The 115,343-nt window shown below is 41.8% G+C and carries 99 protein-coding genes (2 of these 99 only partly in view); 50 read left to right on the top strand and 49 right to left on the bottom strand.

What is annotated here, in order from left to right; genetic code table 11:
• The 7 genes from ACSVH6_RS01685 to ACSVH6_RS01655 form a co-directional block, all read left to right on the top strand.
• On the top strand, positions 1–1,874 hold the 3' portion of the coding sequence (locus ACSVH6_RS01685) for a cation:proton antiporter (RefSeq protein ID WP_438074912.1). 403 nt of this gene lie to the left of the window's left edge; only the last 1,874 of its 2,277 coding nucleotides appear in the window; the start codon falls outside the window, past its left edge; its stop codon occupies positions 1,872–1,874.
• A 376-nt stretch (positions 1,875–2,250) separates the two neighbouring features.
• On the top strand, positions 2,251–3,432 hold the full coding sequence (locus ACSVH6_RS01680) for a hypothetical protein (protein ID WP_438074911.1): 1,182 nt from the start codon (positions 2,251–2,253) through the stop codon (positions 3,430–3,432).
• 18 nt (positions 3,433–3,450) lie between these two features.
• A complete protein-coding gene (locus tag ACSVH6_RS01675) occupies positions 3,451–3,987 on the top strand; it encodes a T9SS type A sorting domain-containing protein (RefSeq protein ID WP_438074910.1) in 537 nt (178 codons plus the stop codon).
• Between the two features lie 325 nt (positions 3,988–4,312).
• Entirely contained in the window at positions 4,313–4,705 is a 393-nt protein-coding gene (locus tag ACSVH6_RS01670; protein WP_438074908.1) for a hypothetical protein, read from the top strand.
• A gap of 79 nt (positions 4,706–4,784) precedes the next feature.
• Positions 4,785–5,867, top strand: a complete 1,083-nt coding sequence (locus ACSVH6_RS01665) for an efflux RND transporter periplasmic adaptor subunit (RefSeq protein WP_438074906.1) — start codon at positions 4,785–4,787, stop codon at positions 5,865–5,867.
• A 21-nt stretch (positions 5,868–5,888) separates the two neighbouring features.
• Positions 5,889–9,080: an efflux RND transporter permease subunit gene (locus ACSVH6_RS01660; protein WP_438074904.1), complete on the top strand. Its 3,192-nt coding sequence runs from the start codon at positions 5,889–5,891 to the stop codon at positions 9,078–9,080.
• Positions 9,058–10,497, top strand: coding sequence for a TolC family protein (locus ACSVH6_RS01655; protein WP_438074902.1), 1,440 nt, complete (start codon positions 9,058–9,060; stop codon positions 10,495–10,497). Before ACSVH6_RS01660 ends, ACSVH6_RS01655 begins: the two co-directional genes overlap by 23 nt.
• A gap of 49 nt (positions 10,498–10,546) precedes the next feature.
• On the opposite strand, the gene ACSVH6_RS01650 is transcribed toward ACSVH6_RS01655, so the two are convergent.
• From ACSVH6_RS01650 to aspS, 19 genes are all read right to left on the bottom strand, one after another.
• Positions 10,547–10,978 (bottom strand): LexA family protein, encoded by a 432-nt coding sequence (locus ACSVH6_RS01650; protein WP_438074900.1) that lies wholly within the window; start codon positions 10,976–10,978, stop codon positions 10,547–10,549.
• Positions 10,969–12,234, bottom strand: coding sequence for a Y-family DNA polymerase (locus ACSVH6_RS01645; RefSeq protein ID WP_438074898.1), 1,266 nt, complete (start codon positions 12,232–12,234; stop codon positions 10,969–10,971). Before ACSVH6_RS01645 ends, ACSVH6_RS01650 begins: the two co-directional genes overlap by 10 nt.
• Positions 12,235–12,313: 79 nt before the next feature.
• Positions 12,314–12,799, bottom strand: coding sequence for a hypothetical protein (locus tag ACSVH6_RS01640; RefSeq protein ID WP_438074896.1), 486 nt, complete (start codon positions 12,797–12,799; stop codon positions 12,314–12,316).
• Positions 12,800–12,898: 99 nt separating this feature from the next.
• Complete coding sequence (locus tag ACSVH6_RS01635; protein WP_438074894.1) at positions 12,899–14,269, bottom strand: NADH-quinone oxidoreductase subunit N; 1,371 nt, start codon at positions 14,267–14,269, stop codon at positions 12,899–12,901.
• Between the two features lie 10 nt (positions 14,270–14,279).
• Positions 14,280–15,716, bottom strand: a complete 1,437-nt coding sequence (locus tag ACSVH6_RS01630) for a complex I subunit 4 family protein (protein ID WP_438074892.1) — start codon at positions 15,714–15,716, stop codon at positions 14,280–14,282.
• Positions 15,717–15,726: 10 nt separating this feature from the next.
• Entirely contained in the window at positions 15,727–17,604 is a 1,878-nt protein-coding gene (gene nuoL / locus ACSVH6_RS01625) for an NADH-quinone oxidoreductase subunit L (protein WP_438074890.1), read from the bottom strand.
• A gap of 6 nt (positions 17,605–17,610) precedes the next feature.
• Positions 17,611–17,931 carry an NADH-quinone oxidoreductase subunit NuoK gene (gene nuoK / locus ACSVH6_RS01620; protein ID WP_162126706.1) on the bottom strand — a complete coding sequence of 107 codons (321 nt, stop codon included), beginning with the start codon at positions 17,929–17,931 and terminating at the stop codon, positions 17,611–17,613.
• Between the two features lies 1 nt (position 17,932).
• The gene (locus ACSVH6_RS01615; protein ID WP_438074887.1) at positions 17,933–18,445 is read right to left on the bottom strand and encodes an NADH-quinone oxidoreductase subunit J family protein; all 513 of its coding nucleotides are present in this window, start codon (positions 18,443–18,445) and stop codon (positions 17,933–17,935) included.
• Positions 18,445–18,996, bottom strand: coding sequence for a NuoI/complex I 23 kDa subunit family protein (locus ACSVH6_RS01610; RefSeq protein WP_438074885.1), 552 nt, complete (start codon positions 18,994–18,996; stop codon positions 18,445–18,447). Before ACSVH6_RS01610 ends, ACSVH6_RS01615 begins: the two co-directional genes overlap by 1 nt.
• A 12-nt stretch (positions 18,997–19,008) precedes the next feature.
• Entirely contained in the window at positions 19,009–20,040 is a 1,032-nt protein-coding gene (nuoH, locus tag ACSVH6_RS01605) for an NADH-quinone oxidoreductase subunit NuoH (RefSeq protein ID WP_438074883.1), read from the bottom strand.
• Entirely contained in the window at positions 20,033–21,088 is a 1,056-nt protein-coding gene (locus tag ACSVH6_RS01600) for a 2Fe-2S iron-sulfur cluster-binding protein (protein ID WP_438074881.1), read from the bottom strand. Before ACSVH6_RS01600 ends, nuoH begins: the two co-directional genes overlap by 8 nt.
• Before the next feature lie 19 nt (positions 21,089–21,107).
• Positions 21,108–22,475 (bottom strand): NADH-quinone oxidoreductase subunit NuoF, encoded by a 1,368-nt coding sequence (nuoF, locus tag ACSVH6_RS01595; protein ID WP_438074880.1) that lies wholly within the window; start codon positions 22,473–22,475, stop codon positions 21,108–21,110.
• 4 nt (positions 22,476–22,479) lie between these two features.
• Positions 22,480–23,010 (bottom strand): complex I 24 kDa subunit family protein, encoded by a 531-nt coding sequence (locus ACSVH6_RS01590; RefSeq protein ID WP_294775320.1) that lies wholly within the window; start codon positions 23,008–23,010, stop codon positions 22,480–22,482.
• 5 nt (positions 23,011–23,015) lie between these two features.
• A complete protein-coding gene (locus ACSVH6_RS01585) occupies positions 23,016–24,251 on the bottom strand; it encodes an NADH-quinone oxidoreductase subunit D (protein WP_438074878.1) in 1,236 nt (411 codons plus the stop codon).
• Positions 24,252–24,271: 20 nt separating this feature from the next.
• Positions 24,272–24,790 (bottom strand): NADH-quinone oxidoreductase subunit C, encoded by a 519-nt coding sequence (locus tag ACSVH6_RS01580; protein ID WP_438074876.1) that lies wholly within the window; start codon positions 24,788–24,790, stop codon positions 24,272–24,274.
• Between the two features lies 1 nt (position 24,791).
• Entirely contained in the window at positions 24,792–25,337 is a 546-nt protein-coding gene (locus ACSVH6_RS01575; RefSeq protein WP_438074874.1) for an NADH-quinone oxidoreductase subunit B, read from the bottom strand.
• Positions 25,338–25,350: 13 nt separating this feature from the next.
• Positions 25,351–25,716 carry an NADH-quinone oxidoreductase subunit A gene (locus ACSVH6_RS01570; RefSeq protein WP_438074872.1) on the bottom strand — a complete coding sequence of 122 codons (366 nt, stop codon included), beginning with the start codon at positions 25,714–25,716 and terminating at the stop codon, positions 25,351–25,353.
• 202 nt (positions 25,717–25,918) lie between these two features.
• Positions 25,919–26,119, bottom strand: coding sequence for a cold-shock protein (locus tag ACSVH6_RS01565; RefSeq protein WP_438075761.1), 201 nt, complete (start codon positions 26,117–26,119; stop codon positions 25,919–25,921).
• A gap of 222 nt (positions 26,120–26,341) precedes the next feature.
• Positions 26,342–28,093, bottom strand: a complete 1,752-nt coding sequence (gene aspS, locus ACSVH6_RS01560) for an aspartate--tRNA ligase (RefSeq protein WP_438074870.1) — start codon at positions 28,091–28,093, stop codon at positions 26,342–26,344.
• A gap of 210 nt (positions 28,094–28,303) precedes the next feature.
• Between aspS and ACSVH6_RS01555 the strand changes: the two genes are divergently transcribed.
• Complete coding sequence (locus ACSVH6_RS01555) at positions 28,304–28,651, top strand: toxin-antitoxin system YwqK family antitoxin (protein ID WP_438074869.1); 348 nt, start codon at positions 28,304–28,306, stop codon at positions 28,649–28,651.
• An 80-nt stretch (positions 28,652–28,731) separates the two neighbouring features.
• On the opposite strand, the gene ACSVH6_RS01550 is transcribed toward ACSVH6_RS01555, so the two are convergent.
• The 3 genes from ACSVH6_RS01550 to ACSVH6_RS01540 form a co-directional block, all read right to left on the bottom strand.
• Positions 28,732–29,142, bottom strand: a complete 411-nt coding sequence (locus ACSVH6_RS01550; protein WP_438074867.1) for a BrxA/BrxB family bacilliredoxin — start codon at positions 29,140–29,142, stop codon at positions 28,732–28,734.
• Between the two features lie 118 nt (positions 29,143–29,260).
• Positions 29,261–30,409 (bottom strand): lycopene cyclase family protein, encoded by a 1,149-nt coding sequence (locus tag ACSVH6_RS01545; protein WP_438074865.1) that lies wholly within the window; start codon positions 30,407–30,409, stop codon positions 29,261–29,263.
• 2 nt (positions 30,410–30,411) lie between these two features.
• On the bottom strand, positions 30,412–31,152 hold the full coding sequence (locus ACSVH6_RS01540; RefSeq protein ID WP_438074863.1) for a transporter: 741 nt from the start codon (positions 31,150–31,152) through the stop codon (positions 30,412–30,414).
• A gap of 80 nt (positions 31,153–31,232) precedes the next feature.
• Between ACSVH6_RS01540 and ACSVH6_RS01535 the strand changes: the two genes are divergently transcribed.
• Positions 31,233–31,886, top strand: a complete 654-nt coding sequence (locus ACSVH6_RS01535) for a metal-dependent transcriptional regulator (protein ID WP_438074861.1) — start codon at positions 31,233–31,235, stop codon at positions 31,884–31,886.
• A gap of 3 nt (positions 31,887–31,889) precedes the next feature.
• Complete coding sequence (locus ACSVH6_RS01530; protein WP_438074859.1) at positions 31,890–33,767, top strand: Nramp family divalent metal transporter; 1,878 nt, start codon at positions 31,890–31,892, stop codon at positions 33,765–33,767.
• A 168-nt stretch (positions 33,768–33,935) separates the two neighbouring features.
• Here the strand turns inward: ACSVH6_RS01530 and feoB are convergent, their stop codons facing one another.
• The 3 genes from feoB to ACSVH6_RS01515 form a co-directional block, all read right to left on the bottom strand.
• Positions 33,936–36,044 carry a ferrous iron transport protein B gene (gene feoB / locus ACSVH6_RS01525; protein ID WP_438074857.1) on the bottom strand — a complete coding sequence of 703 codons (2,109 nt, stop codon included), beginning with the start codon at positions 36,042–36,044 and terminating at the stop codon, positions 33,936–33,938.
• A gap of 6 nt (positions 36,045–36,050) precedes the next feature.
• The gene (locus ACSVH6_RS01520; protein WP_438074855.1) at positions 36,051–36,287 is read right to left on the bottom strand and encodes a FeoA family protein; all 237 of its coding nucleotides are present in this window, start codon (positions 36,285–36,287) and stop codon (positions 36,051–36,053) included.
• Between the two features lie 74 nt (positions 36,288–36,361).
• Positions 36,362–37,036, bottom strand: coding sequence for an SCO family protein (locus ACSVH6_RS01515; protein WP_438075759.1), 675 nt, complete (start codon positions 37,034–37,036; stop codon positions 36,362–36,364).
• Positions 37,037–37,177: 141 nt separating this feature from the next.
• Between ACSVH6_RS01515 and ACSVH6_RS01510 the strand changes: the two genes are divergently transcribed.
• A complete protein-coding gene (locus ACSVH6_RS01510; RefSeq protein ID WP_438074853.1) occupies positions 37,178–39,232 on the top strand; it encodes a M13 family metallopeptidase in 2,055 nt (684 codons plus the stop codon).
• Between the two features lie 30 nt (positions 39,233–39,262).
• On the opposite strand, the gene ACSVH6_RS01505 is transcribed toward ACSVH6_RS01510, so the two are convergent.
• From ACSVH6_RS01505 to ACSVH6_RS01490, 4 genes are read right to left on the bottom strand one after another with little or no spacing between them, the layout of a single operon-like run.
• Positions 39,263–39,508: a CBU_0592 family membrane protein gene (locus ACSVH6_RS01505; protein ID WP_438074851.1), complete on the bottom strand. Its 246-nt coding sequence runs from the start codon at positions 39,506–39,508 to the stop codon at positions 39,263–39,265.
• The gene (locus ACSVH6_RS01500; protein ID WP_438074849.1) at positions 39,505–40,308 is read right to left on the bottom strand and encodes an SDR family oxidoreductase; all 804 of its coding nucleotides are present in this window, start codon (positions 40,306–40,308) and stop codon (positions 39,505–39,507) included. Before ACSVH6_RS01500 ends, ACSVH6_RS01505 begins: the two co-directional genes overlap by 4 nt.
• The gene (locus ACSVH6_RS01495; protein WP_438074848.1) at positions 40,305–42,692 is read right to left on the bottom strand and encodes a M20/M25/M40 family metallo-hydrolase; all 2,388 of its coding nucleotides are present in this window, start codon (positions 42,690–42,692) and stop codon (positions 40,305–40,307) included. Before ACSVH6_RS01495 ends, ACSVH6_RS01500 begins: the two co-directional genes overlap by 4 nt.
• 10 nt (positions 42,693–42,702) lie before the next feature.
• Positions 42,703–43,053 carry a hypothetical protein gene (locus tag ACSVH6_RS01490; RefSeq protein WP_438074846.1) on the bottom strand — a complete coding sequence of 117 codons (351 nt, stop codon included), beginning with the start codon at positions 43,051–43,053 and terminating at the stop codon, positions 42,703–42,705.
• A 300-nt stretch (positions 43,054–43,353) separates the two neighbouring features.
• Between ACSVH6_RS01490 and ACSVH6_RS01485 the strand changes: the two genes are divergently transcribed.
• The 3 genes from ACSVH6_RS01485 (at position 43,354) to ACSVH6_RS01475 (ending at position 44,774) form a co-directional block, all read left to right on the top strand.
• On the top strand, positions 43,354–43,686 hold the full coding sequence (locus ACSVH6_RS01485; protein ID WP_438075757.1) for a single-stranded DNA-binding protein: 333 nt from the start codon (positions 43,354–43,356) through the stop codon (positions 43,684–43,686).
• A 20-nt stretch (positions 43,687–43,706) separates the two neighbouring features.
• Complete coding sequence (locus ACSVH6_RS01480) at positions 43,707–44,141, top strand: HRDC domain-containing protein (protein WP_438074845.1); 435 nt, start codon at positions 43,707–43,709, stop codon at positions 44,139–44,141.
• 204 nt (positions 44,142–44,345) lie between these two features.
• Entirely contained in the window at positions 44,346–44,774 is a 429-nt protein-coding gene (locus tag ACSVH6_RS01475) for a hypothetical protein (protein WP_438074843.1), read from the top strand.
• Here ACSVH6_RS01475 and ACSVH6_RS01470 read toward each other — a convergent pair.
• The 3 genes from ACSVH6_RS01470 to metG are packed head-to-tail and all read right to left on the bottom strand — an operon-like array spanning position 44,771 to position 48,156.
• Complete coding sequence (locus ACSVH6_RS01470; protein WP_438074841.1) at positions 44,771–45,394, bottom strand: CatA-like O-acetyltransferase; 624 nt, start codon at positions 45,392–45,394, stop codon at positions 44,771–44,773. The genes ACSVH6_RS01475 and ACSVH6_RS01470 overlap by 4 nt on opposite strands.
• A gap of 1 nt (position 45,395) precedes the next feature.
• On the bottom strand, positions 45,396–46,085 hold the full coding sequence (locus ACSVH6_RS01465) for an HAD family hydrolase (RefSeq protein ID WP_438074839.1): 690 nt from the start codon (positions 46,083–46,085) through the stop codon (positions 45,396–45,398).
• Between the two features lie 13 nt (positions 46,086–46,098).
• The gene (gene metG, locus ACSVH6_RS01460; protein WP_438075755.1) at positions 46,099–48,156 is read right to left on the bottom strand and encodes a methionine--tRNA ligase; all 2,058 of its coding nucleotides are present in this window, start codon (positions 48,154–48,156) and stop codon (positions 46,099–46,101) included.
• 167 nt (positions 48,157–48,323) lie between these two features.
• On the opposite strand from metG, the gene ACSVH6_RS01455 reads away from it, so the two are divergent.
• The 4 genes from ACSVH6_RS01455 (at position 48,324) to ACSVH6_RS01440 (ending at position 52,570) form a co-directional block, all read left to right on the top strand.
• Positions 48,324–49,220, top strand: a complete 897-nt coding sequence (locus tag ACSVH6_RS01455; protein WP_438074837.1) for a S66 peptidase family protein — start codon at positions 48,324–48,326, stop codon at positions 49,218–49,220.
• The gene (locus tag ACSVH6_RS01450; RefSeq protein WP_438074836.1) at positions 49,221–49,580 is read left to right on the top strand and encodes a YraN family protein; all 360 of its coding nucleotides are present in this window, start codon (positions 49,221–49,223) and stop codon (positions 49,578–49,580) included. It abuts the gene before it with no gap.
• Between the two features lie 80 nt (positions 49,581–49,660).
• Positions 49,661–51,838, top strand: coding sequence for a M12 family metallo-peptidase (locus tag ACSVH6_RS01445; protein ID WP_438074834.1), 2,178 nt, complete (start codon positions 49,661–49,663; stop codon positions 51,836–51,838).
• 45 nt (positions 51,839–51,883) lie between these two features.
• Positions 51,884–52,570 (top strand): alpha/beta fold hydrolase, encoded by a 687-nt coding sequence (locus ACSVH6_RS01440; protein ID WP_438074832.1) that lies wholly within the window; start codon positions 51,884–51,886, stop codon positions 52,568–52,570.
• Here ACSVH6_RS01440 and mfd read toward each other — a convergent pair.
• Positions 52,567–55,929, bottom strand: a complete 3,363-nt coding sequence (gene mfd / locus ACSVH6_RS01435) for a transcription-repair coupling factor (RefSeq protein WP_438074830.1) — start codon at positions 55,927–55,929, stop codon at positions 52,567–52,569. The genes ACSVH6_RS01440 and mfd overlap by 4 nt on opposite strands.
• Positions 55,930–55,931: 2 nt before the next feature.
• Complete coding sequence (locus tag ACSVH6_RS01430) at positions 55,932–56,531, bottom strand: hypothetical protein (RefSeq protein WP_438074828.1); 600 nt, start codon at positions 56,529–56,531, stop codon at positions 55,932–55,934.
• A 193-nt stretch (positions 56,532–56,724) separates the two neighbouring features.
• Between ACSVH6_RS01430 and ACSVH6_RS01425 the strand changes: the two genes are divergently transcribed.
• Positions 56,725–57,663, top strand: coding sequence for an L-threonine 3-dehydrogenase (locus tag ACSVH6_RS01425; RefSeq protein WP_438074826.1), 939 nt, complete (start codon positions 56,725–56,727; stop codon positions 57,661–57,663).
• Positions 57,664–57,728: 65 nt separating this feature from the next.
• Here the strand turns inward: ACSVH6_RS01425 and ACSVH6_RS01420 are convergent, their stop codons facing one another.
• From ACSVH6_RS01420 to ACSVH6_RS01410, 3 genes are all read right to left on the bottom strand, one after another.
• Positions 57,729–58,313 (bottom strand): hypothetical protein, encoded by a 585-nt coding sequence (locus ACSVH6_RS01420; RefSeq protein WP_438074824.1) that lies wholly within the window; start codon positions 58,311–58,313, stop codon positions 57,729–57,731.
• Positions 58,314–58,331: 18 nt separating this feature from the next.
• Positions 58,332–58,760, bottom strand: coding sequence for a hypothetical protein (locus ACSVH6_RS01415; RefSeq protein ID WP_438074822.1), 429 nt, complete (start codon positions 58,758–58,760; stop codon positions 58,332–58,334).
• A 375-nt stretch (positions 58,761–59,135) separates the two neighbouring features.
• Entirely contained in the window at positions 59,136–59,633 is a 498-nt protein-coding gene (locus ACSVH6_RS01410) for a nuclear transport factor 2 family protein (RefSeq protein ID WP_438074820.1), read from the bottom strand.
• A 192-nt stretch (positions 59,634–59,825) separates the two neighbouring features.
• Here ACSVH6_RS01410 and ACSVH6_RS01405 point away from each other — a divergent pair, with 192 nt between their 5' ends.
• On the top strand, positions 59,826–60,554 hold the full coding sequence (locus ACSVH6_RS01405) for a hypothetical protein (RefSeq protein WP_438074818.1): 729 nt from the start codon (positions 59,826–59,828) through the stop codon (positions 60,552–60,554).
• Between the two features lie 3 nt (positions 60,555–60,557).
• On the opposite strand, the gene ACSVH6_RS01400 is transcribed toward ACSVH6_RS01405, so the two are convergent.
• Positions 60,558–61,103, bottom strand: a complete 546-nt coding sequence (locus ACSVH6_RS01400; protein ID WP_438074816.1) for a hypothetical protein — start codon at positions 61,101–61,103, stop codon at positions 60,558–60,560.
• Between the two features lie 240 nt (positions 61,104–61,343).
• Between ACSVH6_RS01400 and ACSVH6_RS01395 the strand changes: the two genes are divergently transcribed.
• The 15 genes from ACSVH6_RS01395 to ACSVH6_RS01325 all read left to right on the top strand — a co-directional run bounded on the left by ACSVH6_RS01395 (position 61,344) and on the right by ACSVH6_RS01325 (position 81,887).
• The gene (locus ACSVH6_RS01395) at positions 61,344–64,955 is read left to right on the top strand and encodes a beta strand repeat-containing protein (protein ID WP_438074814.1); all 3,612 of its coding nucleotides are present in this window, start codon (positions 61,344–61,346) and stop codon (positions 64,953–64,955) included.
• 196 nt (positions 64,956–65,151) lie between these two features.
• Positions 65,152–66,393 carry a T9SS type A sorting domain-containing protein gene (locus tag ACSVH6_RS01390; protein ID WP_438074812.1) on the top strand — a complete coding sequence of 414 codons (1,242 nt, stop codon included), beginning with the start codon at positions 65,152–65,154 and terminating at the stop codon, positions 66,391–66,393.
• A 219-nt stretch (positions 66,394–66,612) separates the two neighbouring features.
• Positions 66,613–68,070, top strand: a complete 1,458-nt coding sequence (locus tag ACSVH6_RS01385; protein ID WP_438074810.1) for a CoA-acylating methylmalonate-semialdehyde dehydrogenase — start codon at positions 66,613–66,615, stop codon at positions 68,068–68,070.
• Positions 68,071–68,085: 15 nt separating this feature from the next.
• Positions 68,086–69,438 (top strand): aminotransferase class III-fold pyridoxal phosphate-dependent enzyme, encoded by a 1,353-nt coding sequence (locus tag ACSVH6_RS01380; protein WP_438074808.1) that lies wholly within the window; start codon positions 68,086–68,088, stop codon positions 69,436–69,438.
• A gap of 11 nt (positions 69,439–69,449) precedes the next feature.
• Complete coding sequence (locus ACSVH6_RS01375) at positions 69,450–70,904, top strand: NCS1 family nucleobase:cation symporter-1 (protein ID WP_438074806.1); 1,455 nt, start codon at positions 69,450–69,452, stop codon at positions 70,902–70,904.
• Positions 70,905–70,908: 4 nt separating this feature from the next.
• A complete protein-coding gene (gene hydA / locus ACSVH6_RS01370) occupies positions 70,909–72,291 on the top strand; it encodes a dihydropyrimidinase (RefSeq protein ID WP_438074804.1) in 1,383 nt (460 codons plus the stop codon).
• A gap of 3 nt (positions 72,292–72,294) precedes the next feature.
• Positions 72,295–73,161 carry a nitrilase-related carbon-nitrogen hydrolase gene (locus ACSVH6_RS01365; RefSeq protein WP_438074802.1) on the top strand — a complete coding sequence of 289 codons (867 nt, stop codon included), beginning with the start codon at positions 72,295–72,297 and terminating at the stop codon, positions 73,159–73,161.
• A 30-nt stretch (positions 73,162–73,191) separates the two neighbouring features.
• Positions 73,192–74,577 carry an NAD(P)-dependent oxidoreductase gene (locus ACSVH6_RS01360; RefSeq protein ID WP_438074800.1) on the top strand — a complete coding sequence of 462 codons (1,386 nt, stop codon included), beginning with the start codon at positions 73,192–73,194 and terminating at the stop codon, positions 74,575–74,577.
• Between the two features lie 4 nt (positions 74,578–74,581).
• Positions 74,582–75,850: an NAD-dependent dihydropyrimidine dehydrogenase subunit PreA gene (preA, locus tag ACSVH6_RS01355; protein ID WP_438074798.1), complete on the top strand. Its 1,269-nt coding sequence runs from the start codon at positions 74,582–74,584 to the stop codon at positions 75,848–75,850.
• Between the two features lie 109 nt (positions 75,851–75,959).
• The gene (locus ACSVH6_RS01350; protein WP_438074797.1) at positions 75,960–77,195 is read left to right on the top strand and encodes a M20 family metallo-hydrolase; all 1,236 of its coding nucleotides are present in this window, start codon (positions 75,960–75,962) and stop codon (positions 77,193–77,195) included.
• Positions 77,196–77,296: 101 nt separating this feature from the next.
• Positions 77,297–78,250 carry a 2-hydroxyacid dehydrogenase gene (locus tag ACSVH6_RS01345; protein WP_438074795.1) on the top strand — a complete coding sequence of 318 codons (954 nt, stop codon included), beginning with the start codon at positions 77,297–77,299 and terminating at the stop codon, positions 78,248–78,250.
• 248 nt (positions 78,251–78,498) lie between these two features.
• Positions 78,499–80,205, top strand: a complete 1,707-nt coding sequence (locus ACSVH6_RS01340) for a hypothetical protein (protein ID WP_438074793.1) — start codon at positions 78,499–78,501, stop codon at positions 80,203–80,205.
• Positions 80,206–80,424: 219 nt separating this feature from the next.
• Positions 80,425–80,814 (top strand): DUF4234 domain-containing protein, encoded by a 390-nt coding sequence (locus tag ACSVH6_RS01335; RefSeq protein ID WP_438074791.1) that lies wholly within the window; start codon positions 80,425–80,427, stop codon positions 80,812–80,814.
• Between the two features lie 71 nt (positions 80,815–80,885).
• Positions 80,886–81,254 carry a DUF2752 domain-containing protein gene (locus ACSVH6_RS01330; RefSeq protein WP_438074789.1) on the top strand — a complete coding sequence of 123 codons (369 nt, stop codon included), beginning with the start codon at positions 80,886–80,888 and terminating at the stop codon, positions 81,252–81,254.
• Positions 81,255–81,380: 126 nt separating this feature from the next.
• On the top strand, positions 81,381–81,887 hold the full coding sequence (locus ACSVH6_RS01325) for a DUF805 domain-containing protein (protein ID WP_438074787.1): 507 nt from the start codon (positions 81,381–81,383) through the stop codon (positions 81,885–81,887).
• Positions 81,888–81,937: 50 nt separating this feature from the next.
• On the opposite strand, the gene ACSVH6_RS01320 is transcribed toward ACSVH6_RS01325, so the two are convergent.
• A complete protein-coding gene (locus ACSVH6_RS01320; RefSeq protein ID WP_438074785.1) occupies positions 81,938–83,749 on the bottom strand; it encodes a GNAT family N-acyltransferase in 1,812 nt (603 codons plus the stop codon).
• Positions 83,750–83,914: 165 nt separating this feature from the next.
• Here ACSVH6_RS01320 and ACSVH6_RS01315 point away from each other — a divergent pair, with 165 nt between their 5' ends.
• The 3 genes from ACSVH6_RS01315 to ACSVH6_RS01305 all read left to right on the top strand — a co-directional run bounded on the left by ACSVH6_RS01315 (position 83,915) and on the right by ACSVH6_RS01305 (position 87,139).
• Positions 83,915–84,676, top strand: a complete 762-nt coding sequence (locus ACSVH6_RS01315) for an exodeoxyribonuclease III (protein ID WP_438074783.1) — start codon at positions 83,915–83,917, stop codon at positions 84,674–84,676.
• Between the two features lie 50 nt (positions 84,677–84,726).
• The gene (locus ACSVH6_RS01310) at positions 84,727–85,692 is read left to right on the top strand and encodes an OmpA family protein (RefSeq protein ID WP_438074781.1); all 966 of its coding nucleotides are present in this window, start codon (positions 84,727–84,729) and stop codon (positions 85,690–85,692) included.
• 412 nt (positions 85,693–86,104) lie between these two features.
• Positions 86,105–87,139, top strand: a complete 1,035-nt coding sequence (locus ACSVH6_RS01305) for an NADP(H)-dependent aldo-keto reductase (RefSeq protein ID WP_438074779.1) — start codon at positions 86,105–86,107, stop codon at positions 87,137–87,139.
• On the opposite strand, the gene ACSVH6_RS01300 is transcribed toward ACSVH6_RS01305, so the two are convergent.
• The 9 genes from ACSVH6_RS01300 to panC all read right to left on the bottom strand — a co-directional run bounded on the left by ACSVH6_RS01300 (position 87,140) and on the right by panC (position 97,659).
• Positions 87,140–88,513, bottom strand: coding sequence for a PQQ-dependent sugar dehydrogenase (locus ACSVH6_RS01300; RefSeq protein ID WP_438074777.1), 1,374 nt, complete (start codon positions 88,511–88,513; stop codon positions 87,140–87,142).
• A 92-nt stretch (positions 88,514–88,605) separates the two neighbouring features.
• The gene (locus ACSVH6_RS01295; RefSeq protein ID WP_438074775.1) at positions 88,606–90,216 is read right to left on the bottom strand and encodes a DUF4139 domain-containing protein; all 1,611 of its coding nucleotides are present in this window, start codon (positions 90,214–90,216) and stop codon (positions 88,606–88,608) included.
• A gap of 82 nt (positions 90,217–90,298) precedes the next feature.
• Positions 90,299–92,248, bottom strand: coding sequence for a transglycosylase domain-containing protein (locus ACSVH6_RS01290; RefSeq protein ID WP_438074773.1), 1,950 nt, complete (start codon positions 92,246–92,248; stop codon positions 90,299–90,301).
• Positions 92,249–92,250: 2 nt separating this feature from the next.
• On the bottom strand, positions 92,251–92,718 hold the full coding sequence (locus tag ACSVH6_RS01285) for a hypothetical protein (RefSeq protein ID WP_438074771.1): 468 nt from the start codon (positions 92,716–92,718) through the stop codon (positions 92,251–92,253).
• A gap of 64 nt (positions 92,719–92,782) precedes the next feature.
• A complete protein-coding gene (gene radA, locus ACSVH6_RS01280) occupies positions 92,783–94,144 on the bottom strand; it encodes a DNA repair protein RadA (protein ID WP_438074769.1) in 1,362 nt (453 codons plus the stop codon).
• Positions 94,145–94,146: 2 nt separating this feature from the next.
• On the bottom strand, positions 94,147–95,424 hold the full coding sequence (locus ACSVH6_RS01275; RefSeq protein ID WP_438074767.1) for an alpha/beta hydrolase-fold protein: 1,278 nt from the start codon (positions 95,422–95,424) through the stop codon (positions 94,147–94,149).
• Between the two features lie 56 nt (positions 95,425–95,480).
• On the bottom strand, positions 95,481–96,443 hold the full coding sequence (locus ACSVH6_RS01270; RefSeq protein WP_438074765.1) for a lysylphosphatidylglycerol synthase transmembrane domain-containing protein: 963 nt from the start codon (positions 96,441–96,443) through the stop codon (positions 95,481–95,483).
• A gap of 2 nt (positions 96,444–96,445) precedes the next feature.
• Positions 96,446–96,796, bottom strand: a complete 351-nt coding sequence (panD, locus tag ACSVH6_RS01265) for an aspartate 1-decarboxylase (protein ID WP_438074763.1) — start codon at positions 96,794–96,796, stop codon at positions 96,446–96,448.
• Positions 96,797–96,810: 14 nt separating this feature from the next.
• Positions 96,811–97,659, bottom strand: a complete 849-nt coding sequence (gene panC, locus ACSVH6_RS01260; protein WP_438075753.1) for a pantoate--beta-alanine ligase — start codon at positions 97,657–97,659, stop codon at positions 96,811–96,813.
• A gap of 106 nt (positions 97,660–97,765) precedes the next feature.
• Here panC and ACSVH6_RS01255 point away from each other — a divergent pair, with 106 nt between their 5' ends.
• The 11 genes from ACSVH6_RS01255 to ACSVH6_RS01205 all read left to right on the top strand — a co-directional run bounded on the left by ACSVH6_RS01255 (position 97,766) and on the right by ACSVH6_RS01205 (position 113,599).
• Positions 97,766–98,572: a glycogen/starch synthase gene (locus tag ACSVH6_RS01255; protein ID WP_438074761.1), complete on the top strand. Its 807-nt coding sequence runs from the start codon at positions 97,766–97,768 to the stop codon at positions 98,570–98,572.
• 14 nt (positions 98,573–98,586) lie between these two features.
• Positions 98,587–100,461 carry a DUF4270 domain-containing protein gene (locus ACSVH6_RS01250; protein ID WP_438074759.1) on the top strand — a complete coding sequence of 625 codons (1,875 nt, stop codon included), beginning with the start codon at positions 98,587–98,589 and terminating at the stop codon, positions 100,459–100,461.
• 11 nt (positions 100,462–100,472) lie between these two features.
• Entirely contained in the window at positions 100,473–102,326 is a 1,854-nt protein-coding gene (glmS, locus tag ACSVH6_RS01245; protein WP_438074757.1) for a glutamine--fructose-6-phosphate transaminase (isomerizing), read from the top strand.
• A 276-nt stretch (positions 102,327–102,602) separates the two neighbouring features.
• On the top strand, positions 102,603–105,461 hold the full coding sequence (locus ACSVH6_RS01240; RefSeq protein ID WP_438074755.1) for a TonB-dependent receptor: 2,859 nt from the start codon (positions 102,603–102,605) through the stop codon (positions 105,459–105,461).
• Between the two features lie 17 nt (positions 105,462–105,478).
• Positions 105,479–106,939, top strand: a complete 1,461-nt coding sequence (locus ACSVH6_RS01235; protein WP_438074753.1) for a G-D-S-L family lipolytic protein — start codon at positions 105,479–105,481, stop codon at positions 106,937–106,939.
• Positions 106,940–107,156: 217 nt separating this feature from the next.
• Positions 107,157–108,668: a F0F1 ATP synthase subunit beta gene (gene atpD, locus ACSVH6_RS01230; protein ID WP_438074752.1), complete on the top strand. Its 1,512-nt coding sequence runs from the start codon at positions 107,157–107,159 to the stop codon at positions 108,666–108,668.
• Positions 108,669–108,742: 74 nt separating this feature from the next.
• A complete protein-coding gene (locus tag ACSVH6_RS01225) occupies positions 108,743–109,024 on the top strand; it encodes a F0F1 ATP synthase subunit epsilon (protein WP_438074751.1) in 282 nt (93 codons plus the stop codon).
• Between the two features lie 175 nt (positions 109,025–109,199).
• On the top strand, positions 109,200–110,345 hold the full coding sequence (locus ACSVH6_RS01220) for an aminotransferase class I/II-fold pyridoxal phosphate-dependent enzyme (protein WP_438074749.1): 1,146 nt from the start codon (positions 109,200–109,202) through the stop codon (positions 110,343–110,345).
• Positions 110,346–110,351: 6 nt separating this feature from the next.
• Positions 110,352–110,969, top strand: coding sequence for a dethiobiotin synthase (gene bioD / locus ACSVH6_RS01215; protein ID WP_438074747.1), 618 nt, complete (start codon positions 110,352–110,354; stop codon positions 110,967–110,969).
• 111 nt (positions 110,970–111,080) lie between these two features.
• A complete protein-coding gene (gene bioA / locus ACSVH6_RS01210; protein WP_438074745.1) occupies positions 111,081–112,352 on the top strand; it encodes an adenosylmethionine--8-amino-7-oxononanoate transaminase in 1,272 nt (423 codons plus the stop codon).
• Between the two features lie 71 nt (positions 112,353–112,423).
• A complete protein-coding gene (locus ACSVH6_RS01205) occupies positions 112,424–113,599 on the top strand; it encodes a beta-ketoacyl synthase N-terminal-like domain-containing protein (protein ID WP_438074743.1) in 1,176 nt (391 codons plus the stop codon).
• Between the two features lie 272 nt (positions 113,600–113,871).
• Here ACSVH6_RS01205 and ACSVH6_RS01200 read toward each other — a convergent pair whose 3' ends face one another.
• A complete protein-coding gene (locus ACSVH6_RS01200) occupies positions 113,872–114,342 on the bottom strand; it encodes a regulatory protein RecX (RefSeq protein ID WP_438074741.1) in 471 nt (156 codons plus the stop codon).
• A 334-nt stretch (positions 114,343–114,676) separates the two neighbouring features.
• Here ACSVH6_RS01200 and ACSVH6_RS01195 point away from each other — a divergent pair, with 334 nt between their 5' ends.
• On the top strand, positions 114,677–115,343 hold the 5' portion of the coding sequence (locus ACSVH6_RS01195) for a T9SS sorting signal type C domain-containing protein (RefSeq protein ID WP_438074739.1). Its footprint extends 4,259 nt past the window's final position; 667 of the gene's 4,926 nt are visible here — the first part of the coding sequence; its start codon is at positions 114,677–114,679; the stop codon falls past the right edge of the window.

Below are 115,343 nucleotides of genomic sequence, written 5' to 3'. Positions count from 1 at the left end.
TTTTGTTTATGTTTATGGTAGGGATGGAACTCGACTTGAAACTTCTTAAAAAAGCTACTCACAAGGCAGTAGTGGTAAGCCACGCCAGTATTATTATCCCCTTTGCTATGGGAATGGCATTGGCTTATTCCATTTATCAAACCTATGCTCCTGATGGGGTACATTTTTTATCTTTCGGCTTATTCATGGGTATTGCCATGAGCATCACGGCATTTCCCGTTTTGGCGCGGATTGTACAGGAAAGAGGCATAACCAAAACCAACTTAGGCACTATGGTCATTGCCTGTGCAGCTGCCGATGATATTACGGCTTGGTGTATTTTGGCTGCTGTAATTGCGGTAGTGAAGGCCGGTTCAGTGGTGAGTGCACTTTACACTATTGGGATGGCAGTTGCATATGTGGTTTTAATGCTAAAACTGGTACGCCCGTTTTTGGCCCGTGTCGGAAGTATCTACACCTCAAAGGAAAGTTTGACCAAACCAATTATCGCCTTGTTTTTCCTGACGCTGATTCTATCAGCCTATGTTACGGAAGCCATAGGAATCCATGCCTTATTTGGCGCCTTTATGGCAGGAGCCATCATGCCTGAAAATGTTAAATTCAGAACCTTGTTTATTGAAAAAGTAGAAGATGTGGCTTTAGTGTTGCTGCTCCCGCTGTTTTTTGTATTTACAGGTTTGCGTACGCAAATTGGTCTGCTCAATGAACCGGGCCTTTGGCAATTGACAGGTGTGATAATTGTGGTAGCGGTAACGGGTAAATTTATTGGGAGTGCCTTGGCCGCAAAATTTGTCGGGCAGGGGTGGAAAGAAAGTCTTTCCATCGGTGCACTGATGAATACCAGAGGATTGATGGAACTGGTGGTACTCAACATCGGGTATGATTTAGGAGTCCTGACTCCCCAGGTTTTTTCTATGATGGTACTGATGGCCTTGGTAACAACTTTCATGACAGGTCCGGCATTGGATATCATCAATTGGGCTTTTAAATCCAAACAGGAAGAAGTGCCGGTTGAAATCAGCCAGGCTAATAAGTTTAAAGTCTTAATTTCTTTTGCCAATCCTGAAAGAGGAAAATCATTGCTGCGATTGGCTAACAGTTTGATTAAAAGTTTAAACGGAAATGCTGCTGTAACCACGATGTATCTTACCCCAACCAATGAATTGCACCATTACGATATTGAACAGTATGAAAAAGAAAGTTTTATCCCAATCATAGAAGAATCGGAAAACCTGAATCAAAAAATTACCACGATGTTCAAAGTCTCCAATGATATTGATTCCGAGATTACAGAGGTAGCCAATAAAGGAGATTATGATTTGTTGTTGGTTGGCGTGGGGAAATCCATCTTTGAAGGAAGCTTGCTAGGTAAAATTTTAGGATTCACTACCCGCATCATCAATCCCGAAAAAATCTTGAATCAGGTTACGGGCAAAGAAAGTCTTTTTGAAAACTCGCCCTTTGACGAAGGGACTAACCTCATTCTGAATAAAAGCAAAGTACCCGTGGGAGTTTTAATCGATAAAGATTTCACCGGTACTGACAGGGTATTTATTCCTGTATTTTCAGACATGGATGCCTTTCTAATCCAATTTGCCCAAAAACTGATAAAAAATTCCGAGTCACAAATTACCCTGCTCGATGTTTCCGGATACATAAAGAACAATGCTGAGCTAAAAGAAAAAATCAGGGCTATTGAGCAAATGGCTCCAAATCATATCAATGTGCAGACCGAGAAAGTCATTGACAAAGAATTTTTAACACAGCAACAACTGATGCTGGTCAGTATGGAAAGTTGGAAAAAATTGGTGGATTCCAAAAGCCTTTGGTTGTCCAATATTCCTTCTACTTTGATTATCAAGGGAACGGTTTAAAACATAAAACCTCCCCGGGAGCAAAATGAAAACCCGATACGAAAGTATTGGGTTTTTTTATTTATGACCATTTCCGAGCCTGTTGGGGGTAAAGGACTTTATACGTTTACTGCATAACCACGATGCTGCCGTGATGAAAAAGGAGTGGTTGTTGTGTGATTTGAGGGAAAGTGTGGAGCAGAAGTAAATTTTTGTTGATAGTCACGGACTGCATACGAGCGAAGCGAGTGCCGAAGGCATTCCGCACCATTGGGACCTATGCGGAGCCGGGTTTAGACTCGTTATTTCGTATTGTTTTTTATAAAAAATCACATATAATAATTGGCACTACAGTTTTCAAAGCATAGATTTGCGCGCAAATTATTATATCTAATCTATGAAAACTTTAAAAATTACGTTTGCAGTTGTAATTGGCTTATTTTCTTCACTGGCTTCTGCAACCGACTTGTATGTCAGGAATTTAGGCGCCGGTGGTGCTTATGCCACGGTAAGTGCTGCTATTACAGCGGCTGCCAATGGGGACCGCATCATTATTCAACCCAAAACAAACGGATCTGCCTATGTGGAAAACCTAACCATCAACAAGTCGCTTACGTTCATTTCGGAAACCACTTATAACAAATATTTTATTCAGGGCTCGATTACTATTACGCCGGCTGCCGGTAGAGTGGTTACTTTTCATAACCTGAGTTCGGGAAATTTCACGATTTACAACGTTACGGTTAACGGAGCTACTACGGGAGGAAGAACTACCCTAAACCTGTACAACTGTTATTTGAATAATGTAGACGCCGTACCGGCCAATACGACAACCAATATGTCAGGATGTACTGTGGGAGGATATGTATACTTCTCACACGGAAGAATTACCGGTAACCATGCACAGTCCATCACGGCCTACAATACTAGTGCAGATACAGTGCTGGCAACAGATGATATTGAAATCATAGGGAATTCGGCTGATTTTTCCATTGCAAATCAGCAATCAAGTTATAATTTCAAGATCTACAATAACTTTACAGCAGGCCTTTATACCTACGCTATTAAAAATGGCAGTACCAATGAAATGATAAACAATACCGTTTACCAACCTAACGGCGGCGATGTAGCTCCAATTTACATCAGTGTCAATGAAGGTAATACAGGCACCTTGGCTATCATGAACAATGCGGTGTCATTTGCGGTGGCCCAAACAACTTCGTGCATCCAAAGCAACGGTTTTGTGAATGTAACGGCTTCCTATAATGTCTTTACCAACACCTACGTTTCAGAAGGGGTGACTACACAAAACAACAATATCGGTAACGCAAACATTAACTTCGACGGTACGTACTATACCGTAACCGGAATGAATGTCAATGCCGGAAATCCATCGGTAGCGTACACCGATTTAGACTTAACCCGAAACGATGCGGGTCATTACGGTGGTTCGAACAGCTGGGCCAACTATTGGGCTCCCGATTCAGGGGCGATGCCGCAAATCAACTATTTGGTTACGCCAAGAGTGATTTTAAACACCAGCACACTGAATGTTACAGGTTCAGGATTTTCTAAATAATTTTAAAGATACTACAAGATGAAAAAAATGATATATACGCTGGCCGCTTTCCTAACGGTATTCATAGGCTCAGCACAGTCTACCATATTACAAGCCGAATATTTTTGGGATAACGATCCGGGTTACGGATTGGCAACTCCTGTTCAGGCTACCGACGGAACTTTTAACAGCGCCTTTGAAAAACTGACCAAAACAGGAATCACCTTGCCATCCACAGGGCTACACGTTTTTAATATCCGTATCAAAGACAATGTAAACGGGTGGGGACCTGTTTTCAGAAATGTCATTAGTGTACAAACCACTTTAGGGAATGCCGATTTCGATTTGAAAAACGTAACCGTATATCCCAATCCGGTAAAAGACGTTTTAACGATTACAAACGATAAGCCAATTACATTGGTATCACTGCATAACATGTTGGGGCAAGAGGTGAAAACCGTGCTTTTTAACAGTACCGAAGCAGCCTTCGATTTTTCAGGCGTAACAGCAGGAACGTATTTTGTAAAAGTATATGCCGATGAATCGGTGAAAACGTTGAAAGTGATTAAAGAGTAACCATCTTTTTTCCAATACTAAATATCCAAAAAGCCCGATGCGAAAGTATCGGGCTTTTTGGTTTGTTACGAATGCCGGACTGCCTTAAGTTACAAGTAATCACCTGTCTCCTTTGCGCAGAAGGAGTTGTAACAAAAAAGAAGAACACAATTTAAATTGTTAAAGATTAATTGTTGCAAGTTGTAAAGGTGTTGTGTGCCAAGTTGAAAAATGACCGTTGGGACTACTCAAACTAAAGATTTGCTTAAAAGCGTCTTAAAATTGTTAAATACGCGTTAAGGAAACTTTCACCTTTTTGAAGGATAGAGTACATTTGCCCCAAAGTATGAGAAAAACGCTGTTATATTTATTCTTCTTTGGGCTGTTGTTAACCACAGGCCGGGCCTTTTCTTTTGCTTCTTCGCAACCGGGTAAAGCCCCGCATCCCGCACCGTCACATCAAAACCGTCAGGGCAATCTCAATGATACCGCCACGGGGATGATGTTCTCTAAAATAGAGGTGGTCAACGATAACGACAACGATAACGATGACAACGAAGGGGAACACGAGTCAATACCTGATTCGGTTTGGGAAACACACCGATTTTTTTTTCAAAACATTCAGGTCTTGCCATCGGCTGACCCGGAAACGCATTCTAAAACCAAAGCGTACTATGAGGTAAACCATTCCCGTTTGCCGCGTTACACTTACATTTCTTTGCGGGTGATCAGAATCTGATGCCCCCGATTGCATGCGTAAAACTCAGGTTGCTTAGGTCCTAAAGCTACCCATATCCACTTATTTAATTAAAAAAATCATGAACAAATCAATCGTGCCGTTGTGCCTTTTGGCTGTATTGAGCTTAGTAAGCTGCGGCAAAAAAGAAGTTGAAAAAGAAGAACCCGTTAAATTTACCGTGACCAATGCGGCAGTTATGGACACCTCATTTACGAAAGAGTATGTGTCCCAAATTCGCTCTGTGCGCAACATCGAAATCCGCGCTCAGGAAAAAGGATACCTGCAAAACATCTACGTAGATGAAGGGCAATATGTAACTGAAGGACAAGTCTTGTTCCGCATTATGCCTAAATTGTATGAAGCCGAATTGCTCAAAGCACAGGCAGAAGCCAAAGCGTCCGAAATTGAACTGAGAAATGCCAAAATGTTGGCCGATAAAAACATCGTTTCCAAAAACGAGCAGGCAGTAGCCCAGGCGAAGCTGGACCAAGCCAATGCCGAAGTATCGCTGGCCAAACTGCACTTGTCGTTTACCGAAATCAGAGCGCCTTTCTCGGGAACCATTGACCGTCTTCCTAAAAAACTGGGAAGCCTTATAGATGAAGGCGAGTTGCTGACTACCTTATCAGACAATACCAAGATGTTTGCCTACTTCAACGTGTCGGAACCGGAGTATATCAATTACCAAAACAATTTAAAAACCCGTGGCAATACCGACGTTAACCTGATGTTAGCCAATGGGGATCTGTTGAAATACAAAGGAAAAGTAGAAGTCATTGAAGGAGAATTTGATAACGAAACCGGAAACATTGCCTTCCGTGCCAGTTTCCCTAATCCGGACAAATTACTCAGAAACGGAGAAACCGGAAAGGTACAAATGAATATTCCGGTGAAGAATGCACTGATAATTCCGCAAAGAGCTACTTATGAACTACAGGATCAGAAATATGTTTTCGTAGTGGGGCAGAATGGTAAAGTACAATCGAGAGAGATTAAGGTTGCTTATGAGCTTCCCGATATTTATATACTCGCTTCAGGGCTATCAGTTAATGATAAATTCTTAGTAGAAGGTATTCAGAAAGTGAAGGATGATGATGTGGTTAAGAGCAAATTTGAAGACCCGAAAAAAGTGCTGTCCTCTTTAAAATTAAAAGCAGACTAGTTTATATAAAAGCGAAACACTATGTTTAAAAGATTTATTCGCAGACCGGTTCTGTCTATCGTGATCTCATTGATCATTGTATTTATGGGGGCTTTATCGTTGGTAAAACTTCCTGTAACCCAATTCCCTTCCATTTCTCCACCTAAGGTAAATATTACCGCGGAGTATCCGGGAGCTAACAACGAGTTGCTTATCAAGTCGGTTATTATTCCTATGGAGAGAGCCCTTAACGGGATTCCGGGGATGAAGTATATGGATTCGGATGCCGGTAACGACGGTGAGGCTTCCATCCAGATTGTGTTCGATTTGGGTACCGATCCGAACGTTGCCGCCATTAACGTGCAGAACCACATCTCATCGGCTATTAACAAACTACCACCTTTGGTAGTGCGTGAGGGGGTAAAGATTACCCGTGAGGAGCCCAACATGTTGTTGTATGTTAACGTGTATAGTGATGATCCGAAAGCCAATCAGAAGTTCATATTCAACTTTGCCGATATCAACCTTCTTTCAGAGATCAAAAGGGTAAAAGGAGTAGGAGATGCCGATATTATCGGAACTCGTGAATACGCGATGCGTATTTGGTTGAAACCCGACAGAATGACGGCCTATAACATTTCTGCTGATGAGGTAATGGAAGCCCTGAGCTCACAAAGTTTGGAAGCGTCTCCCGGGAAAACAGGGGAAAGCTCGGGTAAACGTTCGCAGTCATTTGAATACATTTTGAAATATCCCGGTCGTTATAACAACGAAAAGGATTATGGAAATATTATCCTAAAAGCTAAAACCGACGGGGAGTATGTAAGGCTAAAAGATGTTGCTGATATCGAATTTGGTTCAACCATGTATGATATTTATTCTACGCTGAATGGTAAACCATCAGCGGCAATCAGTATCAAACAATCCTATGGTTCTAATGCCAGTGAGGTAATCGAAAATGTAAAAACTTTGATGGCCGACCTTCAGAAAACCACTTTCCCTAAGGGAATGCATTATGAGTTGAGTTATGACGCTTCCCGTTTCCTTGACGCCTCAATTGAAAAGGTAATACACACCTTGTTTGAAGCCTTTATTTTGGTGGCTATTGTGGTATTCTTATTCTTAGGAGACTGGCGTTCTACTATAATCCCAATTATTGCGGTTCCGGTTTCGTTGATTGGTGCTTTTGCGGTAATGTCGGCTTTTGGAATTACGCTGAACTTGATTTCGCTTTTTGCTTTGGTAATGGCGATTGGTATCGTGGTAGATGACGCGATTGTCGTCATCGAGGCCGTCCATGCCAAGATGGAGGAGAAGGGACTCTCCCCACTCAAGGCAACGGAAGAAGCAATGCATGAGATTAGTGGGGCGATTATCGCGATTACGCTGGTAATGGCGTCGGTATTTATACCGGTAGCCTTTATGTCGGGGCCTGTTGGGGTATTCTACCGTCAGTTCTCTATTACCATGGTGTCGTCGATTATCTTATCGGGAGTTGTGGCGTTAACATTAACACCTGCTTTATGTGCCCTTATCCTTAAAAACAATCACGGACACCAGAGAAAAGATACTGCGGTAAACCGATTCCTGGATAAGTTCAATAATATGTTTACCACAGGTGCTGGCAGATACCATGGTTTGTTGACCAAGATAATCACCAAGAAAGCCTTTACGCTTCCGGTGCTTTTGGGATTCTGTGTTGGGATTTTCTTTATCAGCAACAGAATTCCTTCGGGATTCATTCCTAGTGAAGACCAAGGGATGATTTATGCGATTATACAAACCCCACCAGGGTCGACTTTGGAACGAACCAACCAAATTGCCTTAGAGCTGCAAAAAGCTTCTGAGGATATTGATGGAGTGTCCTCGGTTTCCTCTTTGGCGGGTTATGAGGTGTTAACAGAGGGAACAGGTTCTAACACAGGTACCTGTTTGATTAACCTTAAGAACTGGGCTGAAAGAAAAGAGTCGGCTGTAGAAATCATAGAGCAATTAGAGAAAAAGGCAAAAGAAATTCCGGGGGCGAGTATCGAATTCTTCCAGCCACCATCTATTCCGGGTTATGGAGCGGCAGGAGGTTTTGAGCTTCGTTTGCTGGATAAGGCAGGAAGTGGTGATTACAAGAAGATGGAGACGGTAGCGAATCAGTTTGTGAAGGATCTTAACAAACGCCCTGAGTTGTCTTCGGTATTTACCTTCTATAGTGCCAGTTTCCCGCAATATATGTTGCGTATTGATAATGATTTGGCAGAACAAAAAGGGGTGTCGATAGAAAAAGCGATGGATAACCTTTCTACGTTGGTAGGTTCCAACTATGAGACCAGTTTCATCCGTTTTGACCGTCCCTATAAAGTTATTGTTCAAGCCGGACCTCAATATCGTGCTTTGCCTAGTGACCTATTGAAACTGTATGTGAAAAACGATAAAGATCAGATGGTACCGTATTCTGATTTCATGCACCTTGAAAAAGTATATGGTCTGTCCGAGATTACAAGACATAACCTTTACAATTCTTCTGAGGTGAGTGGAATGCCGGCTCCGGGTTACAGTAGTGGTGACGCTATTAAAGCCATACAGGAAGTAGCCGAAAAAACCCTGCCAAAAGGTTTCGGAATTGACTGGTCGGGAATTTCTAAAGATGAGGTTTCCAGAGGGAATGAGGCATTGTACATATTCCTTATATGTCTTGGCTTCGTATACCTGATTCTTTCAGCACAATATGAAAGTTTCATACTTCCGTTGCCCATCATTCTTTCGTTGCCAACCGGTATTTTCGGAGCGTTTTTAAGTCTTTATTTATTAGGCTTGGAAAATAACATTTACGCTCAGGTGGCCATGGTAATGCTCATCGGATTGCTCGGAAAGAATGCCGTGTTGATTGTAGAGTTTGCTGTTCAGAAAAAAGCTGAAGAAGGCATTTCGACCAGAGAGGCTGCATTGCAGGGAGCGGCACTTAGGTTCCGTCCAATTTTGATGACTTCGTTTGCCTTTATTGCAGGTCTTATTCCATTGGCTTTGGCAACCGGACCGGGAGCTATTGGTAACCGTACCATCGGAACGGCAGCAGCCGGAGGAATGCTCATTGGAACGATTTTCGGATTGATGGTAATTCCGGGATTGTATTATATCTTCGGAACAATAGCCGAAAGATCGAGATTGGCACGATATGAATCAGAACATCCTTTAACAGAACAAACAGAACCTTACAAACATGATGGAAAATTTGAAGATTAAAAACAGTATAGCTGCTATAGCGGTATTGCTTCTTTTAGGAAGCTGTAAAGCACCATCAGTGGCGCCTTCAACGGCTCCGGCACAGGTTCCGGCAACATTTGGCAACAATGTTACCGATACAATCAATACTGCTAAAACACCTTGGAAAAGCTTTTTCAAAGACCCGTATCTTTCGGATTTGATTGCCACGGCTTTGCAAAACAATCAGGAATTGAAAATTACCTTGCAGGAAATTGAAATTGCCAAAAACGATATTCGCATCCGAAAAGGAGCACTGTTGCCTACTGTGGGGGTGAGAGCCGGAGCCGGAGTGGAAAAAGTAGGGCGTTATACCAGCCAGGGTGCCGGTGATGCTTCTGCCGATATTACTCCGGGGAAAGAAGTGCCCGAGGCGTTACAAAACTATGAATTGGCCTTACACGCTAATTGGGAAGTGGACATTTGGAAAAAACTGCGCAATTCTAAAAAAGCCGCGGTGGACAGGTATTTGGCAACTGTAGAAGGGAAGAATTTTGTGTTGACCAACTTGGTGGCTGAGGTAGCCGATTCGTATTACGAATTGCTGTCGTTAGACAACCAGCTGGAAGTGGTCAAACAAACCATCGAGTTGCAGCAAAATGCCCTTGAAATTGTTAAGGTGCAAAAACAAGCGGCCCGTGCTACGGAATTGGCTGTACAGAAATTTCAGGCGGAGGTATTGTCTTCGCAAAATAGGGAATTTGAAATCCGTCAGCAAATTACAGCAACGGAGAATCAAATCAACTTTTTGCTGGGCCGTTATCCGCAGGAAATCAAAAGACAGAAAAACGATTTCCTGACCTTACAACCGGCCGCAATAAACTCGGGAATACCGTCACAATTGTTAGACAACCGTCCCGATATCAAACAAGCTGAATTGGAATTGGCAGCCGCCAAGCTGGATGTGAAAGCAGCCCGTGCAGAATTCTATCCATCGTTGGATATTTCGGCTTCTTACGGATTACAGGCGTTTAAACCGTCGTACTTGTTTACGTTACCGGAGTCGATATTGTATTCGCTGGCCGGAGATATTGCGGCACCTTTGATCAACCGAAATGCCATTAAGGCAGAGTTTAACAATGCCAATGCCCGTCAGTTGCAGGCATTATACAACTACGAGCGTACCGTCTTGAATGCCTATCTTGAAGTATCAACTCAACTCTCTAACATCAGTAATCTTGAAAAGAGTTATGCGTTACGTACGCGACAAGTGGAAGCTTTGAATAATTCTATTGACATTTCTAACGATTTGTTTAAATCAGCCCGTGTCGACTATTTTGAAGTGCTCATGACCCAACGCGATGCGTTGGAAAATAAACTGGAACTGATTGAAACCAAAAAAGCACAACTCAATGCTTTGGTGCACATTTATTGTGCATTGGGCGGCGGCTGGAAATAAAGTTTGGTTTTAATTAGTGAGAAAAGAGGTCTTCGGGCCTCTTTTTTGTTTATACACTCTTGATTACATAAGTTACGATGCCCCAAATGATGAGTTGGTTTTCTTCGGTGACTTTGATGGGTTGAAATGCCTCATTTTCGGGCAGTAACCAAACACAGTTTTTTTCCACCTTGATGCGTTTAACCGTAAATTCACCATCAATGCAGCATACGGCAATTTTACCGTTTCGGGGTTCAAGGCTGCGGTCAATGACCATGATGTCGCCATTGTCTATGCCGGCACCAATCATGGAAGTTCCCGAAGCTTTTGCGTAAAAAGTGGCTTCGTGGTTTTTAACCAATACATTGTCCAAACTGATTTTGGTTTCATCAAAGTCGGCTGCCGGGGAAGGAAAACCTGCCTTGATGCCTCCAACAAAAGGAAGTTTCCGAGTATTCTCAGTATCGGGGATGAAGAAGGTAAGAGGGCTTTTTACAGACATTTAATTTCTAATATATCTTTAAAATCAGTAGTGTATTTTTTTGATAAATGGTCTTGTTTCATTTTCCAGGTGCGCTGTAAATCCTGATTGCCGAGACGAATTTTTCGTTCACCTGTTTTTTTATGATAAGCATCCATAACTTGCATCAACTTTAAATGTTTGGGGTTTTCCTCTTCAAACAAGTGGAACTGCTTTTGGTTCTCGGGGCTGATTTCAGTGACGATTACTCCTGCTTTTTTATAGATTTCACCTTCTTCAAAAACAGCTTTCAGCATCTTTACCGCCAGATTACTGATGGTGATAGACGAATTGCTGGCAAAGGGCAGGGTTTCCATGCGGTAGAAACTATAGCGTTCCCGATCGGTTTTGTATTGGTCTTTTCGCAGATACAGGATGACACATTGGCAACAGGATTGTTGTTTGCGAAGCTTTTCGGCGCAAACGGTGGCAAAGGTTGACACGCGTTCTTTCATTTCGTCCAGTGTTGTAATGTTGCCGGCAAAACTGCGGGTGATGGCGATGGTTTTTCGATCTTTTGGGATTTCTAATTCCAATACCGATTTGCCCTCCAATTCGTTTTTCAATCGCAAGCCGGTTACTCCCATTTCTTTTTTAATAAAAGCTTCGTTGTGAGACAACGTAAAATCATAAGCGGTGTTGATGTTTTTGGCTTTCATTTTCTTTTTCAGACGAAAACCAATACCCCAGACGTCCTCAATTTTAGTCCATCTCAGCGCTTTGAGTCGCTTTTCTTCAGAATCGATGACATAGACTCCTTGGGTGCGTTCCGGAAACTTACGGGCAATTTTATTTGCCACCTTAGACAGCGCTTTAGTCTCAGCAAAACCTATGGAGACCGGAATACTGAGCCATTTCAGGATACGGGATTTTATTTGAAGACCGCAGTGATTAAAATCAGAAACGGTTACGCCGTTAAAATTCAGAAAGGCTTCGTCTATGCTGTAGGGTTCGGTGTGGGGGGTAAATCCTTCGAGAATTTTCATCACCCGATTACTCAAATCACCATACAAGGGATAATTGGAAGAGAAGACATGAATGTTTTTTTGTTTCAATTCTTCCCTGACTTTAAACTCGGGTGCCCCCATGGGAATGCCTAAGGCTTTGGCTTCATCGCTACGCGAAATGATGCAGCCGTCGTTATTGGATAAAATAACAATCGGCTCGCCTACCAGTTGCGGCTGGAACACCCGCTCGCAGGAAGCGTAAAAATTATTGCAATCAACTAAGGCGTACATGGTATAAAATTACACAATAGTCGATTATTTTTTGGGATTGTTGATAATAAAAAACCAGAAAAAATGCTCCCAATAAATTTTAAGGTTGTGTCGTAGAAGGGATGGATTCCTTTTTACTTTTGAGATAGTTCCGCAATAACATTCCTGCCATGAGTAAGATCCAAAATAGTGGCGTGGCAATGGTATACACAGGGGTCAAAGCATCATAGCGTAAATACGGATTGGGATTGGTGTAGTCTTCTGGAACGATCTGAAGCCAATCCTGAATACCGTCATAGGCATTTAGCAACATACTCATAATAACAAGTATTCTTATGATGCCAAGTGTTTTTGCTATTGAAGTATTGAATGAGAAAAGGCTGAGCGGAATAAAGAAAAGCGGAAAAAAATAGCCTCTTCCAAATCCCCAGCCGGTATAAGGAATTAGAGAAGCTTTCAGTTCTTTATTGGAATCCAGATTCAGGTAAAAACTAAAAAAGGTCACTACTGAGGCGAAGAGAAAGAAGGCGATGACATCAAAGGGAATGTTTTTAAGGACAGTCGAAACTTTGGTCGAGTTTTCCATGCGAGATTGGTTTTGATAACCAAATATAGGATTTTATTTAAAAGAAAAAAACCATCAAAATTGCTCTTGATGGTTTTGGTATGTGAAGAAAAATTCTTTTTAATTCAATAAATTGGTCACGAATGACGGATAGATTCCCATTAGGATATTCAACAGTATCGCTACTACCGCTACAGCATAATATACAAAAGGTACTGCTTGCTTTTCTTCGGCAGCGTCTTTAGTATACATGGCCAAGATTAGTTTGAAATAATAGCCAATGCTGATGATAGAGTTGATTACCCCGGCAATCACAACAACCAGAAAACCGGCTTTGATGGTTTGGCTGAACAGCATAAATTTGGCAAAGAACCCGGCAAAAATCGGGATTCCCGCCATAGATAAAAGCGAAGCCGTTAAGATGGCTGCCAATAGCGGATTGGTTTTGCCCAAACCATTGAAATTGGCAATATCTTCGTTGTCTTTGTTGCGGGTTACATAAATGATTACGGCAAAGGAAGCAATACCGGCCAAAGCATACGCAGCGGTGTAGTACAATAATGAGCTGGCTGCATTCGTAATACTTAAAATGGCCATCAACATAAATCCGGCATGTGAGATTCCCGAGAAGGCCAACATACGTTTCACGTTGTTTTGACGCAAGGCCATAAGATTTCCAACCGACATGGAAAGAACGGATACTACCGCGATAACCATTTGTAATTTGTAATCAATATCGGCGTTCATCACGGTCAACAATTTGAAAAGGGTAGCCATGGCTACTACTTTGGCCAAGGTACTCATGGTAGCAGTAGTCATAGAAGGGGAACCTTCATAAACATCGGGAGCCCAGAAGTGGAAAGGGGCCGCTGCTATTTTAAACAACATCCCGATAATTACCAATACAATTCCGATAGGGAACCAAATAGGCAATTCGGCCGAGCGTGATAATTCACGGATAGCTTCTACGTCAAAGCTCATCATGGCGCCGTAAATCAAACAGATTCCAAACAAGATAATCCCTGAGGCAAAGGAGCCCAACAAGAAATATTTCATACCTGCTTCGTTACTTTTAACATCCAGTCTTTTGCTGGCGGCCAAGACGTACAATGAGATGGAAAGCACCTCAATTCCCAAGAAGAACATGGATAAGTTTCCAAAAGAAACCATAGCCACGGCTCCGGCCAAAAGGAAAATTTTGATGGCTACATAGTCGGAAATTTTGGTGGGATGGTCTTTATAAAAGTCGCCACTGAGAGCCACCAAAAAAATGGTTAATATGATAAACAAGCTTGAAAACGCAACCGAAAATTTACTCACCACAATCATATTGTTGTAATAAGCAGCAGGCGTATTGAATTCGGAAACGGTAAGTCCAAGAATGGCTAATAGTCCCAATACAGCAACCGGAACCAGTAGTTTTCTTAAATTAAAGATTTCAGCGATGAGGCAAAAAACACCTAAACCTGATATGGCAATTAATGTATTCATTTCCGGACTTTTATCTGTTTATAGTTTCTAAAATATCTTTTAACGTCGGAGTGACCAAATCCACGATCGGTTTTGGATACAATCCGAAGAATAATAAAAAGGCAATGATAACCCCAAGCGTTATCGCTTCATTTGCCGTTACATCGGCAAACGCTTTGGTATTGGTTTCGCCCAACATGGTGTTTTGGAACATTTTCAGCATGTAATAGGCTCCCAAAATAATGGTGGTTCCACCTAAAACCACGAACCAAATATTCACTTGGCTTAAACTGTACAATACTGTAAACTCTCCCACAAAGTTGAAGGTTCCCGGCAACGCTACAGAAGCTAAAACTAAAATCATGAATAAGGAACTGAACTTAGGGGTTTGAGAACGAATTCCTCCCATGTCAGCAATAGTGTGGGTTTCGTATCGTCTGTAAATGATTTCGGCAGCAAAGAACAAGCCTACAATTACAAAACCGTGTGCTATCATTTGGGAAACCGCACCGCTCAATCCGTCAAGGGTTAAGGTATAACAACCGGCTGCGATTAAGCCAACGTGTGCCAAAGACGAATAGGCCAATAATTTTTTCAAATCCTTTTGACGTAAGGCTACTATCGAACCATAAATCACTCCGGCAATACTCAATCCGATGAGTAGCGGCATGTAGGTTTTGGCAGCTGAAGGCGCAATAGGCAATTGCCAACGGATCACACTGTACAATCCCATTTTCAACATAATCCCAGATAGCAACATCGTTCCAACGGTTGGGGCTTTTTGGTACACTTTGGCCTGCCAGGTATGGAACGGGATAATCGGAATTTTGATTGCATAAGCCAGGAAGAAGGCAAAGAAAATATACCCTTGTTCCGTGGCCGAAAGATTTAGTTTGTATAAATCTTCCAAAAGGAAACTGTTGGCTTTGGAATACAGATAGGCAAAAGCAATCAACATGAACAGGGAACCTCCAAGGGTGTAAATAAAGAATTTCAACACCGCTTTTTTGCGTTCTTCCGCATCACCATTCCCCCAAATTAAAGCAATGAAGTAAATTGGAATCAAAGCCAATTCCCAGAAGATGTAGTATAACAAACCGTCAGCGGCTAAGAATGTTCCGGTCATGGCAAACGACATGAACAGGACTAAGGCGTAAAAGTTTTTACTGTTGTTGAATTGGTTGCCAAAGGACGACAAGATAATCAACGGAGTCAGAGCTGTAGTCAGCAATACCATCGCCATGGATAAGCCATCAGCCTTGAATGCCAAGGCAACTTTAGGCATATCAATCCATTGTGCCATAAAGCCGATATCTGTTCCTTGTGAGTAGGCAGAAAGTAAGGTTAAAGCCACGCCCAAGGCGCCTAAACTGAAAATTAAAGCGACTTTTGAAGCCAATTTATCTCCTGAAAAATAGGTGATGAGCGCACCAACCAACAGTAATAATAATATAGTAGTTACATCCATTATGTAAAAATTATTGAGCTATAAATAAATAAGTTACGATGACACACACGCCAATAACAAAAGCAAAAAGATACAAACCTGTATTTCCGTTTTGCAATTTTTTCCCTTGGGTTCCCAATCCGTTGGCCAGAGTTCCCAATCCGAAAAGCACACCGCCTAGAGCCGGTTCTAGAGTAGTTCGGAAGAAATTGGCCAAGCCGTTCAACGGTTTTACGATAAGGAATGTATAAAACTCATCCACATAGTATTTGTTGTAAATGGTTTTGTTGAAACCTGTAATTTCGGCATCATCTTTAGGGACAAAGGCTTGTTTGATGTATTTGGAATAGGCCCATGCAATACCAACTAAGGCTCCGGCCAAGGCTATTCCCATCAACATGTATTCGTTACTTCCTAAAGCATGCTCTTCGTGTTTTCCTGCTAAAATTGGTTCCAAGAAATGATTCAACCAAGTGCTGCCCGGCAAGTTAATGGCACCGCCTATCAGGGCTAAAATGGCTAAGATAATTAACGGAATGGTAATCAGGCTAGGACTTTCGTGCAAATGGTGTTTTTGTTCTTCAGTACCTCTGAACTCTTTAAAGAACGTTAAGTACATCAATCGGAACATGTAGAACGCTGTCATGATAGAAGCAATCGAAGCCACAACCCATAATACTTTGTTGTGCTCAAAAGCCACCATTAAGATTTCGTCTTTAGACCAAAACCCGGCAAACGGGAAGATTCCGGCGATGGCTAACGTAGAGATTAACATGGTCATGTAGGTAATTGGCATCGCTTTGCGCAAGCCACCCATTTTTCGCATATCCTGTTCTCCGTGTAGCCCGTGAATTACCGAACCCGAACCCAAGAACAAACAAGCCTTGAAGAACGCGTGCGTAATTACGTGAAATACGGCTACGTTGTAGGCTCCAAAACCTAAAGCCAAGAACATCAATCCCAATTGAGAAACGGTAGAGTACGCCAATACTTTTTTGATGTCGTTTTGTAAAAGCCCGATAGAAGCGGCTACTAAGGCTGTAGCTGCCCCAACTATGGCAATGATATTTTGTACTTCCGGAGTTAAATCAAACAGGAAGTTCATTCTTGTGATCATAAAGATACCGGCGGTTACCATCGTCGCCGCGTGGATTAAGGCTGAAACCGGAGTAGGTCCCGCCATCGCATCAGGCAACCAGGTGTACAACGGCAATTGTGCTGATTTTCCGGTAGCTCCGATAAACAAACACAAAGCAGCAACTCCTAACAAAGCAGTGTTGGCATTTCCGGCTGTAAGCGCAGCTTTGATTTCCATATAGTTCAAACTCGAGAACATTGAGCCAATGATGAAAATTCCAACCAAGAAGCCCAAATCCCCGATACGGTTCATGATGAATGCTTTTTTGGCCGCATCGTTATACTCTTGGTTTTTATACCAAAATCCGATTAACAAATACGAACAGAGTCCAACGCCTTCCCAGCCGATGAACATCACCAATAAATTGCTTCCTATCACCAAGGTAATCATGAAGAATACAAAGAGATTCAGGTAAGCAAAAAACTTGTGCATGTTCTCGTCATCATGCATGTAGCTGATGGAATATAAGTGAATTAGTGAACCGATACCGGTTACGAATAACAACCATAACAAAGACAATTGGTCCAATAAAATACCAAAGTCTAATTTGAAATTATGAACCGAAATCCAGTCGAATAAAGAAAGCTCAATGGCTTTCCCGTTTTGGTTCAATTGGGCAAAAAAGCAAATGCTTAATAAAAACGAAACGATTACCGTCAATGTTCCGATAGCACCGGCTACATTGCGGGATACTTTTTTCCCAAGGAAAATATTGAAAAGAAATCCAACAAATGGAGATAAGAGTAGTAGTAAAGCTAAATTTGTTTCCATCCTTGATTATCCTTTTAAATTCTTTAAATTATCAATATCAATTGAACCTAAGTTTCGGTAAACGGAAACTAATATGGCCAATCCTACCGCTACTTCTGCCGCGGCTACCGCCATCGAGAAGAATACGAAAACCTGTCCTTCGGCATCCTGATGGTAGGTGGAGAACGCTACAAATAATAAGTTTACGGCATTCAACATAATTTCAATCGACATGAATACGATGATGGCATTTCTTCTGTACAATACACCAAAAACCCCGATACAGAACAACAGTACCGAAAGGAAAATGTAGTTTTCTATGCCTATTTGATTTAAAATATTGTTCATCTTATTTTCCTGTTTTTTCTTTTTTAGACAATAAAACCACACCAATCATCGCTACTAACAGTAGTACAGAAGCGAATTCAAATGGTACCATGTACTCGTTCAGCAATACTTTTCCAAGCATTTTAATCGATTGGAAATCTTCGCCCGTAGTTGGGTATTCTCCCTCAATCGGTTTGGAGTTGATAAAGATGGTAGTCAATACCACACTGGCAATTACAAAAACCACCAACGCTCCAAGACGCGTAATTCTCGGTTTGTGTACTTCGTCTTCTTTATTCAAGTTCATCAACATGATGGTAAAGAGGAAGAGTACCATAATGGCTCCCGAGTATACGATGATATGAACAATTGCTAGGAATTGGGCATTGAACAATAAATAGTGGCCGGCAATCGAGAAAAAGCAAATCACTAAGTAAATAGCACTGTGAATCGGGTTTTTACTGTAAATGGTCAAAAACGCCGAAGCCAACGTAATGGCCGATAAAAAGTAGAAGGTAATTAATATAGGCGACATTAGTTAGCGTTTTTAAGTTGAGTATTTTTCATAGCCATTTCTAAAGGCATCACCAATTTATCTTTTCCGAAAATGAAATCTTCACGGTCGTATTGCGCCGGAACCAATTCTTTGGAAATCGTTAGGTAAATGGCGTCTTTCGGACAAGCTTCTTCACATAAACCACAGAAGATACAACGCAACATGTTGATCTCATAGATTTCGGCATATTTTTCTTCACGATACAAATGCTCTTCGCCTTTTTTACGCTCGGCAGCCTTCATTGTGATGGCTTCCGCCGGACAAGACAACGCACACAACCCGCAAGCGGTGCAGTTCTCACGGCCTTGCTCGTCGCGTTTCAACATGTGACGGCCACGGTACACCGGACTAAAAGCCCGTACTTGTTCCGGATAATGAATGGTCGCTTTTTTTCTGAAAAAGTGTTTGATAGTAATCATCAATCCTTTGATGATAGCTACCAAATATAATCGTTCCAGAAAGGTCATTTCCTTGTTGGAAACCTGTTTCTTTCTGCCCGAAAGGGATATATTTTGTACTGCTGTTGACATAATTGCGATATCTTATTTAAAAGCTAAAATGCAAATTCCTGTTATTATAATATTGACAATCGAAAGCGGAATTAAAATCTTCCACCCCAGGTTCATCAATTGATCGTATCGGAAACGCGGTATGGTCCAACGCACCCACATGTAGAAGAAAATGAATCCACATATTTTGATGAATAAAGCGGCAATTCCCACTAAGTTTGCGGCATTAACCCCCACGTGTTCTGTCATCCATTGCATGCCCGGATAGTTGTATCCGCCAAAATAAAGGATAGACAAAATCGCCGAAGAGATAAACATATTGGCATATTCAGCAAACAAATAGAATCCCATTTTCATCGATGAATACTCTGTATGGTATCCTCCAATCAACTCTGACTCACATTCGGCCAAGTCAAACGGGGTTCTGTTGGTTTCAGCAAAAGCACAAATTAGGAAGATTAGGAATCCTACCGGTTGGTAAAATACATTCCAGTTCATACCTTGTTGCTGTAACGATACTTCTTTCAGACTCAAGGTTCCGGTCATCATCACTAAAGCGATAATGGACAATCCCATCGCTACTTCATACGAAACCATTTGTGAAGCGGCACGAACCGCTCCCATTAAGGAAAACTTGTTGTTAGAAGCCCAGCCTCCAATCATGATGCCGTAAACCCCAACGGATACTACACCGAAGATATACAATAACGAAACGTCAATATCGGTAGCTTGTAAAACAACTGTTCTTCCGAAAATTTCTAATTTATCGCCCCACGGAATCACCGCACTAGTCATCAGAGCTGTGCTCATGGCAATGGCCGGTCCTACAAAAAATAAGAATCGGTTTGGTGTATTCGGTTCAAATTCTTCTTTGGCAAATAATTTCATTCCATCAGCCAAGGGTTGCAACAATCCACCCCATCCGGCTCTGTTTGGTCCTACACGGTCTTGCAAAAATGCAGCTACTTTACGTTCGGCCCAGGTAGAGTACATGGCCATGACCATGGTTATGGCAAATACCACTACGATTAAAACACTTTTTTCTATAATAAAGGCACTATCCATTGTTTTTTGAATTTACTGGGTTACCATCTATTTTTTCGTTGTAATCAATCTCCGCCATACTGATTTTTTTACGGTCAATATCTCTTCCTTGCAGGATTCCTTTTTCGGTTTCAATGACCACTTTCTCGGTTTTGCCGAAATGTTTGTTTTGATTGATTACCGAATCTTTCTCGAATTGACGTGGTCCTTCGATTACCCAGTCTGCTATGTCTTTTTTGTCAAAACGACACGTATTGCAGATGAAATCTTCCACTTCGTGGTACTCATCTTTTCGAGCGGTTACTCTTTGAATTTCGTTACCAAACATCCATAAGGTTACCTTCCCGCAACAACCCGGCGTAGTACATTCTCTGTGTGCATTGAACGGTTTGTTAAACCAAACTCTCGATTTGAATCGGAACGTCTTATCCGTCAAAGCGCCTACCGGACACACATCAATCATATTTCCGGAGAATTCGTTATCGATAGCAGCCGAAACGCAAGTTGAAATTTGTGAGTGGTCTCCACGATTTAAAACCCCATGAACACGTTTGTCGGTCAATTGGTCGGCTACTTCCACACAACGTTGACAAACGATGCAACGGTTCATGTGTAATTGAATTTTATCGCCGATATCTTCCGGTTCAAACGTTCTTTTTTCTTCTATAAAACGTTGTTGTAGTTTTCCGTGTTCGAAGCTCAGGTTCTGCAAATCACATTCTCCTGCTTGATCACACACCGGACAATCAAGTGGATGATTAATCAAAAGGAATTCGGTTACAGCTTTGCGTGCTTCGGCTACTCGGTCGGAACCTTTGCTCGCTACTTCCATCCCGTCCTGACAGCCCGTTACGCAAGAGGCTACCAATTTAGGCATCGGACGCGGATCGGCTTCACTTCCTTTGGTCACATCGACCAAACAACAACGGCATTTTCCGCCGGTCCCTTTTAATTTGGAATAATAACACATGGCTGGTGGCACCGATTCGCCTCCAATCATACGAGCTGCCTGCAGGATGGTGGTCCCCGGAGCTACTTCAATTTCTTGACCGTCTATGGTTACTTTCATGGTAATGAAATTCTAGTCTTTATATTTCTTGTTTGGCCACTAAATGCTTCACTTTTTCAAAAGGTTCAGCTACAAAGTGATCTCTGTTTTTAATTTTTTCAGGGAAACGAATATGGTATTCAAACTCATCTCTAAAGTGACGAATGGCTGCAGCCACCGGCCATGAAGCCGCGTCTCCCAAAGGACAAATCGTGTTTCCTTCTATTTTGGATTGGATGCTCCACAACAATTCGATGTCTTCTTCGCGTCCTTGTCCGTTTTCGATTCGCCATAATACTTTTTCCAACCAACCAGTTCCTTCACGGCATGGGGTACATTGTCCGCATGATTCATGGTGGTAGAAACGAGAGAAATTCCAAGTGTTACGAACGATACAAGCGCGGTCGTCATAAACGATAAATCCACCGGAACCTAACATCGAACCGGTAGCAAAACCACCATCGGATAAACTTTCGTAAGTCATCAAACGGTCTTCGCCGGCTGCGGTTTTGTAAATTAAATGCGCCGGAAGGATTGGCACCGAAGAACCTCCGGGCACTAAAGCCTTTAAAGGTCGGTCAGTTTGCATTCCGCCACAATATTCGTCGGAGTTCATGAATTCGTACACGGATAACCCTAATTCGATTTCATAAACACCTTGGTTTTTGATATTTCCGGAAGCCGAAATTAATTTGGTTCCGGTAGAACGCCCAATTCCGATTCCGGCATAATCCGCACCCGAATTGTTGATAATCCATGGCACAGCCGAAATGGTTTCTACGTTGTTCACCACGGTTGGATTTTGCCATAAACCTTTTACAGCCGGGAATGGCGGTTTCAAACGAGGATTTCCTCGATTACCTTCCAAACTCTCGATTAAAGCTGTTTCTTCTCCGCAAATGTAAGCTCCACCTCCAATTTGAACGAATAATTCCAAATCGTAGCCTGAGCCTAAGATATTTTTACCCAACCAACCGGCGGCTTTCGCTTCGGCGATGGCTCTTTCTAAAATTTTGTACACCCACATGTATTCTCCGCGAATGTAGATGTAGGATAGGTTAGCCCCTAAAGCGTAGCTCGACGTAATCATTCCTTCAATCAAAAGATGCGGAATGTATTCCATTAAGTAACGGTCTTTAAAAGTACCCGGTTCTGATTCATCGGCGTTGCACACCAGGTGTCTTGGGTTGCCCGATTTTTTATCGATAAAACTCCATTTCATTCCGGCAGGGAAACCTGCACCGCCACGACCTCGTAATCCTGAAGTTTTTACTTCTTCAACTACTTCATCCGGAGTCATTTTTTTAAGGGCTTTTTCTACTGAAGCATAACCACCTTCTCGGCGATATACTTCATAGGTTTTAATACCCGGAACGTTGATTTTGTCTAATAATATTTTTCTTCCCATGATATTATTTATCGTGTAAAGTGATTTTTCCGTCTTTGCAATCCTGAATCAACTGGTCTACTTTTTCTTTGGTTAAATGTTCTTGGTAGAAATCGCCCAACTGCATCATGGGTGCGTATCCGCAAGCGCCTAAACATTCTACACCGCGTACTTCAAACATCCCGTCAGCGGTTGGTTCGCCAATACCTACACCCAATTTTTCACAAGTGTAATCCATCAAATCTTCTACGCCGTTTTGACAACAGGCAGCGGTTTGACAGAATTCGAACATGTATTTCCCAATCGGTCGTTGGTTGAACATGGTATAAAAAGTAACTACTTCGTATACTTCAATAGGTAATATTTCTAAAATCTCGGCTACTTTGTTTTGCAATTCAATGCTCAACCAGTTGTCGTGAGCATCCTGAACTTCATGCAAAACAGGCAATAATGCAGATTTCTTTTTATCGGCAGGATAATGACTGATTAATTCATTGATGCGAGCCATCAACGGTTCAGTAATATTTATCTCTTGTTTGATGTGTGATCTTTCCATAATTCTTAAGCGTCTAATTCGCCCGCAATTACATTTAAACTTGATAAAATAACGATAGCATCAGAAAGCATGCCGCCTTTAATCATTTCAGTGTAGGCTTGGTAATAGATATAACAAGGTCTTCTGAATTTTAATCGATACGGAGTGCGGCTTCCGTCGGTAATTAAATAGAATCCTAATTCCCCGTTTCCGCCTTCTACTGCATGATAAATTTCATCTACCGGCACAGGTACTTCTCCCATCACAATCTTGAAGTGATAGATTAAGCTTTCCATGTTGGTATACACATCTTCTTTCGGAGGCAAATAATAATCGGGTACATCCGCGTGGATAGGGCCTTCCGGCATTTTGGCCAAGGCTTGTCTGATGATGCTCAAACTTTCCCACACTTCCGCATTACGTACACAAAAACGATCGTACGTATCGCCTGATTTACCCACCGGTACATCAAATTCAAAGTCTTCATAAGAAGAATACGGAGCGGCTTTACGCACGTCATAGTCAATTCCGGCAGCTCTTAAATTGGGACCTGTTAATCCGTATTGCATGGCGCTTTCAGCTGTAATTGGACCCACATTAACGGTTCTGTCAATGAAGATTCGGTTTCTTTCAAAAAGGTTTTCAAATTCTTTCCAGGCAACCGGAAATTCTTCCAAGAAAGTGTTTAGTAATTCAAATGCTTTGGGAGACCATTCTCTTTCAAATCCTCCGATTCGACCCATATTGGTAGTCAAACGGGCACCACAAATTTCTTCGTAAATCTCGTATACTTTTTCTCTGAATTGAAACACATAGAGGAATCCGGTATAGGCTCCGGTGTCAACCCCTAAAATGGAATTACAAATCAAGTGGTCTGTAATTCGAGCCAATTCCATCACGATAACTCTTAAATATTGTGCGCGTTTCGGCACTTCAATGTTCAACAATTTTTCTACTGTCATCCACCAGGCCATGTTATTGATAGGCGATGAGCAGTAATTCATACGGTCGGTCAAGACATTAATTTGATAAAACGGACGGTTTTCGGCAATTTTCTCAAAGGCACGGTGAATGTAACCTACGGTTGGTTCCGCATCCAAAATGCGTTCCCCATCCATCAATAAAATATTTTGGAAAATTCCGTGAGTAGCCGGGTGTGTTGGACCCAAGTTCAATATAGAAAGTTCGCTTCCGTCTTCGTTGCGTGTTTGTTCTATGATTTTAGCATAACGATGCTCTGGTGGTAATAATAAATCTGACATTGAGAATGTTGAATTATTTATTAATTATTGACCGGTGTTCTTCCGAAGAAACGGTCGTCTTTATCGGTTCTTCCGCTGTCTTCCATCGGGAATTCCTTGCGCATTGGATGGGATACCATCTCGTCCATGTTTAAAATGCGTTTTAATTGCGGATGTCCTTTGAAATCAATTCCGAAGAAATCCCATGCTTCCCTTTCCATCCAATTGGCACACAGAAATAAATCGGTTACGGTTTCCACTGCTGCCGGATCGGGTAAAAAAGTTTTTACGCGAATCCTGACATTTTCAATCCAATTGTGCAATTGATACACCACAGCAAACTGGTGGTTTTCGTCATTATCCGGGAAGTGAATTCCGGTCAAATCAGTTAAAAAATGGAAGTTTAAGCTTTCGTCTTCTTTCAGCGTTTGAATAACTTCATGTATCGTTGAAGAAGTAGCTTCCAAAGAAAAAATATCCCGTTTCATTTTGAAATTAAGGACATTATTGCCAAACTTTTGCGACAATTTTTCTTGTATGAATGTCGTTTCTAAAGCCATATTATAGGTTATAAGAAGCTAATAATTCTTTGTATTCGGGTGAATTTCTGCGGCGAACCGATTCATTTTTCACCAATTCCTGCAATTGCATTACGCCTTGCACAATTTGCTCCGGTCTTGGAGGGCAACCCGGTACGTAAACGTCAACCGGAATTACTTTATCAATACCTTGCAAAACAGAATACGTGTCAAACACGCCACCTGAAGAGGCACAAGCTCCCACGGCAATTACCCAGCGGGGCTCTGACATTTGTTCGTATACCTGACGTAAAATTGGTGCCATTTTTTTGGAAATGGTTCCCATCACCATCAGCATGTCGGCCTGACGGGGAGAAAAGCTCACGCGTTCTGAACCGAAACGTGCTAAATCATAGTGTGAGGCCATTGTAGCCATGAATTCAATACCACAGCAGGATGTTGCAAAAGGCAATGGCCAAAGAGAATTGGCACGGGCCAATCCAACAACATCATTTAACTTGGTGGCGAAGAATCCTTCACCTACCACTCCTTCCGGCGGAGCTACCATATTTAGTTTTGTAGTACTCATAACAGTTTTGTTTTTATTCCCACTCCAAGGCTTTCTTTTTGATAATATAGAAGAAACCTACTAAAAGCAAAAGCATAAAAATGACCATTTTTATCATTCCGACTTCACCTAACTCTTTGAAATTAATGGCCCAAGGGTAAAGAAAAATCACTTCCACATCAAAAAGTACGAAGAGAATGGCTACTAAGAAGTATTTTACCGAAAAAGGGATTCTTGCGTTACCCACGGATTCGATCCCACATTCGAAGTTTTTGTCTTTGTTTTTGGAGTGTCTCTTTGGTCCCAAAAAGCTTGAGCCAAGAATGGTTAATGCCACAAATCCTACAGCTAAACCTGCCTGCATCAGGATAGGTAAATAATCTAATTGATTGGACTGCATACAGCTTAATTTTAGAAGTAATAAAAAATAGCCACAAATATACATCGCATTATTTAATTCACAAAAATCAAAGACCAAACGTTTGTATTTGTTAGGATAAAGTTAGTTATTTAAAATGATTATAAATAGAAAAAAATAAAATAAAAAAACGCCCCGACTAATCGAGGCGTTAACCATTTAGGTAATCAAAAAATAATATATATTAGTCTTCGATAGCTACTACTTGAGCGGCTACTTTACCTTTTCTTCCTTCTTCTTCTTCGTAGGATACTTTGTCACCTTCGCTTAAGCTTTCTGCTTTAATTCCGGTGGCGTGTACGAAAATGTCTTTTCCAGTTTCGTCATCAGTGATGAAACCGTAACCTTTAGACTCGTTGAAAAATTTAACTGTACCTGTGCGCATTGTGTTGAAATAAAAAATATTAATAATGTTCAAAGATATATTTTATTGTGACATAACAAGCAATCTGATGTTAAAAAATTACAAAAAAATTACAAATTAAGCTTAACCTCTAAAAACTTGACAAAGAAACGGTTGAAATATTTTGAATTATTGAATAAAAAAAGCAATTGTTTTTAAATATTTAAACAATTGCTTCTTAAAATTATGTGAATTTGATAGTATTTAGCTCAAATTCAATTTTATATGTAATTCATTCAATTGACTGTCATCAATTACTGATGGAGCGTCAATCATGACGTCACGGCCTGAATTATTTTTCGGGAAAGCGATAAAATCACGAATGGTTTCCTGTCCTCCTAAAATAGCAACCAATCGATCCAAACCAAAAGCTAAGCCTCCGTGAGGTGGAGCGCCAAATAGGAAGGCATCCATAAGGAAACCGAATTGGTTACGGGCTTCTTCTTCAGTAAAACCAAGATATTTGAACATCAATTGTTGCGTGTTTTTATCGTGAATACGAATAGACCCACCGCCGATTTCATTGCCGTTCAACACCATGTCATAAGCGTTGGCGCGTACTTTTTCGGGGTTAGTTGCCAATAACTCCATATCTTCCGGTTTTGGAGAGGTAAACGGATGGTGCATAGCGTGCCATCTTCCGCTTTCTTCATCCAATTCCAGTAATGGGAAATCCACCACCCATAACGGAGCAAATTCGTCCGGATTACGCAATCCTAGTCTGGTGGCTAATTCCATTCGAAGGGCGGATAGCTGCGTTCTGGTCTTGTCTGCAGGACCCGAAAGCACAAAAATCATATCGCCGGCTTTAGCCCCGGTAACTTTGGCCCAATTGGCTAAATCTTCCTGATCATAAAATTTATCTACGGATGACTTGTAAGTGCCGTCTTCTTCACATTTTACATAAACCATCCCTGACGCACCTATTTGAGGACGTTTTACCCAATCAATTAAAGCATCAATTTCCTTACGGGTATAAGAAGCACATCCCGGAGCAGCTATGGCTACAACCAATTCAGCGGAATTAAAAACACCGAAATCTTTGTGCTGTGCTACAGTATTTAATTCGCCGAATTCCATTCCGAAACGGATGTCCGGTTTGTCATTTCCATACGTTTTCATGGCGTAGTCGTAGGTTATTCTCGGGAATTTATCAACCTCAATGCCTTTGATTTCTTTTAAAAGATGACGGGTCAATCCTTCAAAAACATTTAAAATATCTTCCTGTTCCACAAATGCCATTTCACAATCAATCTGGGTGAATTCCGGTTGTCTGTCGGCACGTAAATCTTCGTCTCGGAAACATTTTACAATTTGAAAATATTTGTCCATGCCGCCCACCATTAACAACTGTTTGAAGGTCTGTGGCGATTGTGGCAATGCATAAAACTGTCCTTCGTTCATGCGGCTCGGCACCACAAAATCACGGGCTCCTTCCGGAGTAGATTTAATCAAATAAGGGGTTTCTACTTCGCAAAAATCCAAATCGGATAAATACTTACGTACTTCCATAGCCACTTTATGACGGAATAGCAACGAGTTTTTCACCGGATTTCTGCGTATGTCTAAATAACGGTATTTCATACGGATGTCTTCACCACCATCAGTTTCATCTTCAATGGTGAAAGGTGGGGTAATAGCCGCATTTAATATATTTAATTCTGAAACTAAAATTTCAATTTCGCCTGTTGGGATGTTTTTGTTTTTAGCTTCACGTTCAATAACTGTTCCTTTAACCTGAATAACAAACTCTCGGCCAAGGGTTTTAGCCAACTCAAAGACAGCTTTATCCGTACGGCTTTCGTCAAAAATTAATTGGGTAATTCCGTAACGGTCACGTAAATCCACCCAATTCATAAACCCTTTATCTCTTGATTTTTGAACCCAACCGGCTAACGTAACTTCTTTATCGATGTGTGAAGCGTTTAACTCTCCACAATTATGACTTCTGTACATTCTTGTCTAAATTTTAGGGTGCAAAAATACTATTTTGTTTCAAGTTATTCTAAGAGAATAGCTTGTATTTTGATTTAAATTTTAGACTGTAAATCATGTTTCAATGTTAAGTTTTTAGTCAATGTTATGAAATTGTTAAGTTAAAGTTTTTTTAATGTAAAACAATGTGTATATTTGTTATGATAATGTAAATGATAAAAACCTACTACCATGAAAAAGATATTGATTTTAGGAGCATTTTTAATCTCGGGATTTACTTTTGCTCAAACTGCTAAACCTGTTTTAGAACGAGAAGGAGAATTGGTGAAGGCGACGTATTACTATGATAATGGTCAGATTCAGCAACAGGGCTATTTTAAAGACGGTAAACTCACCGGACAGTGGGTGGCTTTTGATCAAAATGGAAATAAAAAATCTATCGGAGAATATAAAAACGGCGAAAAAACCGGAAAATGGTTTTTTTGGGATAACAAATCACTGAGTGAAGTAGATTACGCAGACAGTAGAGTGGATGCTGTAAAAACATGGAAAGAAGACGCTTTGGTGAACAGAAATTAAAAGTAGAAAGTTAATTATAGTTAAAAGAAAAAAAGGAACTCAATTTGAGTTCCTTTTTTGTTTTTGATTCGTTGTGATAATTAACAAAATTCAGCGTAAGCATCTTTTAAATTTTCAGCAATCATTTCAGCCGGACGACCTTCAATGTGGTGGCGTTCTAACATGTGAACCAATTCGCCGTTTTTGAACAAGGCCATGCTTGGAGATGAAGGAGGGAAAGGAAACATGTGCTGACGGGTAGCATCAACAGCCTCTTTATCAACTCCGGCAAAAACCGTTACCAAATGGTCCGGTTTCTTAGCTCCGTCTAAACTCATTCTCGCGCCCGGGCGTGCATTGCGTGCGGCACAACCACAAACCGAATTAATCACGACTAAAGTGGTTCCTTCTGATTTGAGTGCATTTTCAACCTCGGCGGCAGTATATAATTCCTGAAAACCAACTTCGGCCAATTCGGCGCGCATTGGTAATACCATTTCTTCTGGATACATAATTTTGACTATTAGATTTTAGATATACGATATTAGATTTTAAAAATCTGTTGCAAAGATAATGAGAATTCTAAAGTGATGTTTTAAAGAAATCATAAAGATTTTCGATGACTTTATTTTAAAATCTGAAGCGAAGCATTCTTTGCAGAAAAGCTTTTATAAAAAGTCCTTTTGGGCATCTCCAAATTACGTGTAAATCTTCCCAAAAAGAAGTTTCTTCGTCCAAAAACTTGAAAATAACTGTTGGATTCCCTTTTTGAAAAATGGCAGAAAAAATACTGGAACCTAATGCATTTTTTTTATCGAGAATATCCAACAACAGCAAATCGTAAAACCAAAATTTAGTGGTTTTGTGAAACTTCCTGAAGTCGGTTTCTGTGGTTAGAAATTGTACCAAAGCCTTTGATTTTTTAACAGTATTCGCAAATGTGTAACCCGTACTGGCTTTTGTCCAACCGCCGGCCGAACCAATATTGAGGATATTTTTTGTGTTTTGGTTCCAAAAAGGATAACAACTCATCGGGATACTGCCTTGTTCTTTTTCCAGTAATTCATAATTAGTAGCTCCCAGTTTTTGAAGGTAGTTTTTAATTTCGATTTCATATTCCTCTTTGGGCAGCAGTTCTTTTGAGAACAGAGTATATTCCAATAAAGCTTCTGTTGCTGAAGTGGGCAGTACATACATGAACCGGGTATTGCCCTTTTGAGCAACAGAAAAATCCATGAAAGTAGCACGTTCCGAATTGAAAACGGCTTCTTTGCTTTTGATGAACCAACCTACAAAATGCTGTTGTAAAAGCGGATATTTACTTTGATTATTGACTTTTTGCGGATTAAAAACAGAATTGAAAATTTGATTGCAACTGTAACTCTCGGTTTCGGTTTTTACGACACAATGGTCTCCCAATTCTTGAAAATCAACCACTTTTTGTTGGATGAATCGGATGTTTTTTTGTTTAGCAATTAAATCAAAAATCAAGCGGTAAAAGTCCAACCCTTTGACCATTTTATATTGGTAAGGTTTTAAAATCAATGTTCTTTCAAAGTCCTCGTTTTTGAAATAAGCAGTGTCCCATGTTTTAGAAACGATGGTGTCAAATGTCTTGTTTTCATCCCAAAAACACCAGGTACGATCGTTGGTTTGTTTTGGATTTTCATCTAATAACAGAATATTTTTATCTTCAAATTTTCCGGAACGTATCATTTCATATAGTGTCATCAAGGCCGCTAAGCCTGTACCTGTAAAAATGTAATGATAGTGTTTCATGTTTAGTATCTGAATGAGAATCCGAGTGCAACGTAATATTCAGGGGCGATATCAGTAAGACCCACACCCGAAGACAAATCTACCATAAAATTATCGGTAATCAAATAGGTGACACCTCCGTCAAGATTATGATTTACACTCTCTGTTTGCGATGCAAATCCAAATACTTCGGCATAAGTACCCAGTTTATTCGTGATTGCCAACCCTGTTGTGAGGGTATATATATAGGTGGGTACCGGCGTGATGCCATCCCATTCACAACCCAAATTGTAGCCCAATGTCAACTTGTCGGAAAGAGTGTGCTGCATGGTGAATCGTAACTCCGGAGCGGAAAAATCCGTCTTGTAATTTGTTGAAGCTACTTTGGGTAAAGAGATGTGTCCTATAAAAGATGTCTTGGGAATAAGACCGTTTTCTTCACAAAGTTTTACTTTAAACCCAATCATAATTGGAGTGAAACCAATTGTTTTAATGCTGCTGTTTTCAGAAATCAATTCAGTAATCAGTCGCAATTCCATATTTTCATTAATCCCATATTTCCACAGTGCGGATGGTAGTTCAAGTGATTCGCTATTTCGATTTTCCTTTTGACAGCTGAAACCGGCTTCCAATTGAAACATGCCTTTAGGAACGATGGCTGGTGTTTCGGTTTGATCCGGGCGATCGGCCTGGATGGGTTCTGATTTTTGTGAAAAACAGGTCGTTGAAAAACAGAATAGCGTCAGTAATATTTTTGTTTTCATAAATTAATTTTTAGACAAAACTAAAAATATATTTTTATTACCAAAACAATTACTATTTTTGTCACATCAAAAACAAGTGTATGACTTATTCAGAAGAAAATTATTTGAAGATAATTTACCATTTGTCTGTAGTTTCCAAAGCGGATATTTCTACTAACGCTATTGCACACGAGATGCAGACCAAAGCTTCTTCGGTGACCGATATGCTGAAAAAGTTGGCCGAAAAAGAATTGGTTAGTTACCAGAAGTATCAGGGAGTTACATTGACGCAAAAAGGTTTTTTTGCTGCCAAAATGATTGTGAGAAAGCACCGTTTGTGGGAAGTGTTTTTGGTAGATAAACTGAACTTTACCTGGGACGAGGTTCATGAAATTGCGGAAGAATTAGAACATATTCAGTCGGATAAACTGATAAATAAACTGGATGAGTTTTTGGATTTTCCTTCCAAAGATCCACACGGAGATCCGATACCCGATAAAAACGGTAACATTCCCAAAGTGGAAAAGCAGTTACTCTCGGAATTAGCCATCAATAAAACCGGGATATGTGTGGGTGTGAAAGATTCATCGACCGGTTTTTTACAATATTTGGACAAACAGAAAATAGCATTAGGTACTCAAATAAAAGTCATCGAAAAAGAAAGTTTCGACAATTCGTTGACCATAGAAATTAACGGGAACAAACTTTTGATCACCAATAAAATAGCCGGTAATCTTTTTGTTAAAACGATTTAAAGTATGAGCAAATCTAAGTCACTTGAAGAAGTAAATGAGTCGGTTGTCACACAAGGGGATGCCAGAGGGTTTAGAAAAATTTTAGCATTCCTCGGGCCAGCCTATTTAATCAGTGTCGGTTATATGGACCCCGGAAACTGGGCCACAGATATTGCCGGCGGAAGCCAGTTTGGTTATGCACTGATTTGGGTGTTGTTGATGAGTAATGTGATGGCATTGCTACTGCAAAGTTTAAGTGCACGATTGGGAATCGTAACCCAGCATGATTTGGCTCAGGCATCACGTGAAACCTATTCTAAGTTTGTCAACTATGTGCTTTACATTTTGGCTGAAATAGCCATTGCCGCCTGTGATTTGGCTGAAGTACTCGGAATGGCCATCGGGATTAATTTATTATTTGGGATTCCGTTGATTGAAGGCGTTTTAATTACAGTGTTGGACACTTTTTTATTACTTTTTTTAATCAATAAAGGCATTCGGAAAATGGAAGCGTTTATCATCGCTTTGGTCATGATTATTGGTTTTTCATTCGTATTTGAAATGATTTTTGCAGAGCCTGAAATGGGTAAAATTTTCGGTGGCTTGGTGCCGAGTTTACCCAACTCAAATGCACTATACATTGCTATCGGAATTATTGGGGCCACTGTGATGCCCCACAATTTGTATCTGCATTCCTCCTTGGTACAAACCCGAAAGTTTGACCGTAGCGAAAAAGGAATAAAACAAGCTCTGAAATTCAACTTTATTGACAGTACTATAGCACTCAATCTGGCTTTTTTCGTCAATGCGGCCATTTTGATTTTGGCGGCGGCCACCTTTTATAAGAACGGCATGTTTGAAGTGGCGGAAATTCAGGATGCACACCAGTTGTTGGCTCCGCTTTTGGGGACACAATGGGCTCCCATTTTATTTGCTGTCGCTTTGATTGCTGCGGGACAAAGCTCAACCATCACGGGAACTTTAGCCGGGCAAATCATCATGGAAGGTTATCTGAATCTCAGAATTCAACCTTGGATTCGAAGAATCCTTACCCGATTAATAGCTATAGTTCCAGCTGTGGTTGCCATCGTCTATTTTGGCGAAAGCGTAACCGGAAAACTGTTGATTATGAGTCAGGTGATATTGAGTTTGCAATTGGGATTTGCCATTATACCATTGATTCACTTTGTGAGTGATAAGTCGAAAATGAAAGGCTTTCACATCAATAAAACTACTCAAGTTGCTTCATGGTTAATCGCTTCCATCATTGTTTCCTTAAACGCCAAATTGGTTTTTGACGAAATTAAAGGCTGGCTGGAAACATCAGAAAATCCAATACTCCTCTGGTGTACAGTAGTTCCGTTGGCCTTCGGTTTCTTAATGCTGTTGTTGTATATTGTTTTTGAACCCTTTGTATCGAAAGTCAAAATGGAAATTGACAACCATTCACCTCATACTTTGGAACTTAAAATTGATGGGTACCGAAACTATAAAAAGAAAAATATTGCCGTTGCTGTCGATTTTTCTTCGGCAGATGAAAAGGCTATTTTACATGCGCTGGATTTAGGCGGAAGAGAGGCAAACTATACTTTGATTCACATAGTGGAAACGGTTGGAGCTATGGTTTATGGCAACAAAATCAGTGATCACGAAACCGGTTTGGACGAAAAACTTTTGTTCGATTATTACAAAATGATGGAAGAAAAAGGATTCCGGGTGGAAACCAAATTAGGTTTCGGAAAGCCGGGTAAAGTCATTCCTAAAATAATTAACGAAGGTCACTTTGACTTGTTGATTATGGGAACACACGGGCATACCGGCTTTAAAGATTTAGTTTTCGGAACCACAGTCAATAATGTCCGACATCGTATCGGTATACCGTTGCTCCTGGTGAAAAATTAATGACAACCGCAGTCGTCTTTGCCACAGCCTTTTTTCGACTTTTTTTTGCCGATAAATTTCTGAGCTAAAAAACCAATGGCAATACCAAGGGCTACATAAACTAATATTTCCTGTATATTCATAATCTCTTTTGAAAGGATTCTTATAGTGCGCAAAAACCAGACCAAATCATTTTAAAACTTGATACGCAATTAATGCCGTGATATAGGCAAATCCGCTCATGAAAACCAATTGAACTAATGGCCATTTCCAGGAATTGGTTTCTTTTTTTACAATAGCCAGGGTACTGATGCATTGCATGGCAAAAGCGTAAAACAGCAGTAAAGAAACTCCTGTAGCGAAGTTGAATACTTTTTTGCCGGTGTCTTCATAAACTTCCTCTTCCATTCTTGTTTTAATGGTGGTCTCTTCGTTGTTATGACTGCCTACACTGTAAATAGTGGCCAGAGTCCCTACAAAAACTTCACGAGCAGCAAACGAACTCACTACAGCAATCCCAATTTTCCAGTCGTACCCTAATGGTTTAATAACCGGCTCTATGGATTTACCAATGAGACCAATATAAGAGTGTTCCAATTTGTAAGAACTGATTTCATCTTCAATATAATCCTTGTCATGATGACGATGCTCTGTTTTTACTTTGACCATAACTACGGCTTCAGCTTTGTCAAAATCGGCTTTGGGTCCATGAGAACCTAAAAACCACAACACAATGGATAATGCTAAAATAATTTTTCCGGCACCGGTTACAAAGGATTTAGTTTTCTCAAGCACATTAATTCCGACATTTTTGAATAGCGGTAATTTGTAATTAGGCATTTCTACCACAAAATAAGATTTGGTTTTCAACCTCAAAACCTTATTCAAAATGTAAGCCGAAACTATTGCCATTCCAAAACCTAAAAGATACAATACCATTAGTGTCGCACCTTGTAAACTGAAAATGCCTAAAACTCTTTTTTCAGGAATAATTAACGAAATTAAAATGGCGTAAACCGGTAAGCGTGCAGAACACGTAATAAAAGGAGTGACCAACATCGTAATCAAACGCTCTTTCCAGTTTTCAATATTTCGCGCACTCATAATGGCCGGAATAGCACAAGCTGTTCCAGAGATTAAGGGCACTACGCTTTTCCCGGAAAGCCCGTAACGACGCATGATTTTATCCATCAAAAACACTACCCGGCTCATATAACCGCTTTCTTCCAATACGGAAATAAAAAGAAATAAGAACGCAATCTGTGGAATGAAAATCACAATACCTCCAATTCCGGGGATAATCCCTTCACTGATTAAATTGGTAAATTCGCCTGGCGGGAAAGTCGTTTTGGCGTAATTGGCCATGTTGGCAAAAGTCTTGTCAATGAACTCCATCGGCACGCTCGACCAATCAAAAATGGATTGGAAAATGAGCAAGAGAATGCCAAAGAAAATAACATAACCAAATATTTTATGGGTCAATACTTTATCCAATTTCGAACGCAAATCGGAAGCATTGGCCGTATCTATTTTTTGCCCAATTTTCAAGGTATCATTGATGAATTGGTAACGCTTGATAGTCTCTTTTTGTTGCAAACGCTTTAAATCCGAATGTGATTTGGTAAACGAACTGTTGATTTCGTTGCGCTCCAAATTCATGAAGTTGACATCTTGGGTAATGACCAACCAAAGTTTGTACAACAATTGGTTCGGGAAGGCTGCCCGAAGTTTATCAAAGTACTCCTGGTCTATTACCGAAGCATTCAGACATGGCTCTGTAGAAAGTGATTTGTATTCTACGATTTGTTTTTTGAGCTCCTCAATCCCAATTCCTTTTCGGGTGCTGACCAAAACTATTTTGGTTTTCAGTTGTTCTTCTAAAAATGGGATATTAAGAGAAATTCCCTTGGCTTTCATTCGGTCGGTCATATTGATAACCAAAATAGTCGGGATTTCTAAGTCTTTGATTTGGGTAAAAAGAAGCAAATTTCGTTTCAAATTCTCCACATCAGTCACTACTACAGCTACATCGGGATAGAGTTTGTCGTTCTTATTCAGCAGTAACTCAATCACCACATTTTCATCAATGGAACTGGCATTCAAACTGTAGGTTCCCGGCAAGTCAAGAATGTTTGCTTTGATGTTGTAGGGCAGTTTACAAAACCCCAGTTTTTTTTCAACGGTAATCCCGGGATAATTTCCCACCTGTTGCTTCAATCCGGTCAATTGATTGAATACCGAAGTTTTTCCGGTATTGGGATTTCCAATTAAAGCAACAGTGATGTTTTGTAGGCCCATGTTTGATTATTTCTCGTGTACTTCAACTTCAATCTCACGAGCGGTTTCTATGCGAATGGCCAAATGAGAACCGTTGTTGACATTCAGATAAATCGGATCGCCCAAAGGAGCGATTTGGATAATCTCCAAATCGTTATCAGGCAGACATCCCATTTCCAGAAGTTTCAATGGAATTTTATCCAAATCAACATACGTGATGGTAGCCTTGTCTCCAATTTGTAATAAATCAACGGTGGTTTTCAATGCTTATTTAGATTGAATTAAGATTGCAAAAGTAAGCATAAATTGAGAATATAGAATGATAAATATCAGTTTAACTACTTTTTATCGTTTTCACAAAGCCAGTTGATATCGTCAATCAGGCGTTTGATTTCTTCTTTTTTGGTTCCGTCATAAAATCCGCGTACCCGTTTTTCAGCATCGACTAAAACAAAATTTTCAGTGTGAACCATGTCATAGAGTTCATCAGGTTTTCCCAATTTCACTGCTAAATACGATTTTCTGGCCATGCTGTAAATTTGCTTTTTGTCCCCCGTAACCAGATTCCATTTTGAATCTACGACTCCCATTTTTAACGCATATTGTTTCAAAACCGGAACGCTGTCTGTTTCAGGAGTCACCGTGTGTGACAGGATCATCACTTTCGGATTGTGTAAAAAAGCTTTTTGAATATCAACCATATTAGTGGTCATAATAGGACAAATGGATTGGCAGGTAGTAAAGAAAAAATCGGCCACATAAATTTTGCCTTCGTAATCTTTTTGTGTTATGGTTTTCCCGTTTTGATTAACAAAAGAGAAATCGGCTATTTTATGCTCTCGGGCTATATACTGAACAGTGCTGTCAACCAACTCCGGATTAACATCCGCCGGATTGTAGATGGGTAAATTCTTTCCGGGTTTCAATACGTTGTAAAAAAGAGAAATAGTGACAATAGAGAAAACGAAAAAGGTTCCGATGAAAATTCTATATTTTTTGATAAAAGGCAGCATGCTTTTTTTGAGCAAAAATACGAAAGCAAGACCGTATTTGTAACATAAAGAATTCATTATAGACTTATATTTTTGTTAAAAAATGATTTCTACTTGTAGAATCAATAAATTTGCATCCACTAACAAAAAACTAAACGATTTATGAAAATGAACACCATTTCAAAAACGTTGTTGGCAGCAGTAGTATTGGCGGGAATTGCCCCAATGAATGCCCAGCAAAAGAATCCGGGAATTAATACTTCCCTGATGGACAAATCGGTAAGTCCGAAAGATGATTTTTTCCGATTTGTTAATGGAACCTGGTTGAAAAACACGGAAATTCCTGCAGATAAAACCCGTTGGGGAAGTTTTGATGAATTGCGTCAAAATACCGACAAAGATGCATTGGCCATTCTAAAGGATGCCGCTAAAAATCCAAAGTACTTGTCAAATACAGACCAAGGGAAAGCCATCAATATGTACAAAGTGGCGATGGATACCGTGGCCAGAAATAAACAAGGAATTGCGCCTTTGAAACCGTATTTAGCTAGAATCAATGCCGTAAAAAACATCAAAGATTTGCAAAAATTAATGATGGAAGAAGAAGCTGTTGGCGGAGGCGTTGGTTTCTTTGGAGTTGGAATTGGTGCCGATGAAAAAAACAGTAACAGAAATGTAGTAAGCTTGGGACCTGGCGGATTAGGTTTGCCGGACAGAGATTACTATGTGTCTGATGATAAAGATTCAAAAGAGAAACGTGAAAAATACGTATTACACGTTGCTAAAATGCTACAGTTTCTCGGTGAAAAACCAGAACAGGCTAAAGCCGATGCCGATAAAATTTTGGCGTTAGAAATCCAAATGTCGCAACCTCGATTGGATAGAGTAGAACGCAGAGATGCCCGCAAACAATACAATCCAACCGCTATTGGTGATTTACAAAAAATGCTCCCAATTATCGATTGGACGACCTACATGAAAGGAGTTGGCTTTACCAAGTTAGACACCATTATCGTATCGCAACCAAGATACATGAAAGCACTGCAAACCATTTTCACCGAAAACAAAGTGGAAGACTGGAAAGCCTACATGAGATGGATGTTGTTGAGAGGTTCGGCATCACAATTGTCAACCGATATCGAAACGGCTAATTGGGAGTTTTATGGTAAAACATTAACCGGAGCACTGAAACAAAGACCACGTCATGAAAAAGCGCTACAAGTAGTAAATGGTACTGTTGGTGAAGCTTTAGGGAAATTGTATGTAGAGAAAATGTTCCCGGCGGAGGCTAAAGAAAAAGCATCAAAAATGATTCAAAACATCATTCGTGCTTACAAAAAACGAATTAACAATTTAACGTGGATGTCGGCCGAAACCAAAACGAAAGCTATTGAAAAGTTGGATAAATTGACCATCAAAATTGGTTATCCGGACAAATGGGAGGATTATTCAGCCTTGACCATCAAAAGCCCGGGAGAAGGCGGAACATATTTTGACAATGTGAAAAGTGTTTCTCAATGGAACTGGAAAAAAGACTTGGCCAAGTTAGACAAACCGGTTGACAAAACAGAGTGGGGCATGTCGCCACAAACCGTGAATGCCTATTACAATCCGTCCTATAATGAAATTGTTTTCCCTGCAGCTATTTTGCAACCGCCTTTCTACGATTACAGAGCGGATGAAGCAATTAACTATGGTGGAATCGGAGCAGTTATCGGTCACGAAATTTCACACGGCTTTGACGATGAGGGTTCACGTTACAATGCAGAAGGAAACTTAGTAGACTGGTGGACCGAAAGTGATTTGACCCAATTTACTGCTTTGGGAACGGCTTTGGCAGATCAGTATTCTGCCTTAGAGCCACTACCGGGAACTCATGTTGACGGTAAATTTACTTTGGGAGAAAACATTGGAGATTTAGGCGGAATTAATGCTGCTTATGACGGTTTACAGTTGTATTTAAAAGAAAACGGCAACCCGGGATTAATTGACGGATATACGCCTGAACAACGTTTGTTCATTTCTTGGGCTACCATCTGGAGAGGTAAAATTAGGGATGAAGCATTGAAAAATCAAGTGAAAACCGATCCGCACTCACCGGCACAATACCGCGCTTATGTACCTTTGTTAAACTTGGAAACATTCCAACAAGCGTTTAGCATCAAACCGGGAGACGGCATGTATTTGGCTCCGGATAAGCAAGTGAAAATCTGGTAAGAATCCGATAGAAATAAAAAAAACCTCAAGTTATGCTTGAGGTTTTTTTATGGATTTTAATAAAGCAACAATACTAATCAGTGCCCAGGTTCCTTCAAGCACTACGAACGGCCAGAAGCGTATCAGGTAAGAAGAAAAACAGGCGATAGCACCACCCAAAATATTGAGTACATAAAACAGCAGGCCGTCTTTTTTTATCAGTGAAAAAATGTTCATGAAATAGGCAATCAGGATGAGGCTGACACCAAGGGTACCGATAAGGTCAGTGGTATTCATAAATTTGGTTTTTTAAATGTGTAGTGCAAAATCGTCACTGTTTTATCGCTCAAAATGGTTTTGCCGATGCTGGCTTTTTCGGTTTGAAATTCGGGCAAAGGCAATTCTAATTCTATTGCCTTTTGGGTGTAATATTCTTTTCTCGTCGGATGAAAAGGAGTCACAGCATTAAAGGTTTCACCAAAAAAATCGGTTTCAATAATTTGTTCCAAAATCCCTATGCAATCTGTTTGATGAATCAGGTTGATGCGAGCTTCGGGATTTTCTAAGTTGTGACGACCGGCTAAAAATTTGATAGGATGGCGATCTTCACCTATCAAACCGCCAAAACGAACCACTGTAGTTTTGAAATTGGGATTGTTTTGTAAAAGCATTTCTGCATCTAATAATTGTTTTCCGCTTTCTGTTTCGGGTTGAGGATTGGTCTCTTCCGTAATGACAGAATTATCATCTTGATAAACCGCTGTTGAACTCACAAAAAGCACTTTTCTTACGGCAGATTTTTCTATAAAAGCACTCAGCGTTTGAATTTTAACCACAAAGCTTTCAGAAGTATTGTGGCGCAGTTTAGGCGGAATATCAATAATCAATAGTTCGGAGTCTTGCAGAAATAAATCAATCTTGCCTTTGACTTCCTGTTCCGTTAATTCAAGTAGGAAAGGCTGAATTCCATGGTTTTCTAATACGGATAACTTTGCTTCAGATGTTGTTGACCCTTTGATGGAAAAGCCTTTTTCAATCAATGATTGAGCCAAGGGCAAACCCAGCCAACCGCATCCTAAAATAGAGATTTGTGTCATTTTTTTAAGGAGTCAACAGCAGTGGATGTACTATCTTTTTTTGTCCAATTTGTACTGAAAACAGGCTTTACGGTTGCTGTTTTTGCAGATGGTTTTATCTTTTGTTTGATAATCACTGCGTCGTTTAAAACAAATGGAGTTGGAATCATTCCGGCTTTTCTTGGAGCCATTTTAAACAAAGGATTTGACAACAAATCAAACGAACTTTCCAACAATTCCAAATCTAATTTGTCTGTACTGTTGATGGAAAATTCAAGGTCCAAAGGAGCATTGTCCACCACGTAATAACTCAACAGTTTGCCCGAAGTTTTGGCAGCAATATTACTTTTATAGGCAATCGCTTTTACGCCGTTAGCTCTTAAATTATGAATGCTTGTATTGCTGTTGACAAAAATATCATAGCGATTTACGGGTCGGTTTGGCGTTATTTTGATGTGGTACAAATGCTGATTGCCTTTGAGAGTGTCCCGCAAAAATTCAACAGTTGGTTTGGTAATTGCTTTTAGCGGAGCACTTGCCATAAATCTAAATTCTGAACCGTATTTGCTGTATAATTTAGTAGAATTTAATGTTGAGGCTTCTTTTGGATTGTTGCCCAGATAGTGTTTCGTCCAGGCATCAGGATTTGCATCATAGGTTGCCCAATTAGTTTTTCCGGTATCAGCGTTTAAAAGATAAACCAAGCTGTTGGGTTTTGCTTTTGCATTAGAATAATTTGAGGCTAAATGTGCTTTCACGAAAAATCCGATTGACACTAAAAGACAAACTCCCGCCCAGACAATTTTATTGGAAAAGGAACCAAAAATGGGTAATAATAAAGCAAAGGACAACACTGTCAGCAGCGCACTTCCGGTCAAAATTTTCAAGCCCAGTCCGATGGGAAACATTTGGATAAACGGCACCAAAATAATCAAAGTTGGAATTGCCAAAATCAAATTCAGTACTGTATTCGATTTCTGTGTCAACACAAAATAACCCAGCATTAATGAACTCGAGATTACCGGTATAATTAAGAATCCGGCGCCTTGCAGTTTGAATGCGATACCTGAGTTGATAAGCAACCAAATAAATAAAGGGGCTGCTAACTGATTCATTTCAGGATTGCGTTTGCCGTTGTTTTGATAAAATAAAAAGCAAATCGCCAAAGTCAGACTCACAAAAGCATAAATGTAATCGTGACCATTATAGGTAAAACCCTGAAGAATGTCTTTGTATTGCGGATAAAAATTCAGTAACAACTTCCAGCCCACGAAAGTCAGGAAACCAGCTGTAATCAATGAGCCAAACAGCGGTACAAATCCTTTGAAAACTTCATCAATGCGCATCGCTCTTTTGCCCAATCCGACAAAAACAAAAAGTAGGAACAAACCCAATGCGATGAGTAACATCGGGAATATCCAGGTAAACGGATAACTCACAAAGCCAAATGGGATGTTGAAATATACATTGTCATCGGTGGAATTGAGGTCTGTCAAATCCGCATTGGCAAAATAATTCAACAGCGGAAACAAATAACTGCCTTGATGGGCTAAGGTTTCGGGAGCTAAATTGTCAAATTTGTCCTGAGCAGTATGATAATTAAAATGGCTGTCAATAAAGGCAAAGTTAAACCCCTGTATTTTTCCCGCTTCTCTGAAAACGGTCAAGTCGGTGTCATTTGGTAACATTTTGTAAATGCTGTACATCAGTGAATTGGAAACAGGATAACCGGCTTTACCATTGGCAAAAGCAGCTACCATTTTGGCATTGCCGTTATTTGTTTCCATAAGCATATAACTCGGTCCCGAAGTTCCGCGGGCTTCAAAATTTAATGCCAAACCAATCTCTTTCGCCCACTGATGTTGTGTCACAAAAAGGGCAGCACCGTTCAATCCCAATTCTTCAGCATCGGTAAATAAAATAATGATGTCGTTTTTGTGGGCTGTTTTATTGTGCAAAAAAGCGCGAACACTTTCTAAAATAGTGGCCACCCCACTGGCGTCATCACTGGCGCCTCGGGACACTGAATGTGGTGCGCTGTCATAATGTGACAATAATAGCAATGCCTTAGTAGAGGCAGAACCTTTGATTCGAGCCAGTATGTTTTTGGATTTGACCAAAGTCCCTTTTTCAGTCATCGTAAAACCTTCCTGAAGAGAAGGTTCCAAACCTAAATTTTGCAACTCCTTCTGAAGATATTGTGCTACCTCTTCATGATTTTCAGAACCCACATAATGGGCTTTGGCCGACATTGCTTTGACAGTGGATAAAGCTCTTTGAGTAGAAAATTCCGAAAGGGGGGCTTCCGTTTCATCATAATTTTGAGGCATCATGAAGAAAAAAATCCCGGCAATTATCCCAGCCAAAATCAATATTGAATAAAAAGAAGTATAGTTTTTTCTCATCAGAATAAAGTTAATGTTCTTTTTTGACCAGCATATAAAAATCGTTGTCTAAATAACGATAGCCTTGATCATACACAAAATGATAAGTGTTTCCGGTATTGGTATTTAAAATACTCGTAAAAAAATCAAAGTCAAACCCCTTACTCAATAGCCTGGTTTTTGTTGTTTTTGATTTGCCTTCTACATTCAGCTCTGACAAAATTCGGTAATTTTTGCGCAACTTATTATTAATATTTCGCATATAATTAGTACTGTCTTTATTGATTTTGTTGTTGTAGGCATTGCGGCAACCGTCACTGCAAAACTTTTTATCCTCGCGACCTACAATTTTTTCACCACATTCCAAACAGGGTTTGTCCATAATTTTTAGTTTTAATATTCAAGATCGAATGGCTCGGGCATTTTGGGTTTCCGTGTTCCTGCTTTCCACTATTGCACGGCAATCGCTGCAATCAGGGCTAGTCAGGATTTGTCTTTTGTATTCCAAAACATTTAGGGCTAATCAAATATAAGAAAATATTTCCGTTTACAAATGGGTACAAATAGTTACAACCGAAAGTAAATGCATAACAACCGAATAATTTTGGCCAACTGCCACAACTTTGTCTCGTTGATTTGAAACAATGGTCAATAACAGTTTTAATAATAATAACTTTTAAATATAAACACCATGAGAAACAAAGTACAGTTAATAGGACACGTAGGCCAAGAGCCGGAAATCAAAAACCTGGAAGGAGGTAAAAAAGTAGCCAACTTAACACTCGCTACCAACGAGTATTACAAAAATGACAAAGGAGAAAAAGTAGAACAAACCGAATGGCACCGCATCACCGCCTGGGGCAAAGTGGCCGATATCATCGAAAAATACGTAGAGAAAGGAAAAGAAATTGCCATTGAGGGCAAATTGTCACACAGAAGTTATGAAGACAAAGATGGCAACAAACGGTATGTAACAGAGGTCGTTGCTAACGACATTCTGTTGCTGAGCAAATAACGGTTTCAAAAAGTGAAAGCATGAATATCAAAGTTTTTAATATTCGTCTGAGCAAAGAGCACTGTCAGTCTGACCAAGAGCGAATGAACAATTTTTTAGATTTGGTAGAAGTAAAGCTCACATCAACCAACTTTGTCACCACCGGTTCTACTGATTTTTGGTCGGCTGCAGTGTTCTTTGAACCCAAATCGGTTAAAAAAGAAAAAGCTAAGTTTTTACATGATGAGCTATCTCCAAAAGAGCGTGAAATTTTCAACGCCTTGAGAACATGGAGAAATACTTTGGCCGAAAAAAAGAATTGGTCCTATTTTCAAATTTGTCATAATGCACATTTGGCCTCCATTGCAAAAATTAATCCGCAAACAATAGAAAATTTAGCTAATGATACCAGCTTCGGGTTAAAAAGAACAGAGAAGTATGGAGAGGAGGTTTTAGCAGTTTTGAATGCTCTGTAAAGCATCGTTTGCTTTAGAATAAAGCGACAAAGTGAAAATTTTGTCGCTTTTTATTTGTGTTTTTTATAAAAATTTAACGTAAAAAGATATAAGTTGTCAACACGAAAACGTTTTCGGAGACTGTTTTATGACTTTAAAGGAGTTAATATTCAATTATTTAGTTACATTTAAATTGTCATAAAAGTCAAAACAAAACGAAAAACCATGAAAAAATTAAAATTCTTGTTGATTTTAATTACGGTATGCTGTGCCGCAGTTTCCGGTTTTTCACAGGTTGGTATTAATACCATTACTCCGCTAAGTACCTTGGATGTCAATGGAAATATTTCTGTAAAAGTCATCACTTTAAACGGAAGCGGAGCTGCAACATTGATTAGTGACGGTGTTTATATCTCAATAAATCCTCAGGCAACTGACCAAGAGTTTCAACTGCCCAGTGCAGTTACCTATCCGGGAAGAATGTATTTTATAAGAAACATCAACAACACCTATACCGCAAAACTTACTTCGGCAGGAGGAATGATATTTCCTAAAGGTTCAACTACCGGAAGTGCTCAAATTTATATGTGGGAGGGAAATCGCAGAAGTGTTATCGTAGTTAGTGACGGTTCCAACTGGACTTACTTTGATTAAGCATCCATCAGTTTCTGCAAATAATTCATAAATTCGCCTACATGGTAACCGTCAGCCAAACCATGATGTACATGAACGGACATGTTCATAAAATTTTTACCATTTTCTTCGGTCATTTTACCAAAAGAAATCTTGGGGCAGCTGTCAGGCCAAGTAAAACTTCTCGCATGGGAGTAAGAAGTAAAGTCAATCCAGGGTAAGACCGAAAAGTGAATCAAATTAATTTCAAAATCCCGGGTAATCAATCCGGTGGTGTTTTGTATTCTTTCAATTTCTTTTCGGGTAATTTCAGCAAAATGGCTTAAGTCTTCGTCATATTCCATCAGTGAAAAACCAAAAGTTTTATCCTCGCGCAAAATTGTAGCCGACACATCGATACGATCAAAAACATAGACTTCGTCATCAATAATCCGGTAACGGAAATTCTCAATTGAATTTACAGCAGTCAAGGTTTTGTGCAGATAGTACGTGAAAAAGGTCACACCCAAATCTTTAGCTTTTTGATACGCTTTGGTGCAGTCAATTCGGGTGACGATTCCGAAAAAAGGTTCTTCCATTTGCTTGAAAAACAGAAAATGCTCTTTGCGGTTCCAGGTTTCCAAGTTTAGTTTTTGTTTCACTTTAAGACAATAAAAGAGGTAAAACGTCAGTTATCTTTTCCAAAGCTTTGAAGTTAGGATGTTCTACTTTATGACTTATTTTTTCATGTTCCCAGGTAGTGTGAAATGGTATATGAACAGCATGGCCTCCAATATTCAGTACAGGCAAGACATCCGATTTCAAAGAATTTCCAATCATAAAAAACTCTTCAGCTTTGATTTCCAAACGCTTCAGCAGGTCTTCATAATCTTTTTCCTTTTTGTCCGACATCACTTCAATATGGTGAAAATAATGTCCCAAACCGGAGTTGTGTAACTTCCTTCTTTGGTCCAATAAATCACCTTTGGTAGCTACCACCAGTTTGTAATTACCGTTTAAGGCAGCTAAAGTTTCTTCCACACCATCCAACAATTCAATGGGTTTTTGAAGCAACTCTTTACCATATTCCGTAATTTTTTCGATGATTTCTATGGAAATGGTTTTGTTTGAAATCTTCATAGCAGCCTCAATCATCGATAGAATGTAACCTTTGATGCCATACCCGTACAACTCCAGATTGGCAATTTCAGTTTTGAACAATTCTTGTGACAAAGAATGTTGTGAAAGGTAAGCCGACATCAGGTTGCAGAATTTCTCTTCTGTCTCCTGAAAATACGGCTCGTTGACAAACAAGGTGTCATCCGCGTCAAAAGCAATTACTTTCAATTTCATATGCTATGTAGTATTAGCTAATCAATGCTCCATTATCAACGCCATCCGCATCCGGATTGACAAAAACTAATTGACCGGCAGCATTGTTGGTCATCAAAATCATTCCCTCGCTTTCTACCCCGCGCAAGGCTCTTGGAGCCAAATTAATTAAAACCGTTACGCGTTTGCCTATCACTTCTTCCGGTGAAAAATGTTCCGCAATGCCCGAAACAATGGTACGTACATCCAAACCGGTATCTACCTTCAAGACCAAAAGTTTATTGGCTTTCGGCATTTTTTCAGCTGCTACTATAGTGCCTACGCGCAAGTCAAGTTTGGCAAAATCGTCAAAAGTGGCTGTGGCTTTTTGTGGTTCGGTAGTTTTGTCTTCCATGGCGTTAGCAGTTTTACTGGCTTCGAGTTTGTCTATCTGTTTTTGAATTTCGGCATCTTCAATTTGCGCAAATAAAATTTCCGCTTGGCCAATTTGATGACCGGCCGGAAGCAAATCGGGGGTTTCGGAAACCGAATTCCAAGTAAGGTTTTTACTGTTTAAAATGGTTTTCAATTTACCCGAGGTAAACGGTAAAAAGGGCTCGCACAAAACTTGCAACGCCGCTGCAATCTGAAGGGCTACATACATCTGCGTTTGCACGCGTTCCGGGTTGGTTTTGACCATTTTCCACGGTTCTTCATCAGCCAAATATTTATTTCCCAAACGAGCTACATTCATCAACTCGCCTTGGGCTTCTCGGAATCGGTACCGTTCTACAGAAGAGGAAATCACCGCCGGATAGGCTTTTAATTCAGCTAAGGTTTGTTCGTCAATTTCAGTTAGTTCATGGGGTTGTGGAACTATTCCGTTGTAATATTTGTTGGTTAACACCACCACACGGTTGATGAAATTGCCAAAAACAGCCGCTAACTCATTGTTATTTCTGGCCTGAAAATCTTTCCAGGTAAAATCGTTGTCTTTGGTTTCCGGAGCATTCGCCGTCAAAGCATAACGCAACACATCTTGTTTTTCCGGAAAATCCAACAAATATTCATGCAACCAAACCGCCCAATTCTTGGAAGTAGAAAGTTTATTCCCTTCTAAGTTCAAAAATTCGTTGGCCGGGACATTATCCGGTAAAATATAACTTCCCTCCGCTTTTAACATGGCAGGGAAAATAATACAGTGGAATACAATGTTGTCTTTACCAATGAAGTGGACTAACTTGGTATCGTCTTTTTTCCAATAGTCTTCCCAATTTTTTCCTTCACGGGCAGCCCATTCTTTGGTAGCGGAAATATAACCGATAGGGGCATCAAACCACACATAGAGTTTTTTCCCTTCTGCACCTTCAACCGGTACATCAATTCCCCAATCCAAATCCCGGGTTACAGCACGCGGTTTTAAACCGTCGTCCAACCAGGATTTTACCTGACCGAGTACATTGGTTTTCCAATCGTTTTTGTGCTCTTCCAAAATCCATTGGGTTAAAAAATCCTGATAACGGTCTAAGGGTAAAAACCAGTGTTTTGTTGATTTTAATATTGGAGTTTCTCCCGTGATGGTTGACTTTGGATTGATTAAATCAGTGGCGTTAAGGGTAGAACCACATCTTTCGCATTGGTCGCCATAAGCTTCCGGATTATCGCATTTAGGGCAGGTTCCGGTAACGAAACGATCCGCCAAAAACTGATTGGCTTTGGCATCGTATAATTGTTCGGTGACTTCTTCAATAAAATCGCCTTTGTCATATAATTTTCTGAAAAACTCCGAAGCCGTATCGTGATGAATTTTGGAGGAGGTGCGCGAATAATTATCAAACGAAATTCCGAAATCTAAAAAAGACTGACGAATGATACCATCATATTTATCAATGACCTGTTGTGGCGTAATACCTTCTTTTTTGGCTTTCATCGAGATGGCCACACCGTGTTCATCACTTCCGCAAATAAAGGCCACATCTTTTCCTTGTAATCTCAAATAACGGGCATAAATATCTGACGGCACATAAACTCCGGCCAGGTGACCGATATGAATAGGACCATTAGTATAGGGCAATGCCGCCGTAATGGTATATCTTTTTGGGTTTTCTAACATAATCTTTGAAATAGACAGCAAAAATAAGTTTTTTAGCTGCGAAATCCCGAATTAATTTTGGGATTTGTTTACTTTTGAAACTACAATTCACTAATCTTTATGGATTAATGCGAAAATTAGTTGCACTGCTTTTTCTGATTACAATTTCCTCTTATTCACAAAAAAAGATGATTACACCTCCTTATCTCCAAAAAGGCGACACGGTTGCCATCGTTTCTACAGCACGAAAAAACATAGAAGACAATCTGAAACCTACTATCGATTTACTGGAAGGCTGGGGTTTAAAAGTCAAATTAGGAAAAACCATCGGGTTGGATTATTACCAATTAGCCGGTACCGATGAGCAAAGAGCAGCTGACTTTCAGGAACAAATGGATAATCCGAATGTTAAAATGATTTGGTGTGTGCGAGGCGGATACGGTACGGTAAAAATTATAGATAAATTGGATTTTACCAAATTCAAGCAAAATCCCAAATGGATTGTCGGTTTCAGCGATGTGACAGTTTTGCACAGTCATTTGAACCGCATGGGCATTGAATCCATACACGGAACCATGCCGGTGGTTATCCCTCGTGCTACAGATGATGCGAAGAATTCTTTATGTGCGGCTTTGTTTGGTGATAAATTGGAATATACTTTAGATTGTGACGCGCTCAATCATTTGGGCAAGGCCAAAGGCGAGTTGGTAGGCGGAAATTTATCCATTCTTTACAGTTTGTTGGGTTCGGAATCGGCGATTGATTGTACGGATAAAATTCTTTTTCTCGAAGATTTGGATGAATATCTGTATCATGTTGATCGGATGATGGTCAACCTTAAACGCAATGGCTGTTTGTCAAGTTTAAAAGGAATTATTGTGGGCGGCATGACAGAGATGAAGGATAATGAAATCCCTTGGGGCAGAAATGCATTGGAAATAATTGAAGATACCGTAAAGGGCCTGAACATCCCTATTATTTATAACTTCCCGGCCGGACATATCCGAGACAATCGGGCATTGATTTTTGGCAGACAGGTTTCTGTGGAAGTGACGGCAGAAAGAAGCAAAGTAACTTTTCAATAAATGGCAGAACACAACGAACTTGGAAAGTTAGGAGAAGAATTGGCAGTTGAATTTCTGCAACAAAACGGCTATGCCATTTTAGAAACCAATTGGACCTTTCAAAAAGCCGAGATTGATATTATTGCCCAAACAGAAAACACTCTTGTCATTGTTGAAGTCAAAACCCGTTCTAGCATTGCCTATGGGTTGCCGCAGGATTTTGTAAAACCTCAAAAGATTCAGCTGTTGGTCAAAGCTGTCAATGAATATGTCCTCGCCAATGATTTAGATGTTCAAATTCGTTTTGATATTATTGCCATCGCCAAAGAAGAAAATGACTATAAAATAGAACATTTACAAGATGCTTTCTACCATTTCTGATAAACAAATCTTAATTAAGACACTAAAAATTTGTTTTATTCTGAATTTCAATAACTTTACGGAAAAAATATAAAAAAACTATGAGAAAATCATTACTATTGGTTATGTTGCTGAGTTGTGTTAGCCTTTGGGCACAAAATAAAGTGGCACAAAGAGTAAAAGAGTTGCAGGAAATTGGCGCCACATTTAAACCCATTACGGTACTTACGGCAACGCCAAACACAATTGATGCTAATGTGAATAAAACAGTGGAGGGAGCCACTTTAGCCACGTTGAATACCGAAAAAATCAGCGAAATTGTAACCAACTCATACGATGCTATCGAATTGGAAATTCCCTATCAAAACCAAAACATTGCCTTGCTTTTATACAAGGTAAATCCGTTTGCCGAAGGTTTTCATTTGGATACCGACAAAGCTAAAAATATTGCTTACCAAAAAGGAGTGTATTATCGAGGTATTGTGAAAGGAGAAAACAGTTCAGTGTCTTCATTCAATTTTTTCAATGGAGAATTTAACGGGATTTTTTCAAGCCCGACATTGGGTAATGTAGTCGTTGGAAAATTGGATAAGATCAATAACCAAATGGATTATGTAATATATGCCGACAATAAAATGAAAGTGTTGAGCCAATTGGATTGTCATGTGAAAGAAACCGGTTTTACACCAAAAGGACAGGTTTCTGAAAATAAGAGCACTTTGAGCGACCGTTGTGTTACCATTTATTTTGAAATAGACAACAATTTGTATGTTGAAAACGACAGTAATACCACCACCACCACCAATTGGATGACGTCAGTATTCAACAATGTACAAACACTTTACAGTAATGACGGTATATCGGTAGCCTTAAAATCAATTTTTATTTGGACCGATTTGGATCCGTATGAAGGAATTGGAGATACGTCCTATGATTATTTGATGGCCTTTAATGCCAATACCCCTGTTTTTGATGGAGATTTAGGACAATTGGTCGGAATAGATCCCGGTGGATTGGGTGGAGTTGCTGTTACTATAGATGGCTTGTGCTCCCAAAACAACTTCAGTTATTCCGATGTTAATTCCATCAGTTATGCCACGGTACCAACATTCTCATGGGCTGTACAGGTAATCACTCACGAACTGGGTCATTTAGCCGGATCTCCTCATACCCATGGTTGTTATTGGAATGGGAACAATACGGTTATCGATGGATGTGGTCAGCAGGCTGGTTACCAAGAAGGTAATTGTGCTGATGGACCAATACCAACAGGTGTTGGTGGAACTATTATGAGTTATTGCCATTTGGTTTCGGGCGTGGGAATTAATTTCAGTAACGGTTTTGGGCCGCAGCCCTCGGCTTTAGTGTTGAGTACCGTTAATAACTCGGAATGTTTAAGTTTGGATTGTGTTAACACTTGTATTAATATGGTAGTTGATATAACGGTAACCAATATCAGTTCCGGTTCAGCTCAGATTTCCTGGAGTGATTTAGGTTCGGCCACCTCATGGCAGGTAGCCGTAACCCCATTTGCCTCTTCAGCTATTGTATGGAATACTGTTACCAGCGCCAGTTATAGCGTTTCAGGATTAAATCCGAATACTTACTACATGGTACGTGTCCGTCCGGTATGTAGTGAAGGGGTTGTAGCTGCCAATAAAGAAAAAATATTTGCTACAGCCAACACTAATTTGTGTAGTTATGTGTTCACCGATACAGGAGGCACATCAAATAACTATACGGATATGGAAAACTGGACTAGAACAATGATGCCAACAGGACCGGGCTTGAAAATTAAAGCGACTTTTACAAGTTTCAATTTGGAAACCGATTGGGATTACTTATACATCTATAATGGTCCGGATGAATCCTATACTGATATGACAAGTGGTGGGCTAACGGGAACAACACCTCCGGGCTCATTTACATCAACAGCTTCAAGCGGTGCCCTAACCTTTAAATTCGTTTCAGATCAGGCTGAAAACCGATCAGGCTGGGTGGCTAATATCACTTGTACAGGAACCTTAGGCGTCGAAAACAATGATTTTCTAGACTACAGTTATTACCCGAATCCAACCAATGGGAAAGTGAACATCACTTCTAAAGATGCAATTTCAGAAGTGACTGTATACAATGTGCAAGGACAATTGTTGTACAGTCAAAAAATGAATGCACTAAATACCACAGTCGATATCGCCTCGTTTGCCCAAGGCACGTATTTCTTCAAACTGAAAATCAATAATCAGGAAGCCAATTTCAAAGTGCTGAAGATGAATTAATTTTAACCGAATCACAACCACCTGTAATGGGTGGTTTTTTATTATATGGAAAAAGTAGTATTACTCCATGGAGCGTTAGGGAGTGCCGAAAATTTTACAATATTGGCTCAGCTTTTGCAACCCAATTTTGAAGTTTTTACTCTCAACTTTGAAGGTCATGGTCAAAATCATTCGCCGCAAAACATCTTAACAATTGAAGGCTTTGCTCAGCAGGTGTTGGCGTTTTTAGATGAAAACAACATTGAGACAATCAATGTTTTTGGTTATAGCATGGGCGGATATGTAGGGTTGTATCTGGCTAAAAACCATCCGGAGCGAATAACAAAATTGTTTACGTTAGCCACTAAACTCCAATGGACACCTGAAGGTTCTCAAAAAGAAGCAGCCTTGTTGAACCCAGAAACAATCAAAGAAAAAGTGCCCAAATTTGCCTCAGCACTCAAAATACGACACGGGGAAAATTGGGAAACGCTATTGCGACAAACTGCGGCAATGATGCTCGGATTAGGGCAATCACCGGTGTTGAAAAATGCTGATTTTGCCCAAATTTCGCTTCCGGTACTAATGGCAGTAGGGGATAAAGATGCCATGGTAAGCTTCGAAGAAACCATTGCGGTTTACCGCCAACTAGAACAGGGACAATTTCTTGTTATCCCCAATACCCAACATCCTATTGAAAAGGTAAATCCAGAAGAATTGGCCCATCAAATCCGGAGGTATTTCAACGCTTAGTTGATCATCATCTCCATTAACTCCAGCGCTTTATTTATCGATTTGACATTTTCAAAAGTGATGAGTAAACGCAGCCCGTTTTTGGTTTCCTTCTCTTTCATCTTGCAGATATTACCATGCTGTTGTACAAACTGTAGCATACGGCGGAATTGCTTCGAATTGTAATACTCCGATTGCTGGTCAGACACGAAATAACCGATTAATTTGCCTTGCTTCATTACGATTTTCTCAATCCCTATTTGGGTAGCAATCCATTTGATACGGATGCTGTTCAGGAGCGCTTTGGCTTCTTTGGGCAACGGCCCGAAGCGGTCCGTCAACTTATTTTCATAAGTCAGTAAATCGGCTTCCTCTTTGAGATTCCCCAGCTCGTTATACAAATTCAAACGCTCCGATATGTTGTTGATATACTCATCCGGGAACAATAATTCAAAGTCGGTATCAATCTGTAAATCTTTTACATACTCTTTGGTATCGGCATCCTGTTCAGATTCGTACAGTTCCTTGAATTCATTTTCTTTCAGTTCCTCAATGGCTTCATTCATGATTTTTTGGTAGGTTTCAAAACCAATTTCGTTGATGAAACCACTTTGTTCTCCACCCAATAAATCTCCGGCACCGCGAATTTCCAAATCTTTCATCGCAATGTTAAAACCGCTGCCCAGTTCACTAAATTGTTCCAACGCCTGTATACGCTTGCGCGCATCTTCGGTCATGGCCGAGTACGGCGGACAAATAAAATAACAGAAGGCCTTTTTATTACTTCGTCCTACGCGACCACGCATTTGATGCAAGTCGGACAGCCCGAAATTATTGGCATTATTAATAAAAATCGTGTTGGCATTCGGCACGTCCAAACCACTCTCGATTATCGTTGTGGCGACCAACACATCAAAGTCCCCATTCATAAAACCCAACATCAATTCTTCCAGTTTGGCTCCTTCCATTTGGCCGTGACCAATACCCACTCGGGCATCAGGAACCAAGCGCTGAATCATACCCGCAATTTCCTTGATGTTTTCAATGCGGTTGTTGATAAAGAATACCTGTCCGTTGCGCTGAATTTCATATGAAATGGCATCACGAATCAATTCCTCATTAAAGCCAACCACTTGAGATTCGATGGGATAACGATTGGGCGGTGGTGTGGTAATCACCGATAAATCCCGGGCGGCCATCAATGAAAACTGCAGCGTTCTCGGGATAGGGGTGGCAGTCAGTGTGAGTGTATCCACATTGGCGGCTATCGTTTTGAGTTTGTCTTTGACATTGACACCAAATTTTTGTTCTTCGTCTACAATCAGCAATCCCAAATCTTTGAACTGTACATTTTTGTTAACCAATTGGTGCGTGCCTATGATAATATCCAATTTTCCCGAAGCCAATTCTTCTAACGTTTGGGCTTTTTGCTTGGCCGTACGGAAGCGGTTGAGGTAGCCTACTTTCACGGGCATTTCTTTTAATCGCTCACTAAAAGTGCGGTAATGTTGATACGCCAAAATGGTGGTGGGTACCAAAACCGCTACCTGTTTGCTGTTGTCTACTGCTTTAAATGCGGCGCGAATCGCCACTTCTGTTTTCCCAAACCCTACGTCTCCACACACTAAGCGATCCATCGGACGGTCTTTTTCCATGTCGGCTTTGACGTCTTGGGTAGCAGTAATTTGATCAGGAGTATCTTCGTAAATAAAGGAGCTTTCCAGCTCTTTTTGCAAATAACTGTCGGGCGCAAATTGGAATCCTTTTTCCAAGCGGCGTTTGGCATACAACTGAATTAAGTTGAACGCAATATGTTTAACACGTGCTTTGGTTTTTTGTTTTAAAACTTTCCAGGCATTCGAGCCTAGTTTGTATATCTTAGGTGGCGTGCCGTCTTTACCGTTGTATTTCGAAATTTTATGCAGCGAATGAATGCTCACATACACGATGTCGTTATCGGCATACACCAGTTTAATAGCTTCCTGCGTTTTGCCTTCAACCTGAATTTTCTGCAAGCCGCCAAACTTCCCGATACCGTGGTCAATATGCGTTACATAATCGCCAACAGACAGGGAGTTGAGTTCCTTCAGCGTAATGGTTTGCTTTTTGGAATACCCATTTTTGATGCTGAATTTGTGATAGCGTTCAAAAATCTGGTGGTCAGTATAACAGGCAATTTGGTTCTCCTCGTCTATGAACCCTTGGTACAAAGAGGATACAATGGTGTGATATTGCTTACGGACATTCTCATGATTTTCTTCATCTATCGATTCGAAGATATCATGAAAACGATTGGCCTGTGCCTCATTGGAACAGTACAAATAATTGGTGTAGCCGTTAAAATGATTGTCGCTCAAATTGTTCAGCAACAAATCAAATTGTTTGTTGAACGAAGGTTGCGGCTGTATATGAAATTCGAATGTCTTAGTGGTTTTGAAAAGCGGTTTAGAAGATAATTCTATGATGGAAAAATCGAGGGCTTTGCGCAAAAAACCTTCTTGGTTTAAGAACAAATGTTCAGGCGAAGCATGCTTAATATCTTTCGACAGTTTGTCGAAGGTTTCTGTGGCTTTGCCAAAAAGTTTGTCCAGTTGAGCCGTCAGAAACTCCGTGTTTTCAATACACAATATGGTTTTATCGCTGATGTAATCGAGAAAACTTTCACGATTTTCTTTGATGAATTTATTTTCCAGATTGGGAATAATCGTAATCTTGTTTTGTTTTTCTACCGAAAGCTGGCTTTCCACATCAAAGGTTCGAATGCTGTCCACTTCATTGCCGAAAAACTCAATACGATACGGATTGTCGTTGGAAAATGAAAATACGTCCAAAATCCCGCCACGAACTGAAAATTCACCGGGCTCAGTGATAAAATCCACGCGTTTGAACTCGTATTCAAATAACACCTCGTTGATAAAATCGATGGAAACGGTATCGCCCACGGCAATTTTCAGGGTGTTTTTGTCGAGTTCTTTTCGGGTAACTACTTTTTCAAAAAGCGCTTCGGGATAAGTCACAATCACCGCCGGTTTTTTGCGCGAATTGATACGGTTCAGTACTTCGGAACGCAACAACACATTAGCATTGTCAGTCTCTTCAATTTGGTACGGACGACGGTACGAACTCGGATAAAACAGTACATCATTGGCCCCAATCAGTTGTTCTAAATCGTTGAGGTAGTAGGCCGCTTCTTCTTTTTCGTTTAAAATCAACAAAAACGGTTTGTCACTTTGTTTAAAAACCGCTTTGAATACAAACGACAACGAAGAACCCAAAAGCCCTTTTAAATGTAATTTGACCAAAGGGGTTTCAAGGGCTTCCGCAATTTGTCTGACTTTCGTCGAATGCTGATAACTGTGGTATAACGAGTCTTGGCTCAAAGCTATTTGATGATATTTACATTAGGTCCCGGATGGGTTGGAATGGCTCTGGTGGTATCTAACATCCGCAGCATATCACTTTCACCTTCTTCTGTTTTGATTTGTTTTTTGATGACTACTTCATCCAGTTTTTGTTGGAAGGAAGCCAGCTCTATATTGATTTCTTTGACCAACTGAATAATTTTCTTGTCGGGAATCTGATTCAGGTGGATGTATAAGTTAATCGAATTGATTTTAGTAGATATAGCTTCCACCCGGCTTTTAATTTCGGGTAAATCGTAAGTTGGCGGAATATTGTTGTTCAAATCGGCAACTCTTTTGGTCAGTGCTTTCGCTTTCTGCTGAAAAGCACCGATAGTGCTTTTGGGCTTTTGTCCCAATTCGTTTAAAAACATCCGCCATTCGTTCCATTCATTGGTCAGTCCGCGTGATGTAGCATTAATGGGTTGAGCATTGAAATTCCAATCTTTGTTGATACTGTTGAAAATGACTTCTCTTTTTTGCGCGTCTCTTTCCTGTTCCAAAGCACGTTGTTTCGGATCTTCCTGGCAGGAAGTCAAACACAAGGTCAATAAAAATAATGTAGAAAAGATAATTTTCATCTCAAAAAATTTAGTCACAAAGGTACAAAGGTAAACTGAAACTGCTGTATGCTTGCGTTAAACAGATGATAAATTTGTTAAAAAAGAAGCGGTTATTTAACAAGGGAAGCGTGATTGAAAATCCTATCTTTGCCGAACACTGCAGCTACAAGCAAACCACAGCCCACAGTGTCACAAACAAACTAACTACTCAATGAACACAAAAATCTTAATTATCGGAGCCTGCGGACAAATAGGTACCGAACTCACTCAGAAACTCAGAAGCATTTACGGGAACGATAATGTTATTGCTTCCGACATCCGAAAACTAAACAATGACATTGTAAACAACGGTATTTTTGAAGTGGTCAATGCTTTAGATTACAATCAGATCGAACATTTAATCGAGCAATATCAAATCACCGATGTCTATCTGATGGCAGCTTTATTGTCGGCCACAGCTGAAAAAAATCCCGCTTTTGCCTGGGATTTGAATATGAATTCGCTTTTCCACGTGTTGAATTTGGCGAAAGCCGGAAAAATCAAAAAAATATTCTGGCCGTCCAGTATCGCGGTTTTCGGACCTACAACCCCAAGAAACAATACGCCGCAATACACCATCATGGAGCCCACAACGGTCTATGGAATCAGCAAGCAAACCGGTGAAAGATGGTGTGAATACTACCATAACATTTATGGCGTAGACGTCAGAAGCATTCGTTACCCGGGCCTTATCAGTTGGTCAACTGAACCCGGCGGAGGGACCACAGATTATGCCGTAGACATCTACCACAAAGCGTTAAAAGAAGGAACCTATGAGTGTTTCCTCTCAGAAGAAACAGCCTTGCCGATGATGTATATGGACGATGCCATCCGCGCAACGGTAGAAATCATGCAGGCACCAAGTGAAGCCATCAAAATACGCTCTTCCTATAACTTATCGGGCGTAAGTTTCACCCCAAAAGAAATCGCAGCCGAAATTAAAAAGCATATCCCTGATTTTACCATTACCTATAAACCCGATTTCCGCCAAAAAATTGCCGACAGTTGGCCGGCCTCTATTGACGACAGCCGCGCCCGCGAAGATTGGAATTGGAAACATGAGTTTGACATGGCTTCCATGACGGTAGAAATGCTCGAACATTTAAAATAAATGAAAAACAGAAGACGCCGCCCTGATGACAGTGGCGGCGCCTTCATTTTAAACAAAACAAACCTTTATTGTTGTACAATCGGACTTCTTAACGATTCCAGTACAGCTACCAAATCAGTGTACAGTTGGGTATTGGCTGCCACACCGTTGGCTTGTGCTGCTGCACCAACATATCCTTCAAACTTGGTGTAATCTGCATTGGTGGCTTTAACCCCCATACGTGAATTCACAGCAGGATTGTGCGCATCAGCCATCGACAAACCGGTATACATATTCACAGCATTCGTTCCTCCGGTATTGTAAGAGAAGAAATCCGTCAGATTGTCTACCAATTCAGCCAGATTAGTAGTATTTCCAGCTCCCACTTCGCCCAATAGAGGAGCAAAATGTGCCCCTAAATTCCCCGAGGCATTGCTTTGAATGTCAGCTACTATCAGGCCAATGGTTGAGTTGACCACTTTGCGGTAACTCAAACGCCCTTGTTCAATCATCTGTCCCGGATTATCAGGGTCAGACACCATGGTAGTGCCGCCTAATCTTTCGTAGATACTTGGTGTTGCAGGAGTGCTGTTATCGCTACTGCTGCAGGAGGAGAAACTTAGCGCTCCCAGTACTAAGGCACTCAGTGCCAATCTTGAAAACTTTGTCATAATGTTATATTTAGTGGATTAATTAAAAACATCTTTAACGAACTTGCTGAATTTATAGGTGAAGCCGTCTTTTTTCATCACCGGACAAACCGGTTGGTTCGCCAAATCAGCTGGAATCACAAACCGCTCTGCTTTGTAATTCCCCTTAGCCATCAGTGCATCATACACTTTTTTCGAGTCGGCTATACGGTTGTCATGAAAATACACCACCACATTTCGTTTTACAATAACTTCGCTTTTCACTCCCTTAATAGAGTGCAGCTTGTTTGTAATGTCAACAGTGCTCAGCGAGTCAAATGGCCGGTCAAAGTCAATGCGGCTCACTTGTATGGTAGCATTTTCGGGTGGTTTGGCTGTGGCAATATGATACACGAGTATCATAAACAGCAGTAAGAATACACCCAGTATTCCCAGCAGTACTTTCTTAATGGTTTTGTAATTCTTCATAATGTTTTGTTTTATGAAGGGATGTACGAGATAAAATAAATTGTGGTTTTACGAAAGCGGTTTTTTCTTTTTTGGGAATAAGGATTAAAATCAAAAAGCACTGTCGAAACCAAACGACAGTGCTTTTCTTCTAAACAAAACTAACCAAACATCAAGTAGTAGGGTGGCAGGTGATTACTTGGCTTTAAAGACGACATCGATTTACTGTCCTAGTAGGAAAACACTAGGTAAAAGACCAAAAAAACCAGCGAAACCATGGCCACAATAACGATGGTTTCAAATAAGACAGTAATCTTTTTGTTAACGTTCATAAGCTTTAGAATTTGGGGTTCTAAAGCCATTTACGAAAAAGAAAAACGAATGGTTTTCAGTGAATTAATTATTTTTTTTAAGTGTAGTGATCAAAGCTTCCTCAATGGGCGCTTTGATTTTGATGACCACATCCGTGTTGTCATTCGGGACAGTCATAGACAGCACATAGTGTTTGATTTTCCATTGCCCGTTAACCAATACCAATACGCCCGAACCCCGGCAAATTTTCATTTGCGTATTCAACAATTCGTCAAACCAAGCGGTTTTTCTATCGTTGCTAAAGTAAATATGGCGTTCCAAAGCAGTAAAACTCCACGCTTTCCCTTTGTCAAAATACGGTTTGGCAAACACTTCAAAGGCTTTTTTATCCCAATGCTCTGTGGCATCGGTACCAATAAAAACCGCATCATCAGTCAGGGCGTCAAAGTAGTTTTTAAAATTTGCCTCAGCAGCAGCTTGGTGCCAGGCATCCAGCGTAGTGTTGATTTGTGCTTTAGCCTGGTCTTGTGACCAAAGGACCATAGGCCCCCAAAGAAGCAATAAAAGAACCACTTTTTTCATAGCCGTATTTTTTAAGTAAGGCTAAGATACACATTTCTCACTTTCCTACACCCGGCCTGGGCTACAAATCCTGTCATGTTCCCCTTGTTAAAAATTTAACAAGACATTCACAAAAATTTAACAAAAATCGTACAAATGCGGCACGGTATGTGGTTAAACCTACTCATTAGTAACCAATTAAAACGATTTACCATGAAAACGAAAAAATCAACATCAGAAGTAGGACATGCCAAAAATGTAACCAACTTCAAAGCCCTCATCCAACTGCTTCAGGAAATGGGCCCCTTGTACCAACCGTACAATACCCAAATCAAAATTGCCGACCTCCTCACACTAAGCTCCCAACTCGATGTGAGCATTCAAAACCTGGCCGATAAAACGGCTCCCTTCAAAACCGCAGTAGCCAACCGCGAAAATGGATTCCTCCCACTTCGCAAACTATCCACCCGCATCAAAAACAGCTTCAATTCCCTCGGACTTTCCAAAGCCGAAAACGATAATGTGATGGCACTGGTTAAAAAAATAAGAGGAGACCAGGCCAAAGCCACAAACCCCAATCCCGAGAACCAAGACACCCAAACCATTTCCAATGCCCAGATGAGCTACACCAACCGGGCGACTAATCTCCAAACACTCATCAGCTTACTCACGTCGTACCCCAATTACACGCCCAATGAGGACGACCTCAAAATCACCGGCCTCAACAACCTCTACACCCAGCTCAAAGACCTCAATACCATCGCCACCGAAAAAACCTATGAGCTCATTACCGCCCGCAAACAACGCAACGATTTGTTGTACAACAATCCGGTCAACCTCCTCGATTTGGTCGGACCTATCAAAGACTATCTGAAATCAATTGAAGGCGCAGCCGACTACTACAGAGCCGCCGTTAATCTCAAATTCAGAAGAATGTCTTGATAACTAAAATGCCACACAACCCGTAATCCCCTGATGACAAGACCAAGTCATCAGGGGATTTTTATTAAATAAAGTAGGCTTTTCTGAAACGATAGAGGCAATGCTTGTAATAACATGGGCACACTCTGAAATCAAATGGGCAACGTCTGAAATCTCATGGGTACGCTCTGAAATGGTATGGGTAGTGTCTGAAATCTCATGGGTACGCTCTGAAACAGTATGGGTATCGTCTGAAATCACACGGGTACACTCTGAAACAGTATGGGTAACGTCTGAAATCTCATGGGTATGCTCTGAAACAGTATGGGCAACGCCTGAAATCGTATAGTCACGCGCTGAAACGGCATGGGTAATGTCTGAAAGAACATAAATAACATCAAATAGTGCCCAAACAACATACAAAGTCAAAAAAACTAAATCTTGTATGATAGGATTAACCGCAAAAAAACTCCCGATATTCACAAAATTCCCCTGACTCAAAAACGTTCGTCGAAACTTTAATTCTGTGAAATAGCCTAAAAAATAGGAGTTTATAACCAATAAGTGCATTTCATGGAGTGTTTTTACAGCTTAACCACACAATTATTAACAATGGGCTCAAAAAACACTTTTTTTAGCGCTTTTTGTCGAAAAAATAGGTTTATAAACGACAAAAATACCATTCACCATAGTATAAATACCATTCGTCTACACTTTGAACCCGTCTGTCTTTTTTGTTGAAACGGGATTGACTTCTTATGGATATTTGTTGTAAGATTTACACCTTGTGTCAAATAAAAGCCCCTTAAAATGAAAACAAAATTACAAACCCCGAAAATGTATACAGCCCTGATTATTGGGTTGTTATTCTTCTGTACCGGCAAAACTTTTGCCGCTCTAAAAGTAACAGGAATTAGTGTTAGTTCCCAATCAACAACGGTAACGTATGGTACCGCATCCAGTACTACCTATACACTGACGCTCACCGAATCAGGAAACGGTAATGGGTCCAGCGTGCTTTCCATCAATTGGACACCCCCCGCCGGAGTAACAGTAACCGGACTGGGAACCACAGCCCTCACCGGAAACGGACAAACGGTAACGATAACAATTACTACTGATGGAACCACTTCTGCAGGAACTACACCTTTCACCATTTCAAGTACCGTGAATGTAGTTACTTCAGCTAGTGCGGATTATGTAGTGAGTAAAAGAGCACTCACCATCACGGCAAACAATGCGTCCAAAACGTATGGAACAACGCAGTCAACCCCCGTAACAGGAGCAACTGCTTTTACTGCCAATGGACTGGTAAACGGAGATACTATCGGCAGTGTAACCCTTACCTATGGTTCAGGTGCCTTGCTGGCTACTTCCAACGCAGGGACTACTTCAGTAATTACGCCCAGTGCAGCGACCGGAGGAACCTTTTCAACTTCAGATTATAATATTTCGTATGTAAATGGCACACTGACTGTTGTCGCAGCCACGCCAACGGTAACCGTAACCGTAGGTACTTACACATATACAGGCAGTGCTCAAGGGCCAAACACCGCGACCAATACGGGAACGGGTACTTCTTATACTTTCAGCTATTCAGGAACCGGAAGTACCACCTATGGGCCCAGTGCGACGCGCCCAACGAATGCCGGGACCTATACTGTTACGGCTACTGTAGCCGCTAACGGGAACTACACGTCTGCCAGTTCCTCTGCCACAGCGTTTACCATAGGAGTAGCCACCCCAACGGTAACCGTAACCGTGGGCACTTATACGTATAGCGGAAGTGCTCAGGGTCCAAACACCGCTACCAACACAGGTACAGGAACCACATATACATACAGCTATTCAGGAACGGGAAGCACCACTTACGGACCTAGTGCCACAAGACCAACCAATGTCGGAACCTATACAGCTACCGCTACTGTAGCGGCCAACGGAAACTATGGGTCCGCAAGTTCTTCCGCCACCGCTTTTTCAATAACTGGAATTGCTCCTGTAGTAACGGTAACCGTAGGTACCTACACCTATACCGGAAGTGCTCAGGGACCAAATACCGCTACCAACACCGGTACCGGTACATCATATACCTACAGCTATTCAGGAACCGGAGGAACAGTATACGGACCTAGCGCCACGCGACCAACCAATGCGGGAAGTTATGTGGTCATGGCTACCGTGGCTGCTAATGGAAATTATGCTCAGGCCAATGGAAATAGCGCCTTCAGTATACAAAAAGCACCCTTAACTATAACAGCTTCTAATGCAACCAAAGATTACGGCACAACCTATACCTTAGGCACTACTGCCTTCACCACCTCAGGATTACTGGGCGGTCAAACCATAGGAGGGGTAACCTTAACCAGTGCCGGCGCTACAGCCGCTGCTGCCGTCGGAACGTATCCAATAGTGCCGTCAGCGGCTACAGGAGGTACTTTTAATGCCAACAATTATACAATAACCTATACCAACGGAACCTTAACCGTAAACGGAGTTTCGATAGGAGGAACCGTAACGGGTGATAACACAGTATGTCCCGGTACAGGAGCTACATTGTCGCTGTCCGGTCAGTCAGGTTCAGTAGTACGATGGGAGTATGCGGTAAGTCCTTTTACCTCATGGACAACGATTGCCAACACGGCCACTACTTATACTTCTTCAGCATTAACCCAAACCACCCGATTCAGAGCAGTGGTACAATACGGAAGCAGTCCGGTAGCGAACTCAACAGCAGCCGAAGTGACCGTAGGAGCAACAACTATCTGGAACGGAACAGCCTGGAGCAACGGAACTCCCGATGCACTCAAAGCCGCTGTCATGACCGGTAATTATACCTCAAACGGAACCAACATCACCGCATGCTCCCTGACCGTAAATAACAATGCCACAGTACTCTTCTCTACCGGAGATACAGTAGATTTAAAAGGAGCATTGACAGTAGCCACCGGAAGTTCAGTAACTTTTGACTCCAATGCCAACTTAATCCAGCACGGGACTGCGAATACCAATTCAGGTAACGTTACCATCAAAAGAGAAAGTGCCTTGTTGCAGAGATTGGATTACACCTTGTGGAGTTCACCAGTTGCCAATCAACAACTGCAGGCATTTTCACCACAAACATTAAGCAATCGCTTTTATACCTACAATACGGCAACCAACTTATACGATGTAATTGCGGCTCCGTCAACTACAACTTTTGATACTGCCAAAGCGTATTTAATCCGTGTAGGCAACAATCATCCAACGACTCCGCAAACATGGGTCGGAAGTTTTGTAGGGGTACCGAACAACGGAAATTATACCTATACACTGCAAAACTCAGGAGCTGGAAATCGCTTCAATCTGATAGGAAATCCATATCCTTCTCCGCTGGATATTGATGCATTCATCAACAATACCAATAACGCGGCCAGCATCACAGGAACCTTGTATTTCTGGAGAAAAACCAATGGATCTAACATGGCCAGCTATTGTACGATGACTCCTCTGGGAGGTTTTGTAAGCAACGGAAACGCTTCAGCCAATGCCTTTGCACAAAACCCAATAGCAGTCATTCAGGCAGGTCAGGGATTTTTTGTAGAGGCCACCGGAACAGGATCCGGGACGGTTCAGTTTGACAACACCATGCGTTCGGACAGCCATCTCAACCATTTCTTAAAAACAAATGACGCCACAAGCGCTGTAGAAAAAAACCGTATTTGGCTTAACGCGACTAACGCAGCCGGAGATTTTTCTCAAACCATGGTGGGGTACATCACCAATGCGACTCAGGAAGTAGATGCCTACATTGACGGGAAATACATTAATGACGGTGATATAGCATTGGCTTCGCTAATCGGAACCACACCTTATGCCATTCAGGGAAGAGCCTTGCCTTTTGATGCCGCCGATGTGGTGCCGTTGAGCTTCAAAGCTACCACCGCTGGCGATTATACCATTGCAATCGATCATGCAGACGGATTGTTTGCCGATGGAAATCAGGCCGTTTTACTTCGTGATAATCTGTCAGGAACAGTCCATGATTTACATACCGGCGGATACACTTTTGCTTCGGATGCCGGTACATTTACCACCCGATTTGAATTGGTGTACCAACAACAATTGGGTGTTTCCAATCCAACTTTAAATGCTTCACAAGTGGTCATTTATCGTGACGCCACTAATAATTTAGTAATCAATTCAGGCAATCAAATCATGAGCAAAGTGAAGGTGTTTGATATCACCGGGAAATTGTTGCTGGAGAAAAATAATATCAATGCCAAAGAAACAGCTTTGAATATCAGCTTAGCCAACGAAGTGGTTTTGGTACAAATCACAACAGATAGCGGTGTGGTAGTAACCAAAAAACACCTGTTACAGCGTATGACACTTAAAAAAGACAAAAACGTAATAGTCAATTCACAAATTGCCAATGACGAATAAAATTAGTTGGGTTTGATTTTTATCAGAAGAAAGGTCTTCGTTCTTAACCGTTGGAACGAAGGCTTTTTTTCTTAAGAAAAGCTTATTTTTTTTGTTTTTGTAAAAGAAAGGTAAACAGATGTTATTTTTACAGGCTGCTTTGAATTAGGGTTTTGAACGGCAAAGCGGTTATTTAAGGATTTCTTTTTTTAAAAACATGAAAATAAAAAATACATTGCTCTTAGGATTGTTACTAAGTTTTGGTGCGAACGCCCAAGTAAAAATTTTGTTTGACGCTACCAAAGCAGAAATGGCAGGAAATGCCGATTGGGTTATAGATGCTGATGCACACAATATTTACTTCAACAGTACCACGCATTTGCCCTATGCAAGTTCCGGTACAACGGGAGGCTCTAATCCACAACGTTATCCTACCCCGGCGCAATCCGGAATTACAGCTTCTACTACGGAAGAGTATTGGCAAGGAGCCCTGTCTTATTGGGCGGTCGATTGCGTTAAACAAGGATATACTGTAGAGAGTTTGCCGTTTAATGTGGCCATTACCTACGGTTCAACAACCAATCCCCAGGATTTAAGCAATTATGACGTGTTCGTTGTCGATGAACCTAATATGTTGTTTTCAGCAACCGAAAGAGATGCAATAATGCACTTTGTGCAAAACGGCGGGGGCTTAATGATGATAGCGGATCATACTGTTTCCGACCGAAACAATGATGGTTATGATTCTCCCGTAATATGGAATGATTTAATGCTCAACAATTCGGTGCAGACGGATCCTTTCGGAATTCAATTTGATTTAGCCGATTTCAATCAGACAACTACCAATGTTGCCAATTTGCCGACGAATCCAATTCTGCACGGAGTCAAAGGAAATGTAACCAAAGCTCAATGGTCCGGCGGAACAACCATGACTTTAAATACAGGTTCCAACAGTAGCGTGAGGGGATTGATTTATAAAACCGGAGCCAATAATGCCGGCACAACTAATGTAATGGTGGCACAGGCAACCTATCAGTCCGGAAAAGTGGTAGCTATTGGAGATAGTTCTATTCCCGATGACGGGACAGGTGATACCGGAGATGTACTCTACGACGGTTATATAGCAGATGCCAACGGGAATCATCAAATCCTGTTAATGAATGCCATCATATGGTTGACCACGCCGAATTTAGGAACGGGAACGTTTGAGCAACCATCATACAATATAATAGTAGCTCCCAATCCGATTCGCGATAAACAATTAAAATTGTATTGCAATGCTGTTCTTTCGGATGCGACAGTCTTTACGATTTACGATGTTCAAGGCCGAATGGTGCAACAAGCCAATGTCAATGAAGCCATTCAAACAATTGACTGTAATTCGCTTTCCGCAGGAATATATTTTGGTAAAGTAACCGCTTCAGGAGTCACAAAAACGGTTAAATTCACGATAGAATAACGAGTTACGACTTGCAAAACAGCGATAGCCCCGTCTCATAAAGACGGGGCTATTACATTGATATCCTTTTATTTTAAAAGTTTTTAAATTCCTATTGTTGAAAATGCTTATTAATTTCAGTTAAAATTGCCAAAATGATAATAATTCATTACTGAAATTTGTTTTTTGCGAAATTGTTATTACATTTATTAAAATATTTGTAAAATAATAATAATTTCAATGAAATATTCCGCAATTCAGAATTACATCAACGGGCACTTCGTCCCGGCAACAACAACACAAACTTTAAATGTTATCTCTCCCTTAGACGGGAGTTTTTTATCTACAGTCCCTTTATCAAGCGCACAAGATTTAGACCGGGCAGTCAAAGCTGCACAAGCCGCATTCCCCGCGTGGAGCAAAACGCCCATAAAGGAAAGAGTGCAGGTTTTTTTCAGGTACAAAACTTTGTTGGAAAAACACCTGAAAGAATTAGCCGAATTGTGTAGTGAAGAAAACGGAAAAACCTACGGGGAATCCGTAGCCGAAATAGAAAAATGCATCGAGTTAACCGAATTCGCCACATCCTTACCCCAATTGATTACAGGCGAATTACTCGAAGTCAGTAAAGGAGTGGAATGCCGAACGGAGCATGTACCATTAGGGGTAGTGGCATCAATTGTTCCGTTTAACTTCCCTTCGATGGTGCCCAATTGGACCATTCCCAATGCGATTGCGTTAGGCAATTGTATGATTATTAAACCTTCCGAAAAAGTGCCGTTGAGCTGTGGTAGAATAGCCGAATTGTTAAAAGAAGCCGGACTACCGGATGGCGTTTTTAACGTAGTTCATGGCGATGTAGAAATTGTTAATGCCATTTGCGATCACCCTAATATAGAAGCGGTTTCCTTCGTAGGCTCTACCAAAGTAGCCAAGATTGTCTACCAACGCGCCACCAATAATCTGAAAAGATGTTTAGCTTTAGGAGGTGCCAAAAACCACTTGATGGTGTTACCCGATGCCATTCCGGATATGACAGCACAAAACGTCGCGGCTTCCATGTCAGGATGTGCCGGTCAACGTTGTATGGCTGCTTCTGCTATGGTTGGCGTTGGTGCTATTGACCATATCGTAGCCAAAATTTGTGACGAAGCCCGAAAAATAGTACCAGGACAAAATCTGGGCGCGGTAATCAATAAAGAGTCTCAAGACAGAATAGAAAGTTATATTACTCAAGCCGAAAAAGACGGAGCCAAAATATTAGTAGACGGACGACATACCAAAGTACCCGGAAAAGAAAACGGAACGTATGTCGGACCAACAGTCATCGATTTTGTAACGCCTGAAATGAGTGTGGCGCGCGAAGAAATCTTTGGGCCGGTCATTTCTATCATCCGAACCAATACGGTTGACGAAGCGTTAGCCATCGAAAACAAAAATCCATACGGAAACGCCGCCAGTGTGTTTACTCAAAACGGAGGGATGGCGCGTTACATTATTGACAAAGCCAGTGCCGGAATGATAGGTGTAAACGTGGGCGTACCTGTTCCGCGTGAACCATTCAGCTTTGGCGGTTGGAATGAAAGTAAATTCGGTGTAGGGGATATCACGGGGAAAAGCTCCATAGAGTTTTGGACCAAATTGAAGAAAAGCACTGTAAAATGGAATGCCGAAGCAGGAGTGAACTGGATGAGTTAATAAAATACAATTGAAATGATTACAAAAGAACAAACCCTGACCAAAGAACAAATTATAAACGACAGCAAAGAATTCAGTTTATTCTCGTGGTCAGCCCAAGCAAGCGTAAATCCTATCGCGATAGAAAGAGCCGAAGGCGTGTATTTATACGATTACGACGGCAACCGAATTATTGATTTTTCTTCCGGATTAATGTCTGTGAATATTGGTCATGGAGACCAAAGAGTCACCGATGCCGTAGTAGAACAAATGCAAAAAGTAAGTTTTGTAACCCCGAGTTGCACCACGGAAATCAGAGCTAAGTTGTCGCGTAAATTGGCAGAAATCTGTCCGGGTGATTTGAACAAAGCGTTCTATACCTTGTGTGGCACATCGTCTATTGACAATGCGATAAAATTGGCCAGATTATATACAGGCAGACACAAAATCATTGGAAGATATCGCGCGTTTCACGGGGGTTCCATTGGTGGCATGTCGGTAGGTGGCGACCCGAGAAAGTTGGCCAATGATTCTCAACAAATGCCGAATGCGATTCACATAGATGATCCGTATTATTTCTTCGGCATGAAAAACTTGGACGAAGCAACGAAGCTGAGCCTGAGTCTGGAGTATGTGGAAAGAGTCATTCATTTAGAAGGCAAAACCAACATCGCCGCTTTTATCTTTGAAGGCGAAAGCGGTTCTTCAGGCTGTTTGCATTATCCGAAAGGATATTTAAAAGGTGTGAAAGCACTTTGTGAAAAATACGGCATCCTATTCGTAGCCGATGAGGTCATGAGCGGATTTGGGCGTACCGGAAAGTGGTTCGGTTTTGAAAACCACGACATCATTCCCGATATGGTTTGCATGGCCAAAGGATTAACCGCTTCGTATCTGCCGCTAGGCTGTTTGATGGTTTCTGATAAGATTGCTGAAAAATTCGAAAACACCCCGATGATGATTGGTTTGACGTATAACGGTCATCCGGTAGCTTTGGCAGCAGCTTTGGCAGTTATCAATATTTACGAAAGTGACAGACTGATTGAAAACACCCGTAAAATGGGAGCCTATTTGGAATCTCGTATCGAAGCAATGAGAAGTCAACACCCAAGTATGGGAACTTTCAGAAACACCGGATTGCTGGGCTGTTTAGATGTTTTAAAAAATAAAGCAACAGGTGAATTGATATCACCTTATAATGGTGCCGGTGATGATTTGAAAGTAACCAACCAAATTGCGGCTAAAATCCGTGAATTGGGCATGTACACTTTTGTACGTTGGGGGTATATTTTCATTGCACCACCTTTATGCGTCACGGAAGCACAAATCGATGAAGGATTAGCGATTATTAGCGAAGCCTTGAAAATTTCAGATGCTGCTTTAGTTTAAAAATCAAACCCATGTCCGAAAACCTAAATCATACAAACTCATCTTTGTATAGTGAAGACTTGGCTCCGGTATCCAACAAAAAACGGACCTGGACCACTTGGAATTATGCGGCCCTTTGGATTAGCATGAGTCTTTGTATTCCAACCTATATGCTGTCGAGTTCGTTGATTGAAGGCGGGATGAATTGGTGGCAGGCGATATTGACTATTTTTTTGGGTAACACAATCGTTTTAATTCCGATGATTCTCAACGGTCATGCGGGAGCCAAATATGGTATTCCGTTTCCGGTATTTGCTCGAGCCAGTTTCGGAACGAAGGGAGCAAATATCCCTGCAATCTTGCGGGCCATAGTAGCTTGTGGTTGGTTTGGCATCCAAACCTGGATTGGTGGATTTGCCATTTATCAAATGCTTAGACTTTGGATTCCGGCATTGGAGACTCTTCCGCAAATCTTTCCCGATTCATTTGGTTTACAAACCGGTCCTGCTCTCTGCTTTTTCCTGTTTTGGTTGTTGAATATGTATGTAGTGTATTTGGGTGTCGACAGCATCCGAAAACTATTGGTATTTAAAGCGTTCTTTTTACCATTAGCCGCGTTGGCACTATTGTTTTGGGCATTGAATGCGGCGAACGGTTTGGGCCCGATTTTGGAAACACCATCTAAGTTTGCCAACACCGGAGACTTCTTCAAATTCTTCTTTCCGGCACTAACCGGGATGGTAGGGTTTTGGGCAACCTTGTCTTTAAATATTCCTGATTTTACCCGTTATGCCACTTCACAAAAGGCTCAAATTAAAGGACAGATTTACGGTTTGCCAACCTCGATGACACTATTCGCCTTCGTTGGCGTAGTAGTGACTTCGGCTACAACCATTGTTTTCGGAACAACGATATGGGATCCGGTGATTTTGGCCGGAAAATTTGATAGTAAATTATTGGTAAGCATTGCCATGATTGCCGTGGCTATTTCCACTTTGGCAACCAACATCGCTGCAAATATCGTAAGCCCGGCCAATGATTTTGCTAATTTATCCCCTTCTAAAATTGATTTTAGAAAAGGCGGTTACATAACAGGAATTATTGGGATTATGATTTTTCCATGGAAATTAATTGCTGACCCTACAGGGTATATTTTTACGTGGTTGGTAGGCTATTCCAGTTTACTCGGACCCGTAGGCGGCATTATGATAGTCGATTATTATTTCATCCGCAAACAAACACTGATTGTTGATGATTTGTATGACAATAAAGGGAGATACAGTTTTTTGGGTGGATTTAATACTAAAGCCATCTGGGCACTGTTACTAGGAATTATTCCTAATGTTCCGGGCTTTTTACTAACCATTAAATTAGTTGACACTACCGTTTTTCCGGAGTGGATTTCGGGGTTGTATCACTATGCTTGGTTCGTAGGATTTGGGATAAGCGGAATAGTGTATTGGATTTTAATGAAGAATAAAGAATAAAAATATGAGTATCTTAATTAAAAACGGAAGAATTATAACTGCTACCGATGATTATGTAGCGGATATTTATATAGAAGGCGAAACGATTTCAGCTATCGGTAAAAACTTGAATGTGCAAGCCGATGAAGTCATTGATGCTTCGGGCAAATTAGTCATGCCGGGCGGAATTGATCCGCACGTACATCTCGATATGCCTTTTATGGGAACCTACAGTAGCGACAATTACGAAACCGGAACCCGTGCCGCGCTTTTTGGCGGAACGACGACGGTAATTGATTTCATTCTGCAAACCCAAGGCAAGAGCCTACAATCGGCTTTACAGGAATGGAAAGGCCGCAGTGATAACAATGCGGTAGGCGATTACAGTTTCCACATGGCGGTAACCGATTTTAATGAGGAAACCAAAAAAGAAATTCAGCATTTTATAGAAGTCGAAGGCATTACCTCGTTCAAAACGTTCATGGCCTACAAAGGCGCTTTGATGATAGACGACCGCCAAATGGTCGGTTTGATGCAGGAAGTTAAAAAACACGGCGGATTAATTAATGTGCACGCCACCAATGGTGACATGATTGATTTCTTAATCGCCAAACACAAATCGGAAGGGAAAACCGCGCCGTTGTACCATTATTTATCCCAACCGGAAGTCACCGAAGCTGAGGCCAGTAGTCGTTTTGCCGATATGGCGGACTATACCGGTTGTCCGGGCTATATAGTGCACCTGACTTGTGAAGGTGCTCTGAACGCAGTTCGTTTTGCTACTCGTAGAAACCAACATGTATTTGTAGAAACTTGTATACAGTATTTGGTTTTGGATGCCAGTTTGTATGAACAAAACTTTGAAGGAGCCAAATGGGTGATGAGTCCACCCTTACGTGAAAAGAAAGATCAGGAAACACTTTGGGCCGGATTGAATCAGGGATTGGTTAATGTGGTCGCTACCGATCACTGCCCATTTATGTGGGAACAAAAACTCATGGGGAAAGACGATTTTTCTAAAATACCAAATGGTCACCCGGCGATAGAAAACCGCATGGAATTATTATTCAGCGAAGGGGTTAACAAAGGCCGAATCACGTTGAATAAATACGTAGAAGTAGTGTCTACCAATGCTGCCAAAATCTTTGGAATGTTCCCGAAAAAAGGAACGATCGCTATCGGTAGTGATGCTGATATTGTATTATTTGATGCCAATGAAAAACACACGCTGTCTGCTAAAACTCATCACATGAATGTAGATTATAGCGGCTATGAAGGTTGGGAACTTACAGGGAAAGTAAAAACGGTTTTACTGAGAGGTAAAGTGGTTATTGACAATAACGAATGTAAAGTACAAAAAGGGTACGGCCAATTTGTAAAACGAAATAAAGTAGACGGAAAAATATAAGCTATGGCAAGAGTTGTAAAATCAGGATTAATCCAATTGAGTTTGGCCAAAACGGAAGGCGAAGGCACCATACCGGAAATCATGGAAGCCATGCTGCAAAAGCACATTCCGTATATTGAAGAAGCGGGCCGTCAAGGGGTTCAGATTTTGTGTTTTCAGGAGATTTTCAACACTCCGTATTTCTGTCCGGGACAGGATTCCAAATGGTATGCTTCCGCAGAAAGCGTTCCGGGACCAACGACCGAACGAATGGCAGCTTATGCCAAAAAATACGATATGGTCATCATTGTTCCGGTCTATGAAAAAGACCAAGCGGGGGTGTTGTACAACACCGCTGCCGTGATTGATGCCGATGGAACTTATCTGGGCAAATACCGTAAAAACCACATTCCGCAAACGGGTGGCTTTTGGGAAAAGTATTTCTTCAAACCGGGAAATTTAGGCTATCCGGTGTTTCAAACCAAGTACGCCAAAGTGGGCGTGTACATCTGTTACGACCGCCACTTCCCCGACGGCGCGCGCTGCTTAGGATTGAATGGTGCTGAAATCGTGTACAATCCGTCTGCCACAACTGTTGGGCAATCCCAATATTTATGGAAACTCGAACAACCGGCGCATGCTGTAGCTAATGGCTATTTCATGGGCTGCATCAACCGCGTGGGGGAAGAAAAACCTTGGAACCTCGGACGCTTTTACGGAACCTCGTATTTCGTGAATCCGCTGGGTGAAATTTTTGCCTGCGCTTCCGAAGATAAAGATGAATTATTGGTCGCCGAATTTGACTTGGATCTCATTGAACAAGTCCGAAGCAAATGGCAATTTTATCGCGATCGTAGACCAGAGACTTATGGGGAAATTACAGCTCCTTAAATCAATTAATGATATTAAACCAACCAAAATATGAGCATAAAAAATAACCGATTAACCGCGGCCGAATACCAGGAAAACTTTGCCGACATTCATCCGCCTTTTGAAACACGCGATGCAGCGTTAACCGAAGCCAACCGTTGTCTGTTTTGCTACGACCCACCGTGTATGAAGTCGTGCCCAACCTCTGTTAACGTACCGAAATTCATCAAACAAATAGCCACCGATAACCTCAAAGGTTCGGCCCATACCATTTTGGCCTCCAACATCATGGGAGCCGGATGCAGTAAAGTATGTCCGGTAGAAAAACTGTGTGAAGGTGCCTGTGTGTACAATATGATGCACGAAGAACCGATTAATATTGCCCGTTTGCAGCGTTATTCTACCGAAAAAGCAATGGAAAACAAGTGGCAATTATTCGATAGAAAATCATCCAAAGGGAAGAAGGTAGCTGTCGTTGGAGCCGGTCCGGCCGGGTTGAGTTGCGCGCATACACTAAGCCGCGAAGGCATCGATGTGACGATTTATGAAAAAGAAGCCAAAGGCGGTGGATTGATGACTTATGGTATCGCAGCCTATAAAGTAACGCCGCAGTTTTGTGAAGATGAGGTAAATTATATTACTTCGATTGGCGGCATCGAAATCAAATACAACCATGCATTTGGTAAAGAGGTGACGTTAGCGTATTTGCAACAAAACTACGATGCGATTTATATGGCATTTGGTGTCGGTATGGCTCGTCAGTTGGATATACCGGGAGAGCATTTGGAAGGCGTAGAAGACGCCATCAAGTTTATTTATGAATTACGAAATAATGACTATTCTAAGATTGCCGTAGGCGATAAAGTAGCTGTCATCGGGATGGGAATGACCGCGATTGATGCGGCCACCCAAGCCAAAAGATTGGGGGCTTCTGACGTAACGTTAGTTTACAGAAGAACGCAGGCTGAAATGCCTTGTACCCAAAAAGAATTGGACATTGCCAAATTGGACGGTTGTAAAATCGAATGGTTGGCCGCACCCAAAGAAATCAAAGGTGACAATGGCAAAGTAACCCAATTGGTTTGTGATGTGATGAAACTCGGTGATCCTGATGCCAGCGGCAGAAGAAGTCCGATAGCTTCCGGAGAAACTTTTACACTCGATGTAGATATGGTGATCAAAGCAGCTGGACAAATGCCATTCGCTGATTTGGTTAACACTAATAACATCGAAAACAATAACGGAAAGATTGTAGTAAGCGGGAAATCCACTACGAAAGTGCCCAAAGTTTTTGCCGGAGGCGATTGTGTCAACGGCGGCCGCGAAGTCGTCGATGCGGTACAGGCCGGAAAAGACGGTGCCGCTGCGATTTTGAAACACATCATTTCCCCAGATTACCTCATCGAATCCGAATTAAAACCAACCTTCAACAATTAAGATTATGGCAGATATATCCACCGATTTTTTAGGTATCAAATCACCCAACCCATTCTGGCTGGCCAGTGCGCCACCCACCGATAAAAAAATAAACGTAGTCCGTGCTTTCGAAGCCGGCTGGGGCGGTGTCGTTTGGAAGACTCTAGGTTCACAAGTAAAAAATGTATCCTCTCGTTATTCTTCGGTGAACTACGGAGGCAAGCGTATGATGGGGTTCAACAATATTGAGTTGATCAGCGACCGACCGCTGGAAATCAACTTACGCGAAATCACCGAAGTCGTTAAAATGTTCCCCGATCGTGCGATGATCGTTTCGCTGATGGCGGACAACGACCGCAAGTCGTGGCATGAACTCATCAAAAAAGCCGAAGACGCCGGAGCTATGGGCTTTGAACTCAACTTTGGTTGCCCGCACGGAATGACCGAAAGAGGTATGGGCGCAGCGGTAGGCCAAGACCCTGAAATTGCCAAAATGGTGGTAGAATGGGTGATGGAAAAAGCGACAATTCCCGTAATTACCAAACTGACTCCGAATGTACATTCCGTTGTGCCAACGGCCAGAGCGGCTGTTGAAGGCGGTACGAATGCGTTGAGTTTAATCAATACGATTCAAAGTGTGACGGGTGTCGATTTGGATACTTTGGTTCCGAATCCGTATGTGGCCGGACAAAGTGTTTTTGGAGGCTATTGCGGTCCGGCCGTGAAGCCTATCGCGCTCAAAATGTTGACTACCGTAGCCCAAGACCCGTTAACCTCCAGAGTTCCGATTTCAGGAATCGGCGGGGTGAGTACTTGGAAAGATGCAGTCGAATTTATGTTGTTGGGTGCAACCTCAGTACAGGTTTGTACTGCGGCTATGAACCACGGATTCCGCATCGTGGAAGACATGTGTGAAGGGTTGAGCAACTGGATGGACGAGAAAGGGTATCAAAAAACCACCGACTTCATCGGAAAATCAGTAGAGAAAATCACCCATTGGGAAGATTTGGACATCAACTACCATCACATCGCCAACATCGATCAGGACAAATGCATCCATTGTGGTTTGTGTTTCATCGCCTGCGAAGACACCTCGCACCAATCCATCAACATCGAAAGAGGAAACCCGTACAACAACTACACCGTAAACGAAAAAGAATGTGTTGGCTGTAATTTGTGTAAGTTGGTGTGCCCGGTCGACGGTTGCATCACCATGGAAGAACACCGTGTCGCTCCTGAGTACGTGAACTGGAAAGACTGGCAACGCGAAGGACGTCCGTTGAATGACCATTAAAATTATTGGGGCGTTTCCCTTCGGGTCGGGCTTTACGCAGTATCTTTTTATTTTATAAAAAGGATACTTGCTGCAATCCCTAACGCTTTTAAAAAAATAGAAACTATACATGAAAATAAATTCCGCAAGGCTTCAATCGTATTTTGAAGCGATGAGTGAAATCGGCAAAATCGGCGAAACCGGAACCTGCCGCCCGGCACACACTGCTCTGGAAAAACAAGGTTTCGAAATCGCAGGCTCCTGGATGAAAGAAGCCGGCATGTCTGTGCGTATTGATAACTTCGGAAACTTGATTGGTCGACTGGAAGGGAAAAATCCCAACCTACCCGTTTTGATGATGGGGTCACATCTCGATTCCCAACCTTACGGTGGCCGCTTTGACGGTGTAGCCGGGGTGTTGTGTGCTATCGAAGTGGTACGCACGTTGCACGACAACGGCATCGTACCTGAAAGATCTATCGAAGTGATTTCGTTTGCCGATGAAGAAGGCTGGCGATTCAACAAAGGGCTGTTCGGTTCCCGGGGGATCTTAGGAAAACTCGAAGAAGGTGAACTGCAACGCAAAGACCAAGACGGAATCACGCGCGAACAAGCGTTAAAAGATTTTGGTTGCGACATTACCAAATTCAACGAATCCGAATACCAACCGGAAAGCATCTTCTGTTTCTTGGAATTGCACATTGAACAAGGCCCAATCTTAGATTACGGCAACAAACCTATTGGCGTGGTTTCCGGAATTTCGGGACCATTGTGGTGGACGGTCAAATTGAAAGGGATGGCCGGTCATGCCGGTTCTGTGCCCATGCCGATGCGCCGCGATGCCATGATGGGTGCCGCAGAAATTACCATCGCTTTGAACGAAATCGCCACGCAGGTTCCCGGAAATCCAACGGTAGGAACGGTGGGGACATTGAAAGTATTTCCGGCGTCAAGAAATATCATAGCCGAAGAAGTCGAAATGACGGTGGATTTACGTGACATTGATTTGGACAGAAGAAACCGCTATGAACAACAACTCCGCGACCGTATAGCAGCCATTTGTGCCAAACATAAATTGGAGTATTCCATCTCTGAAGATACCAACAGCGAACCGCGTTATTGTGCCGATTGGATTAAAAAAATCATCCACGAAGAATGTAAAAAACTGCAGTTGGATGCGCCTGAACTGATGAGTGGTCCGTTCCATGATGCCTTAGCGTTGTCATATGCCTGTGATTACGGGATGATATTCGTCCGCTGCAAAGACGGCATCAGTCACAATCCGTTAGAATATTCCTCTTACGAAGATTTGGCTACTGGGGCCAATGTCATGTTGGGTACCGTAGTACAGATTTTGGAAAAATAAGTAAAACTTTAGTTAAGTTGAGTGAGAGTCGGCACGAGCAATCGGTCGGCTTTTTTTATTTTGTCCAATAATAGTACCTTTACCCTTTCAACATCTTTACCATGTCCATACAAGACACCAAAATTCTCCATATCGACAGCAATCATCCTTTGCTGTGGGACCAATTGGAACAAGCCGGGTTTCAAAACGAAGCCGATTTTACTTCTTCTAAAGCCGAAATTGAAGCCAAAATCCAAAACTATCACGGGGTGGTCATTCGAAGTCGTTTTAAAATCGACAAAGATTTTATGGACAAAGCCGTTAATTTAAAATTTATAGCGCGTGTTGGTGCCGGTTTGGAAAGTATCGATTGTGAATATGCCGAATCTAAAGGAATCCATCTCATTGCGGCACCCGAAGGCAATCGCAATGCCGTGGGCGAACATGCCTTGGGTATGCTGTTGTCGTTGATGAATAAACTGAACCGCGCGGACAGACTCGTCAGACAGGGGCAATGGGTGCGCGAAGGCAACCGAGGCTATGAGTTGGAGGGGAAAACGGTGGGGATTATAGGGTATGGTAATATGGGTAAAGCTTTTGCCAAAAAACTGCGCGGATTTGACGTGGACGTTTTGTGTTGCGATTTACTCCCGAATGTGGGGGATGACCAAGCGAAGCAAGTCTCGCTTTCTGAATTGCAAGCCAAGGCTGATGTCTTGAGTCTGCATATTCCCTGGACGCCCGAAACGGACAAAATGGTCAACACTAATTTTATCAATGCTTTTGCAAAACCCTTTTGGTTCATCAACACGTCACGTGGGAAAAATGTAGTGACAGACGATTTGGTCGCCGCCTTGGAATCGGGTAAAATTCTTGGCGCCGGATTGGATGTGCTGGAATACGAAAAACTATCTTTTGAAAACTTATTCATCGATACCGAAAAACCCAAAGCCTTTGAGTATTTGCTGCAAGCAGAGAATGTGTTACTAACACCGCACATAGCCGGCTGGACTTTTGAGAGCCACGAAAAACTGGCACAGACCATTGTGGACAAAATTTTACAACTTAAATTTTAGTATCCATTTTTGCTTGTAAAACCAAGTTTGCCGGTTCCAATGTAGATTTTAACAAGCTGACTGGTTGCGCAAACCGATAATCGACAAACATACGCTTGGTCTATAGTATAAGTCACTTAAACCATAAATGATGGCGCTTGGTCTAACGTAAGGATAAGGAGTGTAATTTCTTTCGGATATTTGAGCTTCATTATAATCCCCAATACTACCTCATTTATTCTTTATACCTAATCCTTAATACCTGCGTTATGGACAAAAAATTACTTTCGCATTATATTCTCATTTTAGTATTCCTGCTAAGCAGTACTGTTGGGAAAGCACAAAACAAAACGTCACAGAAATCAGTCAATACTACTTTACTGGTTACCACTACCTGGAGTAATGGTGCTTGGAGTAATGGCACTCCTAATTTTACTATGGATGCAGTAATATCGGATACTTTTGTTTCAGGAGGGAACAATATCGATGCGAATTCGTTAACAGTAAATAACAATGCCAGTGTAGTCATTTCATCAGGAGATCAGGTGAGTTTGACGGAAGCCCTGACTGTGGAATCCGGAAGTTCGATGGTGTTTAATAACAACGCGTATCTGATTCAGGATGGAACCACCAACACCAACACCGGATATGTAGTTGTAAAACGCAACAGTTCGTTGTTGAAAAGACTGGATTATACGCTGTGGTCTTCTCCGGTTTCCGGAGCACAGACGCTATTTGACTTTTCTCCGCTAACATCAAATAGTGCCCCGAGCAATATCCGTTTTTATACGTACAATACCAATACCAACTTTTATGAGGTAACCACTCCGGAGACCACTACTTTTGCCACTGCTGCCGGGTACTTGATACGGATACGCAATAATCATCCGGCTACTACACCTACCATTTGGACAGGGCTGTTTACAGGGGTACCTAACAATGGAGATTACACGTATACCATGGCGGATAACGGTGCCGGAAAAAGATTTAACTTAGTAGGGAATCCGTATCCTTCTCCCATAGACGCTACAGCCTTTGTGACTGCCAATAGTGATAACATCACGGGAACACTATATTTTTGGAGAAAGACTAATGGTACAGCCAATGCCGCTTACTGCACTTGGTCAACACTCGGATTTGTGACTAATGAAGATTCTCAGGCGGTAGATCCGAATGGAGTGATTCAAGCCGGGCAAGGTTTTTTCGTGGAAGCTACCGGGAACGGTACCGCTTTGAATTTTGACAATACGATGCGGGTCTTCAATCACGACAATCAGTTTTTTAAGGCACAGAATACTGTTGCAGAGAAAAGCAGAATTTGGTTGAATGCTACAAATGCTAATGGTGCTTTTTCACAAACACTAATCGGGTACATGGCCAATGCAACTGAAGGTTTTGATCCTTCTATTGATGGAAAATCGTTGAATGACGGAACCGTCTCTTTAACTTCTTTAATTGGGACAACCCCTTATACCATTCAGGGAAGAGCTTTGCCGTTTCAGACGAATGACGTGGTTCCTTTGCAGTTTAAGGCAACTGTTCCGGGACAATATACAATTACCATGGACCATGTCGACGGATTGTTCACAGAAAATCAACCGGTTTATATAAACGATAGCACGACCGGAATCACTCATGATTTGCACAATGGAGGGTATACTTTTACCTCAGAGGCCGGTACTTTTGACTCCCGATTTAAAGTAGTTTATCAATCCCAATTGAACACAGTTAGCCCAACGTTTAACGCAAATCAAGTGGTGATTTATAAAAACACCGCAAGCGAATGGGTTATTGACGCCGGGAATGTAAAGTTGTCTTCACTGAAAGTGTTGGATGTTCAAGGACGTGTATTGTTGGAGAAAAACGCTATCGATGCCACACATACCACCGTGGCTGTTGGGGCAACCAATCAATTACTTTTGGTACAACTCACCTCGGAAGAGGGTGTCACCGTTACCAAAAAAGTAATCCGATAATTATCGCAACCATATATTCCCCTAGTCAGCCGTTATCGAGCACATCCAAAAAGGAGCAATTAACGGAGCGGCAATCAGGGAAATGCAAAAGCTAACTACAGTATGTTGGGTTGGATATTAGATCTCGAAGGAAATAAAATAGAACTTTGGGAACCATGTTAGTACTTTCTTATAAATTTTGTTATTTTAGCGTTACTATAACCAATTAAAAAATACAAAATGGAAGTAATCAACAACCCCCCTAACGAAAGTTGGAACCGACCGCATAATATTCCGGAATTCAGAGTCGATCCGGTTATGGTGCTCATCTTCAGTTTTTTGACCTGTGGTCTTTATCTAATTTATTGGAATGTTAAAATTGCCGAAGTACTGAATGCCGTGTCCGAAAGAGAAATCATTTCCACGCCGTTGGCGGTATTTTCCGGGTGTTGTTTGCCGGTACATGTGTATTTTTACTATATCATAGGTAAAGACGGATTGCCGAAAGTGTACAAACTTACCGGAGAATTGCAAAAAGACCAATCCACCCTGCTGATTGTGTTAGGACTTCTTTTCCCTATGGCTGCCGCTATGATTGTGCAAGGGGATATCAACAGACTTTACAGATAGAAAAAAGAGTAAAATATAAAATTTACGGTATTATTGGTGCTTTCCTGACACTGATAATACCGTATTTTTTAATGCTCAGCAACAATGACAATCACCTAGCAAAAGACCAGTCATTTTGCCCCATTAAAGCCGTAACTGGATTTCCTTGTCCGTCCTGCGGCATCACCAAATCCATAGTATGCTTCTATCAGGGAGACCTCGAGAGGAGTTTAGAATATCATATCTTAGGGCCTGCCGTGGTTTTCTTCGGACTCTTTACCATCGTATTGCTTTTAGTGGAGCTAAAAACCGGTAAGGAATACTTCAACCAATACCTGTATCATAAAAAAGCAGCTTACGCTTTGGCCGTCTTTCTGGCGGTGTACCACATCATCCGCCTGGTTTATTTTGTTCACGACCATACATGGACAGAAATCCTACGGGAATCTATTTGGAAATAGCCGTCCAATTTTTTTACCGAAATCGGTTTTATTACTATTTTTCTTTATATTTGAGTGAACTAACCCGCTGAATCTGATGAAACAAAAACCAGGTTTCCATCAGTGAGGCATTAAAACTTTTATATTATGATTGAGTGGTACAAAAAAGTAGTATTTGAAAATTATGCCAATTTTAAAGGTCGTGCCCGACGTTCAGAGTATTGGTATTTTACGCTGGCTAATATTATCATAGCCATCCTTACCATGATAATTGATGAGGTGCTGCACCTTAAAATCGGGTCGTCCAACTCCGGAGTGCTCAATTCGCTTTACAGCCTTTTGGTATTCATTCCCGGTTTGGCGGTAGCGGTAAGAAGGCTGCACGATATCGGCAAAAGCGGTTGGTTGATCCTACTGGCATATGTTGTCATGATTGGAGCTGCGGGCTTCATGATAGCCACCACATTTTCCGGACTGATGGGCGGAGGCGCAGCGGTATTCGGGATGGGGATGATTGTTTCGGTAGTAGTTATTTTGGCGGTAGCCATCTGGATGTTGGTATTGTTTTGTACTGAAGGTACTGCAGGACCTAATCAATATGGAGCGGATCCTAAAGGAGTAGGTGAGGAAATCAATGAAATAGGAGTGGAATAAATGCCGCTTTCAGGAATAAAAAAAGCCGAGGGTCATCCTCGGCTTTTTTGTTATTTATAATTTTTCTCTTTGCGTTCCAGTTCGGCCTGAAATTCCTCCATGACCGGTTTTACCGTGCTCTCCGGCAGGTCTGCAATGCGGATATACATTAAACCATCTACGGCATTGTTAAACAAAGGGTCCACATTAAAGGCTACGACGCGCGCATTTTGTTTGATGTATTTCTTAATCAGTACCGGAAGACGCAGCGTGCCCGGCTCTACTTCATCAATAATCTTATCAAATTTGTTCAAATCGGCTTCTGTTTCATTGAATACAAAATCCTTATCGGCGTCTTTCAGTTTGACTTTGTATTCTTTTTTCGGATGAATGTATTGGGCCACATACGGGTCGTAATAGTGTGACTTCATAAACTCAATCATCAGCGACTTGGAAAACTCGGTAAACTGGTTGCTGATGCTCACCCCGCCAATGAGGTATTTGTGCTCCGGATAACGCAAGGTGGTGTGTACGATACCTTTCCACAACAGGAACAACGGCATCGGTTTTTGTTGGTATTCGTTCACGATAAAAGCACGCCCCATCTCAATGGATTTCGACATCATATCGTACAACTCCGGCTCAAAGCGGAACAGGTCCTGCAGGTAAAACCCTTCGATACCGTATTTCGGAAAAATCTCCGAACCCAATCCCATGCGGTAGGCTCCGGCAATTTGCTGGGTTTCGTCATCCCACAAAAACATGTGATGGTAATAACTGTCGCAACGGTCCAGGTCAATCGATTCGTTGGTGCCTTCACCAACCGCCCTGAAGGTAATCTCGCGTAAACGGCCAATTTCATGCAGTATGTTCGGAATCTTATCGGCCGATACCAGGAACACCTGATAGTTTTTGCTTTGCAACAAGCGGTAATCGCTGTCTTTTAAGCTGTCAATTTCTTCTAAAATCTTATCGTGGTTGGCCGGTTTGACAATCTGTTTCGGACTTTTAGGCGTTTTAAGATCGAGATTTAAGTTTCTCGGGTCAAAAATATTGCTCTCCTGATTGAACGAATTGGCCAACATATAGGTTTTCTTTCTCAGGAATTCTGAATATTCCTCCAGACTTTTATGTTCGTTTTGTTCGGCTACCGAAATCGGCTTTCCGATACGAACTTTGATGACACGGTCTTTTTGGGTTAACAACTCCGAAGGCAGCTTGGCCGTACGCAGCGTCGGGTTTATTTTGGATAACAAATAAAAGAAGCGGCTGTTCTTGGCATGAAAATAAATAGGAACCACCGGAACCTGAGCTTTTCGGATGACTTTGATAGCGCCTTCTTCCCAGTCTTTGTCTACCACCAACTGCCCGTCTTTATAGGTCGAAACCTCACCGGCCGGGAACATCCCCAGCGGTTTGCCGTCACTCAAATGACGCAGTGTTTCTTTAATTCCGATGACACTCGACTTGGCATCCTTATGGTTTTCAAACGGGTTTACCGGCATGATGTACGGTTTCATCGGTTCGATGCGGTGAAGCAAAAAGTTGGCGATAATCTTGAAATTCGGTTCTCTTTCAAGCATTAATTTCAGCAATAAAATGCCGTCAATACCACCCAGCGGATGGTTGGATATGGTGATGTAAGCCCCGTCTTTGGGCAAACGTTTAAAATCTTCTTCCGGAATCTCAAATTTGATTTGGAATTCATCCAAAATGGCATTGAGGAATTCCACTTCGCTCAGATGCTTGTTGCGGTCGTATATCTTGTTTAAGGTAGAAATCTGTAAAGCCTTCATCAGCAACCAGCCGCAAAAGGTTCCGAAAACCCCGTATTTATCCGCTTTGATTGCTTTGGCAACTTCTTTGGCAGTGACTAAACCCATGAATGCTTTTGATTATTTGACTAAAAAACAAAGATAACAATTCTCTTCAAATAGCCGAGCCAAATTGGAGAAATCACGGGCAACTTTTATAAATTTTATTCTTGATTTTGGGTTTCAAATGTTTAGGTTTTTCTCTATTTTTGGCAAAACGCTTAATCCCTCTTCATGAGAATTATCTCTTATAATGTAAACGGTATTCGCGCCGCCATCTCGAAAGGTTTTTTGGAGTGGCTGCAACAGGCCAACCCCGATGTCATCTGCCTGCAGGAAATTAAAGCCACCCCCGAACAGATTCCGCTTATTGATGTTGAAATTTCCGGATACCCATACCATTACTGGTTTCCGGCACAAAAAAAAGGGTACAGCGGCGTGGCCATCCTGTCAAAAGTAAAACCCAACAATGTGGTTTTCGGCACCGGAATCGACCACATGGATTTTGAGGGACGCAACCTACGGGTGGATTTTGACGACTTCTCGGTGATGAGTCTCTACCTGCCTTCGGGAACCAATATCGATCGTCTGGACCATAAGTTTAAATACATGGACGATTTTCAGCACTACATCAACCAACTCAAAAAAGAAATCCCTAATTTGGTCATCTGCGGGGATTACAATATTTGTCACGAAGCCATTGACATTCACGACCCGGTGCGCAACAAAACCGTTTCGGGTTTCCTACCCGAAGAACGGGCCTGGCTGGATGCCTTTATGAAAAGCGGCTTTATTGACACCTTCCGTTTCTTTAACAAGGAACCTAATCAGTACAGTTGGTGGAGCTACCGGGCCAATGCCCGTGCCAACAATAAGGGCTGGCGGATTGACTACTGCCTGGCGAGCGAACCCCTGAAGGACCGTCTCAAAAGAGCCGTGATACTCCCCGAAGCCAAACATTCTGACCATTGTCCGGTAGTGGTCGAATTGGAATAACACAAAAACCGGACGCAAGAAATTAAACGATAATTAGTAAACAAGAACAAATGATAAAAAGAACCGCCATCGCCCTATTGGTTTTAGGAACTATGTCTTCGTGTGTTTCCAAAAAAATCTACAACGATTTGGAAAACAAATACACCGATTTGAAAAAAGAAAACCGTTCGCTAGCCGACGAAAATGAAGATTTGCACAAGGCCAATGCCGAATTCAATGAGGAAAACAAAGCCCTCAAAGACCAACTGGAAAAGCTGAAAGCCGATAAGGACAAACTCACTGCCGATTGCACCGCCACGGCCAACAACCTCAAAACCCTGCAGGAATCCTATGCCGCTTTGGAGAAAAACAGCAACGATGCCCTACAGACTAACATGACCAAAAACCGCGAATTGCTGGCGCAGTTAGAAGCCAAAGAAAAAGCCATGGCTGCTGAGCAGGATCGTTTGAACAAAATGAGAGACGAACTGGCTTCGAGCTCCAAACGCCTGAGCGAGTTAGAAAACATGATAGCCGCCAAAGACGCCAGCATGAAAAAGCTGAAAGAAACCCTATCAAAAGCCTTAAATGCTTTTGAGGGCAAGGGACTTACAGTAGAACAAAAAAACGGTAAAGTATACGTTTCTATGGAGAACAAATTGTTGTTCCAAACCGGAAGCTGGGCCGTAGGTACCGAAGGCCGAAAAGCCGTAGTGGAAGTGGGCAAAGTATTGGCCAACAACCCCGACATTACCGTGCTGATAGAAGGCCATACCGATAACGATAAAATTTTCGGAGCCATTGGCGGCGGTATCGAGAACAACTGGGATTTATCAACCAAAAGAGCCACAGCCATTGTGAATATATTGAGTGAAAATGCCGGTATCCAAAAGAAAAATTTAACCGCAGCCGGCCGTGGGGAATTTGCACCTATCATGAGCAACGACACCCCTGAGGGCAAAGCCAAAAACCGTCGCATCGAGATTATTCTAACCCCTAAGTTAGACGAGATTTCCAAAATGTTGAACGACTTTTAAGCAACAGACTGCAGACAAAAGCATAAGGCTCCGGGTGTATCCGGAGCCTTTTTTTGTTTTCAATATTGGTGGACAAAATAGCGACCAATATTGGTGGAGAAAATGATTTTCAATATTGGTGGAGAGAAAAAAGATGCACGATGATTTTTTTGTTGAACAATACTGGTGGAGAAGAAAATAATGCAGCATGTTGTTCTTGATTATCGTGCATCTTTAAAACAATCATGCATTATGATTATTTTGTCCACCGTATTGGAAGTATTTTTGCAACGGTACAAACACAACTTAACCTTACCACCAACACCTTGCTTCGTTCTCCGCAAAGGCGAACGTTTCCAAAAAATGTGTTAATCGGGTGGCATTTACCCGGGCAATCTGTTACTTTTGCGGGGCAAAGAAAAAGTAGCTTTCCATGAACTATACTACACTCCCCAATACCAATATTAAAATCAGTAAAGTGTGCCTCGGCACCATGACTTTTGGCGAACAAAATACCGAAAGCGATGCACACGCCCAGTTGGATTACGCCATTGCCAACGGAATCAATTTTATAGATACGGCCGAAATGTATCCCATAGCTGCCCGCCAGGCGACTCTGGGACTGACCGAAAAGTATATCGGATCCTGGTTAAAGCAATCCGGCAAGCGGGAGGAGTTGGTCATTGCCACTAAAATTGCAGGTCCGAACCGTGGGATGGAATACATCCGCAAGCCCTTGGATTTTTCCAAAAAAAGCATTCATGAGGCGGTCAACAACAGTTTGAAAAACCTGCAAACCGATTATATTGATTTGTACCAAATGCACTGGCCGGAACGCGTGATGAACATGTTCGGGCAACGCGGAATTTCCAAAATAGACGAACAGTGGCAGGACAATTTCTTCGAAGTATTGACCGTGTATGACGGGCTGATTAAGGAAGGTAAAATAAAACACATTGGCGTTTCCAACGAAAATGCGTATGGTGTGATGAAGTTCCTCAGTGAAAGTGAAAAACACCAACTGCCTCGAATTGTAACCATTCAGAATCCGTATTCCTTATTGAATCGCTTGTATGAAGTGGGCTTGTCAGAAATAGGCCTGCGTGAGAATGTGGGGTTGTTGGCCTATTCGCCTTTGGCCTTCAGTTTTCTGACCGGCAAACATTTGAACGGAATCCAGCCTACTTCCCGTTTGGGACTGTTTCCGCAGTTTACCCGCTATTCGAGTGCTAATTGCCACAAGGCAACTACTTTATATCAGGAATTGGCACAGGCACACGGTCTGACGCTGACGCAAATGGCATTGGCTTTTGTACACCAACAATCATTTGTAACGGCCACCATCATTGGCGCGACCACTATGGCGCAGCTCCGGGAAAACATCGCGGCATTTGACGTAGTATTGTCACCTGAACTGATGGCTGAAATCAACAAGATTCAGGCGCTTTATCCCGACCCGGCTCCTTAATTACTCTACAATGAGCTTGGATTGGTATTGATTGCCGGTAGTGTCTTCTACCGAAAGCAAATACAATCCTTTTGTTACGTCGGCTATAGGTATGGAATGCGTTGGGTTGTTTTCCAATGATTTTGTCAAAACTAATTTTCCGGTTAAGTCAAAAATTTTGGCTGTGCTTAGGGAAACGTCACTGTTGTTTTGTATGAAAATTTCGGTCCGTGCCGGATTCGGATAGCAACTCAGGCCGGCTTTGTTGAAGTCGTGTATTCCCAAAGAAGTGTCAATGATTTTGTAGAGGACATTCCCATTGGCCACGTACAGTTCCCCGTCTTTGTCTTCGCCAAAAGTGGTAATGGTACCGCCGGCATCATAGTTCCAGGTGATGGCTCCGGTAGTGTCAATCCAACCGATTTCGGCTGTACAATAATCGGCAAAGAAGTATTTGTTCTGAAAATTGGGATAGTTAGTTCCGGTATACACATAGCCTCCGGTTACCGAGCATCTTCCCAGAGTATGGGAATACTGATTGATGGGTGCAACGGTAGCAGCATAGGTGGGGCAGGTGCCGGAGGAGGTATCATAAACGGTATTGCCCTCGTAGCAACGCCAGCCAAAATTCAAAGTATTGGGAAGCGGACTGGTTACTTTATCCAACTCTTCTATAGAGCCCTGACCCACATCGGCAATCCACAAATCGCCATTCAATCGGTTAAACGAAAATTTCCATGGGTTGCGCATCCCGATAGCCCAGATTTCGTCATTACCGGCAATGCCCACATAAGGATTGGTAGGAGGAATGTCGTAAGGCGAACCCGAGTTCACATCCAAGCGGAGCATTTTCCCCAGATTTTCATTGATGTTCTGGGCACGGTCACCGGGGTCACCTCCGCTGCCTCCGTCCCCCATTCCGATATACAAATAGCCATCGGGACCAAATTTCACACTCCCGCCGTTGTGATTGGCAAAGGGTTGCGCAATGGTGAGTAAAACCATACCACTCGAAGCATCTGCCACATTGGGATCGGCAGAAACTGTATACCGTGCAATTACCGTTGCACCGTCTCCGGCCCGGGTATAATTCACATAAAAATAACCGTTGGTGGCATAATCGGGATGAAATGCCAACCCCAGCAGTCCTCTTTCTCCCCCTGATAGAATGGTGGCTGAGGTTAGGCTTAGAAAAGGAGTGGCGTTTACGGTACCGTTGGCATTCACCACTTTAATAGCACCGCCCTGCTGCACCACAAAAAGACGGGCATCGTTTGTGGGATGGGCAATTTCGACCGGAGAGGTAAAGCCGGTGGCAAAACTTTGTAAACCTATGATTTGCGCTGTAGTTACCACAGAAATAAGGCTGAAAGCAGCAAGTAAAATCTTTCTCATAACGGATTGGTTTTTCGTAAAGTTAGGAATAAAAAGTTTAGGTTCAAATCATTATGAAAAAATGCAACCGGGAAGGGTTGCGTTTGGAGTGTTTACAAATTCTCGATGATTTTATCCTTTGGGGATTTGACTTTGTAACTGATTCGGATTTTTTTGGTTTCATTCGGAGCCAGTTTCAGATTCCAGGAGAGTATACCGGTTTCTTGGTCTATTTTGGCTCCGTTGCTTTCCAACAATTCGATTTCCACTTCTTTATCCGTACTTAGCGGGTATTGGTCTTTCAGTAACAAAGTGGCGGCCTCTTTTTTATTGTTTCTGACGGTGAGGTCATAAGTAAAGGTTTGCTCTTTCTTGGAAGACAAAAAGCGGGTACCTGATTTGTCGACTACTTTATCGCGTTTGATGGCAATTTTTTTGTCTCTTCCCATGCTCAGGTTCAGGGTATCTGAAGTCTGATTCGGATTGATGTGGGTTTTGCCTACGTACAGTCCTTCAAAAATAATATTGGCATCACCCGGCAGCAGATTGTATTTGGAATAATCTTCAATTTGGGCCATCAAGAAGGCTTCTTTTTCGATTCTCGGAGCTGCATAATATTGGTAAGTAGCCGGCAATTTGATTTCTTTCAGCGCTACACTGTGTGGCTTGCTGTTGGATAAAATATCATAAGGCAGGTCAATGTCAAAAGATACGTTGAGTTGGTTTTCTACAATAGCAGCTTCGACGGTTTTGTAGACAGAAGAAGCGTTCTTTTTCTCTTTACGGGCGTATCCTGTAACCACCACTTCCTGCAGGGCTACTCCGGCCACTTCAGACTGGTCACGATAGGCAAGAGGATAGGAATATCGCAAAAACCACGGATTCAAAAGCGGTGCCTGATTGTTCTGATTTGGATTGCCCGATGACAGGGTAAGTTTGACTTTTTTCCAGTCGATTCCGGTGTACTGTGATACTTGGGCTTTGTACATCATATTGATGGGAGAAGTAATGTTCTCGGCACGCAAGTCATAAAAAGGTGACCAGGAGGCTGCATTACTGATGTAATTGATGTCTAAGTTGACCGCTCCCGCAATTTCGTTCATCACCTGAATTATCAGCTTGCCCTTAGAACTTTTCTCCTCTTTTTGGGTGTTGATTTCCAATTTTGATTTCAGGATGTTGAGCTTGGCGGTGAGTTTGGTCTCTTTTTCTTTTAAAGTTACGATGGCATTGTCCAGTTCGGTTCGTTTGGCTTTGTAATAGTCCACTAATTTAATGAGCTCAGCCACGTTTAAGCCTGAGTTAGTTCCGGCTACAGTTTGGTTGGCATCCAGTAAAGCAATCGTTTGTTGGTGTGAATAACTGTCGATTTGTACTTTTTTGATTTCTTTTTCGGTCCAACTGATGCTGTCGCGGACTTTTTTAATCAACGGATTAGTTTCGTCAATTTCGAATTCGGAAAGGTAGTTTTGCGTATACTGTACTGACAGTACGGTTAGGGTTGCCGGTGCTCCGATTTGTACGGTGTTTTCGTTGAGGTAATCGGCCACGTTTTTGATGACGATTTCACTGGTACCGGCCGGAAGTGTAACAACAGCCGTTTGGGATAATTCAGCCGCATTAAAATAAACGGTAGCGGCTTTGACTTTGGCAGTGGTGAAAATGGGTTTTTGTGCTTGACAAACAGCAGTCACAAAGCAGAGTAATACAAAGAGTTTTTTCATAATTCAAAAATTAAGTATACTCTATAGAGTGTCCAAACGGTAAAAAGGTTGGAAGAGCAGGAGGAATTTTTGAAAAATAGTTTTAAAATTCAAACTCGTCTGTGGCGCTACTGTCGGTTTCGACGGCAGCTGTTTTTTGTTTGAGGAACGATTTGGCGGGCCCCGAAATGGAGAGCGGAAAGTTTCCGATGGTATCGTTAGCGGTTAATACATTGCGTCGCAGCATCAGTTTGGTTAGGAATGTTTCCTGCTGTTTCGCAAAGGATTTGAGTTCATGTTCCGCATCAAAGCGGTACATAAATCCTTTGGGTTTCGGGATGATGGTAGCCAGAAAAAGACATTCGTTCAAATTCAAATCGCCGGGTCTTTTTTGGAAATAAAACTGTGAAGCTTCACCTATGCCATAAATATTAGGTCCCCATTCGATAATATTGAAATACACCTCGAGCATGCGTTCTTTGGTGCTGATGTGGTTGTTTTCTAAGAGGTAAACCAACAGGATTTCTTCCAGTTTGCGCGACAGGGTTTTCTCTCTTGTCAGAAATACATTTTTAATCAACTGCATACTGATGGTACTGGCGCCGCGAGAGAATTTCCTGGTTCGGATGTTTTTGGCAATCGATTGTTTGAAGGCTTCGGTGATAAACCCGCGGTGGTTAAAAAAAGAAGGGTCTTCGCTGGTGAGTACACATTTTTGCAGGTAAGGGGATATGGAACTGAGCGGAGTAAAATTGGCATTGGAATTCCCCACCACAATCGGGCGTTGCGGAATACCGTTGTCAATGGCCCGGTAAACAAACTCCCCGTTAATTTTATTCAGGTCGGCTTCCCCGTATTTGGTGATTTTTAAACCATCGGGTTGTAGCTTGCTTTCAAAAATGATGTTGTTAGGCTGGTGATTGTTGTACTCAAAATGCAATGCATAACTAAAATTGCCCTCAGCTTCCATACCTTCAAAATGGCGAAACAAACCGGTGGGCAGGGACACAATAAAGTCTTGGGCCTTCATCTTCTGAATCTTTAGCTTGAGTGCATACACTTTATCGGTTTCGTTGGTATACGAAATATACGGCTGGCATTTAATCTGGTTCAGTTGCAGCGTAGAGGTACTGTCCAGAACCATACTTCGGGAACCAACAATCCAGTGGTAATCAAAGCGGGCATTCTGTACCACGACATCTTTGCCGGCAATTTTAGGATGATTGACAACCAAATCCTGTAGCGAAGCATAGCCGTCAATATGCAATTCACCACTGTCCATGGCCAGATTTTCCAGATTGAAGTGAATGGCTTTAAAGCCGGTTTTCAGATTCCATTTTTTATCCAGGTATGGTATTTTGAGCGTGTCGTTGGCCGCATTATAGAATTGTAAATCGGCTTTTCGGTCGCGGGGATCCGCAAAACCATTGATGCTCCATTGCTGTGAGAAATGATCAGAAGTAACCTGAATCAGCGTGTTGAGTTTTTTATTAGCCAAAGCCAATTGGTTAAAATCAAAAACTACTTTATTGCCGTTGTCATCTATTTTAAAAGCGAAGCCTTTTACACTCATATCGGTAGGAACCAAGTCCAACAGTTTGGAAGAAACCCGGTTCAGTAGTTTGGCATAATTCACTTCGGAGCTGTCGTCTTTTTCTTTTTTGGAATGAAGAAAGGCGTCAAAATTGCTGCCGTTTTTGGTTTTCACCAGTTGAACATAGCCTTTGTTGATTTCCAGTTTTCCCAATTGGACATCACCGATAAGCAGTTTCCAAAAGTTGACACTTGTTTTTAATTCGTCTATGCGGACCAAAGTGTCAGCTTGTTTGGGCACTAAACAAATTTGTTGAAATTCCAAATTGGTTAATCCATGGAATTCGGCTTTTTCAACGGTAAAACGACATTGGTATTCACGGTCAAGTTTACTGTCGATACGGTGAATGACTTTATTTAAAAGCGTATTCCGAAACACAAAAAGCATCACAATCCCCAGCAGTAGAAGAATACCGCTGATTTTTAGGAAGAGAAATACTTTTTGTTTTTTGGTTTTCATTGCTATTGTACGCTGTCCACATTCAATCCAATCCCAATCACATTAGGGAGAAAAGGAGCTCCTTTGAAACGATGGGAAACAGTGATTTTATAAATTCCTTTGGTAAGTTTTGTTTTTTTCTTGATGGGATAAACCAAATCACAAACATCACCCGAACAATCGGCCAGTTGCTTTCCGGAGGCATCCTTGATTTTTAAATCGACAGGGAGAGTTTCTTTTTGACCGTTGGGGGATTCTATAACAAAAGTCAGCGGTACACTGGCAAACTGGTAATCGTAAACGTGACTGAATTTAAACGTGATGTCATACGGCTTGCTTTCGTCTGTGATTTCGAAATCAAAGGTTTTGGTGTCGGTTTGATTCCAACGGTTGTCTTCTCCAAAAGTGTCAAAAACGCTGTAATGACCCTGCTGGGAACAGGATAGGAACAGAGAGAAAAAGAACAACAAGACAAGTAGTTTCGATTTCATAAAACAAATTTTAGCTAAACGGATAACGACTTTTTGGTGTTTTTAGTATATCAAACGCTGTAATTTACCCAAACAATTGTTCCACGACTTCTTCAATTTTGGAAACCAAAACGATTTTAATCAGTGGATTTTTGATGGCAATTTTGTTGTACTTAGATACAAAAATAGTAGCAAAGCCTAGCTTTTCCGCTTCCTGTATGCGCTGTTCTACACGGTTCACCGGACGGATTTCTCCTGATAAACCGACTTCTCCGGCAAAGCACACGTCTTTGCCTACCGCGATATCTTCATTGGAAGAAAGAATCGCAGCTACGACAGCCAAATCGATGGCCGGGTCGTCTACTGAAATCCCTCCCGTTACGTTCAGGAAAACGTCTTTGGTTCCCAAGCGGAAACCGGCGCGTTTTTCCAAAACAGCCAAAATCATATTCAGTCTTTTGGCATTGTATCCGGTGGTAGAGCGTTGCGGTGTGCCATATACGGCAGTAGAAACCAGGGCCTGAATTTCAATCATCAGCGGACGCATGCCTTCGAGTGTGGAAGCAATGGCAGTTCCCGAAAGTTCTTCCTCGCGGTGCGAAATCAGGATTTCGGAAGGATTGGATACTTCGCGTAAACCCGAACCCTGCATTTCGTAAATGCCTAATTCGGCAGTAGAACCGAAACGGTTTTTGAGTGAGCGCAGGATACGGTACACGTGATTTCGGTCGCCTTCAAACTGCAATACGGTATCGACCATGTGTTCCAATATCTTAGGACCGGCAATATTGCCGTCTTTGGTAATGTGGCCAATCAGGATGACCGGAATGTTGGTTTCCTTGGCGAACTTAATCAGCTCAGCAGTAGTCTCTCTTATTTGAGAGATGCTCCCGGCGGTGGATTCAATAAAATCGGTATGCAGGGTTTGAATCGAATCGATAATGACAATATCGGGTTCCACCTCTACAATGTGGCGGAAGATGTTTTGGGTTTTGGTTTCGGTCAGAATCAAACAATTCTCACTGTTGGGGTTAATGCGTTCTGCCCGCATTTTAATTTGCTTCTGACTTTCCTCTCCCGAAACGTATAAGGTTTTATAAGGCAATTTTAAAGAAATCTGCAACAACAGGGTGCTCTTTCCGATACCCGGTTCACCTCCCAAAAGTATCAAGGAACCCGGTACGATACCTCCGCCCAATACCCGGTTCAGTTCGCCGTCAGTAGTATCCATTCGCACTTCCTGCGTCGAGTCAATTTCTTTTATTTTCAGTGGCTTTGAAACTCTTTTAGCTTCAGTAGCGGAAGGTTTCCAACTGGTTTTTTCTTCTTTTTGAATAATTTCTTCCGCAATGGTATTCCATTCTTTGCACGAGTTGCATTGCCCCTGCCATCGGGCGTATTGGGCTCCGCAATTCTGACAAAAAAAAGTAGTTTTAAGTTTGGACATTCTTATGGTTTTTTCTCTTCTGTCGGTGTTTCAGCCGGAGGAGTATCTGTTGTTGGGGTTTCTGTCGGAGCAGCATCAGCAGGCGGAGTTTCTTCCACTACCGGTTCTTCCTTACCTTTTTTGCCTTTTTTAGGTAGATTTTTTTTCAATTCATCCGCTCTTTCCAGCATCATGTCTTTCGTCAAATCGCCTATTTCCAGTTGTTGAAAAGCGTTTTGATAGGATTTTACGGCTTTGGCAACATCGCCTGTTTTTTCATACATCTGGCCTAATTCGTAATTGGCCAACATGGTTTTTGGGTAGTTTTTATTGGCCAATTGGGCCAATTGGTCAAATTCGGCATAGGCTTTATTTTTCAAAATAGCTGCTTCTATAGCTTTGAAATCGTTCAGACGAATTTGAACTTTGAGACCCAGTGCTTTTTCCAGTATGTCATATTTTTTTACCAAGTAGTCTACATAACCCGATGGCAGAGGAGCAATTTTTTCCTGAAATTCTGTGGTGGAAATGGGTTGGTAAACCGAAAATATTTGATACAAAGCACTTGGAATAGAGTGTAGCACCAAGGAATAATGGGAAGCCCCTTTGAAGTCATCGTAAAGATAATTCAGTGTCGGAACTTTGATTTTTTTGATGGCTTCATCCATAGCCTGAATACGGGTGCGCATTTTTTTAACATCGCCGTCGCTCGAGGACTGGTAATAGAAAATATGCTTTTGAATAGCAGCCAGTCTTTCCGGAATTTGTTCTTCCATTCCGGCGGGCAGCTCAGGACTCATTGAAATGTAAGCGTTGAATATCGGGTCGTCTTTGTAGAGATAACAATTCATAAATCCGGCAGTGGTATCTAAACCGGCAATCATTCTGAACGGAGCACAGCGGAAATTTTTCTGAACATAAGGTAGTAGCTCCATTCCGATAAACTCAAAGAATTTTTCTCCTTTTTCATCCGGCAAACCGGTAGTCGGTTCCGTCGCACAGTCGGCCTCACGTTCGTTGTTTTTGTTTTGGCTGATGGCCACGATAATAACTTCAGGCAAATCATCCCAATAATAGCCGTAGCTCAGCGCGCCCTGAAACGGATCAAAAAGAAAATCACCATCCAATAAAACCAATACCGGATAACTCTGTTTGAGGTTTTTTTGATAGGACGGCGGCAACCCTATTTTTATTTCACGGTCTTCGTTGAGTTTTTGGGAAGATATGGTGTCTAATATGGTCTTTTGAGAAAAACCGGTATGACAGCAAAGTGCTATAAAGAATAAAAACAGCTTTTTCATGGATAGGGTTTAAGGTTAAACAGCCTTTTGTTAAATCGACAAGCAAGATAACAAAATTATTTATTTCTGTTCAGAATCGGCAGGAATAAAAAGGACAGTAACCCCAGGATTAAGACCAAAAGCATTTGCGAAGTCCATATAATCCAGCCAAAGGCATTTCCGGCCGTTTCGGCAATGGTATAAAATAACAGTACTTTTGAGGTGAGAAACGGATAAGAGCCAAAGCCGCTGTTGGTGAATGCAATGGCAATACTTCCCACTACAAAAGAAGTGATGATAGCGCCCACACCTAAAACCGAAGTTTCCGGAATTACTTTGGTTGCAAAGTAATAAGTAACTAGGTAAGAAATCCAAATTAAAACGGTTTGGAAAAGGTAGGTCCATTTTTCTTCCATGTGAAAAATACTCATAACCCCTTCTTTCAAGCCGGTAATTTTTTCTTTGAAGGCAAGAACCATTTTAAGTTTGGAACGCTTGTAAATCGCTATCATGACAACCAGACAAACTATGCCGGTAACCGTGGTTAAAAGCAACAGTTTGAATGGGATTTTGTCCAGTATAAATGCTTTGACAATGTTAAACTGCAATACCACAGCCAAACACATGAAAAATAACAGAAAAAACAAGTCTATGATTCTTTCGGCTACGATAGTGCCAAACCCCTTATCGAAGGGAATACCGTTGTATTTTTTGACAATTACCGCTCTGGATATTTCACCTGATTTGGGTACGGACAGATTCAGCAGATACCCAATGTTTACTGCCATAAAATTGTTCTGAAAAGTAGAATGGTAGCCCAAGTGATCGAGCATGTATTTCCAGCGGTAGGCTCTTAAGGCATTGCCAATGAAACCAACTCCAACAGCTAAAAAAACATAGTAATAATTGGCGTTTTTGAATTTGCTTTTGATGATTTCAATTTCTTCAGCCGAAAATTTATTATAGGTATAAACAGTCAAAAAAACGCCCAATAAAATCGGGAGCACTATAGAGAGCCATTTGCCTAATTGGATTTTCAAGATTATTGAAGTGAATTGTTAGTCTCGTTGGGAAAAACAAGCCAAGGTTTGAAGGTTTTGGCTTCTTCAAAATCCATCAAAGCATACGACATGATAATGATGATGTCTCCTTTATGCACTTTTCGGGCGGCCGGTCCGTTGAGGGTGATTTCACCGGAATTTTTCGGACCTTTGATGGCATAGGTGTCAAAGCGCTCCCCGTTATTGATGTTCACAATAGATACTTTTTCGCCTTCGATAATATTGGAGGCTTCCATCAGTGTTTCATCAATGGTAATGCTGCCGATATAATTCAAATCGGCACCGGTAACTTTTACACGGTGAATTTTGGATTTTACTACTTCAATTTGCATGGGGCAAAGGTAAATTAATTTAGTGAAATGGTGTCTATCAATCGAATATTGTTGACAAAAACAGCAATAAAGGCACGGTATTTTTTGGCTTTATTTTTTCGGATACAAGGTTGTAAAGTAGTTTCGTCAGCAATCTGAAAATATTCGAGTTCAAATTCTTTTTGATCGGCAAAAGTGCGGGTCACAAATTCGGCAACCTCCTGAGCCGATTTTGTTGCGAAAAGGTGTTTGGCTTCTTTTAAGGTTTTGTAAATAATGGCGGCTTCATTTCTTTCTTTTTCGCTCAGTCTTTCGTTGCGGGAACTCATAGCCAGACCATTAGCTTCTCTGAAAATCGGGCAGCCGATTACGTTGACAGGAATCTTGTTTTTGGCGACCATTTTTTTGACAATGAGCAGCTGTTGAAAATCTTTTTCTCCAAAATAGGCATGAGTCGGTTTTACAATTTCAAACAGACGCTTTACAATAGTACCCACCCCGTCAAAGTGGCCGGGACGAAAACGGCCCTCCATCTGATTTTCGAGTCCGTCAAAATCGAAGTGCTGTGAAACCGTTTTGCCTTTGTAAATGTCTTCTACGCTGGGCGCATATACAATAATTGAATCGGAAACGGTTTTGATTTTGGCAATGTCCTTTTCCAAAGTTCTGGGATATTTGGCCAAATCTTCCGCATTGTTAAATTGGGTAGGATTGACAAAAATACTGACCACAACCAATTCGTTCTGAAGCAGAGCTTCCTGTATCAGGGAAAGATGTCCGTCGTGTAGCGCACCCATGGTAGGCACAAAACCAATAGCCGTAGTTGCGTTCGAAACAGAAGTCAGATGTGAAACTAATTCATTTTGAGTGTTAAAAATGCGCATTGGCTTTCGGTAAATGAGTTGCAAACTTACTATTTTCATAAATAACTGCATAAATTTTTGTACTTTTGCCTGTTTTTTATTGCCAATAAATAAAGTAAAATAAGTTATGGAAGATAAGAGGATATTGTATGTATCATCTGAGGTTGTGCCTTATCTGGCTGAAAATGAGGTTTCTTTAATGTCGTATGATGTGCCAAAAATGATTAATGATCAGGGAGGACAAATAAGAATATTTATGCCGCGATATGGGAATATCAACGAAAGAAGACATCAATTGCACGAAGTGATCCGATTGTCGGGAATGAATTTAGTAGTAAATGATTTAGACATGCCCCTGATTATCAAAGTGGCATCCATTCCAAAAGAAAGAATACAAGTTTACTTTATTGACAACGATGAATATTTTAAACGCAAGGCCACGTTCAGTGATGAAGATGGTGTTTTGTATCCTGATAATGACGAGCGTGCTATTTTCTTTGCGAAAGGGGTTGTGGAAACCGTTAAGAAACTAAATTGGGTTCCTGATATCATACACGTACACGGCTGGATGGCCGGTTTGTTGCCGATTTATATGAAACATTACTACAAAGACGAAGCGTTGTTTTCGGAAACAAAAATCGTTTCTTCCATTTATAGTCAATCGTTTGAGGGGAATTTAGACATGGAAATGATTAACAAAATAAAATTTGACAGCATCCCTCATGAAGCGGTCAAAGAACTGGAGGTGCCTAATTACGAGAACCTCATTGCAGCTTCAGTAAAACATTCTGACGGGGTAATCATCGCTTCGGAAAACCTGTCTCCAAGTTTAACAAAAATTATAGAATCTTCAGGAAAACCTTTTTTACCTTTCGCCTCGAAAGATAAATTTGCCGAAGCTTACACCGGTTTTTACAAAAGTATGCTTGCTTAATACCATTAAATTTTATGTACAAAAAAACCATTTTACGCCCAGTTTTAGTAATTGGAATACTTTCCTCTCTTTTTGTTGCCTGTGATAAGGATTTTGATGAGTTGGGAACAAACATTGTGGGGGATGATCACTATGGATTTTCGGAATACTCAGATGCCAAACTGTCTGCCTACAATCAGGATTTAGGAAACACATCGTCTAATAATTTACCGATAAATGCCTTGGGTTTCTATAATGATGGGGCTTTTGGAAATACACATGCTAATTTTGTGACGCAGGTAGCTATCGCAGATGCGAATTTGACGACTACATTCAACAATACCGACCCTACGAATTATCAGGTATTACCGTCTGTTGATAGCGTAATTGTGGAAATTCCTTATTTTAAACATGTTCCGGAAGGAGCTACAATAACAGATGGTGTAACACCTTATGTATTAGATTCCATTTACGGAGAAAAGGTAAATACCCAAACCGTTCCTAATCCGGCGGCTAAGTTCAAATTAAGTGTGTATCGTTCAGGCTACTATTTGAGAGATTATGATCCCGATCAGTCGTTTGGTGTACAACAATTATTTTATACCAGTCAGGATGGCTTAATTGATGCAAACAAAATTGGGATAGCGTTGAATGACCTGCCGACAACCAATCCGTTAAACGCAGATGGTCATGAAAATGAAAATTTTTATTTTGATGAAAGAGAACACAAAACCAGTGTGCTCGATGATGATGGTGTAACACCGGTGTATACACGCTCAGTTCCTTCTTTGCGTTTGCATTTGAATAAAGCGGTTTTCAATGATTTAATTCTGAATGCTCCCAGCGGAAAATTAACCAGTAATGAAGTATTCAAAGACTACTTTAGAGGATTGTATTTCAAAACTGAAAACGGAAACCCCGGAAATATGGCCATGATTAATTTTGCCGCCGGAAAAGTGACCATGTATTATTCGGAAGATAAAAAAACATTGGTAGCAGGTTCTAGTCCGGCGACTTATACTTATCCAAGAGTAAACAAAACCTTTGTTTTGAATTTAACAGGGAATTCAGTAAGTCTGTTGAATACGGTAAGAAATGCGGATTATAATGCCGCCATGAGCAATACCGGAGCACAAGCCTCAAGACTCTATGTTAAAGGAGGAGTTGGTTCTATGGCTGTTATAAAACTTTTTGATTCGGAAGATAATTACAAATACGTCATCGCTACAGATGGTGTAGGAAATCAGATAAAAGACAGCTTTGGAAACCTGATGTATATAAAAGTAAATACGACTAATGGCGTTTCTGATGAATTGGATGATTTGCGATATCCTTTGGTTCAGGGACTGCCGGCTGGTTCACCGGAATACCACTCTACCAAAAACCGATGGCTAATCAACGAAGCCAATCTTACCTTCTTTGTAGATCAATCCAAAATGCTGAATTCCAAAGATGCCAACCGCGTCTATTTGTATGATATAAAAAATAAAAAGGTTTTGGCGGATTACACGTTGGATTTCACCACAAACGGTTTCTATCCAAAATACAATAAATACGTCTTTGGTGGGATTTATATGAATCAGGACGGAACAGTGGTGAATGGTGGCGATAATAGTATAGAACGGGCATACAAATACCGAATCAGATTGACCAGTCATATCAGAAATTTAATTGTATACGATTCTACTAACGTGAACCTTGGGTTGATTGTGACTGAAAATATCGCTAACGTGACCTCTTTTTCCAAAAGACAAAATCCGGGCTCCGATGCGGTAATCAGCGCGCCGTATTCATCGGTCATGAATCCGTTGGGAACCATTTTATACGGGGCTAATATTCCGTTTGGGGATCCGGATTACGAAAAGCGATTAAAACTTCAAATTTATTATACAAAACCGGAATCTAATTAATATACAGAATTATGTGTGGAATTGTTGGATACATTGGATACAGAGAAGCTTATCCGATTATAATAAAGGGATTAAAAAGATTAGAATATAGAGGATATGACAGTGCCGGAATCATGTTGTATGACAGCAATGATAAAACGCTTAAAATAGCTAAGACTAAAGGTAAGGTTTCTGATCTTGAAGCAAAATCAAAAGAAATTGTTGCTTCAAATGCAACTATAGGAATGGGGCATACTCGCTGGGCTACGCATGGAGTGCCTAACGATATTAATTCGCATCCCCACCTTTCCAATTCCGGGAATCTGGTAATCATTCACAACGGAATCATAGAAAATTATGAACCGTTGAAAAAAGAGTTACTCAACAGAGGCTATACTTTTGCTTCGGATACCGATACAGAAGTATTGGTCAATTTGATTGAAGAAGTTAAAAAGAAAGAAAATTTAAAGCTGGGTAAAGCGGTTCAGGTAGCCTTAAATCAGGTGGTTGGAGCTTACGCCATTTGTGTTTTTGACAAAGAAAATCCTGATGAAATTGTGGTGGCCCGTTTGGGAAGCCCCTTGGCGATTGGAGTTGGACAAGATGAGTATTTTGTTGCTTCTGATGCTTCCCCGTTTATTGAATACACTTCCAATGCGATTTATTTGGAAGATGAAGAAATGGCCATTATACGTTTGCACAAGCCATTGAAAATCAGAAAAATCAAAGACGACACGTTGGTAGATCCTTACATTCAGGAGCTTCAGATGAATTTGGAGCAAATTGAAAAAGGTGGCTACGATCATTTCATGCTCAAAGAAATCTACGAGCAACCGAACGTGATTAAAGATACGTACCGCGGAAGATTGCTGGCCAATCAGGGAATTATTCAGATGGCCGGGGTAGAAGACAATTTGGAAAAATTCCTCCATGCCCAACGCATTTTGATAGTGGCTTGCGGAACCTCATGGCATGCCGGTTTGGTGGCCGAATACATAATCGAAGAATTTACCCGTATTCCGGTTGAAGTAGAATATGCTTCTGAATTCCGTTATAGAAATCCGATTATCAATAAAGATGACGTAGTCATTGCCATCTCACAATCTGGTGAAACTGCCGATACTTTGGCGGCCATTAAACTGGCTAAAGAAAAAGGTGCTTTTGTATTCGGAGTTTGTAATGTGGTAGGTTCTTCCATCTCCAGAGAAACACATGCCGGAGCATATACTCATGCCGGTCCTGAAATTGGGGTGGCTTCGACCAAAGCATTCACTACACAAATTACGGTGTTGACCATGATTGCCTTGCGTTTGGCTAAAGCGAAAGGAACCCTTTCCAATTCCGACTTCCACAGATACCTACAGGAGTTGGAAGTAATTCCGGAAAAGGTACGCGAAGCATTAGAGTCCAATGAGAAGGCCAAAGAAATAGCAGCCAAGTTCAAAGACGCATCCAATTGTCTTTATCTGGGAAGAGGTTATAATTTCCCGGTAGCCTTAGAAGGAGCTTTGAAACTAAAAGAAATATCATATATCCATGCCGAGGGTTATCCGGCAGCTGAAATGAAACATGGCCCGATAGCCTTGATTGATGAGCAAATGCCGGTGGTGGTCATCGCGCCTAAGCAAGGGCACTATGATAAAGTGGTTAGCAATATTCAGGAAATTAAATCCAGAAGCGGGAAAATTATCGCTGTTGTAACTAAGGGGGATATTCAGGTAAAAGAATTGGCGGATCACGTGATTGAAATCCCTGAAACCTCCGATGCCTTATCACCGTTAATCACGACTATTCCACTGCAATTGCTGTCTTATCACATCGCGGTTATGCGGGAGTGTAATGTGGATCAGCCTAGAAATTTAGCCAAATCAGTAACTGTAGAATAAAGGTTATATACAATAAGCAAAGCGGAATTTTATTCCGCTTTTTTTATGCTGTAACTTTTGTGATTAATGCAATAGAATTCAATTTTTATATGTATGCATAGTATTTTTTTTAGCGATAGTATCGAATTGTTAATAATAACTTAAAGAAAGAGTATTGAAGCATTAGCAAGAAAAAACGTTTTGGTTGTATTATTGTTAAAAATATGACTGTTTTTTTGATAATCTAAAGGAAATATTTGTACATTGGTTCCATAAACCAACAAAATTTAAAACCAAATGAAAATTTATTTATTTATCCTTTCATTGTTTTTTTGCAGCATAAGTTTTGCGCAAACTTCAATCTCAGGTTCGGTAAAAGACAGCAAAAATCAGCCGGTTTCCGGAGCTAATGTCAAAATAGTAGGGCAGGGTGCCGGAACGGTTACGGATAGCGACGGAAATTTCAGTTTGTCTACTACAGCTAAACCTCCTTTTGAAATCGAAGTTTCAAGCGTGGGTTATGCCGCTCAAAAAGTAAACATTACAACTCCCAATCAAAAGGTGACTGTAGTGTTGGGGGAAGAAGAAACCAAATTAGAAGAGATTGTGGTTTCGGCTTCCAGAACGCCTGAGCGCATTAAAGAATCGCCGGTTACTATTGAAAGATTTGGTGTGAAAGAGCTGAAAAGAACTGCTTCGCCAACGTTTTATGACGGATTGGAAAATTTGAAAGAGGTGCAGATGAATACCAGCAGTATGTCATTCAAATCCATCAATACCAGAGGATTTGCTACCGTAGCAAATACACGTTTTATGCAATTGGTGGATGGGATGGACAACTCCTCTCCTTTGTTAAATTTTGTGTTGGGGAATCTTATAGGTGTTTCCGAATTGGATTTGGCCAATGTCGAATTGCTTCCGGGAGCATCATCAGCTTTGTACGGAGCCAATGCTTTCAATGGAATTTTATTTATGAACAGTAAGAATCCATTCAATAGCGAAGGAATTTCGGCTTATGTGAAATATGGACAGACCAGTCAAAAAGCGGCAGGGGTTCACGATTACGTTGATTATGGGGTGAGAGTATCGCATAAATTTGACGACCATTTTGCAGCCAAAGCCAACTTTACTTTTATGAAAGGAACCGATTGGTATGCTACTGATTATCGTGATAAAGACCTGACCAATAATGTGGGATTAGACAGAAGTTATTACAACTATAATGGTATAAATGTTTATGGAGATGAGGTGTCGACAAACCTGAAAGGGGTTGGTCAATCCTTAGCGGCTTTAGGATTGATTCCGGCTTCGGCGGTGAATTTACTTCCGAGCACTAATGTGAGCAGAACCGGTTATAATGAAGTGGACTTAACAGACAATCGGGTAAAAAATGCTAAAATTGATTTTTCCCTGCACATAAGACCTTTTGCTAATGAAAATCTGGAAATTATCTGGCAATCCAAATTCGGTTTCGGAAATACCGTGTATCAGGGAGCAAACAGATACTATTTGAACGGATTTTTTATGCAGCAGCATAAAATTGAATTCAAAGGCAAAAATTTCTTCCTTAGAGGGTATACCACCAATGAAGATGGTGGAAGATCCTATGATATGTTATTCACCGGAATCAATATCAACAGAGCTTGGAAAGATGACAAAACCTGGTTTGGTCAGTATGCAGGAGCTTTTATTCAGTCAACCTTGGGAGGAGCTACCCCTGAGCAGGCACACAATATAGCCAGAGCTACAGCGGATACCGGAAGATTAATACCGGGGACAGATGCTTTCAAATCGGCATTTAACACCGTTATTGCTGATCCGGATGTGTTAACCGGCTCTAAGTTGGTGGACAACTCCAAAATTTACCATTCAGATGTGAATTACAACTTCAAAGATGTAATTAAGATAGCCGAAATTCAGGTTGGAGGTTCTTACAGAGAGTACCAATTGAACTCACACGGTAGAATTTACACCGATGGTGGAAGTACAATTAAATACGATGAGTACGGAATGTATACGCAACTTCAAAAGAAGTTAATGGAAGACCGATTGAAGTTGACAGGATCCATCCGTTATGATAAATCACAAAATTTTGACGGTAGTTATTCTCCTCGAATCTCAGCAGTGTATTCAGCCGGAGAACAAAAAAATCATACCTTCAGAGGTTCATTCCAAACCGGTTTTAGAAACCCAACGACACAGGATCAATACATTGGGTTTAATGTTGGAAACGCCGTGTTAATCGGTTCGGCTCCTGATAACTTGACCCGTTATACAGAAACATTGCCTGTAAGTAATGATGCGGCGAACCACGGGCAGGATTATGCGAATGGCGCTACGGCAATCATGACGGGAGTCAATGCCTATAACAATTCTTATACAGCAGAATCAGTTCAGGCGTTTGCAGCCTTAGCTGCTTCAGATCCTTTTACAGCTGCCGGATTGTTGAAAAAGACAAATGCTAACTACGTTAAACCTGAAACGGTTAAAGCATTTGATTTAGGATACCGCGGTCAATTCAAAGGATTCTCTTTTGATATTAATGCGTACTACAATATCTATAATAACTTCTTAGGAAACTTAACAGTGGTAGCGCCTTATTATGGAACAGCAACCGATTCACCTGCCTTTATGCCGGAACCGGGAATGTCTGACTTGGCTTCACAATCCGTACACGCTATCCTTAACGGGAACACCAGAAATTACCAATTGTATACTAATACAGATATTGAAATCCATTCCTTAGGTTTCGGGGTGGGCGTAGTTAAAAAATTGCCTAAAAACTTTGAAGTAACCGCCAATTATAATTATGCGCAGTTTGATTTTGACCAAGCGAAAGATCCAAGTTTTGAAGCCGGGTTCAATACTCCGAAACACCGCGTAAAACTATCCGTAGGAAATGACAACCTGTTCAAAAACTTTGGATTCAATGTAAGCGGAAGATGGAACAGTGAATACTTGTGGCAATCTACTTTTGTTGATGGGATGATTGATGCCGCTACGGTTATTGATGCCCAAATCAATTATGGTATTCCGAAATTGAAATCTGTTCTTAAAATAGGAGCGGCCAATATCGGCGGAAAAGAGTACCAACAAGTGCTTGGAGCCGGATTAATCGGTCAGCAGTATTTTGCTTCATTAACCATTAACCCGTAAAACGATAACAATACAATATGAAAGTTATGATAAAAAATTTCAAATGGCTATTATTGGTTTCGTTAACCTTTGTAGCATGTAACAGTAGCGATGATGCGGTGGCCGATCCGAATTCAAATGACGGGTCGCCGCTAACAGCAGGTACGGCCGATTTCTCTAAATATGTGGCGTTGGGAGATTCTTTCGCGGCAGGGTATAGTGACGGAGCCTTATTCAAAGCGGGGCAGCAAAATGCCTATCCGAATATCATGGCAACTCAGTTTGCATTAGTGGGAGGCGGTGACTTTACCACACCTTGGATGTCGGACGACAACATAGGAGGGTTTTCGATGGGGGGAGTTCAGGTTCCCGGATTCGGTACCCGATTGTATTTTAACGCAGCAAACAGTACACCGGTTCCTGTTACAGGGATATCCGGTACGGATATCACGGCACATCTGACCGGACCGTTTAATAATATGGGAATTCCGGGAGCCAAAGCTATTCATTTGGGCTATTCAGGATATGCTGCGGCCAATCCGTACTTCGGAAGGTTTGCCTCTTCCGCTACAGCTACCGTTTTGGAAGATGCTTTAGCGCAGGACCCAACATTCTTTTCTTTGTGGATAGGTGGAAATGATGTTTTAGGATATGCTACTTCAGGAGGAGACGGAACCAATCCGATTACACCACCTGCAACCTTTCAGGCAGTGTACAGTGACATGGCAGCACAACTTTCCGCCGGAGGCAGAAAAGGGGTAGTGGCCAACTTACCTTACGTAAGTACCTTACCTTATTTTACTACAGTACCTTACAACCCGGTTCCGCTTGATGCCGCTACGATAAGTCTTTTGATGAACACAACCAATGGATATGGATTGTACAACGGAGCCCTTCAGTTAGCCTTATCCAATGGATTCATTTCAGCTGATGAAGCAGCTAGAAGAACAATTGCCTTTCATCCCGGAGCGGATAATGCAGTTGTAATAGTTGATAGTTATTTGACAGATCTAACCCCTTATGGAATACCGTCTTACCGTCAGGCTACGGCTGAGGATTTAGTGGTATTGCCGGCGAGAGCTTTTATAGGGACTTTAGTAGGAGGCAATCCGTATCAGGTCAATGGGGTTTCGGTGCCTTTAGCGGATAAATGGGTACTGTCAAAAGAAGAAATCACCGAAGTTCGCGATGCTACCGATGCGTACAATGCTGCCATTTTTGAAGCATCTGAAACGAATGATTTGGCTTTTGTGGATGCCAAAGCAGTGATGGACCAACTTAAAAATGGAGGAATTGTAGGTAATGGCTACACCATGACCGCTACCTATGTTACCGGAAATACGTTCTCGCTTGACGGGATACACCCAAGCCCGAAAGGCTATGCCTTAATTGCCAACAAGTTTTTGGAAGCCATCAACGAAAAATACGGCTCTAATTTTAAAGGAGTAAATCTGGGGAAATACAGAATCTTATATCCGCAGGATCCGAATAATTTCTAATCCGAAAAATAGATTATATGCAAAACCGCCGGTCAAAACCGGCGGTTTTTTTGTTTTACAACAGGATTAAATTCATTTCGGTTGCCAATCATGCAAAAAAATAAACAAAAAAACTTAGTTTAAGTATTGATTTTTAAAATAGAAAATTTACCTTTGCGCTCTGAAAAAAGAGGTGTTTTTTTCAAACCTAAACAGCTATTTAATAAATACATAAACCATGTCAAAAGCAATAGGAAAAGTTTCCCAAATCATCGGTCCGGTAGTAGACGTAGTATTTGATACTAAAGATGTTGAGTTACCTAAAATTTATGACTCATTAGAAATCATTAATAAAAATGGTTCAAAGTTAGTACTTGAAGTTCAATCTCACATTGGAGAAAACACAGTACGTACTATCTCCATGGACTCAACCGACGGTTTGAGCAGAGGAACTGATGTACACGCTACAGGAGCTCCAATCCAAATGCCAATCGGGGCAGATGTTTACGGACGTTTGTTCAATGTGGTAGGAGACGCTATCGACGGTTTAGGAGATTTACCAAAAGAAGGAGCTAACGGGATGCCAATCCACAAACAAGCGCCAAAATTCGAAGATTTATCAACTTCAACAGAAGTTTTATTTACCGGAATTAAAGTAATCGACTTGATTGAGCCTTACGCAAAAGGAGGTAAAATTGGATTGTTCGGTGGTGCCGGAGTAGGTAAAACGGTATTGATTCAGGAGTTGATTAACAATATCGCCAAAGGGCACGGAGGTCTATCTGTATTCGCAGGAGTAGGAGAAAGAACCCGTGAAGGAAATGACTTGCTTCGTGAGATGTTAGAGTCAGGCATTATCAAATACGGAGAAGAATTCATGCACTCTATGGAAAATGGAGGATGGGACTTGTCTAAAGTTGACAAACCGGGTATGAGAGAATCAAAAGCGACTTTCGTATTCGGACAAATGAATGAGCCACCCGGAGCTCGTGCTCGTGTAGCCCTTTCAGGATTATCTATCGCAGAGTACTTCCGTGACGGAGCTGGTTCTGACCAAGGAAAAGACGTTCTTTTCTTCGTGGATAACATCTTCCGTTTTACACAAGCAGGTTCTGAGGTATCGGCGTTATTAGGACGTATGCCATCAGCGGTAGGATACCAACCAACATTAGCTACCGAGATGGGGGCGATGCAGGAGCGTATTACTTCTACTAAAAAAGGATCTATTACTTCAGTACAAGCGGTATACGTACCTGCGGATGACTTAACGGATCCGGCACCGGCAACTACTTTTGCCCACTTGGATGCTACTACCGTATTGTCTCGTAAAATTGCTGAGTTAGGTATCTATCCTGCGGTAGATCCATTGGATTCTACTTCTCGTATCCTTACTCCGTTGATCTTAGGAAACGAGCACTATGATTGTGCACAAAGAGTAAAAGAGATTCTTCAAAAATACAAACAATTACAAGATATCATCGCCATCCTAGGTATGGAGGAGTTGTCTGAAGAAGATAAATTAGCGGTATCACGTGCACGTCGTGTACAACGTTTCTTGTCTCAACCATTCCACGTAGCGGAGCAGTTTACCGGTATCCCTGGAGTATTGGTTGATATCAAAGATACCATCAAAGGATTCAACATGATTATTGACGGGGAATTAGACCACCTTCCGGAAGCGGCTTTCAACTTGAAAGGAACTATCGAAGATGTAATCGAAGCCGGTCAAAAAATGTTAGCGGAAGCATAAAAAATAGTCATCAGTTATCAGTGTTCAGTATTCAGTCTGGGCACTGAGCACTGAGCACTGAACACTAAATAATTATGATTTTAGAAATAGTATCACCGGAAGCTACCTTATTCAAAGGCGAAGTAACTTCGGTTTCCTTGCCGGGTGTTAATGGTTCGTTCCAAATCTTGAACAACCACGCGCCTATAGTTTCTATCTTAAAACATGGCGTTGTCAAAATTGAAGCCGCCGGTTTTAAGTTTGATAAAGAGGTTGCTGGTAAATTTACCAAAGTAAATGACCAAAACTACCTTTTGGAAATCAATTCTGGAACTATCGAAATGAAGGACAACAAAGTAATCGTGTTGGCTGACTAACCCGATTTGCAATAAATGAAAAAAGCCCAATCTCGTTCTAAAATGAGATTGGGCTTTTTAGTTGACTTCATAGCGAACCCGACGAAGCCCTCTTTTGTTTTGTCCTTCGACAAGCTCAGGGATGTCCCTCCCAGCTAGGCTCAAAAATCATTCTGCTTTTCTTATATTTGTACTGATGAAATTCCCAAAATCCCTTCAGGCCAAACTGGACCAACGCCAAGCTGAGAACGCCTTGCGCCAATTGCCTGTGGGAAAGCTGTTGGTGGATTTTACCTCCAACGATTACCTCGGCTTTGCCCGTAACGAGCGCCTTTTCAAAGCCGCGCACCACTACCTGACGGATTACAACCTCCTGAGCAACGGCGCTACCGGCTCGCGCTTGATTTCAGGGAATCACCCGTTGTATGCCACAGCGGAAAGGGATATAGCCCAGTTTCACCAAGCCGAAGCCGCACTCATTTTCAATTCCGGGTACGATGCCAATGTCGGCTTTTTCAGTGCGGTGCCCCAACGGAGCGATGTGATTCTGTATGACGAACTCTGTCATGCCTCCATCCGTGACGGCATCCGGATGAGCCAAGCCAAAGCCTATAAGTTTGAACATAACGATACGGTTGATTTGGAACGTTTGTTGCAACGCTACCGGTCTGAATCCGCTGAAGTCTATGTGGTCACAGAGAGTGTTTTCTCCATGGACGGCGATTGCCCTAACTTAGGAGAATTGGTTCCACTGACAGAAAAGTACAACGCCTACCTGGTTCTTGACGAAGCCCATGCTTTGGGAGTCTTTGGCGAACAAGGCGAAGGACTGGCACAAAGCTTAGGGTTGCACCAGCAGGTTTTTGCCCGCATCATGACCTTTGGCAAAGGGCTGGGTTGCCACGGAGCAGCCGTTTTGGGGAGCGACAGTCTCAAAAGCTATCTGGTGAATTTCGCCCGCAGTTTTATTTATACCACCGGTTTATCGCCGCACAGCGTAGCGACTATTGTAGTGGCTTACCAATATTTGGAACAGGAACAGGCAGCCCGACAGCAGCTCAAGAGCAACATCGCTTTTTTCAATCAGGAAAAGCAGCGACTCGGACTCAAACCGATGTTTGTTTACAGCAAATCAGCCATTCAGGGCGCTATTATACCGGGGAATGAAACCGTAAAAAGTATCGCCGCCCAATTGCAGCAAAGCAGATTCGATGTCAAACCCATACTGTCCCCTACGGTACCCAAAGGGCAGGAACGCCTGCGTTTTTGCCTGCACAGCTACAATTCCGAAACCGAAATCACGCAAGTTTTGGAATTGTTGAGTACTTTTGTATTCAAATAAAAATCCATGAAACTATTCATTACCGGAATCGGCACCGACGTAGGTAAAACCGTGGCTGCTGCCATTGTAACCGAAGCCCTGGAAGCCGATTATTGGAAGCCGATACAGGCAGGTGATTTAGACCACTCCGACAGCCATAAGGTCAAAAAACAAATTAGCAACAGTAAGACCGTTTTCCATCCGAATGCCTATGCTTTGCATACTCCTGCCAGTCCGCATTGGGCAGCGGCCATAGACGGAATCACTATCGATGTACAAGCCATCCAAGAGCCCGTGACCCAAAATCATCTCGTGATTGAAGGAGCCGGAGGGGTTTTGGTGCCACTCAACGATACCGATTGTGTCATCGATTTGATTCGTCCTGACTACAAAGTCATCGTGGTGTCCCGGCATTATTTGGGCAGCATCAATCATACGTTGCTAACGATGGAAGCGTTGAAAAGCAGAAACATACCCGTCGCCGGAATCCTCTTTTCAGGGGATGAGAACAAGGCCACCGAAGCCATTATCCTGAGCAAAACGGGAGCAAAATGCATCGGCAGAATAGATAACGAACCCTATTTTGATGCCACGGTAACCCGTTATTATGCCGATAAATTCAGAGACAACCTGTTAAATCTGTAAAGATGAGAGATAAAAGACGAAGAGACAACAGACCGGTGTTTTATGACTCATCTAGTATCTATTCGTCTATCATCTATCCGTCTATCATCTATCCGTCTATTCTCTAAAAACATGACACTATCCGAAAAAGACCAACTGTACAACTGGCATCCCTATACCCAGCACAAAACCATCGGGTTATTGCCGGCCATTGTCAAAGGCGAAGGCGCCCTGCTTTGGGATGAGCACGACAAGATCTATATCGATGCCATCGCTTCGTGGTGGGTCAATCCGTTTGGCCATGCCAACAAAGTGATTGCCGACGCGATTTACCAACAGCTGACCACCTTAGAGCATGTGCTCTTTGGCGGCTTTACGCATGACAAAGCGGTAGCGCTATCCGAAAAACTCATCAGCATACTGCCTTCCAATCAGCACAAAATCTTTTATTCCGATAACGGCTCTACTGCGGTGGAAGTGGCTTTAAAAGGAGCCTTGCAATACTATTACAACAAAGGTGAAAAGCGAACCAAAGTCATTGCCTTTGAAGACGCCTTTCACGGCGATACCTTTGGCGCTATGGCGGCCAGCGGCATTACCTTTTATACCGAAGCGTTTCGCGGTTCCCTGCTCGAAGTGGTTCGGGTTCCTGTGCCGACGGCCGGTAACGAAGCCCGGGCGTTAGACGCCTTACAGCGTTTGGTTACCACGGGCGAATACGCCGCGTTTATTTTTGAACCGCTGGTGTTGGGAGCGGCCGGCATGGTCATGTACCAGCCCGAAGTCCTGGACCAAATGATAGCCCTGTGCCAACAGCACCAAGTGTTTACCATCGCCGATGAAGTAATGACCGGATTCGGTAAAACCGGCAAAACCTTTGCCACCGATTATTTGGTCAACAAACCCGACATGATGTGCCTGTCTAAAGCGCTGACCGGAGGCACCATCCCGATGGCCATCACCACGTTTACACAGGAAGTGTTTGACGGATTCTACAGCGATGATACCAACAAGGCCTTGTTTCATGGCCATACTTTTACGGCCAATCCTACGGGTTGTGCCGCAGCTTTGGCCAGCATCCGTTTGTTTGAAACGCCCGAAATGCAAGACAACATAGCCCGTGTCAATGCCCAGCATTTGGCTTTTCAAAACCGCATCAGCCAACATCCCAAAGTCAAAACCACCCGGGTACTCGGTGTCATCTTTGCCTTGGAAATCAAAACCGAGGGCGAAGAAAGCTATTACGGAACCATGCGCAACAAACTCTATAATTTCTTTATTGAAAACGGGGTCATCCTGCGGCCGGTGGGGAATATTGTCTACATCCTGCCGCCTTATGTGATTACCGACGAACAGTTGGAAAAGGTATACCGCATCGTAGAGCAGGCCGTTGACATGATTTAGCCAAAAAGACCCCAAAGAAGCACCAACTAACCAAGAGTTTTACGACCTTTGTGTCCTCATAAAACACCACAGTGAAATCCAAAATTGCCATTACTTCACTAGCGTCATTGTCTCCGTTAGGAAATACGCCCCAAGAGATTTGGGCGCGCTATCAGTCGCCTGAAACCCGGATTACCACCAAAACATTTCAAGGCAAAAACCAATGGGTCGCCTGCATTCCGGCGGTCCTCAGAAGGGAGTTGGAAGCCTTGCGCCGCGAAGACATCAAGTACAAGTCCCTGGATGAAACGGTTTTAATGGCCATCCTCACCTCGCGCCAAGCCATCCAAAAGGCCGGCTGGCAGGCAGGCGATGACTTTGGGGTCAATATCGGTTCCTCACGCGGAGCCACGCAGTTGTTTGAAAAGCACCATCAGGAATTTCTGGAAACCGGAAAGACCGCCACATTGACCTCACCCACCACGACGCTGGGCAACATCTCGTCTTGGGTGGCGCACGACTTGAAGAGTCAGGGCCCCGAAATATCGCACTCCATCACCTGTTCTACCGCTTTGCATGCCGTTTTGAATGCGGCGGCCTGGCTGCAATCAGGAATGGCGACCAAGTTTTTGGTGGGCGGGAGCGAAGCCCCGTTGACCCCTTTTACCTTAGCCCAAATGCAGGCTTTGAAAATCTATGCTACCCCTCAGGATCCTCAGTCGGAATCGAACCCATATCCTTGCCGGGCATTTGATTTGACCAAAACCAAAAATGCCATGGTCTTAGGTGAAGGCGCCGCTATGGCCTGTTTGGAACTGGGCGAAAAGGAGCACGCGCTCGGCTACATCACCGGAATTGGTTTTGCTACCGACGATTTGGAGCACAACATTTCCATATCGGAAGAGGCAAAGTGTTTCCAAAAATCGATGCAAATGGCCCTGAACGATACCCCGCCGGAAACGGTAGATGCCATCGTGATGCACGCACCGGGCACGCTCAAAGGCGATACCTCGGAATACAAAGCCATTCAGAAAGTCTTTGGCCATACCCTGCCGATGCTTACCACCAACAAATGGAAGATAGGCCACACCTTTGGGGCGTCGGGTATGTTGAATATGGAATTGGCGCTGCTCATGATGGAGCACAACACCTTTATCGGGGTGCCCTTTGCCGAAAGTCAACCCGTTCGCCAAACCATCAACAGGGTACTGATTAATGCCGTAGGGTTTGGCGGCAACGCCGTGAGCATCTTGCTTAGCCGCAACTAACCGTCTCGATTTTCCTTTGTTCTAATGCCGCAGACCGTCTCCTGAGCGATTACCCTGCCCGGGGTGCTGTCTATTGAGGATTACCGTTCAGAAGATTTTTGGGTTTTCTTTGGTTGTTTTTTCCGAGCCGTCCCGAGCATTTGTTGCACTCGTCCTGATGCGGTTTTCATTTTACCGCGGTCAATCAATAAAGTTACCGCGGTAAAATGAGTAAGTGACCGCGGTCAATTGGGAAACTTGTCTTGAAGAGTTTTATTGTTGTTCCTGAAAAGTCAGGCGCCGGATAAGGCTTTGGCTTTGGCATACACCCGGTCACTTTCCCAGCCCTTGCGCAGCAGGTAGTCGCAAAACTTTTGGCGTTTCTTCAGCGGGTGCTTTTCCAGCAGGCTGTCCCAATGCCGTTGTGCCAGTTGTTGAAAGGTCTCCTCATATTCCGCTTCAGAAACCTCGCTCAGCGCGCACTTGATGTTGGGCGCCGAAATCTGACGGGCTTTGAGTTCGTTCACAATACGGAGTTGACCCCAACCCTTGATGCGGTGTTTGCCCCGGGCAAAACTGCGGGCAAAACGCTCTTCGTTCAGGTAATTGTTTTCAATAAGGGAAACAATGATGGTGTCGCGGTCGGGTTTTGTGACGCCTAACTGTTGTAGTTTTACAGTCACCTCCTGATGGCAGCGTTCCTGGTAGGCGCAATAGCGCTCCAGCTTTTTGAGCGCGTCGTTCAGGCTGAGTTTTTCGGGCATAGGAGACAGGGTTTTTTCGGGGTTTTGGACAAAGATACACAAATTACTATCGACTGTTCCGTGAAAAAAATAAGAATTAACCCTATGAAAATAAGCCGTATAGCATCCGAAAAACAGGAAAAACGGTAGTAATATACCGATTTTTTAGGGTGTTGGTCGTAAATGTTAATAAACAAGCTGATTTATTCATAATTTGTTAATATAAACGACTTGTCATTTAGTAATTTAGATGTAGTTTTGTTGTCCCTTTTTCTACTACTCGAAACTTGACTCCTTTTGGTGCGCCAAAACAGGACGTATTGCTATGCCAATAAACGAGTTATCATCGATAGATATGAGATATAGATTTTTACTTTTAGTATTAGGGATTTTGTTTTTCCAGTCCACGGCTTCTTATGGACAAGTAAGTATTAATGCGGTAGCTACTGCTTACACTCAAAATTTCGATGCATTAGCAACTACTGGGACAGCAAATACTTGGACAGATAATACTACTATTTTAGGGTGGTATGCTAATAGAACAACCTATAGAGCTGACGCAGGAACATCTACTACAGGGGCTTTATACAGTTATGGAACAGGAACAAACTCTGATCGTGCTTTAGGAATGTTGACTTCTGGAACCGCACCTACAACAACATACATGGGAGGTCGTTATCTTAATAATACAGGAGTCAGCGTATCTTCTTTTGATATTACCTACAGAGGAGAACAATGGAGACAAAATACTACAACTCAATCTTTGGTTTTTGAATATCAAGTAGGAGCTACAGCCTTAACGGGAGGTACTTGGACAGCTGTAAGCGCTTTGGATTTTGCAGCTATAAACATAGGTACTGCTGGTGCTTTAGATGGTAATGCCGTTGGCAATTATGCGGTTAAAACAGCCACCATCACCGTTACGGTGGCTAATGGACAAGAAATTTGGTTCAGATGGACTAAAACAGGAACCACTAGTCATGGTTTGGCTATTGATGATGTTTCAGTAACAGCGAATTCTC

This window comes from Flavobacterium sp. XGLA_31 (genome assembly GCF_051547105.1).
GTDB lineage: Bacteria > Bacteroidota > Bacteroidia > Flavobacteriales > Flavobacteriaceae > Flavobacterium.
This window is presented reverse-complemented; position numbering and strand designations above follow the sequence as displayed.

Excerpts from the sequence above, each read along its gene's own strand:
- ACSVH6_RS01515 (WP_438075759.1), bottom strand. The coding sequence starts at position 37,036 with ATGCTGCCTTTTATCAAAAAATATAGAATTTTCATCGGAACCTTTTTC.
- ACSVH6_RS01375 (WP_438074806.1), top strand. The coding sequence starts at position 69,450 with ATGTCCGAAAACCTAAATCATACAAACTCATCTTTGTATAGTGAAGAC.
- ACSVH6_RS01455 (WP_438074837.1), top strand. The coding sequence starts at position 48,324 with ATGATTACACCTCCTTATCTCCAAAAAGGCGACACGGTTGCCATCGTT.
- ACSVH6_RS01615 (WP_438074887.1), bottom strand. The coding sequence starts at position 18,445 with ATGTCGCCTATATTAATTACCTTCTACTTTTTATCGGCCATTACGTTG.
- ACSVH6_RS01535 (WP_438074861.1), top strand. The coding sequence starts at position 31,233 with ATGACTTATTCAGAAGAAAATTATTTGAAGATAATTTACCATTTGTCT.
- ACSVH6_RS01380 (WP_438074808.1), top strand. The coding sequence starts at position 68,086 with ATGATTACAAAAGAACAAACCCTGACCAAAGAACAAATTATAAACGAC.
- ACSVH6_RS01300 (WP_438074777.1), bottom strand. The coding sequence starts at position 88,513 with ATGAGAAAGATTTTACTTGCTGCTTTCAGCCTTATTTCTGTGGTAACT.
- ACSVH6_RS01530 (WP_438074859.1), top strand. The coding sequence starts at position 31,890 with ATGAGCAAATCTAAGTCACTTGAAGAAGTAAATGAGTCGGTTGTCACA.
- ACSVH6_RS01340 (WP_438074793.1), top strand. The coding sequence starts at position 78,499 with ATGGACAAAAAATTACTTTCGCATTATATTCTCATTTTAGTATTCCTG.
- ACSVH6_RS01235 (WP_438074753.1), top strand. The coding sequence starts at position 105,479 with ATGAAAGTTATGATAAAAAATTTCAAATGGCTATTATTGGTTTCGTTA.
- ACSVH6_RS01295 (WP_438074775.1), bottom strand. The coding sequence starts at position 90,216 with ATGAAAAAACTCTTTGTATTACTCTGCTTTGTGACTGCTGTTTGTCAA.
- radA (WP_438074769.1), bottom strand. The coding sequence starts at position 94,144 with ATGTCCAAACTTAAAACTACTTTTTTTTGTCAGAATTGCGGAGCCCAA.
- ACSVH6_RS01610 (WP_438074885.1), bottom strand. The coding sequence starts at position 18,996 with ATGTCAACAGCAGTACAAAATATATCCCTTTCGGGCAGAAAGAAACAG.
- ACSVH6_RS01550 (WP_438074867.1), bottom strand. The coding sequence starts at position 29,142 with ATGTATCCAGAAGAAATGGTATTACCAATGCGCGCCGAATTGGCCGAA.
- ACSVH6_RS01200 (WP_438074741.1), bottom strand. The coding sequence starts at position 114,342 with ATGCCCGAAAAACTCAGCCTGAACGACGCGCTCAAAAAGCTGGAGCGC.
- ACSVH6_RS01480 (WP_438074845.1), top strand. The coding sequence starts at position 43,707 with ATGAATATCAAAGTTTTTAATATTCGTCTGAGCAAAGAGCACTGTCAG.
- metG (WP_438075755.1), bottom strand. The coding sequence starts at position 48,156 with ATGTTAGAAAACCCAAAAAGATATACCATTACGGCGGCATTGCCCTAT.
- ACSVH6_RS01445 (WP_438074834.1), top strand. The coding sequence starts at position 49,661 with ATGAGAAAATCATTACTATTGGTTATGTTGCTGAGTTGTGTTAGCCTT.
- aspS (WP_438074870.1), bottom strand. The coding sequence starts at position 28,093 with ATGTACAGAAGTCATAATTGTGGAGAGTTAAACGCTTCACACATCGAT.
- ACSVH6_RS01390 (WP_438074812.1), top strand. The coding sequence starts at position 65,152 with ATGAAAATAAAAAATACATTGCTCTTAGGATTGTTACTAAGTTTTGGT.
- ACSVH6_RS01580 (WP_438074876.1), bottom strand. The coding sequence starts at position 24,790 with ATGGCTTTAGAAACGACATTCATACAAGAAAAATTGTCGCAAAAGTTT.
- ACSVH6_RS01600 (WP_438074881.1), bottom strand. The coding sequence starts at position 21,088 with ATGAAAGTAACCATAGACGGTCAAGAAATTGAAGTAGCTCCGGGGACC.
- ACSVH6_RS01420 (WP_438074824.1), bottom strand. The coding sequence starts at position 58,313 with ATGACAAAGTTTTCAAGATTGGCACTGAGTGCCTTAGTACTGGGAGCG.
- feoB (WP_438074857.1), bottom strand. The coding sequence starts at position 36,044 with ATGGGCCTACAAAACATCACTGTTGCTTTAATTGGAAATCCCAATACC.
- ACSVH6_RS01305 (WP_438074779.1), top strand. The coding sequence starts at position 86,105 with ATGAACTATACTACACTCCCCAATACCAATATTAAAATCAGTAAAGTG.
- ACSVH6_RS01665 (WP_438074906.1), top strand. The coding sequence starts at position 4,785 with ATGAACAAATCAATCGTGCCGTTGTGCCTTTTGGCTGTATTGAGCTTA.
- ACSVH6_RS01275 (WP_438074767.1), bottom strand. The coding sequence starts at position 95,424 with ATGAAAAAGCTGTTTTTATTCTTTATAGCACTTTGCTGTCATACCGGT.
- ACSVH6_RS01670 (WP_438074908.1), top strand. The coding sequence starts at position 4,313 with ATGAGAAAAACGCTGTTATATTTATTCTTCTTTGGGCTGTTGTTAACC.
- atpD (WP_438074752.1), top strand. The coding sequence starts at position 107,157 with ATGTCAAAAGCAATAGGAAAAGTTTCCCAAATCATCGGTCCGGTAGTA.
- ACSVH6_RS01365 (WP_438074802.1), top strand. The coding sequence starts at position 72,295 with ATGGCAAGAGTTGTAAAATCAGGATTAATCCAATTGAGTTTGGCCAAA.
- bioA (WP_438074745.1), top strand. The coding sequence starts at position 111,081 with ATGACACTATCCGAAAAAGACCAACTGTACAACTGGCATCCCTATACC.
- ACSVH6_RS01570 (WP_438074872.1), bottom strand. The coding sequence starts at position 25,716 with ATGCAGTCCAATCAATTAGATTATTTACCTATCCTGATGCAGGCAGGT.
- ACSVH6_RS01315 (WP_438074783.1), top strand. The coding sequence starts at position 83,915 with ATGAGAATTATCTCTTATAATGTAAACGGTATTCGCGCCGCCATCTCG.
- ACSVH6_RS01655 (WP_438074902.1), top strand. The coding sequence starts at position 9,058 with ATGATGGAAAATTTGAAGATTAAAAACAGTATAGCTGCTATAGCGGTA.
- ACSVH6_RS01475 (WP_438074843.1), top strand. The coding sequence starts at position 44,346 with ATGAAAAAATTAAAATTCTTGTTGATTTTAATTACGGTATGCTGTGCC.
- panC (WP_438075753.1), bottom strand. The coding sequence starts at position 97,659 with ATGCGCATTTTTAACACTCAAAATGAATTAGTTTCACATCTGACTTCT.
- ACSVH6_RS01585 (WP_438074878.1), bottom strand. The coding sequence starts at position 24,251 with ATGTCAGATTTATTATTACCACCAGAGCATCGTTATGCTAAAATCATA.
- ACSVH6_RS01430 (WP_438074828.1), bottom strand. The coding sequence starts at position 56,531 with ATGAAAATTATCTTTTCTACATTATTTTTATTGACCTTGTGTTTGACT.
- ACSVH6_RS01640 (WP_438074896.1), bottom strand. The coding sequence starts at position 12,799 with ATGGAAAACTCGACCAAAGTTTCGACTGTCCTTAAAAACATTCCCTTT.
- ACSVH6_RS01255 (WP_438074761.1), top strand. The coding sequence starts at position 97,766 with ATGGAAGATAAGAGGATATTGTATGTATCATCTGAGGTTGTGCCTTAT.
- ACSVH6_RS01320 (WP_438074785.1), bottom strand. The coding sequence starts at position 83,749 with ATGGGTTTAGTCACTGCCAAAGAAGTTGCCAAAGCAATCAAAGCGGAT.
- ACSVH6_RS01360 (WP_438074800.1), top strand. The coding sequence starts at position 73,192 with ATGAGCATAAAAAATAACCGATTAACCGCGGCCGAATACCAGGAAAAC.
- ACSVH6_RS01310 (WP_438074781.1), top strand. The coding sequence starts at position 84,727 with ATGATAAAAAGAACCGCCATCGCCCTATTGGTTTTAGGAACTATGTCT.
- ACSVH6_RS01675 (WP_438074910.1), top strand. The coding sequence starts at position 3,451 with ATGAAAAAAATGATATATACGCTGGCCGCTTTCCTAACGGTATTCATA.
- ACSVH6_RS01635 (WP_438074894.1), bottom strand. The coding sequence starts at position 14,269 with ATGAATACATTAATTGCCATATCAGGTTTAGGTGTTTTTTGCCTCATC.
- ACSVH6_RS01650 (WP_438074900.1), bottom strand. The coding sequence starts at position 10,978 with ATGTCTGTAAAAAGCCCTCTTACCTTCTTCATCCCCGATACTGAGAAT.
- nuoK (WP_162126706.1), bottom strand. The coding sequence starts at position 17,931 with ATGAACAATATTTTAAATCAAATAGGCATAGAAAACTACATTTTCCTT.
- ACSVH6_RS01425 (WP_438074826.1), top strand. The coding sequence starts at position 56,725 with ATGAACACAAAAATCTTAATTATCGGAGCCTGCGGACAAATAGGTACC.
- hydA (WP_438074804.1), top strand. The coding sequence starts at position 70,909 with ATGAGTATCTTAATTAAAAACGGAAGAATTATAACTGCTACCGATGAT.
- ACSVH6_RS01250 (WP_438074759.1), top strand. The coding sequence starts at position 98,587 with ATGTACAAAAAAACCATTTTACGCCCAGTTTTAGTAATTGGAATACTT.
- ACSVH6_RS01285 (WP_438074771.1), bottom strand. The coding sequence starts at position 92,718 with ATGAAATCGAAACTACTTGTCTTGTTGTTCTTTTTCTCTCTGTTCCTA.
- ACSVH6_RS01680 (WP_438074911.1), top strand. The coding sequence starts at position 2,251 with ATGAAAACTTTAAAAATTACGTTTGCAGTTGTAATTGGCTTATTTTCT.
- preA (WP_438074798.1), top strand. The coding sequence starts at position 74,582 with ATGGCAGATATATCCACCGATTTTTTAGGTATCAAATCACCCAACCCA.
- glmS (WP_438074757.1), top strand. The coding sequence starts at position 100,473 with ATGTGTGGAATTGTTGGATACATTGGATACAGAGAAGCTTATCCGATT.
- ACSVH6_RS01240 (WP_438074755.1), top strand. The coding sequence starts at position 102,603 with ATGAAAATTTATTTATTTATCCTTTCATTGTTTTTTTGCAGCATAAGT.
- ACSVH6_RS01330 (WP_438074789.1), top strand. The coding sequence starts at position 80,886 with ATGCTCAGCAACAATGACAATCACCTAGCAAAAGACCAGTCATTTTGC.
- ACSVH6_RS01465 (WP_438074839.1), bottom strand. The coding sequence starts at position 46,085 with ATGAAATTGAAAGTAATTGCTTTTGACGCGGATGACACCTTGTTTGTC.
- ACSVH6_RS01575 (WP_438074874.1), bottom strand. The coding sequence starts at position 25,337 with ATGAGTACTACAAAACTAAATATGGTAGCTCCGCCGGAAGGAGTGGTA.
- ACSVH6_RS01415 (WP_438074822.1), bottom strand. The coding sequence starts at position 58,760 with ATGAAGAATTACAAAACCATTAAGAAAGTACTGCTGGGAATACTGGGT.
- bioD (WP_438074747.1), top strand. The coding sequence starts at position 110,352 with ATGAAACTATTCATTACCGGAATCGGCACCGACGTAGGTAAAACCGTG.
- ACSVH6_RS01345 (WP_438074795.1), top strand. The coding sequence starts at position 77,297 with ATGTCCATACAAGACACCAAAATTCTCCATATCGACAGCAATCATCCT.
- ACSVH6_RS01495 (WP_438074848.1), bottom strand. The coding sequence starts at position 42,692 with ATGAGAAAAAACTATACTTCTTTTTATTCAATATTGATTTTGGCTGGG.
- ACSVH6_RS01325 (WP_438074787.1), top strand. The coding sequence starts at position 81,381 with ATGATTGAGTGGTACAAAAAAGTAGTATTTGAAAATTATGCCAATTTT.
- ACSVH6_RS01490 (WP_438074846.1), bottom strand. The coding sequence starts at position 43,053 with ATGGACAAACCCTGTTTGGAATGTGGTGAAAAAATTGTAGGTCGCGAG.
- ACSVH6_RS01400 (WP_438074816.1), bottom strand. The coding sequence starts at position 61,103 with ATGCACTTATTGGTTATAAACTCCTATTTTTTAGGCTATTTCACAGAA.
- ACSVH6_RS01505 (WP_438074851.1), bottom strand. The coding sequence starts at position 39,508 with ATGAATACCACTGACCTTATCGGTACCCTTGGTGTCAGCCTCATCCTG.
- ACSVH6_RS01555 (WP_438074869.1), top strand. The coding sequence starts at position 28,304 with ATGAAAAAGATATTGATTTTAGGAGCATTTTTAATCTCGGGATTTACT.
- nuoH (WP_438074883.1), bottom strand. The coding sequence starts at position 20,040 with ATGGATAGTGCCTTTATTATAGAAAAAAGTGTTTTAATCGTAGTGGTA.
- ACSVH6_RS01645 (WP_438074898.1), bottom strand. The coding sequence starts at position 12,234 with ATGTACGCCTTAGTTGATTGCAATAATTTTTACGCTTCCTGCGAGCGG.
- ACSVH6_RS01385 (WP_438074810.1), top strand. The coding sequence starts at position 66,613 with ATGAAATATTCCGCAATTCAGAATTACATCAACGGGCACTTCGTCCCG.
- ACSVH6_RS01565 (WP_438075761.1), bottom strand. The coding sequence starts at position 26,119 with ATGCGCACAGGTACAGTTAAATTTTTCAACGAGTCTAAAGGTTACGGT.
- ACSVH6_RS01395 (WP_438074814.1), top strand. The coding sequence starts at position 61,344 with ATGAAAACAAAATTACAAACCCCGAAAATGTATACAGCCCTGATTATT.
- nuoF (WP_438074880.1), bottom strand. The coding sequence starts at position 22,475 with ATGGGAAGAAAAATATTATTAGACAAAATCAACGTTCCGGGTATTAAA.
- ACSVH6_RS01290 (WP_438074773.1), bottom strand. The coding sequence starts at position 92,248 with ATGAAAACCAAAAAACAAAAAGTATTTCTCTTCCTAAAAATCAGCGGT.
- ACSVH6_RS01220 (WP_438074749.1), top strand. The coding sequence starts at position 109,200 with ATGAAATTCCCAAAATCCCTTCAGGCCAAACTGGACCAACGCCAAGCT.
- ACSVH6_RS01540 (WP_438074863.1), bottom strand. The coding sequence starts at position 31,152 with ATGAAAACAAAAATATTACTGACGCTATTCTGTTTTTCAACGACCTGT.
- ACSVH6_RS01590 (WP_294775320.1), bottom strand. The coding sequence starts at position 23,010 with ATGGAAAGATCACACATCAAACAAGAGATAAATATTACTGAACCGTTG.
- ACSVH6_RS01630 (WP_438074892.1), bottom strand. The coding sequence starts at position 15,716 with ATGGATGTAACTACTATATTATTATTACTGTTGGTTGGTGCGCTCATC.
- ACSVH6_RS01350 (WP_438074797.1), top strand. The coding sequence starts at position 75,960 with ATGAAAATAAATTCCGCAAGGCTTCAATCGTATTTTGAAGCGATGAGT.
- panD (WP_438074763.1), bottom strand. The coding sequence starts at position 96,796 with ATGCAAATTGAAGTAGTAAAATCCAAAATTCACCGTGTAAAAGTTACC.
- ACSVH6_RS01440 (WP_438074832.1), top strand. The coding sequence starts at position 51,884 with ATGGAAAAAGTAGTATTACTCCATGGAGCGTTAGGGAGTGCCGAAAAT.
- ACSVH6_RS01500 (WP_438074849.1), bottom strand. The coding sequence starts at position 40,308 with ATGACACAAATCTCTATTTTAGGATGCGGTTGGCTGGGTTTGCCCTTG.
- ACSVH6_RS01450 (WP_438074836.1), top strand. The coding sequence starts at position 49,221 with ATGGCAGAACACAACGAACTTGGAAAGTTAGGAGAAGAATTGGCAGTT.
- ACSVH6_RS01510 (WP_438074853.1), top strand. The coding sequence starts at position 37,178 with ATGAAAATGAACACCATTTCAAAAACGTTGTTGGCAGCAGTAGTATTG.
- ACSVH6_RS01335 (WP_438074791.1), top strand. The coding sequence starts at position 80,425 with ATGGAAGTAATCAACAACCCCCCTAACGAAAGTTGGAACCGACCGCAT.
- ACSVH6_RS01410 (WP_438074820.1), bottom strand. The coding sequence starts at position 59,633 with ATGAAAAAAGTGGTTCTTTTATTGCTTCTTTGGGGGCCTATGGTCCTT.
- ACSVH6_RS01660 (WP_438074904.1), top strand. The coding sequence starts at position 5,889 with ATGTTTAAAAGATTTATTCGCAGACCGGTTCTGTCTATCGTGATCTCA.
- ACSVH6_RS01405 (WP_438074818.1), top strand. The coding sequence starts at position 59,826 with ATGAAAACGAAAAAATCAACATCAGAAGTAGGACATGCCAAAAATGTA.
- ACSVH6_RS01545 (WP_438074865.1), bottom strand. The coding sequence starts at position 30,409 with ATGAAACACTATCATTACATTTTTACAGGTACAGGCTTAGCGGCCTTG.
- nuoL (WP_438074890.1), bottom strand. The coding sequence starts at position 17,604 with ATGGAAACAAATTTAGCTTTACTACTACTCTTATCTCCATTTGTTGGA.
- ACSVH6_RS01225 (WP_438074751.1), top strand. The coding sequence starts at position 108,743 with ATGATTTTAGAAATAGTATCACCGGAAGCTACCTTATTCAAAGGCGAA.